Genomic DNA, 115,343 nt, shown 5'->3' with positions numbered 1-115,343 from the left:
CATTGTGCGCCGTCGACCCCGAGATCGCGATTCCGAGGAGGAATGCGCCCACAGCCGCCGACACCTGCATCGCCGAACTGATGCCGGCGACCAACAGTGCGGCACCGAGCAGCTTGAGCAGGAGCGTCTCACTGTCGGGACTGTCGAGGAGGGCGGAGACGTACCGTCCGTATCGGAGGGCCACGACAAGAACCACGGTGATGACCAACAACGAGATCCCGACCGCTTCGAGCCCGCCCATGAAGCTCACGCCCGCGAGCATCGCGGTCAGAATCGGCAGGTACAGCGCCATCGCCAGGTCTTCGAACACCAGAATCGACAGCACGACCGGTGTCTCGCGGTTACCGAGGCGCCCCAGGTCGCTGAGCACCTTGGCGATGATTCCCGAAGACGAGATGTAGGTGACGCCGGCCATGACCGTCGCCCCCACGACGCCCCAGCCGAGCATCAAGCCGACAACCGCGCCAGGTGTGGCGTTGAGGACGATGTCGACGATGCCGGCTACCCGCGAGCGTTTGAGACCGGTGACGAGCTCGGCCGCAGTGTATTCGAGCCCCAACAGCAGCAAGAGCAGGACGATCCCGATCTCACTTGCCAGATGGGAGAACTCGCCGATGTCGCCGAGCTGGATGAAACCGCCCTGTCCGAAGCACAGGCCGCCGATCAGGTAGAACGGGATCGGCGACATGCCGACGCGAGCAGCGAGCCGTCCGAGCAGTCCGAGCGCGAAGAAGACCGCGCCGAGTTCGATCAGTGCGAGGGTGGTTGTATCCACGCGCCAGTCAGCCGTTGGCCAAGATTTTTGCCGCTGCAGCCAAACCGTCCGGCGTTCCGACTGCCACGAGAAGGTCTCCCCCGGTGAACGTGAAGTCGGGGTTCGGAGACGGGCTCACCTGTCCTGCCCGCATGACGGCGACGATGGACACTCCGGTACGCGTGCGCATGCCGGTGTCCCCGAGGGTCTGTCCGTCGTAGCGAGAACCGTCCTTGATGTAGAGCTGTTTGGTTCGAATGCCCGGAAGATCACGGTGCTCTTCCTCGAGCTGAGCAACGAGCTGTGGGGCACCCAGGAGATTGCTGAGCGCTGCCGCTTCCTCGGTGGTCAGAGGCAGCGAAGCAGCACACGCGTCAGGGTCGTCTGCCTTGGAAACGATGAGGTCGGTATGACCGTCCCGATGGGTGACGACACCCACGCGACGACCGGAAGACAGAACAAAATCCTTGCGCGTCCCGATCCCCGGTAGTGGGGTGACTTCTACGTTCATATACCAACGGTAGCGCCGATCGGTGACCTGCATCGCGGGAGGGCCGTAATCCGCGGGGCACAGTTCACGACCGGCCAACCGGCGACCTACCGAACCGGCGAAAACACGCCGTTCTCGCCCGGAAAATACTCGACGACAGCGGTGACGGCTGCGACGGGAATCGGGGCGTACAGATGCGGGAATCGCATCGATTCCGGGTCCGAGGGGACACCCGGTTCGTACTTGACCTGACCGCCGAGCAAGGCCGGATCGATAGCCAGAAGGACTATGTCGTCACGGCCGGCAAAGATCCGATTGGCCGGGAGATGAACTTGCGCCGGAGTCGACATGTGGACAAATCCCTCCGCCTCGAATCCGTCGGGGATACGTTCACCGAGCTGTTGTGCCCGCGCCCACTCCTCGCGCGTGCACATGTGGAGCAACTCGACGCTCTCGTCGACAAGTGGTTCGCGTCCCGGGTTCATCCGCCCAGAATATCGGGCTGAGGTCGGCGATCCGAATCAGCTGTCAGCGAACAATCTTCACGCGAGAATGCCTGCCCAGCGCATTTCCAGTGAGACACAACACTAAGAAACGCCTTCGGGAACAACCCGTAAACCCCAAACGTCTGTAAGAGTGGATCTACCGCGCCATTCCGACGCGGCGGACCAGGCCCCAGGCACGCGGCCCGAATGCCGCAAAGCCAGTACGGAGGAGTCATGCCCGGAACACTGACCAGCCCACAGTTGACCGCTGCCGACCGGTGCGACCGGTGCGGTGCCGGAGCACGCGTACGCGCCGTGCTTCCCACCGGCGGCGAGCTTCTCTTCTGCGGACACCACGCAACCGAACACGCGGATCGACTTCGCGAGATGAATGCCGTCGTCTCCGAAAGCGAACCCGCAATCTGACCTGTCAGCCGGGGGTGGCCTCTTCACGAGGCGCGCCATGAATGCCAGAACGGGCGATCACAGTCACTGTGATCGCCCGTTCTGCCGTTCCGGGGCCGCAAGCACGCGAAGCGTGCGGGACCGGTATCGGCTGCTACCAGCTGCGGAGAATCGCGATGCGTTCGGTCAGCTGATCGACAGTAGCGATGGCCGTCGGCGGACCGCCGCACACCCGGCGCAGTTCCGCGTGAATGATGCCGTGCGGCTTACCAGTGCGGTGAACGTTCATCGCCACCAACCCGTTGAGCTCCTTGCGGAGCGCACCGAGCTGATCTGCCGTGGCCGCTCGATCGGATACCACTGCCGCCGTGGGTTGCGGGGCGGCGGCCTTGGCCGAGTTGGCCTCGACCTGCGTCTGCTGGCGTTGACGCAGCAATGCCCGCATCTGATCGGCGTCGAGTAGGCCTGGCAGACCGAGGTAGTCGGCTTCCTCGTCACTTCCGGCGAATGTCGCGGTACCGAAGGATGATCCGTCGTAGATCACCTGGTCGAGTTCGGCATCGGCGCCCAGGGACGTGAACGCCTTCTCCTCCTCGCCCAGCTCGTCCTTCTGCTTGTTCGCATCGGCGAGCAGGTCGTCTTCGAGGCCGTCCTTCTCACGATGCGGCTTGCCGAGTACGTGATCACGCTGGGCCTCGAGCTGTGCGGCAAGGTCGAGAAGCACCGGCACCGACGGCAGGAAGACGCTGGCAGTTTCGCCCTTACGACGCGAGCGCACGAAGCGCCCGATCGCCTGAGCGAAGTACAGCGGAGTCGACGCGCTGGTCGCGTACACACCGACCGCCAGACGGGGAACGTCGACACCCTCGGACACCATGCGGACCGCGACCATCCATTTCTGGTCGCTCGCACCGAATTCGGCGATTCGCTTGGACGCGGTGGGGTCGTCGGACAGCACGACAGCCGGCTGTTCGCCGGTGATCGCGGTCAGGGCCTTCGCGTACTCGCGGGCCACTGTCTGGTCCGTCGCGATGACAAGTCCGCCGGCATCGGGCATACCGGTACTGCGCAGCTGCGCCAAACGGGTGTCTGCTGCTTGCAGCACGGCAGGAATCCAGTCGCCGGCAGGGTCCAAGGCCGTACGCCATGCCCGAGTCGTCTGCTCGGCGCTCAGCGGCTCGCCGAGTCGAGCGGTGAATTCCTCGCCGGCGTTGTTTCGCCACCGTGCCTCGCCCGAGTAGGCGAGAAACACGACGGGGCGAACCACACCGTCCTTGAGGGCATCCGAATATCCGTAGGAGTGATCGGCTTTCGAGCGGAGCAGACCTTCCTTGTCCGGCTCGTACTCGACAAAAGGAATGGCACTGTCGTCACTGCGGAACGGGGTTCCGGTCAGTGCGAGACGCCTGGTCGCGTCGCCGAACGCTTCACGAATGGCGTCGCCCCAGCTCTTGGCGTCGCCGCCGTGGTGGATCTCGTCGAGGATGACCAGCGTCTTGCGGCCCTCGGTCCGCACACGATGCTTCGACGGGTGCGAGGCAACCTGGGCGTAGGTCAGCACGACGCCGTGATAGTCACTCGAGGTCTGGCCGGTCGAGTTGGAGAACCGCGAGTCCAATGCGAGGCCAGAGCGCTGAGCGGACTCCGCCCACTGGTGCTTGAGGTGCTCGGTCGGCGCCACGACGGTTATCTGGTCGACCGTCCGGTCACGGAGCAATTCCGAAGCTACCCGCAGAGCGAAGGTGGTCTTACCTGCTCCCGGCGTTGCGACCGCCAGAAAGTCACGCGGACTGCTGGAAAGGTATTTGGTCAGTGCACGGCGCTGCCATGCACGAAGGGAACCGGTAGGGGCGCCAGGTTGGGTTCCCGCGGATTGAGCTCCGGCGGGTTCGGGCGACTTGCCGAACTCGGCTGCCACGGTCTCAGACGTCATAGGCCGCGCCTCCACTGGAATCGCACTGTTGTCTCGCGCTCCTCGAATTTTCATCAATGTCCGGCGACGAGCCTAGCCGCCGCCACCGACGAAAGCCGCACTCGAAGCGCGTACTCATGGCCGTTCTCACTCCGGCCGGCGAGGTTTCGCTTCTCTCGCATCCTGCCGACCTGCACGCGAATTGTCTCAGAAATGTGCGACACGTCGGCGCCATGGTTGGGCAACCGGGTGTGTCGTCAGGGATGCTGGAGACATCATGAGTGAAGCGCGAGGCGAGAAGTCGAGCGGAAGTGATCTGCACCACCGCAGATGGCATCCGCTACGCCGCACCGGGCAGTTGATCGGTCGAACCCTGAGCAAGGCCTGGGACGATTCCATCTTCGGAAAGGCGGCTACGGCCGCGTTCTGGCAAACGCTGTCGCTTGCTCCCCTGCTGCTCGGCCTTCTGGGAATGATCGGCTACATCGGTGGGTGGTTCGGACCCAACACCGTCGAGATCATCGAATCCAAGATCGTCACGTTCAGCGGAACGATCTTCAGCGAAAGCGTCGTCGACCAGATCATCCGCCCGACGGTGACGGACGTCCTTCAGCGCGGACGCCCGGAGATCATCTCGGTGGGCTTCCTGCTCTCCCTGTGGGCGGGATCATCGGCGATCAGTACGTTCGTCGACTCGATCGTGGAAGCACACGGGCAGCAGGATGCCCGCAATCCCATCTGGCAGCGCATCTTCGCCCTGCTGCTCTACGTGATGTTCCTGGTGATGGCGGTGTTCATCCTGCCGCTGGTAGCTCTGGGGCCGACGCTCGTCGGGCGAGCACTGCCGGCCTCCTGGTACGTGGTCGGATCGAATCTGGTCGACACGTTCTACTACCCCGCTGTCGGTCTGCTGGTGATCATCGGCCTCACGACGCTCTACAAGGTCGCTCTGCCGAAGTCGCTGCCGTGGCATCGGCTGCTCGCGGGCGCCCTGGTCGCCGGTGTGTTCTTCATGGCCGCCAGCACCGGATTGCGCTGGTACCTGGGATTCGTCACCAGCACCGGCTACACGTACGGCGCGTTGGCAACGCCGATCGCGTTTCTGCTCTTCACGTTCTTCCTCGGTTTTGCCGTCGTCCTCGGCGCCGAGTTCAACGCGACGGTTCAGGAGTTCTGGCCCGCTCGTGCCACTCGGATGGAGCAGATGCGAGAGTGGCTTGCGGCTCAGAACACCGACGAAAAGACCGGTCCGGTCACCAACCTGACCTGGCACCTGGCCACCAGCCCCATCCGCATCTCGGGCGACAAAGCGGACCCGGCCACGGTCCCCTCGTACGGGCGGCCCCGCAGCAGACAAACCGAGAGCAGACAATCGGAGTCGCGCCAGAACTCGTGCGTCGACCAAGATCCCTGCGATGAACCGCACGCAGACGCGAAGAGCCCGGCGGCCGACTGCGTCGAGGCTGTCGATCCGCCGAGCTCCGGAAGTACTCCCGCTCGCGTGACCCGAGGTCAGTCGCCCTTACGGAGTCCTTCGTAAATCTTCTTGCAGTCCGGGCACACCGGTGATCCCGGCTTGGCGGACTTCGTCACGGGAAACACCTCACCGCACAGCGCGACGACATGGGTTCCCATGACGGCGCTCTCGGCGATCTTGTTCTTCTTCACGTAGTGGAAGAACTTCGGGGTGTCGTCGTCGGTCGTTTCGTCGGTGGAGACGTCGGGACGTTCCTTGGTTTGAGTGCTCACCCCTCCAATAATGCCGTCTCCGTCACAGCGGTGCGACCCACGGGTCGTGTGCAATTGTCGGCCGAGAGTGGAACAGTGGAGTCATGGCACGAAATGGCGCGTTCGGCAGGTCCGACGAGGCCGGGACTCCCGACAATCCCGTACTGATCACCGAAGCGCAGCAGTCCGTCGAAGAACAGCACAAAGCCCGAGTGCGCAAGTACATGATCATCATGTCCTTCCGGTTCCCGGCGTTGATCCTCGCGGCGATCGCGTACGGCATCTGGGCCAACGCCTGGATCTCGATGCTCATCATCGGTGCATCCATTCCGCTTCCCTGGATCGCCGTCCTGATCGCCAACGACCGACCACCGCGCACCAAGGACGAACCGAGTCGATACGACGGACGAAAGAAGACCGCAGGCGAGATCGAATCCGCGACGCACCACACCATCGAAGGCTGACAAGTTCCGCCTGCGAGAATGACAGGGTGAGAAGCGAAACGCTCCTGTCCATCACCCCTGCGCTGCGTGAGGCTCTGCTTCGCAATCGATTCGACACCGGAACCATGCTCGAGGCGTTGGGTCCCGAAGTTCACGCTGCTCTCGGTCGAAGTGAGCCGGTGCCCGTGCGCCGCGCCACCCGAGAACTCGGGGACCTGGGCGTTCTCATCAGACTGTTCCTTCTCGCCGATGACTGCCCGGCGGGCGACGTCGCCGCGGCGCTGGCTCCGCTGACAATCGCGCAGTGCGTCGACGCCGGTCTGCTCGAAGGTGAGAACTTCGACAGTGAGAATCCGCTCGTGCGGGCCGCGGTGGATCTTCGCCCCATCGACGTCGGCGACGGCGATCGTTGGGTGATCTCGGATCTCGACGGCGGAATCCGTCCCAAGAAGGCCACGGCCGATCATGTGCTGGGCGTCGGGCATGCGTCACTGTCCTTGCTGCAGGCCACGCCCACCGCGAGGGTCGGCAGCGTGCTCGACCTCGGTACGGGATGCGGCATCCAAGCCCTGCACGCGAACACGTACGCCGATTCGGTCACCGCAACCGACATCAATCAACGCGCTGTCGACCTCACGGCAGCAACCATGGCCCTCAACGGACTGGACGTCGAACTCCTTCAAGGGTCCTGGTTCGAACCCGTCGAGGGTCGAACCTTCGACCAGGTGGTCGCCAATCCGCCGTTTGTCGTCGGCGAGGCACGCGTCCATCACACGTACCGCGATTCCGGCCTCGATCTCGACGGTGCGAGCGAATTGATGATCTCGCAATCGATCGACTACCTGAACCCCGGCGGCACGGCAGCTCTGTTGGCGTCCTGGGTGCACGTCGAAGGGCAGGACTGGCGGTCGCGGATCGCGTCATGGCTGCCGGCCCACGGCGTCGATGCCTGGGTGGTCCAGCGCGATGTCGCGGATCCGGCTCTGTACGTCGGCACGTGGCTCAAGGACGGCGGGCAGGATCCTCGAGATCCGGAAACGGCATCGAGAGCAAACGCCTGGCTGGATCACCTCGAAGAAGCCGATGTCGAGGGCGTCGGCTTCGGTTTCGTGTTTCTTCGCCGCACCGACTCCCCCACCGACCTGATGGCCGAGGACCTCATGCACGGCTTCTCGGACCCGCTCGGGGCCGAGGCGCTCGCATACTTCGACCGTCTTGCCTGGTTGCGTGAACACGACGTCCTCGAGGAACGCTTCGTCCTCGATCCGGACACGGCTCTCGAACGCGTCTACCTCCCCGGTGACGAGGGATGGCAACAAGTGGTCACGCGCGTGCACCGCGGCAACGGACCGCACTGGCAGCACGAGATCGACGAGCTCGGTGCTGCGCTGTTGGCCGGACTCCGAGCGGATGGACTGGTGGTCGACGAATTGATCGAACTTCTTGCCGCGGCGAACGGCGAAGACCCGGACCAGCTACGTGAGGCCGTCGTCACAATGATGGTCTCGCTGGTTCGACACGGGTTGGTGCTTCCCGTCACGAACTGAGTTCCCGGTGAGTTGCAGATTTTTGTGTTCTCAGCAACTTCTCAGGACGACTGGGAAATAACTGCAGGTCACGGCGATTTAGCGGAAATCGGCACGGGAACTTTCCCGGAACTCTCACACGTTGAACTGTGTGAGAGACCGCCGATAGGGAGGCAAGTCATGACAAGCCCCAGCACCACTACTCGCATTCGTCCGAGCGCCGCAGATCTGGACGCCCAGAGCCCGGCCGCAGACCTGGTCCGCGTCTACCTGAACGGGATCGGTCGTACCGCACTGCTGACAGCAGCAGACGAGGTCGAACTGGCGAAGCGAATCGAAGCGGGGCTGTACGCCAGCCACGTCCTTGCCACGGGAAAGCGCCTGACAGTCGCCAAGAAGAGGGATCTCGCAACGATCGTTCGCGAGGGACAGTCGGCACGTAGCCACCTCCTGGAAGCGAACCTGCGACTCGTCGTGTCGCTGGCCAAGCGCTACACCGGCCGCGGCATGCCGCTCCTCGATCTGATTCAAGAAGGCAACCTCGGACTCATCCGTGCAATGGAGAAGTTCGACTACGCCAAGGGCTTCAAGTTCTCGACGTACGCCACCTGGTGGATCCGTCAGGCAATCACCCGCGGAATGGCTGATCAGAGCCGCACCATCCGGCTCCCAGTCCACCTCGTGGAGCAGGTCAACAAGCTCGCCCGCATCAAGCGCGAACTGCACCAGCAGCTCGGGCGAGAAGCCACGGACGACGAGTTGGCCGAAGAGTCGGGCATCCCGGCGCACAAGATTGCCGACCTGCTCGACCACAGCCGCGACCCGGTAAGCCTGGACATGCCTGTGGGCAACGACGAAGAAGCGCCCTTGGGCGATTTCATCGAAGATTCCGAGGCGACCTCGGCCGAGAACGCCGTCATCGCCGGTCTGCTGCACAGCGATGTGCGCAGCGTGCTCGGGACGCTCGACGAGCGGGAGCAGCAGGTCATCCGACTTCGCTACGGTCTCGACGACGGCCAGCCCCGCACCCTCGATCAGATCGGCAAGCTCTTCGGCCTCTCGCGTGAGCGGGTTCGTCAGATCGAGCGTGAGGTCATGGGCAAGCTCCGCGTCGGCGATCGCGCCGAGAAACTGCGGTCCTACGCGAGCTGATCAAACAACACAGCACGTGCGTCAGCGCGCCACACCACTCGCGCTGACGCACCGCACAAAGCACCGGCCACCGCTACTTCCCTCCCCCTCGGGAATGTGCGGTGGCCGGTGTTGTTCGCTGTGTCTACCGCAGCCGCCTGGGCCCCAGGTCGATTGCGCTCGGCTCAGGTCCGATTCGGACACGTGAATCGGTGATCTCCGCGCCGGTAGCCGAAGCGAGTACCGGCTCACAGGCCAGTTCGCGGACTTCGGGAATGTCGTCGGCCAGCGCCGAGATGCGCTGGACCAGATCAACCAACGCACCCTTGTTGACCGGAACGGCGTTGCGGTATCCGGAGAGAAGCGGCGCAGCTTTGGGCGCGTCGATCAATTCCGTAGCAGCGTCCTCGGTGAGTGGCAGTACGCGATAGGCACGGTCACCGAGGAGATCGGAGATCACACCGGCAAGCCCGAACGAGATCAGCGAACCAAACGACGGGTCGTCTTGGACACCAACCACACATCCGATGCCCTTGGTTGCCATTTTCTGCACGTGCAGCAGCGGTTCACCCGACGCGGCCGCAAGATCTCGGTAAGCGAGGCGCACCGATTCCGGTCCACTCAGATCCAGCCTGACACCGCCCAGATCCGGTCGGTGTCGCCACATTTCGCCGGTTGCCTTGACCGCGACCGGGTAGCCGACAGCATCCGCTGCCTCTACTGCTTCGTCTTCGCTCAGGACCGAACGGAATTCGACGACGGCGACCCCGTAACACTCGAGCAGCGCCGCCGCTTCCACATCTGAAAGCCAACGGCCAGGAGAGTTTTCAAGCCAATCTGCCACCATCTTCTGGGCTCGCTCGGAGTCGATACCCACGGGGCGAACCACCTTCGACGCAGGCTTGCTGCGCCACTCCGCATATCGCCAAGCCCTCGCCAACGCCAGGGCGGCACGCTCCGGCCCCGGGTAGGACGGCACCGAACCGCGGGTCGGGTTACCGACTTCGTCACGAACCGCCAGGACGTCCGGCACACCCTCAGCTGCGAGGAACGTGGTGAGAATCGGCTTGTCCGAGCCTGCGACGGCGTCCTTGAGTGCTTTCGCGAACGGCTCGACCGGAATGGCGACCGGAGGAACGAAGACGGCAATGACGGCATCGACGTCGAACGACGCCAAAGCGTCGCGCACGGCAGTGGCGAACAGTTCCGGACTCGCCTGGGCGCCGAGGTCGACCGGGTCGCTGACCTGCAGACCTTCACTGCGGGCCGCGTCCGCAGCAAGGACACCGAGCGCGGTCGAGTTGCCGATGACCGCAAGCCGGGGGCCGGCGGGCAACGGTTGGTATCCGAAGAGCAAGGCGCAGTCGAACAATTGTGAAATGGACCCGACCTGAATGACGCCCGCCTGTTCGAAGAGGGCGCGGACGATCGAATCGTCGATCTCGACTCCGGTGGCGGCGAGCACCGGCGGAACCGCGTGCCGACCGCTCTTCACTGCGACGATCGGCTTCTTCCGCGCAACTCGACGCGCGATGCGAGAGAACTTCCGTGGGTTGCCGAAGCTCTCCAGATAGAGAAGGACCACTTCGGTGGACTGGTCGGAATCCCAGTACTGCAGAAGGTCGTTACCCGAGACGTCCGCACGGTTACCGGCGGAAACGAAGGCGGACAATCCGATTCGGCTGCGCGCGGCTTCGTCGAGAATGGCGATACCGAGCGCGCCGGACTGACAGAAGAAGCCGACGTTGCCTGCCACCGGCAAGACCGGCGCGAGCGTCGCATTCAACGAAATCGCCGGGTCGTTGTTCGCGACACCCAGCGCATTCGGGCCGATGAGGCGCATACCGTGAGCGCGCGCTGCATGGACCAGTTTGCGTTCGGACGAGCGCCCGTCCGGACCACTCTCACTGAAGCCCGACGAGACGACCACCAGCGCTTTGACGCCCTTGTCGAGGCAGTCGTCGAGTACCGAATTGATCGATTCTGCAGGTACAGCCACGACGGCGAGATCGACGTCGTCGGGGATGTCACGAACCGTCGGATATGCCCGAACGCCGTGTACCGAACGATGCTCCGCGTTGACGGGATAGACCGGTCCGGTGAATCCGCCGCGCAGCAGGTTGGTCAACACCGCGTTACCCACTTTGGCCGGGTCCGCTGATGCGCCGATCACCGCCACCGATCGCGGGCTGAGCACGTTTCCCATGCTGCGGGCCTCAGCTGCCCTCTCACGCGAATTGCGTACTGAAACAAGCGCTTCCGTCGGGTCGATCGCGAATTCGAGTCTCAGCACGCCACCGTCGAAAGAGCGGCTCACCTGATACCCCGCCTCACGGAACACCGTCACCATGTTGCGGTTCTCGGAGAGGACCTCGGCGACGAACATCGTCAGACCGTTCTCGGCCGCTGCCGCTGCCAGGTACTCGAGCAGGATCGGGCCGAGGCCGCGCCCCTGGTGTGCGTCGGCGACGACGAAGGCGACCTCGGCAGACTTTCCGTCACCGACGTCGAGCAGTCGCTCGTATCGACCCACCGCGATGATCTCGTCGCCGAGCATCATCACGAACGCCACACGGTTGTGGTGGTCGACCGTCGTGAAGTTCTTGACGTCGCGCGCCGACATCGTGGGGTACGGGCCGAAGTAGCGCAGATACCGGGTGCGCTCGGAGAGTTTGCCGTGGAATTCGACGAGCTTGTCCGCGTCTTCAGGAACGATGGGTCGCAACGCCACCGCTCCGCCGTCGGAGGCGAGAACATCGACTACCCAGGAATGGGGATAGGTGTGAGCGGGGTCGGTCTTCGGCGCCTGGCCGCTCGCCTCGCCGCCGGCAGCTTCGGTATCGGACTGTTCAGTCACGGGGATCCTCCGGGTCGAGTCCGAGTAGCGGGAACGAAGCGCGACGTGTCGCGATGATCGCCGAGTCGATACGGGTGAGTGCACGGTCCACCGAGGCGACACCTGTCTCCGGTGTACCACCCGGGCCGTCCCACGGCGTGTAGGCGACATCACCGCCGTCCCCCATGGTCGGCGGGAGGTCGACGCTCGGCGCTCGCAGCTTCGTCGATTCCTTCCAGTCTTCGGGGACAGCGATGTCGACGTCGATCTCGCGATCGAGCGCTGCAGCGATCAAGTGAGTCCATGCCCTCGGCACGACGCGCACCAGTCCGTATCCCCCGCCTCCGACTGCCAGCCACCGCCCCTCGGAGTAGCGGTCGGCGAGGTCACGCATCGCCAAAAACGCGGCGCGCTGACCGTCGACGGTGAGGGCGAGATCCGCGAGCGGGTCCTCGCGGTGCGAGTCGACTCCGCACTGGCTGATGATGATCTGCGGGCGGAAGGCTGCAATGGCTCCCGGGACGACGGCGTGAAATGCACGCAGCCACAACGCGTCGACGGTTCCGGGCAGCACCGGGATGTTCACCGCCGTACCTTCGGCGGCCCCGTCGCCGACCTCGCTCGACCATCCGGTGTTCGGCCACAAGGTTGCCGGGTGCTGATGCAGCGAGACCGTGAGCACCCGCGGGTCCCCGAGGAACGCATGTTGCACTCCGTCGCCGTGGTGAGCGTCGACGTCGATGTAGGCGATGCGGTCGTAGCCGTTGTCGAGCAGCCACGAAATCGCAACCGCCGCATCGTTGTAGACGCAGAATCCAGAGGCCCAATCCGCCATCGCGTGGTGCATGCCGCCGCCGATGCTGACCGCGCGCCTCGTACGTCCCGAAGCGATTTCCTGCGCTGCGGCCAGCGAGCCGCCGGCGAGGATCGCACTGGCTTCGTGCATGTGCGGGAAGACCGGGTTGTCCTCGGTACCGAGCCCGTGGGGAACATCCTGGCCGCTCACACCGTTGTTCGCAGAGTTACCCGCGTCTTTGACCGCTGCAAGATATGCCGGTGTGTGGATTCTGAGGAGGTCGGCATCGGACGCGGCACTCGGTTCGAGAAATTCGATGCCCTCGAGAAGTCCGAGGCTTCGCGAGAGTGCCATCGTGAGATCGAGGCGAGTGGGATTCATCGGGTGATCGGCGCTCCACCGATAGCTCAGGTACTCCGGACTCCACACCACGACTCGATTCGCTCGAGACGCCGCGGGGTCCCCGTCAGATCTGATCGACGCGGTCATGGGATCACGCTACTTCCTTCTCGTTTCGTGCTGCACACCACACTCGTGGCCCGCTTCGGAGACCGAGATCGAGTGACACGAATCCAATTCGGACACGCGCTGGACTCGCCGCGGTGGAGGCGGCACCGGAACCACGAACTGAACGGTAGAATGATCAACTGACGAAGGGGTTGAGTGTGAAGGATCTAGTCGACACCACGGAGATGTATCTCCGGACGATCTACGACTTGGAAGAAGAGGGCGTAGTCCCACTCCGGGCGCGGATCGCCGAACGGCTCGAACAGAGCGGACCCACCGTCAGCCAGACTGTTGCGCGTATGGAGCGTGACGGCTTGCTGATGGTCGCCGGCGATCGACATCTGGAACTCACCGACAAGGGTCGCGATCTCGCGATCTCTGTCATGCGTAAGCACCGGTTGGCAGAGCGCCTGCTGGTGGACGTCATCGGTCTCAAATGGGAAGACGTACATGCCGAGGCATGCCGTTGGGAGCACGTGATGAGCGAGGAGGTCGAGCGTCGGCTCGTCGTCGTTCTGAACAACCCCACGACGTCGCCCTACGGCAACCCGATTCCGGGCTTGGACCAGTTGGGACTCGACGGCCCGGTTGCCACCACCGAAACATTGGTGCGCCTGACCGATATTCCGCACGGCGCACAGACAGCTGTGGTCGTTCGGCGACTGGCCGAGCACGTGCAGTCCGATCCCGAGGTGATCGCGCAGCTGCGTGACGCCGGCGTCGTTCCCGACGCCAGGGTGACGGTCGAAACCCGTCCGGGCTCGGTGACGATCATCGTGCCGGGTCACAGCGGGTTCGACCTGTCCGAGGAAATGGCTCACGCCGTTCAGGTCAAGCAGGTCTGAGGAAGTAGATGAAACTCCTGGTCACCGGCGGCGCCGGTTACGTCGGCAGTGTGTGCAGCACTGTGTTGCTCGAGCGTGGACACGAGGTTGTCGTCATCGACGACCTCTCCACCGGAAATGCCGACGCGGTGCCTGCCGGTGCCGAGTTCATCGAAGGGGACGTGGGAGCGCTTGCCGCCGACGTCCTCGGCAGTGCGGGTTCACCGATTTTCGACGGTGTGCTTCACTTCGCGGCGCAGTCGCTAGTCGGCGAATCGGTGCTGCACCCCGAAAAGTACTGGCGCGGAAACGTCGTCACGACCATCGAGTTGCTCGAGGCGATCCGTGTCTCCGGTACTCCGCGCCTCGTGTTCTCGTCCACCGCCGCAACGTACGGCGAACCGGAGCAGTCCCCGATCGTGGAGACCGCTCCGACCCGCCCCACCAATCCGTACGGCGCGACCAAGCTCGCGATCGATCATGCGATCACCTCGTACTCGATCGCTCACGGCCTCGGTGCGACGAGCTTGCGCTACTTCAACGTCGCAGGTGCGTACAAGTCCGCCGGCGAGAACCGGGTGATCGAAACCCACCTGATTCCACTCGTCCTGCAGGTCGCGCTCGAACAGCGGGACAAGATCTCGGTCTTCGGAACCGACTGGCCCACGCCGGACGGAACCGCGGTACGCGACTACATCCACGTGCTGGACCTCGCCGAAGCACATCTACTGGCGCTCGAATCCTCGGTTCCCGGCGAGCACCGCATCTACAACCTCGGAAGCGGTGCCGGCTTCAGCGTGCGCGAGGTGATCGCCGCCTGTGCGCGGGTCACCGGCCTGCCGATCAACGTCGAGGACGCGTCACGACGGCTGGGTGATCCGGCAGTACTGATCGCATCGAGCGACAAGGCGATTGCCGAGCTCGGTTGGACGCCCACGCGTACCGATCTCGACGTCATCGTCGCCGACGCATGGCAGTTCCTCCAGGATCTGGGCGACCGCTCACACGCTGCTCGCTAGCTTCCATTCGGCAATGCCGGCGGCAAGCCGGTGATTCCGAGCGATTCCCCGATGGACAATCCGACGGCCGCGAGGTCACGGATTCCGTCGGGGCGCATACCGGATTGCAGCGATAGATCCAGCAATCCCGCCAAGGTGTGTTCCGAATCGGCCGACAGCGCGGCCGACAGCGCAACACCTGCCAGAGGTCCGTCGCCACGCACGTATGCAAAGAAGCCGAGAAGTGTTGCCGGCCAAGTTCGTTCGGGCAACGGGACTTCATGGGTGAGCACGAGCCACAATTGCTCAGCATGTGCCGCAACGGACGTGATCGCCAATCCCAGCACCACGTCGCGCACGCGTACGTCCGTCAATGCGACCACCAGATCGGCGCATTCCTGCGGGTCAGGGCGGTGAGCGCCTGCCTCGACACGGCGGACGTGTTCCAACACCAGATCGATCCGGCACTGAACTGCGGTTTCACCGCTCGGTTCCCCACTGTGCGCGCTCGACTCTCGTCGGCTCGCGATCAGTCGGGCAATCGTGTCGTGATTGCGAGCGGCGCCGTGTACCCACCGGACCAGTTCCTCACGCGAACGGCGAATGACCCTCCCGCCCAACACCTGTGCTGCTGCAACCGACGAAGATGCCGGGTCTGGCAGGGTGCCGCGGTGAATCGAACGCATGACGCTCGTCCACGGCTGGCCAGATTCTATTGCGGCCGTGCACAATACGTCGGCCAGCTCGACGCAGGTTCCGCCGAGCATGTCTTCGAATACCTCGGCCAGCTCGATGGTTTCATCGATCAGAGTTTCAGCTGCCGAGCAATCGGTGATCACCACGAGAACGACCGCACGCGCGCCTTCCCCGTCACAGACGGCGGCGAACTGGCGCAGCGCCGCGCTCATCTGCCTCGCGGGCTTCCCCCTGACACTGGGAAAGTAGTCGTGCCGCATCACTGGTCCGAGCGTCGAGGCGGAGGCGCCCATCAGAGACAGCGCAACCACAGAGTTGGACGGATGGAAGCCCAGGAGTGCGGGTATTGCCGCGATCAATTCGCCTGGATCGGAGACGCGTTCGACGCATCCGAGAAGGGCGGCAAGGTCGTCGTCGGAGAATTCGAATTCTCCCGGAAGAGGTGATGTCGTCATGCACACACCGTCGCTGATCACCCTGACCCGGCCGTCTGCTCGACCAGGGAAAACAGCTGCGTCCAAGTCGTCTGTGGATTACCGCATTTGTTGGGGACCAAGTACCGCGCCGCACCGAGCAGTTCCGCTACTTGTCGGACCTGTGTGCTGCGAAATCACTTGCCTGCTTTGACCTTCTGTACGGCTGCGGTGAACGCTTGATCCAGCGGTGCCGTCGAGGGCGTCGCAGAACCGAACGTCATCAGTGTTGTCGCCACCCGTACGTCGCCGACCTGCGCGATCAAGGTCAGCATCGTCTGATCACCGGCTGTGGCCTTGGGGGACACGACAGTGCGGCGAAGTGACATCGTCTTGTCGGCATCGATCGGCGACGGCGGAAGAATTTCCGTCGTCACTGTCGTAGTGACGCCGTTCGCAGTGACAGTCATGGACGGGCACTGCCGAGTTTGCGCTTCCAACTCGTCCAGTGGTGCATCGACCTTCGTGAGTTCAACCGAAATCGTTGCCCTCGTCGCGTTGTCGGTCCCGACCGCCATCACGGTCCCGTTCGGACCGTAATCCTGTTCCGGTGGCTCACATTCGGACGGATCGACGGTAGCACCGCGCGGGACGCCGACTAGATCCGGCGCTGCCATCGGAACGGCTTGCGGGGGCAGCACAACAGCGCCGAAGGGCTCGGGGAATTCCTCGGGAGTCAGCAGCAGTTCGGACAGCGGTGCCGCCGTTTTCGGAGAGGTGGATTTCGGCGTCGAGGATTTGGGTGCAGCCGTCGTACTCGGCGCCGCCGTGCCGCTGTCGGTCGCACCGGCAGTCGCCGGCGCGGAGTCCGGAACGGGTGCTCCTTGGACAGACCCGGAGCAGCCCGCGAGTAATGCAACGGCGGCCACCGCAGCAAGTGAGCATGCGGCCACTCGCCTGGACGATCGTGGACACACCCGCATGTAAGCCTCCGCACTCGACCGATCCCGACAATCGACCAATCCATTTCGGACAAATCGGCCGTGCCGACCTTGTGTTCCACTCTGCCATGTCCGAAGCCGCGCACCCGACATCTAACGAACGCCCAGGCCAAGTGTCGAAAGATACCGCTCAGCTTCGCTCTCGGCGAACGCCCGTCTCGTCGGATCGGGAATGATCGGTCACCGACTCGGTGTTCTTACCGATGAACGTCTGATCCAGTGCTGTCGGGCACCTGACTCCGATGCTGTCGCGCGTGCGCCGATAGTGGACACTTGAGATCAAGACCGAAGAGCGAAGGGGACTGCGATGGACGAACAGTCGAGGATGTACGAGCTGGAATTTCCGGCGCCCCAGTTGGCGGCTGCCGACGGCCAGGGACCGATCCTGATTCACGGACTCGAGGGTTACTCCGACGCCGGTCACGCCGTGAAGTTGGCGACGACGCATCTGCGCGAAAGCCTCGAGACCGAGCTTGTCGCGTCGTTTGCTGTCGACGAGCTGATCGACTACCGCTCGCGTCGACCGACGATGACGTTCAAGGCCGATCATTTCTCCGATTACGACGCTCCGGCGCTCAATCTGTACGCACTGCGCGATACGGCCGGCACGCCGTTCCTGCTGCTCGCAGGGATGGAACCGGACCTCAAGTGGGAGCGGTTCACCACAGCTGTTCGACTGTTGTCCGAACAGTTGGGAGTGCGTCGAACCATCGGGCTCAACGCGATTCCGATGGCAATCCCGCACACCCGACCGCTCGGTGTGACAGCACATTCGACCAACAAGGACCTGATCCAGGACCATCAGCGTTGGTCAGGTGAACTGCAGGTTCCCGGCAGCGCATCATCACTGCTCGAGCTTCGTATGTCTCAGCACGGGCACGAGGCGATGGGCTTTTCGGTGCATGTCCCCCACTACCTCGCGCAAACGGACTACCCGGGCGCCGCAGAAACTTTGCTCGAAAACGTTTCCGAGGTTTCGGATCTGGAGTTGCCCTTGGTGGCACTGGGTGAGGCCGCGGCGCGCGTTCGGGAACAGGTTAACGAGCACATAGCCGGGAACGAAGAAGTTCAGACTGTAGTCCACGCTTTGGAGCGTCAATACGACACTTTTGTCGCCGCTCAGGAACAACAGTCGTCCCTTCTGGCCGGCGAGGCCGACCTTCCCAGCGGTGACGAGATCGGCGCAGAGTTCGAAAAGTTCCTGGCCGAACAGGCAGGAAATGACGACTTCGGCTCAGCTGGAGACCTCGATCGAGGCGACAACTGACGAAAATGTGACGGGCGGGGCGCATAATTCGACATTGTGCGCATTCCGCAACCCCTCCGTTACCTGGGCTGTTGTTCAGGACACATCCGTCGGATAGCCTCAAACTCTGTGTGATTTTCGTTGACGGCTCAACAACTGGAGCAGGCAGTCAACGTGGTCACACGCCGAGCCAGGAGGCGACATGAGCAGACCACGGAACCGTCAGCTCCGACCGGTCCCCGACGAGGAACCGCGGATGATGTTCCGGACGATTCACGGCTACCGACGCGCATTTCGGATAGCCGGCGAGGGTCCGGCGGTACTGCTCCTGCACGGAATCGGCGACAACTCGTCGACGTGGACCGAGATCATTCCCCACCTCGCCAAGAAGTACACGGTCATCGCACCTGACCTGTTGGGTCACGGCCGTTCCGACAAGCCACGCGCGGATTACTCGGTAGCCGCGTACGCCAACGGCATGCGGGATCTTCTGTCGACGCTCGGCATCGAGCACGTCACCGTCATCGGGCACTCGCTCGGCGGCGGCGTAGCGATGCAGTTCTCCTACCAATTCCCACACATGGTGGATCGCCTCGTGCTGGTCTCGGCCGGTGGCGTCACCAAGGACGTCCATCCGCTGCTGCGCCTCATGTCCGTTCCGGTGGTCAACGAGGTGGTAAAGCTGCTCCGGATACCTGGTGCGATGCCGCTCGTCCGGATGGCCGGGAACCTTGCCGGCGTAGTTCACGGTTCAAATCTGCGTCCCGGCACCATGTTGCACGACACACCGGACCTGATTCGCGTGCTCGCTGATCTCCCCGACCCCACTGCCTACGAGGCCTACCTTCGTACGCTGCGGGCCGTCGTGGACTGGCGCGGACAGGTGGTCACGATGCTCGACCGCTGTTATCTGACCGAGAATCTGCCGGTTCAACTGATCTGGGGCGACGACGACTCCGTCATTCCCGTCTCCCACGCTCATCTCGCGCACGCGGCGATGCCGAACTCACGCCTCGAAGTCTTCCGCGGCTCGGGCCACTTCCCGTTCCGCGACGATCCGATGCGTTTCCTGCAGATCGTCGAAGATTTTCTTTCCAGCACCGCACCACTCGTCTTCGACGAGGCTCGCTGGCGCCACATGCTGATCTCGGGGGTCGGCGAGAACACCATCACCGGAACGTCGTCCACCCGCATGGCGGTGCTCGACGCCATGGGCTCGGACGAGCGAAGCGCAACCTGATCCACGGTTGCGGCTAGCCTGTACGAGTGCTGCTGACGGAACTTCTCCCCGACAACGCGGATCCTGATTCCGTTTTCGACGCCTTCTCTTCGTGGACCATCGAACGAGGTTTGACGCTCTACCCGGCCCAAGAAGAGGCCGTCATGGAGTTGGTCTCGGGTGCAAACGTGATCCTTGCGACGCCGACCGGGTCAGGCAAATCGATGGTGGCGATCGGCGCGCATTTCTATGCGATGTCGCTCGGCAAGCGCACGTACTACACAGCGCCGATCAAGGCGCTCGTGAGCGAGAAGTTCTTTGCACTGTGTGAGGTCTTCGGTGCCGAGAACGTCGGCATGATGACCGGCGACGCCGCCGTGAACTCGTCGGCGCCGATCATTTGTGCGACGGCCGAAATCGTCGCGAATCTTGCACTGCGCGAGGGCCCGAACTCCGATATCGGCCAGGTCGTGATGGACGAGTTCCACTTCTACTCCGAACCCGATCGAGGTTGGGCGTGGCAGGTTCCGCTCATCGAGTTGCCGCACGCCCAGTTCCTGTTGATGTCGGCAACTCTCGGTGAAGTCGACTTCTTCTCCGAAGATCTGACGCGCCGTACCGGGAAACCCACCACCGTCGTCTCCGGCACAGAACGCCCCGTGCCGCTGATGTTCTCGTACGCGACCACGCCGGTCGGCGAAACCATCGAAGATCTGGTGACCACCAACCAGTCCCCCGTCTACATCGTGCATTTCACGCAGGCCGCCGCCCTCGAACGCGCCCAGGCACTGACGAGCGTCAACTTCTGTTCCAAAGAAGAGAAGGAAGCGATCGCCGAGGCGCTGGGTGGTTTCCGCTTCACCACCGGGTTCGGAAAAACACTCTCCCGCCTGGTCCGGCACGGCATCGGCGTTCACCATGCGGGCATGCTGCCCAAGTACCGACGGCTCATCGAAGTTCTCGCACAGGACGGGCTTCTCAAGGTGATTTGTGGTACCGACACCCTCGGCGTCGGCATCAACGTCCCGATCCGCACTGTGCTGCTCACGGGTCTGGCCAAGTACGACGGCGTCCGCACTCGGCATCTGAAAGCCCGCGAGTTCCATCAGATCGCCGGTCGCGCGGGTCGTGCAGGCTACGACACGATGGGCACCGTCGTCGTCCAGGCACCCGAACACGAAGTAGAGAATCTGCGGGCAGTCGCCAAAGCCGGCGACGATCCGAAGAAGATCAAGAAGATTCAACGCAAGAAGGCTCCCGAGGGGTTTGTGTCCTGGAGCGAAGCGACGTTCGATCGCTTGGTCGCGGCCTCGCCCGAACCGTTGGTGTCGCGATTCTCGGTCAGCAACTCGATGCTGCTCAATGTCATTGCCCGCCCGGGTAACTGCTTCGACGCGATGCGGCACCTGTTGGAGGACAACCACGAATCGCGTCCGGCGCAGCGCAAGCACATCCTCAAAGCGATCTCGCTGTATCGCGGATTGCTCAGCGCCGGCATCGTGGAACGCCTCGACGAACCCGACGAGTACGGCCGCATGGCTCGGTTGACGATGGACCTGCAACGCGACTTCGCCTTGAACCAGCCACTCTCACCGTTCGCCTTGGCGGCATTCGAACTTCTCGACGTCGAATCCGACAGTTACGCACTCGATGTCGTCTCGATCATCGAGTCGACGCTCGACGATCCGCGTCAGGTTCTGATGGCGCAGCAGCACTTCGCTCGTGGCGAAGCGGTTGCGCAGATGAAGGCCGACGGCATCGAGTACGAGGAGCGCATGGAACTCCTCGAAGAGGTTACGTGGCCGAAACCGTTGTCGGACTTGCTGTTCCCGGCTTTCGAAATGTACCGGGGTGGCCACCCGTGGATCACCGAGTTCGCCCTCTCCCCCAAGTCCGTGGTGCGCGACATGATCGAACGCGCCATGACGTTTGCCGAGTTGATCAGCCATTACGGACTCACCCGGTCCGAGGGCCTCGTCCTGCGCTACCTCGCCGACGCCTACCGCGCGCTGCGACAGACCGTCCCGGCGGAAGCGCGCACCGAGGAACTCGAAGACATCATCGAGTGGTTGGGTGAGCTGATCCGTCAGGTCGACTCGAGCCTGCTCGACGAATGGGAGTCACTCACCGACCCCGGAGCCGAGGCAGACACGGAAGAGGTTGCGTTCGGCGCCGACATTCCCCGTCCCATCTCGGCGAACCCGCGCGCATTCCGCGTCATGGTGCGCAATGCGATGTTCCGACGCATCGACCTCGCGTCGCGTCGGCAGTGGAATGAGCTGGAAAACCTCGAGGACGGTATCGACGCCGCCGAGTGGGAGGAGCAACTACTCCCGTACTTCGAGGAGTACGCAACAATCGGAACCGGGCCATCGGCGCGCGGGCCGGCGCTCTTCCAGGTCACCGAAGAGGGTGAGTTCTGGCGGGTGCGGCAGGTGCTCGAGGATCCGGAGGGCGATCACGGATGGGCACTGCTTGCAGTCGTCGACATCCCGGAATCGGATGCCGCGGGTGAAATCGTGTTCGACGAGCTGAGCGTCGTAGAAGGCTAGCGCCTGTGCGCCTTTCTGGTAGTCGGCGCTACCAAAAAGGCGCACAGGGGGCGTCAGCCCCTTCGAGCCTTCCGCGGCTGGTTGCGGCGAGCAGCGCGCTTTTCCTTGATGCGAACGTTCTCGGCCCGCACCTCGGCCTGAACAGCGCGTTCCTTTTCGAGCCATTCGGGCTTCTCTTCGAGGAGTGCGGCGATCTGATCCGTGGTGAGTGCTTCTTCGACGCCGCCGCGGGCCAGGCCGGCGATCGATACGCCCAGCTTGGCTGCGATGACCGGGCGAGGGTGCGGTCCGGTGCGTCGCAGCTCCAGCAGCCACTCCGGCGGATCGGTCTGCAGAGCGGTCAGCTCGTCACGAGTCACGTCGCCTTCCTGGAACTGCGCAGGTGTTGCTTCCAGGTACACACCCAGCTTCTTGGCAGCCGTCGTCGGCTTCATCGTCTGGGGAGTTTTGTTCGACGTCATGCAACAAGAGTAACCAGCCGATACGGGTGCTTTTACCAAGGCGGTAGCCTTGCCTGGTGACAGACGCGGATAGTCAGGCAATTTTTCGACTCGCGTACGCCCCGGGGGTGACGCCCACCAAGTGGGTCCGGGTGTGGCACGAGCGGCTCCCCGAGGTGCGTCTGGAACTTGTTCAGTTCCCGGTTCTCGAACTCGAAGCTGCACTTCGCGCCGGTGAAGCAGATGCAGGGTTGGTTCGACTGCCGATCGACCGGACCGGCATCAGCGCCATCTCGCTGTACGCGGAAACCCCGGTGGTGGTGGTACCGAAAGATCACGTATTCACTACTGTCGATCAGATTTCCGTCGACGATCTGGCCGACGAGATAGTGCTCGATCCTCTCGACGACAGACTCGACTGGCCGACCCGTCCCGGAAAGACCGCCGCCGAGCGACCCGCGACCATCGCCGACGCCATCGAGTTGGTGGCCGCCGGCGTCGGAGTTGTCGTGGTTCCCCATTCGCTGGCGCGGTTCCACCATCGCAAGGACCTGACCTTCCGTCCGGTGGACGGTGCGCCCGAGGCTCCTGTGGCTTTGGCATGGATGGAGTCCAAGACCACAGATCTGGTCGAGGAACTGATCGGCATCGTGCGGGGCCGAACGGCGCAGAGTTCCCGCGGCCGAAACGGTGAGCCGGCGGAGAAGATCAAGGGCTCCGTCAAGGCCAAGATCGCGGCCCGCGAGCGTCGCGCAGAAGCTGCCAAGAACGGGCAGAAAGCTAAGGGCGCCGGCACCGCAAAGAACATATCCGGACGCAACGCCGGTTCCGGTAAGGCCAAGGCGGGCGGCAAATCAGGCAGCGGCAAGTCCGGTGGGACCAAGAGTTCGGGTGGCCGGTTCTCCGGAAAGCAGAAGGGCCGCTAGGGCTTCAACTGGCAACTCGGAGGATCGCTGCCGGACAATGCTGAACTGATCAGGCGCGACAGACTCGGGCTGTGGTCTCGCGAATTGGCGCATCGTCGAACTCCGTCGAGCATGATGAGAGTATGACTCCCGCGAGTTCTTCAGCCCTCGACGAATTGGTAGCGGCACTCCCCGAGGGAGCCGTCCTGCTGGATCCGGATGTGACCGCGGGCTACCGCCAGGACTGGGCCGCCGACCCGACCGCCGGCCATCCCGCTGCCGTGGTTCGCGCTACGTGCACCGAAGACATCCAAACCGTGATGCGATGGGCAACCGCCCACCGCGTTCCGGTGGTTCCCAGAGGTGCCGGCTCGGGCCTTTCCGGTGGATCCAGCGCCGTCGACGGTTGCATCGTGGTCAGCACCGAGCGAATGCGACAGATCACGATCGACCCGGTCGCCCGGGTGGCGGTTACTCAGCCCGGCTTGATGAATGCGGAGGTCAAGAAAGCCGCCGCAGAGCACGGACTCTGGTACCCACCTGACCCGTCGTCCTTCGAGATCTGTTCCATCGGCGGCAATGCAGCCACCAACGCCGGCGGGCTCTGCTGCGTCAAGTACGGAGTTACCACCGACTACGTTCTCGGACTCCGGGTCGTGCTGGCGGACGGTACAGCTGTCAGCCTCGGAGGTCCCCTTCTCAAGGACGTCGCCGGACTCTCACTCACCAAACTGTTCGTGGGCAGCGAGGGCACTCTCGGCATCATCACGGAAATCACGTTGCGTTTGATTCCCGCGCAGCCGCCCGCATCAACCGTCGTCGCGTCGTTCGACTCGGTACAAGAAGCTGCCGACGCGGTCTTGGCGATCACCAGCAACATGCGTCCGGCGATGCTCGAGTTCATGGATCACGCCAGTATCAATGCTGTCGAGGATTCGGTACGCATGGGTCTGAACCGCAAGGCTCACGCACTACTGCTCGCGCAGTCCGACGCACCCGGCGCGGCAGGCGTGCTGGAAATCGAGACGATTGTTCAGGCGTGCGAAAACAACGGAGCCACCGAAGTATTCGCCACCGATGACCAGGCCGAAGGTGACGCTTTTGCGGCGGCACGGCGAGCGGTGTTCCCGGCCGTGCTCGCGATGGGAAGTCTGCTTCTCGAAGACGTGGGCGTTCCCATGCGCGCACTCCCCCAGCTGGTAACCGGGGTCGAAGCCATCGCAGACGACCTCGACGTCCTGATCTGCACGGTGGCGCACGCCGGAGACGGAAACACCCACCCGCTCATCGTCTTCGACCCCGCAGACCCGGACATGTCCGAACGCGCACAGATCGCATTCGGACGGGTGATGGATCTCGCCATCGCGCTCGGCGGCACGATCACCGGCGAACACGGGGTGGGTCGACTCAAGCGCGACTGGCTGCCGTCACAGTTGGGTGAAGACGTCATGGCCCTCAATCGCAAGGTCAAGGATGCGCTCGACCCGCTGGGAATTCTCAATCCCGGAGCGGTCATTGCCGTGAAAGAAGGCTCTCTCGACTAGCTTTCACGTCGACGTCGAACGAGTTACGTCATCGAGGAACCGTCGGGCTGACCGAACGGACCAGCTCGGCCAGCTGACGGAATCCTTCTGCTCGGCCACTCGACGAGCGGAACACGACGCCGATCGTGCGACCTGGAGCTGGCGAAGCGAAACGCGCCGTCGACAAGTCCCCGCGTCGAACCTCCACTGCAACAGCCGATTCCGGGACCAAAGTCACCCCGAGTCCCCCGGCCACACATTGCACGACTGTCGCGAGAGAGGTAGCCCGCGTGTCGCCGGCAAGCGGATGGGCGTCTACCGAACGGCACAGATCCAACGTCTGGTCACGCAGGCAGTGGCCGTCGTCGAGCAAGAGCAACGGCAGCGCGTCGAGCACGTCCGCCGTGAGATCGACACGTCCGGCCAAGGAATGATCGTTCGGCACGACCATCACAAAATCCTCTTCGTACACAGGAACTTCCACCAGGCCAGGTGTTCCGGCAGGAAGCGCCAACACCGCGACGTCGAGCGCTCCCGATCGCAGTGCATCGAGTAGGCGCGCCGTTTGATCCTCGACTATTTGCGGCGCCAACGACGGCAACTTCTCGCGCAGCTCCGGCAACAACCCCGGAAGAATGTAGGGCGCAACGGTCGGGATCAACCCGATGCGTAGCGGTCCGGTCAGAGAGTCGCCGGAGCCGGCCGCGCTCGCGACGAAACCGTCGGCAGCTTCGAGAATCTGCTTGGCCTGACCGAGCAAGCGCTGTCCGTCCGCGGTCACGAGCACACGCCGGGTACTGCGTTCGATCAGTCTGACTCCCAGCCCCGCCTCGAGAGCTGCCAGCGCCTGCGACAGTGTGGGTTGGCTCACACCGGAACGCGCTGCGGCAGTACCGAAATGCCGATACTCGGCGACCGACACGAAGGCACGCAGCTGTGACAAGGAAGGTTGATAAGTCTGATCAGACATGCCTATCAGTGTAGTGCCACCCATCACCTTTACCTTTTGAACGGTTTGATGCAGAATGGACTCATACCAAAAAGCGCCGGTCACAACCTCGACACTCCAGTCGAAACCGTCCGACCCGCTGACGGTGACAAACCCTCTCGATCCAGCACGTTCGGCCGTCACAGTCCGAACAGCCGGATCGTGTGCGCAAGAAATTCCTGTTCACGAGACACGTAGGAGAATGAGACACATGGCTCTGCTCACAATCGGCGACCAGTTCCCCGCTTACAACCTCACGGCTGTCATCGGCGGCGACCTGTCCAAGGTCGATGCCCAGCAGCCCGATGACTACTTCACCACCGTCACCAGTGACGACTACGCAGGCAAGTGGCGCATCGTCTTCTTCTGGCCCAAGGACTTCACCTTCGTGTGCCCCACCGAGATTGCTGCATTCGGCAAGCTCAACGAAGAGTTCGCAGACCGTGACGCTCAGGTTCTCGGCGCTTCCGTCGACAACGAGTTCGTGCACTTCCAGTGGCGTGCACAGCACGAAGAGCTCAAGACCCTCCCCTTCCCGATGCTCTCGGACCTCAAGCGCGAGCTTGCCGAGGCCACCGGCGTCCTCAACGCCGACGGCGTTGCAGACCGCGCGACGTTCATCGTCGACCCCAACAACGAGATCCAGTTCGTCTCCGTCACAGCCGGTTCCGTCGGCCGTAACGTCGACGAGGTTCTCCGCGTCCTCGACGCTCTCCAGAGCGACGAGCTGTGCGCATGCAACTGGAAGAAGGGCGACCCGACCATCAACGCCGGCGAGCTCCTGACTGCGAGCGTCTGAGTATGAGCGTCGAGAACCTCAAGAACTCGCTTCCCGAGTACGCGAAGGACCTCAAGCTCAACCTGAGTTCCATTGCGCGCACGACGGTCCTGAACGAGCAGCAGTTGTGGGGAACGCTCCTCGCAACGGCCGCAGCCACCAAGTCTGCGTCCACGCTCAAGGAGATTGCTTCCGAGGCTGCCGACAACCTGTCGGCAGAGGCATACAACGCCGCTCTCGGCGCAGCGTCGATCATGGGCATGAACAACGTCTTCTACCGCACCAAGGGCTACCTCGACGGTAAGTACGACGACCTTCGTGCCGGCCTGCGGATGAACATCATCGGCAACCCGGGCGTCGACAAGGCCGACTTCGAATTGTGGTCGCTTGCAGTGTCCGCGATCAACGGCTGCAACCACTGCCTCGAAGCTCACGAGAACACCCTCCGCCAGGAAGGTGTCGACCGCGAGGTCATCTTCGAAGCGATCCGCGCCGGTTCCATCGTCGCGGGCGTCGCACAGGCTGTCGAAGCCAACGAGATCCTCTCTGCCGCACAGGTCTGATCACTCGGACCTGAGTGCAGTTCGACGAGCCCTCCCCACCGTGAAGGTGGGGAGGGCTTTTCGCGCGCTAGGGTGGACCGATGGGTATCGAGGTGAGTGTGGTCCGGGTCTTCACGGACGAGAGCGGCAAGCACGGGAATCCGCTGGGAATCGTCGACGCGTCCACGGTTGCAGAATCGGATCGACAAGCCGTCGCGAAGGAACTCGACTACAGCGAGACCATCTTCATCGACGTTCCGGATGACGGCGCCTCGCGTGCGCGGGTCCAGATCTTCACTCCGGCAGCAGAACTCCCCTTCGCCGGACACCCGACCGTCGGTGCCACGTGGTGGCTGGGCGAACAGGGCCGTCGCGTGAGCGCCCTCGACGTTCCTGCCGGCAGTGTTGACGTCCGCCAATCCGGCGCTTTGACGTGGGTACGCGCGCGTGCCGAATGGGCACCGGAATTCGCGATCTATCCGATGGACACGGTGGACGACGTCATCGACGCAGATCCGTCCGACTACGAGGCGGATCATTCGTATCTGTGGGCATGGCAGGACAAGCTCGAAGCTGCCATCCGCGCACGCATGTTCGCACCGGTGATGGGAATCGCCGAGGACGAGGCGACCGGATCTGCAGCGCTGCGCATCACGGACCGATTGAGGAAATCATTGCTCATCACCCAGGGACGCGGATCGGTCCTTCACACGACCTTCTCTCCGGAAGGTTGGCTCGAAGTCGGCGGCCGCGTCGTCGCCGAGCCGTCACGAACCTTGTGAGTACCCGGCGGGATTGCGTCCGGCCTCGAGGTCACGTGCACTCAGTGATACCGAGATCTCGTCACCGAGCGCAACTCCCGGCGCGAGGGGCAACTGATCTCCACTCCAGAACTTGCCCGGGTCGAACCAGTTGACACGACGATTACCGACGAGCAGACCCATCGCTTCATAGGTCTTGGCAACCACTTCGGCGCAGTAGGCGCTCTCGACGGCTACTGCCGATACGTCGGACTTCTTGCGCAGCTTCGGGATTCGGCCGCCGAACCAGCGCGAAGCAAGCTTGGCCGTCGACGGGAAAGGCGTACCGTCCAGCCGCGCGATCGTCTCGAGCAGAGCGTCTTCCTGCTCCCGGGTGACTTCGTGGTCGAGCTGGCGCAACCATCCACGCTGCCCGTACTTGGCGCCCCAGACCTGAACGGCCGATCGCAGATCGTGCAGTTGGACACCACGCTGGAAGCGTCCGGTCCACATGTCCTGCAGCGAGTGACCGAGTTCCGCATGCCACATCAGCGGCGGGAGGTCGTCGATCACGACCGACATTCCGACGTGGTTGACGGGGCTGTTGGTCAGTGTCTGAATGGCCCGGTCCGCCGTCGACTCTCCGCGGAAGATCCAGATGTCGCCCGTGCGGGTCGCCGCAGCGGCCTCGTCGAGACTCACCTGCGAAAGCAATCGTCGGTCCATGCCTCTAGCGTAGAGGGATGAAACTCCGTACTCCTCTGCGCGCCTCGCACGTCTGGAAACTGGTCGGCCTCGCCGGTGCAATGGGCGTTGCCGCCACCGGGGTTCTCGTTGCGCGCGACGAACGCCAGCGTCGGGCCTACTCTCCGGACGAAATTCGCTCGGTACTGCACGAGCGGTACACCCAGGCCTACGCCAAGCAGTCGGAACAAGAGGTTCTGGAACTCGAACCTGCACCCAACGCTGTGCGGCGCCGAATCGAGAAACTCTTTCGGCGCCGCAGCTGACTTCAGCCGAGGGCTGCGAGGATCCCTGCTGCCATCTCCGCGACCTGATCATCGGTCATGACGAACGTCGGCGAAATCTGCATCGCACCCTGACCCGCGGCGCGACCCGAAATACCGTGCTCACGAAGCGTCTTCACAAACGGCAACGCCTCCGCCGGATCAACCAACTGCACCGCAGCAACCGCACCGAGCCCACTACGAACCTCCGCCACCCGCGGATGCTCCGCCAACGGCTGCAGATGCGTATGCAACGACGCCTCCAAACGCTTCGACTCCGCGAGCAGATTCTCACGCTCGAGAATGTCCAGGTTCGCCATCGCCGCCGCAGCAGCACCGGCATGCCCGCCGTAGGTGTACCCATGGCGCCACCACGAACCCGCATAGAACGGCTCCGCCACCCGCGGCGCGATGAACACCGCACCCATCGGAACATAACCCGACGTCAAACCCTTTGCCGTGGTCATCATGTCGGGCTGCAAATCGAAACGGGTGGACGCGAACCACTCACCACCGATCCGGCCGAAACCGGTCACGACCTCGTCGACGACAAACAGAATGTCGTGCTCACGGCAGATGTCACGCACCTCCGCCAGATACCCCTCCGGCGGCAGATACACCCCACCCGCACCGATGATCGGCTCCGCGAAGAACGCAGCGATCTTGTTCGCACCGATCTTCTCGATCAACTCGAGCAGACTCTTCGCATCATCCCAGCCGACGGTCGCCGCATCCGCCATCAGCTCGCCGTACCCCTCACGGTTCACCGGAATACCCGCCAGAGCCGTTCCGGCAACGTGCATTCCGTGATACGCCTTCTGGCGTCCGACGATGATCGTCTTCTCCGGCTGCCCCACCTCGTGCCAGTACCGGCGAGCCAGCTTCGCCGCAGTGTCCACCGAATCCGAACCACCCGAGGTGAAGAAGATCTTGCTCCCGGCAACCGGCGCGATGGCCGCCAACCGCTCGGCCAACACCTGCGTGGTTTCGGGAACGAAATCACCGAAGTTGGAGAAATGAGCGATCTTCGACAACTGAGCCGCTACCGCATCCGCGATCTCCGTGCGCCCGTGCCCGACATTGGTGAACCACAGGCCCGCCGTCGCATCCAGATACCGAGTGCCCTCGCGGTCCCAGATGTACGCGCCCTCACCGCGTGAGACGACAAACGCGCCGTTCTTCTCCACAGCGCCCATGTCCGCGAACCCGTGCCACAATGCCGAAGCCATCATTGTCCCCTTCGAATACAAACGATGCTGGTGTGCAAACGATGTGCTGCGACTATATCGACACCAGGAATCCGCGCATGACGGCGCTCGCCCGGCACCGGCATTTCCGGGCGCACCCGTAATCTGTCGACCATGACTTTTGCCGACAATCTCGCCGCACTGCCCACCATCGATCATCTGGCCGCCATCGAGGTACTCGACGCCGACGGAACCGTCGTCGACACCGTGGAGAACAAGCCCGGAAAGTCCGGCTCGGTCAAGGTGTACAACCATCTCGCTCAGGTCTACGGCGCGCTGACACCCGAAGCCGCCTCGGCAGGATTGACGATCTTCGCCGAGCACACCGAGGACGCGCGGGCGAACCCGGGCAAGCACCCGAACGTGGACCGACTCGATCAGGTGCTCGCCTCCGGCAATCCCCTAGGACTTCGCAGCGTTCCGTCCGCGTAGCCCGGCGCCCAACCATCCGACGGCATTGACTGCCAACGCCATCAGGGCCATCGCGATGCCCAGTACGACGAATCCGATGAACAGGGCCAGATAGCCCTGGTGGCGCGGATCCATGAACGGGTAGGGATACCAGTCGACGATCGAACCTCGGATCAACGTGTACACGCCGTACACGACCGGGAACAGCAACCACTGCAGTGAACGTGCTTCGGAGATCCTGTGCCTCGAGGCGAAGAACACCCAGTCGAGCAGCATGACCAACGGAAGAATCCGATGCAGTGCCGAGTTGATCCAGGCATCGTTCAAATTGACGTCGATATCTGCCAGGAGGACGGCATAGATGATGCCGGTGATCACCATGTACAGCGTCACCGCCCCGCGGATCGACTGCCACGCCTGCGATTGTGGATCTCGAATTGCACCGATCAGCAACACGATCACCGCAAGAATGTTGCTCTCGATGGTGAAGTAGCTCAGATAGTTCGACAGAGACAGCTCAGCCGCGTCACGGATCGGGATCCACAGCAAAGCGGCAAGTCCGAACACAGCAAACAACAGTCTCAGGGCTCGCACGGCGATCGGCGTCGACAAGACAGGCACCGATGACTCATTTGCGGTATTTGTCGTCACTGGTCGATATTTGCACATCAGCACGATCTGCGAGCGGTAGTTGTGAACGCGTTCGATAGGCTGTCATCAGCATGTCTACAACACCACCGGCCCCGCTCTCCCCCAAGCGGAGTGACCTGAAGAGCGCGCTGGCGCAGGTCTCACTCCGCGACGAGAGTCGACTCCGTCGCAAACTCGACCGTGCCCGCACACCAGACGCTTTGGTGGCGCTGGCCGAGGAAATCGAAACGGCGCGCACGCGGTTGGCCGCACGCTCCGCCAATGTTCCCGCAGTCTCGTATCCGGAAGCTCTGCCCGTCAGTCAGCGCAAGGACGACATCGCGACCGCGATCTCGGAGAATCAGGTTGTCATCGTCGCCGGCGAGACCGGCTCGGGTAAGACAACCCAGATCCCGAAGATCTGTCTCGAACTCGGACGTGGCGTCCGCGGTTTGATCGGACACACACAGCCGCGCCGGTTGGCAGCACGCACCGTTGCCGAACGTATCGCCGAAGAACTCGACACCGAACTCGGCGACGCCGTCGGATACACCGTGCGGTTCACCGACCAGGTCTCGGACCGCACCTACGTCAAGCTCATGACCGACGGCATTCTCCTCGCCGAAATTCAGCGCGACCGTATGCTCCGACGCTACGACACGCTGATCATCGACGAAGCGCACGAACGCAGTCTCAACATCGACTTCATCCTCGGTTACCTGGCTCAGCTGCTCCCCCGCCGACCCGATCTCAAGGTCATCATCACGTCGGCGACCATCGATCCCGAGCGCTTCGCCAAGCACTTCGCTGTCGACGGTAAGCCCGCGCCGATCGTCGAGGTATCCGGGCGAACATTCCCTGTCGAAATGCGTTACCGGCCACTGACCGTCGAATCCGGCGACATCACCTTCGACCGCGATCCCGTCGACGCGGTCTGCGAGGCGGTCGACGAGCTGAGCGCGGAGGGCGAAGGCGACATCTTGGTCTTCCTCTCCGGCGAACGCGAAATTCGCGACACCGCAGATGCTTTACGCGATCGGCGTCTTCGCAACACCGAAATCGTCCCGCTGTACGCGCGGCTGTCTGCCGCCGAGCAACACAAAGTGTTCTCGCCGCACACCGGCCGACGCGTCGTCCTTGCCACCAACGTGGCCGAGACCTCGCTGACCGTTCCCGGCATTCGGTACGTCGTCGATCCGGGCACAGCGCGCATTTCGCGATATTCGGTGCGCACCAAGGTTCAGCGGTTGCCGATCGAGCCCATTTCGCAGGCGTCAGCTCGTCAGCGTTCCGGGCGTTGCGGCCGCGTCGCCGAAGGAATCTGCATCCGCCTGTATTCCGAGGAGGACTTCGAGTCACGGCCGGCATTCACCGAACCGGAGATCCTGCGAACCAACCTCGCATCCGTGATCTTGCAGATGACGGCCCTCGGCCTGGGCGACATCGCGGCATTCCCCTTCGTCGAACCGCCGGACCAGCGCGCCGTGAAGGACGGAATCGGACTCCTCGAAGAACTCGGCGCCATCGCGCGAGGTTCCGAGGCCAGCCACCCCGAACTGACGCCGGTCGGCCGCGAGCTGGCCCAGATTCCGGTGGATCCGCGGATGGCACGGATGCTGGTGGAAGCCAAGAACAACGGTTGCCTTCACGAAACCCTTGTCATCGTCGCGGCGTTGTCCATCCAGGACGTTCGCGAGCGGCCCGCCGAGTTCCAGCAAGCCGCCGACGAAAAGCACGCCCGCTTCAACGTCGAGAACTCCGACTTCCTGGCCTACCTGAAACTGTGGGACTACTTACGCGAACAACGTAACGATCTGTCCTCCAACCAGTTTCGCAAGATGTGCCGGAACGAGTTCCTGCACTGGCTCCGCATCCGCGAATGGCAGGACTTGCACGGGCAACTCCGGCAGATCACCCGCGGTCTTGGCTGGACAGTGGGAGAGACACCGGCAAGCGAGAACGCGATCCATCAGTCGCTCCTTGCCGGGTTGCTCTCGCATATCGGGCTACGCGAGGGCGAGAAGCGGGACTACCTCGGCGCCAGGGGCAGCCACTTCGCGATCTTCCCCGGATCGGGACTGTTCAAGAAGCCACCACGCTGGGTCATGGCCGCCGAACTCGTGGAAACGTCGAGGCTGTGGGCGCGCATGTCCGCGCGTATCGAACCCGAGTGGGCTGAAAAGCTCGCCCCGCACCTGGTGAAACGGACCTATTCCGAACCGCACTGGTCCTCCAAGCGCGGCTCGGCGATGGCATACGAGCGGGTCACTCTCTACGGAGTTCCTCTGGTAACCGGCCGCGCAGTGACGTACTCACGAATCGATCCCGAGGCCTCTCGCGATCTCTTCATCCGCCATGCGCTCGTGCAGGGCGAATGGCAGACGAACCACAAGTTCTTCCACGAAAACCGTGCACTCCTCGACAACGTCGAAGAACTCGAGAACCGCGCGCGCCGACGCGACATCCTCGTCGACGACGAAACTCTCTACGAGTTCTACGACGAACGTATCGGCCAGGAAGCCGTATCCGCCAAGCATTTCGACCAGTGGTGGAAGACCGAGCGGCGCAAGAATCCGAGTCTGCTGACTTTCACACCGGAAACGGTGGTCAACTCCGACGCAGCTGCAGTACTGGGCGGCGAGTACCCGGACGCCTGGCGCCAAGGCGACATGCAGTTTCCACTCACTTACCAATTCGAGCCGGGAAAAGACGACGACGGCGTCAGCGCGCACATCCCGGTCGGCCTGCTCGCGCAACTTCAGCCGGTCGGCTTCGACTGGTTGGTCCCCGGTATGCGCGTCGATCTCGTTACCGCTCTGATCAAGACGTTGCCCAAGAACATTCGACGCGCTGTCGTTCCGGCTCCGGATTATGCCGCCGCAGCGTTGGCAGCAGTCAAACCTCGATCCGAGCCGTTGATGACCGCAATGGCCCGCGAACTCTCGCACTTGGGCGGGATCCAGATCGACGCCAAGGACTTCGATCCCGCCGCGCTGCCCGACCATCTTCGGATGACGTTTGTCGTCGAGGACGAATCGGGCAAGGTTCTCGCGAAGGGCAAGGATCTGGCGCAGCTACGACGCACACTCGCCCCGCGCGTGCAGAAGGAAGTGGCCAAGGCGGCAACCGGAACCGAACGGGCAGCGGCAACCGTCTGGACATCCGAAACCCTGGGCGCATTGGAACAGACCATCACTCGCTCCATCGGCGGACAGCAGGTGACCGGCTACCCAGCTCTGGTGCCGGAGAACGGCGGAGTTGCCGTTCGTGTCCTGAGTACGCCGGCCGCGCAGGCGCAGGCGATGAGGGAAGGTACGCGGGCGCTTCTCCTCGCGGCCGTTCCCACCCAACTCAAGGCAGTGACCGCCGGCTTGTCGAACACTCAGCGTCTGGCTCTCGGCCAGAATCCGGACGGCGGCTTGGAGGCCCTCGTCGAAGATTGCCGGGTGGCAGCTGCCAACGAAGTGATTGCGGCCCACGGTGGACCGGTACGCACGCCTGAAGCGTTCGATGCCCTGGTGAAGATCGCACGCTCCGAACTGGCCGGACGCGTTTCCGCGATCCTGCGCATGATTGTTCCGATCCTCGAACAAGCACACCAACTGAGCGTCGTGCTGGACCGCTCGCGCGGCGAGGCAGCCGACGACGTCCGAGAACAGCTGACCTCACTGCTGTTTCCTGGATTTGTCGCCGAACTGGGATCGGCCCGCCTACGCGATTTACCGCGGTATCTTGCCGCAGCAAAATTCCGTCTCGAAGCTCTGCCCGCAAGTGCACAACGAGATCAGCAGGCTATGGATGTCCTCGACCGGGTGTACGCAGCGTACGACCGGTTGTTGAGTTCACTTCCCGAAGAGCGTCGCACTGCTCGAGATGTCGACGCGATCAGTTGGATGATCGAGGAACTGCGCGTGAGCCTGTTTGCGCAGTCCCTCGGTACACCCACACCGATTTCCGAAAAGCGAGTCCTGAAAGCTATCGAAGCGATCAAGCGTTGATGTTCGGCGAGAATTGCGCGATCAGTAGATTGTCTGAATGTTGACGTTGGTGAGGAAACCGCCAAAGGTGGCAACAGTGTTGGCGAACCCGAGGGTTACCAGGCTGTTCACGACTCCGAGAACTGCAACTAAGTTCATAACGCCTCCGTGAAGATCCGAGATGCGGACGAACGTACCTGGTAGACACTAAGCGAATAACGTGCCCGATTTGTTCGATTGTTCGCTTTGTGTTCTCAGCGTTACCTAAGACCGCTCTGTGCTCTCAGCGTTATCTGAGGCGAAGGCCTCAGTCGACGGAAACGGTCTCGGCGCCGGGAGCCTTCTCGGCGGCACGGGTCTCTGCATGCTCGCGCATGTCGGTGATCTCACGTTCGAAATCCGCAGCCGAGCTGAAGGACTTGTACACCGATGCGAATCGCAGGTAGGCGACTTCGTCGAGATTTCGAAGCGGATCGAGGATCGCGAGCCCTACCTCGTTACTGGGAATTTCGGCAGAACCCGAAGCTCGAACGGCATCTTCGACCTGCTGGGCGAGCAAATTCAGCGAATCGTTGTCCACTTGGCGGCCCTGGCATGCGCGACGCACACCTTTGACAACCTTTTCTCGGCTGAAAGGCTCCGTGACGCCGCTGCGCTTCACGACCGAGAGAACTGCCGTCTCGACCGTGGTGAATCGGCGGCCACACTCGGGGCACGAACGGCGCCGCCTGATCGCCTGGCCCTCGTCGGCCTCGCGCGAATCGACCACTCGGGAATCAGGGTGCCGGCAGAACGGGCAATGCATCGGGGTTCCTTCGTTGTCGCCGAAATGGCCGCAACTCAGATTCGCTACCGACTGCAAATCCTCCGACGATTTACAGAGCAGATCCACGTACTCAACGCGACCACCCGAGGTGGTGGGACTGTCAAGTGGACAGCTTACTCGCTGTGAACGGACTGCTCTCACGCTCGGTACGCCCCCGCCTGGTACGGGGTAGGTCAGCGCCCCGAGGCCGGCACGATCAGCGTTTGTCCCACTGACAGTCCGGAACTCGACATCGCATTGAGATCCATGATCTGCTCGATCACCGAACCGACAGCCTGGCCAGGTGCAACCTTGGCAGCAATATCACTGAGGGATTCACCCGCGGCAACGCGAACCACTTCGGTCGCGCCGTTTGTCGCAGCTACGTCACCACTCGACAAAGCGCCGATCCCCACCAACGCCAACACTGCGAATGCGGTGAATACGGCGCCCAGGAAAACCGTCTTCCAACCGACATCCTCGGCGGCCACTTCATGTTCGACCCGTGACACACCGACCCTGTTTCGGTGCGCGAAACTTCCTCCGTACGGGCGTGACGAATCGTGCTCGCTGTCCCACCGGCGAGGAGATTCGCGCAATGAACGCGAACCTGAAACCGCGCCCACCGCCGGAACCCGGCGAACGACGGCCGCCTGCGGTTCGTTGTCGACATCCCTGGCCACGCCATGCATTTCGGCCGCTCCGCGCCGTTCGAAGGACACAGCGTCTGCATCGGGCCCATAGAACGAGGGGTGGTACTTCAGTGCCGACGTACCGTCGAAACCAAACGCGTCGAAACCAATCGCGTCGTCGAAAACCCTGTTGCTTTTCAGTGCTGCGTTACCCATCGTGACCTCCGCTGGTCGACACCGATCGATGTGTTCGATCATGCGTTCGATGGAACGCATGTTCGAATTTCTACCACGCCTGGCCGACAATGTCTCTACTTGGAGCGACACGAATCGAACAGATGTTTGAAACCGCGAGCAAATCCGGCTAGATTCGTGTCAGACCACACAGCGGGAATTGCGAAAGCCTCCGTGTTTGTCGACAGCTCGAATGTTGGCAGGAGGCACCGACAGGTTTCTGCGCGACTTGCACCAGGCACTTTGCAGGCACTTTTGCAGGCAGTTTTCAGACACGACTTCTTCAGACACGGAGGCAACAGGCCATGAAGGACGATCGCTCCAGCACAGCCGCGGAGGCAGGAGCATCTGCAGTTCCGTCTCCGTCGAGCGAGACGCTCACCGAGCGTCAGCGGCGCGTTCTCGAAGTGATCCGCGATTCGGTGACGGAACGCGGGTATCCGCCGAGCATTCGCGAAATCGGGGATGCGGTGGGGCTTACCTCCACGTCGTCGGTCGCGCATCAACTGCGAACGTTGGAGCGCAAGGGCTTCCTTCGACGCGATCCCAATCGCCCTCGTGCAGTCGATGTTCGGGGTCTCGACGAGGTTGCGGCCGATACCGCCATCGCGTCGGTGTCGAAGCATTCCGGCGAGTACAACAGTGCCGACCCGCTGCCAGAGCCGGCGTTCGTCCCCATCCTGGGCCGCATCGCTGCCGGCGGACCGATCCTCGCCGAGGAAGCTGTGGAGGATGTGTTTCCACTCCCCCGCGAGCTCGTCGGCCAAGGTTCGCTCTTCATGCTCAAGGTTGTCGGTGAGTCGATGATCGATGCAGCGATCTGCGATGGCGACTGGGTTGTCGTCCGTCAGCAGAACGTCGCCGAGAACGGTGACATCGTGGCCGCAATGATCGACGGCGAAGCCACCGTGAAGACGTTCAAGCGTACGAAGAAGGAGGTGTGGCTGATGCCGCACAACGACCTCTTCGAGCCGATTCCCGGCAACAACGCCGTCATCTTGGGCAAGGTTGTCACGGTCATGCGGAAGATCTGAGTTCGCTCGCACCCTCGATCACAAAACTCTGGGCCCCGGCATCAGCCGGGGCCCAGAGTCTTTTCGTGACGATCAGCGGTCCATCACCCGAATCAGAGATTCAGCGAACGTCCGATGATCTCCTTCATGATCTCGGTTGTGCCACCGTAGATGGTCTGCACACGAGAGTCCATATACGCCTTGGCAACCGGGTATTCCTTCATGTAGCCGTAGCCTCCGTGCAGCTGGAGGCAGCGGTCGATGAGCTTGACCTGAGCTTCGGTGGTCCACCACTTCGCCATCGCAGCTTCCTGCACGGTCAGCTTCTCGGCATTGAGCTGCTCGATGAACTTGTCCACCAGGATGCGCACTGCCGTGGTCTCCGTTGCCAATTCGGCCAGTACGAATCGGGTGTTCTGGAAGCTGCCGATCGACTTGCCGAATGCCTTGCGGTCACGGCAGTACTGGATCGTGCTCTCGAGAACCGATTCCATTGCGGCGGCAGCAACGACGGCGATCGAGAGTCGTTCCTGGGGAAGGTTCTTCATCAAGTAGAAGAAGCCCATTCCCTCTTCGCCCAGCAGGTTGGCAGCGGGAACGCGTACGTCGGTGAAGCTGAGTTCGGCGGTGTCCTGAGCCTTCATGCCGATCTTGTCGAGATTGCGTCCTCGCTCGAAGCCGGGCATGTCCCGCTCGACCACGAGGAGGCTGAAGCCCTGAGCACCCTTGTCCGGGTCGGTGCACGCGACAACGATGATGATGTCGGCGTTGATTCCGTTGGTGATGAAGGTCTTCGAACCGTTGAGTACCCAGTGGTCCCCGTCGCGAACTGCTTTCGTCTTGATGCCCTGCAGGTCGCTACCGGTACCCGGTTCGGTCATCGCGATCGCCGAGATCAGCTCACCCGACGCGAATCCGGGTAGCCAACGCTGCTTCTGCTCCTCGTTGGTCAACTCCAGGAGGTACGGCGCCACCACGTCGTTGTGCAGCGTGAAGCCGATACCACTGAAGCCACCCTTGGTGGTTTCCTCGGTGATGATCGCGTTGTAGCGGAAATCCTTGACACCGCCGCCGCCGAATTCCTCAGGTACCGCGGTTCCCAGGAATCCCTGCTTTCCGGCCTCGACCCAGACGTCACGATCGACGATGTTCTGCTCTTCCCACTTCTCGTGGTTCGGTGCCACGTGCTGTGCCAAGAACTTCTGGTACGACTCCCGGAAGAGTTCATGTTCCGGTTCGAACAGGGTGCGCTCCACGCCGACTCCTTGCAATTCGATATACGGCACTTCAGTGATGTACCCGGTGGGGACGATGTACCCGGTCGGGATGTTTTCGCTGAGACTGGGCACGCCGAAGTTCGCGGGCCCACGTCACTGCCTCCGACGGTAGAACCTGTTGCGATACCCGTCGATGACCCGAACGATCACGATTCGTGACTGTAGCGGTTATCTGTTACTCGAAGTACGGAATTTGGCGAGGTATCGCATGATCGGGTAGGCGACCAGGATGCCGATCGACCCCCAAGCGATGCCGCCCAGCTCGACCGAACCAATGGTCAGCGTCAGGTTCCCGATGCCGGCAACCAGTGCGGCAGCGGCGACGGTCAGGTTGACCGGATCGGTGAAGTCCACCTTCGCTTCCATCCAGATGCGCACACCGAGAATGCCGATGAGTCCGTAGAGAACCATCGTCGCACCGCCGATGACGCCGTTCGGAACCGTGAAGACCAGTGCACCGAATTTGGGCGAAAATGCCAGGATCACGGCGGTGGCGGCCGCTACCCAGTACGCCGCGGTCGAGTACACACGCGTCGCTGCCATGACCCCGATGTTCTCGGCATACGTGGTGGTTCCGGATCCGCCGCCGGCGCCCGCCAAGGTCGTGGCGAGACCGTCTGCAAACAGCGCATTGCCGGCCAGGTCATCGAGGGACTTTCCCGTCATGGCGGACACCGCCTTGACGTGTCCGACGTTTTCGGCGACCAGAACGATCACCACGGGCAGCGCGAGCACGATCACCGACCAGTCGAACGACGGTCCGTGCAGACTCGGCAGCCCGAACCAGTCGGCTTCGCGCAGAGCGGACACTCGTTCACTGTCGAGACCACCGATGACCGCGGCGAAGACCCAGCCGATCACTACGCCGACCAGAATGCCCAACCGGCCGAGCAGCCCGGGACCGACGACCGTGACCAGCAGGATCGAAACGAGCGTGACCGTGGCGATCAGCGGCTGCGATTCGAAGGAACCGACCGCCGTCGGAGCGAGGTTGAGACCGATCAGCGCGACGACGGCGCCTGTCACTACCGGCGGCATGACGGCGTCGATGACCCGGCTGCCGATCAGACGTACGGCGACGCCGATCAACATCAACACGATGCCGACGGCCATGACGGCACCGAGCTGCGCGGCCGGGCCCGATCCTGCCGACGCTGTCAGCGGGGCGATGAACGCGAAGGACGAACCGAGATAGCTCGGGATCCGGCCCCGGGTGATGAGCAGGAACAGCGCGGTGCCGATACCCGAGAACAACAGCGTCGTCGTGACGGGGAAGCCGGTGATGGTCGGAACGAGCAGTGTCGCTCCGAACATCGCGATGACGTGTTGCATCCCGATTCCGATGGTGCGCGGCCAACTCAGTCGTTCGTCCGGCGCCACGACGGCTCCGTCGGCGATCCGCTTGCCGTCTCCGTGGACAGTCCAGCCGATTCCGCCGGCCCCGGTCATTGTTTCTCGTTCGATCACAGGTCGAAATACTAGAGGTCAGGCGCTCGGTCTCCGACCGAGACCAACGAAACCAGTTCAGCTGATTGCGTCGGCCGCCGCTTTGCGCGCTGCCACCGGATCACCGGTTGCCAGCACCGCCGCCGCAGCCGCCTCACATTGCGCCATGGTGACTGACCCGACCTTCGCTCCCACACCCGCGACCGACGCCGCAGCGCACGACAGCGAGGAAACTCCGAGTCCGGCCAGAACACACGCCAACAGTGGATCGGCGGCCGCCTCACCGCAGACGCCGACGCGCTTGCCTGCCGCCTGACCGGCCTGGGCCGTACGTGCGACAAGGGCGAGCACCGCGGGCTGCCACGGATCGGTCAGGTCGGCGAGTTCGGAGGACATCCGATCAGCGGCCATCGTGTACTGAGCGAGGTCGTTGGTACCGATCGAGAGGAATTCGACGTGTTCGAGAATCTGGTCGGCCAACAGCGCCGCCGCCGGGATCTCCACCATCACACCGGGAACGAGATCGCGTGCCCGCACCGCATCGGCAAAACGTTTCGCCTCGGCCGGGGTGGCGATCATCGGTGCCATCACCCACGGCGACGAGTTCGTCGACGCCGCAGCTGCGGCGATCGCGTCCAGCTGGCGGTCGAGAATCCCCATGTCCTGCCAGGCGATTCGCACCCCGCGAACGCCGAGGGCCGGATTAGCTTCCTCTTGATGGTTGGCGAATTTGAGCGGCTTGTCCGAACCCGCGTCCAACGTGCGAATAATGACCTTCTTGCCTGAGAAGGCCTCGAGAACTTCGGCGTAGATCGCCGCCTGCTCGTCAACGGTCGGTTCGGTCTCACGGCCGAGGAAGCAGAGTTCGGTCCGGAAGAGCCCGATGCCTCCCGCTGCGGTCAACGCCGCGGCGCGAGCGCCCGCGCCGTCTTGAACATTGGCGAGAACGTCTACCGGCCGACCGTCCGACGTCCGGCCTGGTCCGGTCCACGTGCTGACGCGTTCGCGATCGATCCGGGATTGTTCGACCAGTTCGCGCGCCTGTTCGGGATCCGGCTCCGCGATCACGTCGCCGGTGGTTCCGTCGATCAGAATCGGTGTTCCGGCCGCGATGGATTCCAATTCCTTCGCAGCCACGATGCACGGGATGCCCAACTGCCTCGCGATGATTGCCGTGTGGCTGGTCGGGCCGCCGAAGATGGTCACGAGTCCGATGATCTTGGTTGCATCGAGGCCCGCGGTGTCCGCAGGAGCCAGATCGTCCGCGCACAGCACCGACGGCGTCTCGGGCATCGGAACTCCGGGTTCGGGCAATCCGGAGAGTTCGGCGATCACGCGGTCGCGGATGTCCTCGAGATCGGTGACGCGCTCGGCCATCACACCGCCGACCTTGGTGAACAGCACCACGAACTGCTCCGTCGCCGCGATCGCAGCCTGCACCGGGGGCACTCCGCCGGCGATCGACTTCTTTGCCGCCCCGATCCAGCCGCGATCGGCTGCCATCGCCGCGTTGGCCTGCAAGACCTCGGCGGCCGCGCCTGTGGCTTCGGCAGCCCGTCCGAGAAGGCGGTTCTCGACAGCCTTCGCTGCTGCGACGAAGGCGTCTGCAGCGGCCTCTCGATCGGCCTCGTCGAGTGCGGGCGCATCGGTGACGAGTTCTGGTCGGCTGGACGGCCAGATAGCCGGGCCGTAGGCAATTCCGGGCACGACGGGGGTGCCGTGCACGGTGATTCGGTTGAGCTGTTCGGTCATCTGTCCTCCTTGAGCGATGGGCCCGGTGCCACACCGGATCACCTCGAGCGCGTAAAGCCCTCACCTTCGTTGTGACGAAGATTACTCCCAAGTCTTGACATGTCAACACACTCGGGCGTAAAACAACATAAAGCAACATTCACTGTGATCCACAACGCACCGTCGGATCACATTTCGGAATCGGAGAGCACGTGTACGCGGAAGAACGCCAACAAGCGATCGGCACCATGGTGTCGCAGCGCGGACGCATGTCCGTGGCGGCGCTGTCGGAGACCTTCGGTGTGACCACCGAGACCGTGCGTCGCGATCTGGCCTTCCTCGAGCGGATCGGACAGATCAGGCGTGTACACGGCGGCGCCGTTCCGACCGGATCCCTCCACGTGACCGAACCGGGCATGGCGGAACGCGATCAGACCCGCGCGCAACAGAAGGACCGGATCGCCCGCTGCGCGGTCACCTATCTCCCTCCTACCGGCGGCAGCGTCATCTTCGACGCGGGCACGACTACGGGCCGCATGATCCCCGAACTACCGACCGAGAACGACTTCACGGCCGTGACCAATTCCGTGCCGATCGGCGCACGACTGGCATCGATGAACTCGATTTCCCTGATCCTGCTCGGCGGACGAGTACGCGGGGTGACGCAAGCCGCGGTCGGCGAGGACGCTCTGCGCCTGCTGAGCACGTTGCGGGTCGACGTCGCCTTCGTCGGAACCAACGCGATCAGCGTCGGGCACGGCCTCTCCACCCCGGACAGCGAAGAGGCCGCCGTCAAACGAGCGATGGTCAAGGCCGCCAATCACGTTGTCGTGGTGGCCGATTCCAGCAAAGTCGGCCGCGAGCACTTGATCAGCTTCGCACCACTCGACAGCATCGACGTCCTCATCACCGACGAAGAGATCAGTCCCACAGACACATCCGAGTTCCACGACCACGGAATCGAGGTGGTGATCGCATGATCGTCACACTGACAGCCAACCCGAGTATCGATCGGACCGTACAACTCGAGCAACGGCTCGAACGAGGCTCCGTCCTACGCGCCCACTCCACTCGCAGCGACCCCGGCGGCAAGGGGGTCAACGTGGCGCGTGTTCTCGCCGCAGCCGACCTCGACGTGCTCGCGGTGCTGCCGGGAAACGGTGGTGACCCTCTGCTCTCGGCGCTCGCAACCGGTGGGATTCCCCACATCGGCGTCGCCACAACGGGTCCGGCTCGCACCAACATCACCATCGCGGAACCGGACGGGACCACGACGAAGATCAACGAACCGGGCGCAACGCTGTCCGGTTCGACACTCGACGCCCTGGCACAGGAGTTGATCGCCCGCGCCGATACCGCACTGTGGTTCGCGCTGTCCGGCTCACTGCCTCCCGGCGTTCCGCTGGGGTGGTACGGCGAACTGGTCGCCGCGCTGCGCGATCACCCGTGCAAGGTGGCGGTCGACACCTCGGACGCCCCGCTGACGGCACTCGCCGAAGGCTTCCCCGGCTCGGCACCTGATCTGCTCAAACCCAACGGCGAGGAACTCGCGCAACTGACCGGCGTCGACGGCCACGTCCTCGAACGTGCTGCCGAGAACGGTGATCCCGGGCCTGCAATCACGGCGGCGCAGCGATTGGTCGATCGCGGCGTCGGCAGCGTGCTCGCCACGCTCGGCGCAGCCGGTGCCGTCCTCGTCACGGCCGACGGCGCGTGGATCGCCACCGCTCCCCCGATTGTCGCAGTCAGTACCGTCGGCGCAGGCGATTCGTCGCTGGCCGGCTACATCCTCGCCGAAGCGGGCGGCGGCTCGGAATCCGAGCGGCTACGTCACGCGGTCGCCTACGGAAGCGCCGCTGCCTCCCTTCCCGGCACAACCCTTCCCACACCCGAACAGATCGATCTGGCAGCGGTTTCGGTATCTGCAGCAGATGCCGCCTCTCCCATCCCCGTCCCCACCGAACTCGCCTGACGCCCTAAGGAACCTGACATGTCCGATACCACCGCAGCCGGCAGTTCCGGCCCGGAGATCATCAGTCCCGAACTGATCTCACTCGACACCGACCTGGGTTCGACCAAGGAAGATGTCATTCGTTCTCTCGCAGCGCGATTGACTGCAGCGGGACGGGCGAGCGACGCCGCGGGATTGGTCGATGCCGCACTCGCTCGCGAAGCGCAGTCCGCGACCGGACTGCCCGGCGGAATCGCAATTCCCCACTGCCGCGCCGAGGCTGTCTCGTCCGCGTCCCTGGGGTTTGCTCGACTCGATCCGAAGGTCGACTTCGGTGCACCCGACGGCCCCGCCGATCTGGTCTTCCTGATCGCGGCACCCGAAGGCGCCGGGGCCGAGCACATGAAGCTGCTCTCCTCCTTGGCCCGAGCACTCGTCAGGCCCGCGTTCGTCACGTCACTTCGTGAAGCGTCGACGCCGGACGAGATCGTGAGACTGGTCGACGAGGTACTAAATCCCGCGCCGAAGGATCCTGCAGCAAAGGCCGCGGCAGCGACACCCCCGGCACCTGTTTCCACCGGGAAACACGCTACCGAGGAGACCCCGGCACCAGCGCCCGCGGAGCGTCACATCGTCGCGGTCACCGCCTGCCCGACCGGAATCGCTCACACCTACATGGCGGCGGACTCACTCGTCGCCGCGGGTGAACGCGCCGGCGTCAAGGTGCACGTCGAAACCCAAGGTTCGAGCGGAAGCACCCCCCTTGACCCTTCGGTGATCGCCGGAGCCGCCGCGGTCATCTTCGCCACCGACGTCGGAGTGAAGGGCCGCGAACGATTCGCCGGTAAGCCCGTCGTCGCTTCCGGTGTGAAGCGGGCAATCAACGAGCCGGACAAGATGCTCGCAGAAGCGTTGCGCGCCTCCGAGAATCCCGCCGCCGCCACCGTTGACGGCACCGCGGCAGCGGCCGCGGATTCCGATGCCGGTTCCGTAGGGTTCGGCACCCACCTCCGTCAGGTCCTCTTGACCGGTGTCAGCTACATGATCCCGTTCGTCGCGGCCGGCGGTCTGCTGATCGCACTCGGCTTCCTGCTCGGCGGATACGAGATCTCCGGTCCGGCCAAGGACATCGTTCTCAACAACTCGATCACCAACCTTCCCGACGGTGGTCTGGCCACCTATCTCGGCGCAGTGCTGTTCCAGATCGGTTCCTTGGCATTCAGCTTCCTGGTGCCCGCCTTGGCCGGCTACATCGCCTTCGCCATCGCCGACCGGCCTGGCATCGCTCCCGGCTTCACAGCCGGCGCGGTCGCCGTGTTCGTCGGTGCCGGTTTCATCGGCGGCTTGGTCGGTGGTCTCATCGCCGGTGTCGTCGCGCTCTACATCGGCCGGATCGCCGTCCCGCAGTGGCTGCGAGGCCTGATGCCGGTGGTGATCATTCCGCTGTTCGCGACGCTGGTCGTCGGAGCACTGATGTTCATCGTCCTCGGGCGTCCGCTCGCCGCGATCACCTCCGGTCTCACCGACTGGCTCAACGGACTGTCCGGCAGCTCGGCCATCTTCCTCGGCATCATTCTCGGCCTGATGATGTGCTTCGACCTCGGTGGACCGGTCAACAAGGCGGCTTACGCCTTCGCCGTCGCCGGACTCAACGTCAACGACCCGGCCACTTTGCGCATCATGGCGGCTGTGATGGCTGCCGGTATGGTTCCGCCGCTTGCCATGGCACTTGCCTCGACGGTGCTGCGTCCCAAGCTCTTCAGCGAAGCCGAACGGGAGAACGGAAAGGCTGCCTGGTTGCTGGGTTCGGCATTCATCTCCGAGGGCGCGATTCCGTTCGCCGCTGCCGACCCGCTTCGCGTGATCCCCTCGATGATGGCGGGCGGCGCGGTCACCGGCGCGCTGATCATGGCTTTCGACGTCACTCTCAGCGCCCCGCACGGCGGGATCTTCGTCTTCTTCGCAGTCGGCGGAATCGGCTGGTTCCTGGTCTCGCTCGCCGCGGGAACCGTGGTAGCTGCGCTCGCCGTCGTCGGAGCCAAGGAGTTCTTCCGCAAGGGGCCGTCCGATGCCGAACTCGACCCCGAAATCGTGCCCGCTGCGGCATGATCGACAGCAGGCAACACTGCAGTCACCACCTGAGTCACCAGATCTGCCCGAACACCCCATAACGTCCGCAACGACAGTTCTACAACGAGGAGATCCCATGCCCAGCAAGACAGTTGCCGTCGGTTCCGCAGTCGGCCTCCACGCCCGCCCCGCCGCTCTCATCGCCGAAGCAGTCGGAGCCTCCGGCGCCACGGTCACCCTCGCAGTCGCCGACGGCGAACCCGTGGATGCAGGTTCGGCACTGATGATCATGACGCTCGGAGCCGCCAAGGACACCGAAGTAACCATCGAGTCCGACGACGCCGACGCACTCGCCAAGGTCGCCGAGCTGGTAGCCGCTGATCTCGACGCCTGACCCGATGTCAGTCGGTGCTGTGTAGCGGGCCGGACACTCTCACGGAGTCAGTGCGAGTGTCCGGCCCAGCCAGTCCATTTCGAGTTCCAGAGCAGTGCCCCACACATCACCCGAGTGCCCGCCGGGAAGGGTGTAGTAGTCCACGTTCATGTCGGCGGCGCGTGCAGCCTCGAACATGATCTCCTGCTGAGGGCGGTAGATGTCGTCGTCCTCACCCGCGACAAATACACCAGACAACTGCGGATACCGATTCTGCGCCATCAGGTCTCGGGCGTTGACCGCGTCGAAAGCGTCTTCGTCGCCGTCGAACATGGCAGCCACAGTGTCCTCGTGGTCACCGGTCGACGGTTCGTCCTGGCCGGAGAAGTCCAGGAACGACGGGTATCGGTCCGGGAAGTTCACGGCCATCTCGATCGCGCATGTCCCGCCGTAGGAGAACCCACCGATAGCCCATTGCGCAGCGTCCGGATTCACTTGAAGGTTCGATTCGATCCAGTTCGGGACGTCCTGGTCCAGATACGTCGCGACGTTGCCGAGCGCAGAATCCATGCAGCCGGGGTTGGCGTCGTAGTCCCCCAACGCGTCGGGCACCACCACGACGGGAGCAAGCCCGGAATGCCTCGACGCATAGGCGTCGACGGTGGTCGCGAGCCGGCCACTGTCCAGCCAGTCGCTGGGGCTGCCGGGCTCACCCGCCACCAACACCAGTACGGGCAACTCGGCACGCGGATCGGCAAGATAGGCCGGCGGGAGATACAGCGTCGCAGGCCTCGCGTCGAATCCCGAAACGTTTCCTGGAATCGCCGCTTCCGTCACGACACCGTTGCTCGGCATCCGCACCGGAACCTGCCAATGAGTTTCGGTGGGCAGTCCCCGTTGTACCCAAGGTTCGGCCCCGGGGAGCGAATCGAAGGCAATGTTCTCGACCGACCCGACCGGCCAGTGCCCGACCAGTGAGCCGAGCGTGGGATAGGTGCCGGTCTGCGCGTTGACCTGACCCACTGCGACGATCGCGGCCAGCCCGGCGAATGCCGTCACCGAAAGGCCACGCGCAAGCCCTGGGCGCCGAAGGAGAACGAGTGCGGCGCCGATGACTCCGAACATCGCCAGCGCTATCCAGACAAAATTCGACGCCGGTAGCTGCGCGGGCAGCGGCCGAAAGCTGAGCCACACGAACGTCGCACCGGTGGCTGATCCGAGCACTGACAGACCTAGCGCGACCAACGCGGCCCGACGCGGCAACCACCGAAGCAGAAGCAAGGTGCCGACGCCGACGATGACGGAACCCACGAGCAGCGCTGCGGTGATGTGTCCGTGCTCGAGTGACATACGCGAGAGCCGCGTCAGGAGTTGATGCCCGTGCATTCGTTCCAGTATCCACATCTACCGTCGGTCTGCGAATTCGTGGAATTATCGGGAATCAGCGGCGTCGTCGAAATCTCACGAATGCCGCGCCCCCGATCGCACATCCTGCCGCGACCAACCCGGCCCACACGAATGTCCACGGATCGACCCCGACACCGACCGAACCGGCAGACGAGTCAGCCGTCGCTTCTGTCGCGTCCACGAGCGCTCGCATCACGTACACCGGAGGCAACGCTCCGCCGGCAGATTCCGAACCGATCAGAACATCGCCCGCCTCGTTGAATGCCACCGCCTCACCCTGAGGCTCCTTCGGGAGCGGGATCCGCAGCGGTTCGGTACCGGTGAGCGTCGCGCCGATTCCGCCGTCCACGACTTCGTACAGGTACAGGTCGGAGTAACTCCGGAGTGCGATCGCCGAACCGTCCGACGACACCGCTCCCCCGGTGAACATCACCGACACGGGCTTCTCCGGTCCGAGGGACACGGCTCCGACGCGCTCGAGCGGCGTCGGGCCGGGCTGCGCCAAGTCACTCAGTTTCTGATCCCCGACCGGTGTGTAGACACTGCTTTCGCCGAACAATTCCTTGGTCACGACAAAAACGTGGCCGTCGGGGTCGAGCAGTATCGACTCGGTGTCGTGCGCACCGTCCGGGTACGTGAGGCGGTGCAACGTACCGTCACCGGAATCGAGGTCCATCGTGATGAACGCCACTGTTTCGCGGGTCCGGAGGTTGTCACCGGTGTCCGAGAGAACGAGCGTTCGCCCACTCACCGCAAGATCTTCGACGTCGTAAGGGTCTATCGGGACCGGAATCTGTTTCTGGACAACACAGTTCAGGTCCATTTCGAATACGAAGTCGTCACTGCCGCCGTCGCCCATCGCGTAGATCCGATCGTCGACGACGACCATCCCCGACAACTCCTGGAGCGCAGGATCGGTAGGCGTACAGAGTGGGGCGAACTCGCTCGGTTCGAACGACGACGCCTGTGCGAGCGCTCCGGGAAGCAGTGCGGTTGCCGTAGTCGCAGCAATCACCGCGACCACGGCCCCGAAACTACGCACTAGGTGCGTAGTCGACCAATGCCGAGGCCAACATCTGTGGCACGCGTGCGTGCACCCGCGTGCCGGCCTCTTCGTGAGTCGATTCCAAAATCGTTCCGTCCGAGTGGATTCGAGCCATCAAGTCACCGCGCGTGTACGGCACCAGCACGTCGACCTCGACCTCCGGCCGAACCAGCACCTCGCTGAGATGTGCTCTTAGTTCGGCGATTCCCTCACCCGTACGCGCCGAGACGAACACGGCACCAGGCAACAGACCACGTAGTTGCGTCAACGTAACCGGATCTGCCGCGTCGATCTTGTTGACCACGATCAACTCCGGCGGAGCCTTCGAATCCGTCTCGCGCAGAACATCGGTGACGACTTCCCGCACAGCCTTGATCTGTTCTGTCGGCAACGGATCCGAACCGTCGACCACGTGCAGAAGCAGATCCGCGTCGGTCACTTCCTCGAGAGTCGAGCGGAATGCCTCGACCAACTGAGTCGGAAGGTGTCGCACGAAGCCGACCGTGTCGGTGAGTACGTACTCGCGGCCGTCGTCGAGTGCTGCGCGGCGAGTGGTCGGGTCCAAGGTGGCGAACAACGCGTTCTCCACGAGCACACCCGATCCGGTGAGCGAATTGAGCAGACTCGATTTGCCCGCGTTGGTGTATCCGACGATGGCGATCGACGGGATGTCGCTCTGCAATCGACGTGTGCGCTTGGTGTCGCGAGCGGCCTTCATGCCCTTGATCTCGCGGCGTAGTTTTGCCATGCGCTCACGAATACGACGGCGGTCCGTCTCGATTTTCGTTTCACCGGGACCACGCAGACCCACACCGCCGTTACTGCCGGCACGGCCACCGGCCTGGCGCGACATCGACTCGCCCCAACCACGCAGACGCGGGAGCATGTACTCCATCTGAGCAAAAGCGACCTGCGCCTTACCCTCACGCGAAGTGGCGTGCTGAGCAAAGATGTCGAGAATCAGAGCTGTCCGGTCGATGACCTTGACCTTGACGATCTTCTCCAGCGCCGTGAGCTGCGCCGGCGTCAGCTCACCGTCGCAGACGACGGTGTCGGCACCGGTCGCCAGCACAACTTCGCGCAGTTCCTGCGCCTTGCCGGAACCGATGTAGGTGGCAGCGTCAGGTTTGTCGCGACGCTGAACCAGTCCTTCGAGGACCTCGGAGCCTGCCGTCTCGGCAAGTGCGGCCAACTCGGTCATGCTCGCCTCGGCCTGCTCGGCAGTTCCCTGCGTCCAGACGCCGACCAGGACAACTCTTTCGAGTCGAAGCTGGCGGTACTCGACTTCGGTGACGTCCTCGAGCTCGGTCGACAGACCGGCCACGCGGCGCAGGGCGCCGCGATCTGCGAGTTGCATCTCACCGGTCGACGGGTTGCCCGATGCGGACGCTGCCGTGTATTCGGCTTGCGCGTACTCGGACTGCTCGTGAGCGGTGGACTCTTCGTTTTCATGTGTGTTCGTCATACAAGATCCATGGTCCCACGAAACCTGGCCACGGTGCATCCGTATTTCCTGCAGGCGTATTTCCCGCGGGCGATATCACACGAGCGATTGCCACCAGGCATCGCTGATCGTCCCGTTCGCCACCAGAACTGAGGGCCCCCGCAACGACCCTTTGCCGCCTTCGACGGTGACCTGTACCTCGCCGCCGAGCACGCGCACCAGTACCGAGCCTTCATCGCGGCCGTCGTACCTCAGCGCCGCGGCCGCAGCTGCGACCGTTCCGGTTCCGCAGGAACGAGTCTCGCCCACACCGCGCTCGTGTACGCGCATGTGGACCCCACCGTCGTGGATCGGAGTCACGATCTCGATATTGACGCCGTGCGGGAAGAACCCGGGATCGAAGCCCGGCGAAACACTCAAATCGAGCGAACTCAACACTTCTGGCGTCACGTGCTCGTCGACACACGCCAAATGCGGATTACCGACGTCGATCCCGACACCGGCGAAGACGCGGCCGTCGATTGTTGCCGAACTGGTGCCGAGGTCCTTGATCGGGCCCATCGCCACGGTCACGTCACCATGCGTGGCGTCGTAGCCGTGCACCACGACCGGACGCGCTCCGGCGCGGCTGCCGACCACGAACTCGTCCTTGCTCTCCAAGCCCGAGGCCTTAAGATAGTGGGCGAATACGCGAACGCCGTTTCCGCACATCTCGGCGATGGAGCCGTCGCTGTTGCGGTAGTCCATGAACCAGTCTTCGGCAGCGACGCCGTCGGGCAGCGCACCGAGCACGCCCGCGTCCGCAAGTGCGCCTGCCCGGGCGACACGAAGGATGCCGTCGGCGCCGAGGCCACGCTGACGATCACACAACGCTGAAACTCGCGCCGACTCGAGATCGATCCGAACGTCGAGGTCAGGGAGAACAACGAAGTCGTTCTGCGTGCCGTGGCCCTTACTGAAATCCATGGTCGCCATCCTATCCGGACCTACCGAGCGATTTACGCAGGTGACGCGGTGACCACCACGTTCTGTTCGTAAGTGAAGCCGGACGGCAACGAGGGATCCGGCACCGTCGCGCCCCCGCAGGTCACCAGGACAAGCCTGGGCGCACCGGATTCGGAGAAGAACTCCGCAGGCAAAGCCACCTTTTCGTACAACTTCAGACTCGCTGCGTGATAGGTGAACATCGTTCCGGTGTCGTCACTGACATAGATCGGTGTTCCAGGCTTCATCTGGTGCAGCGCCCACAAGGCGCCGTGCGTGCGGTCACCGTCGTCGACGTGGCCGGCAACAAGATTGGTACCCTCCGAAGATCCGAACTGAACGCCGTTGGTGAAATGCGAAACCTTGTCAGGATGCGGAAGGATCATTCCGCGGTTGGCGCCGAACCCACTGGTCACGATATCGGCTCGCACATCCAGATCGGGAATCGCGAGCGTGTTCGGCGGCAGATCCGTCGGCGCAGGCGCCCAACTCGCCCCTGGATCGGTTGGGGCTCCCACGTCGAAGGGCGCTTCGGGAACAGGTGCGCTGATGGGCTTCCCGGCCGCACTCACCGCAAAGTAGATCAGTACCCCGCCGACCGTGAGAAATGTGACGAGCAGAAGAACCAGCGGTAGCCGACCCGCGCGTCGACGTTTCGGATGCGCGTGCGCCGCGGTCTGCGCCATGTTCGTTGTCCTCCAGTCCGTCGATCGCGAAACCGATCGATCGCAAAATAGCTAACTGTAAGATAGCTGATCCGCTCGATCGTGTTACAGACCGCGATCTGCGAGCGCCGCGAAAGCGGAGTTGGGCAGCTCCGGATCGGCACCGTCGAGCCAGTGCACGCGTGCGTCACGACGGAACCATGATCGTTGGCGGCGAACGTAGCGCCGCGTCCCGATGAACGTCCGTTCGAGTGCTTCGGCCAGATCGTATTCACCGTCGAAATGTGCGAGCACTTGTGCGTAGCCGATGGCTCGCGGCGCGGTGACGCCATCACGCAATCCTTGCTCGACGAGCACGGCAACTTCGTCGACAAGTCCGTCTGAAAACATCAGCTCTGTTCGCAACCGAATCCGGGCGTCGAGTTCTTCCGTATCCCGATCCACGCCGAGAATGCGAGTTCCCCATCGAGGGTCACCGATCTGCGGCGCCGAGGCCGCGAACGGCAGACCTGTCAGCTCGACGACCTCGAGCGCCCGAACCATCCGCCGGCCGTCCGTCGGCAGTATCGACGCCGCCGCTACCGGATCAGCAGCAACAAGCGCCGTATGCACCGCACCGACCCCTCCTTCGGCGAGCACCGCCTCCCACTTCGCACGAACCTCGGGATCGGTTGCCGGAAAGGACCATTCGTCGAGCAAAGACTGGACGTACATCATGGATCCGCCGACGATCACCGGAACCTTGCCCGCCGCGATCAGATCCTCGGCGATCGCGATCGCGTCGCTTTGATAACGCGCGACTGTGGCGGTCTCCTTCACATCGAGAACGTCGAGCAGGTGATGCGGAATCCCACGGCGCTCGGCCGGTGTCAGTTTGGCGGTCCCGATATCCATGCCACGATAGAGCTGCATCGCGTCGATGTTGATGATTTCACCGCCGAATTCCTCGGCCAGTGCCAACGCGAGATCGGACTTTCCCGACGCTGTCGGACCGACAACTGCGATCGGGCGAAGTTCTTCAGGGACGTTCACGGCCGCCACGTCCCGACGTGGTAACCGACGCCGAACGGCGCATCGCTGTAGTCGACCGTCGCGCGAGGATGGGCTGACCGAGACGAGCCCGTAAAGGCACCGGCCAGGACCTGCCACGCCGCGCGCCCCTGGGCTCCGACACTGCGGCAGAGCCGCGGGTCGAGAGCAAGAAGCGCCTCCGGGTCACCGGCCGTCAGGGCGTCGTCGATGGCCGACTGCACACCCGCGGCGCGCTCGTCGAAGCTTCCTGGCGCCTTTGCCGTCAGCGTGGACGCACCGTCAGCAACGATCAGAAGCCCTTGCGGTCGGTTGTCGCTGTCGAGTTGCTTGCGCAGCTGCTGCCCGAATTCACGACATTCATTCGCCGACGCCTTTGCACTGACGACGTGCATGTCGACGGTTATCTCCACGTCTGTTCGGCCACGCAACCAGCCGGCAACAAGGGCGCACAGTTCGAGAGATGGCACCGGTTCGCCTGCCGCATCCGCGTCCAGTGACGTCCGGACATCGGCGCCGAATCCAGCGAACGTACCGATCTGCCCACGTCCGACGCCCGATCGCCAGAGTTCGCCTGCTGCTTTCTCGGGTTCTGCATTCTCGGGGCCGACACCGACGCCCACCCAGTGCACCGCCTCGTGAGCGAGCCGGCTCACGGCGGTTGTCGCTGCAGCACGCACCTGAGCGGACTCGGCCGAATCACCGGACAATTCCGGCACGAGTAACGGCGCCGAGGGGACGAGAACAGCGGAAGTCAACACAGTTGCCACGCTAGTCGACCCCGAGGTGGCGACCTCACACCCTCTTACCTGATTCAATAGTCGGAGAACGTGAGTACCGGGTTCAATGGAACCAGGAATGCGATCAGGCAGCCGTGACGCGCGGCAGAGACGAGGACCGATGACCGAGAACAGTGAACCCACCACCGGCGCCGACAGCAGTTCGGCCAGCCCGAGCCCGGCAGCACCCAAACCCGGCGCTCCCAAACCTGGTGGACCACGCCCCGGTGCGCCCCGCCCCGGAGCACCTCGCCCCGGACCAGCAGCCTCGCATGCCGTCACCGCCGCACCGGCCAGCGACCCGAGCAAGTTCGGACGCGTCGAGGAAGACGGAACCGCCTGGGTGAAGACCGCTGACGGTGAACGTCAGATCGGTTCGTGGCAGGCCGGCGACGCCACCGAGGGCCTCGCCCATTTCGGTCGTCGCTACGACGACCTCGCGACCGAGGTCTCGCTACTCGAGGCGCGACTGACGTCGGGCGCCGGAGACGCCAAGAAGACCAAGGCTGCCGCCATCGCTCTGTCCGAATCCCTCTCGACCGCTGCAGTGATCGGTGACCTCGACGCTTTGGCTCGCCGACTCGACGTGATCGTTGCCGGTTCCGACGAGGCCGCAGCGCACGCGAAGGAAGAGAAGGAACAGTCGCGCGCGGCAAGCACCGCCCGCAAGGAGGCCCTCGCAGTCGAGGCCGAGCAGATCGGCTCGGAGTCGACCCAGTGGAAGACCGCGGGTGATCGACTGCGCGAGATTCTCGACGAGTGGAAGACGATTCGCGGAATCGACCGCAAGGTCGACGACGCGCTGTGGAAGCGGTACTCCAAGGCTCGCGAGTCCTTCAACCGACGACGTGGAGCGCACTTCGCCGAACTCGACCGGGATCGTGCGAGCGCCCGTTCGACGAAGGAAGAACTGGTCGAGCGCGCCGAGAAGCTGTCGACCTCCACTGAATGGGGACAGACCGCCGGGGAATTCCGCGATCTGCTCAGCGAGTGGAAGGCTGCCGGCCGCGCACCGCGCGAGGCCGACGACAACCTGTGGAAGCGCTTCAAGGGCGCTCAGGACGTGTTCTTCGCCGCGCGCAACGCTGCTGCATCCGAGCGCGACGCCGAATTCGAGCAGAACGCAGTCGCGAAGGAAGAGCTGCTCGCTGCGAACGCGAACATCGACCCGGCGCACGGACTCGAGAATGCTCGTGCAGCGCTTCGCGACCTGCAGGAGAAGTGGGACGCGATCGGCAAGGTGCCGCGCGACCGAATGCAGGAACTCGAAGCGAAGCTCCGGGCCATCGAAACCAAGGTGCGCGACGCGGTCGACGCCGAGTGGCGTCGCACCGATCCGGAAGCACTTGCCCGGGTCGCGCAGTTCAAGGAGCGGGTGAGCCAGTTCGAGGAGCAGGCCGCCAAGGCTCAGGCTGCCGGCAAGACGAAGGACGCCGAGAAGGCTCTCGCTCAGGCCAAGCAGTGGCGTGAGTGGGCCGAAGCTGCCGAAAGCGCCGTCAACGAGTAATCGACGACGAGCTGTAAAGACAACAAAAACGCCGGCTGACTCCGAAAGGAGTCAGCCGGCGTTGTCTTGTGCTTTGGACGGACGGCCTGCTGTGTCAGCCGACGTTCCATTCCTGATGCTTCTCGGCTTCGGCCGCAGCGATCCGGCGTTGCTCCTCGGCAGCGAGCTGAATGTTGGTTCGTGTCCAGACCACCTTGAGCCAATGGAACGTCAAGAACACGACGGCAAACCATCCGATGATCAGCCCGATCGACGGTCCTGCCACATTGAAACCGGCGGGAATGGTCTGACGCGACCAGACGGCCATCATGCCGAGAGCGCTCGCCACGGCACTGCCGGCGAGTGCGACCCAGGCCAGACTCCAACGCCGCGTGACCAGCGCGAGCATCGAGAATCCGATGCCGAAGATGACGACGAACCACACGAACAAGCGTGAGAACAGTGCAATCCGTTCGGTTTCCGCGTCCTGGTTGTACGCGAGCACATCCCAGCCGTTCGCAACTCCCGCATGGGGCAGGGCAAGGGTGCCGACCAGCACGAGCACCGCAACCGCGACAACCATGGCACGCACACCCGGATCGATTTCTCCCGCGACCTTGCGTTCCGCGTCGTCGAGATCCTTGCGGTAGCCCTCGAAGGCGTCGTCGCCCGGCTGTGGTGTCGTGTTCTCGTGTTGCGAGGTCATGCGTTGCATCCCATCTGAACGGGTTGTGGGGCCGGGGCACCGATCTTCGGTAGTCCGAGACCTACGCCGATGGGCGGGGTCTTGGGTGTGATGCCCTTTTCGAACGAATCACCGGCGCGGGTCCGACGGTGCGTGAGCACTCCGTCATCTGCCACGAGGTGATGAGGGGCTCCGTGGGTGACGACGACCGTCACCACGTCACCGGGTCGGATTGTGCCGTCGAGGTTTCCCTCGGGGCGGAAATGCACCAGGCGACCGTCTCGCGCGCGACCACTGAGACGTTGAGTCGCCGCGTTCTTCCGACCCTCCCCCGCTGCCACCAAGAGTTCGACCTCGGTGCCGACGAGCTTGCGATTCTCCTCGATGTTCACTTCTTCCTGAACGGCGAGCAATCGCATGTAGCGTTCCTGGACAACCTCTTTGGGAAGCTGATCGGCCATCTCCGCCGCCGGCGTGCCCGGGCGCTTGGAGTACTGGAAGGTGTAGGCGTTGGAGAATCGCGCCTTACGCACGACGTCCAGCGTCTCCTCGAAATCCTCCTCCGTCTCCCCCGGGAACCCGACGATGATGTCCGTGGTGATGGCGGCGTGCGGCATTGCGGCGCGCACCTTCTCGATGATCCCGAGGTACTTCGACTTGCGGTACGAGCGCTTCATCGCTTTGAGAACCTTGTCCGAACCGGACTGCAATGGCATGTGCAGCTGCGGGCAGACGTTGGGAGTGGTTGCCATCGCTTCGATGACGTCGTCGGTGAATTCTGCCGGGTGCGGCGATGTGAACCTCACCCGTTCGAGGCCGTCGATGTGTCCACATGCCTTCAAGAGGGAGGCGAAGGCTCCGCGATCGCGCGGTTGTTCCGGATCGGCGAACGACACGCCGTAGGCATTGACGTTCTGTCCGAGCAGGGTTACTTCCGAGACACCCTCGTCGACGAGTGCCTGCACCTCGGCCAGAATGTCGCCGGGACGTCGATCCACTTCCTTGCCACGCAGGGCCGGAACGATGCAGAACGTACACGTGTTGTTGCAGCCCACCGATATGGAAACCCAACCTGCATAAGCAGATTCGCGTTTGGCTGGCAGTGTCGAGGGAAACGCCTCGAGCGCGTCGAGGATTTCGACCTCGGCGCGCTGATTGTGACGCGCACGATCGAGCAGCGCGGGAAGCGAGCCGATGTTGTGAGTGCCGAAGACGACGTCGACGAACGGCGCCTTCTTGACGACGGTGTCACGATCCTTCTGCGCCAGGCACCCGCCGACCGCGATCTGCATGTCGGGGTTCGCCTCCTTGTTCGGGGCGAGCTGGCTGAGGTTGCCGTACAACTTGTTGTCCGCGTTCTCGCGGACCGCACACGTGTTGAAGACGACAAGATCAGGATCGGTTCCGGTCTCCGCCTTCGAATACCCGGCGTCCTCGAGCAGACCGGACAGTCGCTCGGAATCGTGGACGTTCATCTGACAGCCGTACGTCCGCACCTCGTAGGTGCGAACAGGCGTAGCAGTTGCCTCCGGAACTGCAGTCGGCTCCGGAAGTGCAGGGGACATTTCGTCGATCAGTGACACGCTTCAGCCTAGCTCACGTCCACTACGACGTGTAATAACGCCCTGATAAACAACCGAAACGCGACATAAACGTCGTCACAGTAAAATTTCCATTACATATGGCAAGAACCATGGCGAAATCACGGGCGTCGACGCAAACTACGCCTAAGGTTCTCGTTTATGACCCAAGCCGACGATGCGACGACGCCGACCACCTCCGGCGATTCCACATCCATGATTTCGATGACCTCGGTGAACAAACACTTCGGGGAACTTCACGTCCTGCAAGAGGTCAATCTCGAGGTACCCAAGGGCCAAGTGGTGATCGTCCTTGGTCCGTCGGGCTCCGGTAAGTCGACTCTGTGCCGCACCATCAATCGCCTGGAACCCATCGACTCGGGCACTATCGCCGTCGACGGCAAGACGCTCCCCGAGGAGGGCAAAGCACTTGCCGCACTTCGTGCCGACGTCGGGATGGTCTTTCAGTCCTTCAACCTGTTCGCACACAAGACGATCCTCGAGAACGTCATGCTCGCACCGATGAAGGTCCGCAAGGCGAAGAAGGACGAAGCCAAGAAGACGGCGCAGGCATTGCTCGAGCGCGTCGGTATCGCCAATCAGGCCGACAAGTACCCGGCGCAGCTTTCCGGCGGTCAGCAACAGCGTGTCGCCATCGCTCGCGCTCTTGCGATGCAGCCGAAGGTGATGTTGTTCGACGAGCCCACCTCCGCTCTCGATCCCGAGATGGTCAACGAGGTCCTCGACGTCATGACTTCCCTCGCCAAGGAAGGCATGACCATGCTCGTGGTCACGCACGAGATGGGATTCGCCCGCAAGGCCGGCGACCGTGTGCTCTTCATGGCTGACGGTCAGGTCGTAGAAGACACCACGCCCGAAGAGTTCTTCACCCATCCGAAGTCGGATCGGGCCAAGGACTTCCTCGGCAAGATCCTCACTCACTGATCACAGTCCCCTCCGACAGTCCTGTCCTCGTCCACAAGACAACTTGCTCGACTGCGCCGTTCACCTCGGCTGCACCGTTCATCTCGACTGCACCGTTTGTATGTCGACAACTGAGAGGATCTTCATGAAGATCAATCGCTCCGTCCGTTTCGGAATCGGAATCATGGCTATCGCGTTCGCTGCCACGGCTTGTGGTGGCGGCGAGGAGAGCAAGTCGATCAGTGAGAACGCTGCTGACGGCAAGCTCACCGTCGGCATCAAGTTCGACCAGCCAGGACTCGGCTTGCGCAATTCGGACGGCACGTACACAGGTTTCGACGTCGAGGTCGCGAAGTACGTCGCAAACGAGCTGGGCGTGAAACCGGAGAACATCACGTTCAAGGAATCACCGTCCGCCCAGCGCGAGACGTTGATCCAGAACGGTGAGGTCGATTACATCGTCGCCACGTACTCCATCACGGACGCTCGCAAGGAGAAGGTCGGATTCGCCGGACCGTATTTCGTCGCCGGCCAGTCGCTGCTCGTCAACGCGGACAATACCGACATCACCGGCCCCGAATCTCTGAACGGCGGCAAGATTCTCTGCTCGGTGGCTGGTTCCACTCCCGCACAGAAGGTCAAGGACACCTACGCCAAGGACGTCCAGCTCCAGGAGTTCGACACCTACTCGGCGTGCGTCGAGGCGCTACGCAATGGCAAGGTTGACGCAGTCACCACCGACGACATCATTCTTGCCGGCTACGCGGCTCAGTCCCCCGGCGCATTCCGTATCGCCGGTGAGCCGTTCACCACGGAGAATTACGGCATCGGCTTGGCGAAGGACGATTCCGAAGGTCGCGGCAAGGTCAACGATGCCATCGAGAAGATGATCTCTTCCGGTGCGTGGGCCGAAGCATTCAACGAGACGGTCGGACCGTCCGGTTACACGATGCCCGCTCCGCCCACCGTCGACCGATACTGATCCAACTGAGCAGTAGCCATTCCAGGTGGGATTTCCATATTCGGAAATCCCACCTGGGCAAGCACTTTCAACAACGACCCATGAACTGGGGAGACCGTAAGTGAAAATAATCGACGATTACGGAAGCCAGATACTCGAAGCGTTCTGGACCACTATCCAGCTCACGATCTTCTCGGCGATCGGCGCATTGATCCTCGGAGTGATTATTGCCGCCATGCGGGTGTCACCCGTACCCGTGGCCCGATTCCTCGGCGCCGCCTACGTCACCGTCTTCCGCAATACGCCGCTCACCCTGATTCTGCTCTTCTGTGTGTTCGGTCTGTACCAAACTCTCGACATCAGTCTGGCATCAACCAGTTCGTCAACCTTCGTGATCGACAACAACTTCCGTTTGGCGATCCTTGGACTTAGCGTCTACACCGCGTCGTTCGTGTGCGAGTCGATCCGCGCCGGAATCAACACCGTCCATGCGGGACAGGCAGAAGCAGGACGATCCCTAGGGCTGACCTTCCTCCAGAACCTCCGACTCATCGTTCTTCCTCAGGCATTTCGCGCCGTGATCGCACCGCTCGGTAGCGTCCTCATCGCTCTGACCAAGAACTCCACCGTCGCCGCCGTCATCGGCGTGTCCGAGGCATCGAAATTGATGAAGGAGATTCTCGAAAACGAAGCCGCACTCTTCTTGACCGCAGGAATCTTCGCCGTCGGCTTTGTCATCTTGACGCTGCCGACGGGATTGCTCTTCGGCAAACTCGCCAAGAAATTCGAGGTCGCACGATGACCAAACAAGCAACCGTTCTTTACGACGCGCCAGGCCCGAAGGCCCGGGCACTGTACCGATTCGCGTCGGTTGTCGTAGCCGTCCTCGCCCTCGCCATTGCGTTTGTCGTGTATCGCGCGCTCGACGACAAAGGGCAGTTGACATCGGCCAAATGGGATCCCTTCCTACAGGCGGACGTCTGGACGACCTATCTGCTTCCCGGCATCAAAGGCACCTTGATCGCGGCGGCACTATCCATCGTGCTTGCACTGATCCTGGGCGCAATTCTCGGCATCGGCAGATTGTCCGATCACCGCGCAGTACGCGTTGTCAGTGGTGTCATCGTGGAATTGTTCCGCGCAATTCCCGTACTGCTGCTGATCATCTTCATGTATGCGGTTTTTGCCGAGTACAAAATTGTCAAGCTCGACTACTTGGCACTCTCCGCCGTCGTGGTGAGTTTGACGCTCTACAACGGATCGGTGATCGCGGAAATTGTTCGCTCGGGAATCAACTCACTCCCCCGTGGACAAAGCGAAGCCGCCAAAGCTCTCGGCATGCGCAAATCTCAAATCATGGTGACGATCTTGCTACCCCAGGCGGTCACAACCATGCTCCCCGCACTGATATCGCAAATGGTTGTTGCACTCAAGGATTCAGCGCTGGGCTACATCATCGGCTACACCGAACTTGTTCGGCAGTCCACGCAATTGGGCGCTGCATTTCAGAACTACCTTCCGGCACTCATGGTGGCTGCGGTCATCATGATTATCCTGAACTCCTCGCTCACGTACCTGGCAACCAAGGTGGAGAAGCGCCTGCGGTCCGGGAAGCGAAAGGGCAAGGGCCCCGTCGCGGCTCCGGTTGGCGACGCTGCCGTTTCGGTACCGGGTATGGACCTGACCAAGCCGTGAATCAGATGGAGCCGTGAGTCGAATCCAGCCGCGTTAGCGCGAATACACAACAGGGCGGGGGTACCACCGAATTTCGGTGGTACCCCCGCCCTGTTGTTCTGAATGCTGCACTTCGCTACGAGTCGGTGACCGCCGCCATCTCGGCTTTGACCACCTCGTACGACATCCCCGCTGAATATCCCTTGCGTGCCAGCATCGAGACCAGTCGACGCGTGACCTTGTCGCGATCATCGACGGGCTTGTTCTTCAGCTTCCGCCGAACCAGCTCCGCTGCTCGCTCGCGTTCATCTTCCGGATCGATCTGTGACAACGCTTCGGAAGCGGTGTCCTGGTCGATTCCTTTGAGCCGCAACTCGACTGCAAGCGCACGCTTTCCCTTGCCCGAGTACGTGTGCCGCGAATGAACCCACTGGTTCGCGAAGTCTGCGTCGTCGATCAACCCGATTTCTTGGAGTCGATCGAGGACTTTGGCAATGATCTCGGGTTCGAAGCCGCGCCCGCTCAGCTTTGTTTCCAGCTCGGAACGACTGCGCGCCCGGTCGGTCAGGAGGCGTAGGCAAGCATCTTTGGCCTGCGCCTCCGTCCCACCTTCTGCGCGTTGCGACGGCTTCTCGGATCGTTGACGGGATCGACGCCGAGGAGCGCCGTACTCTTCACGAGCATTCTCGCCGTTGTCACCGTCGTCGAAGCTCATGACTGAACTCAGAAGTCGGCGGGAGCTTCGTCGGTTGCAGTGACGTCAGCACCGATACCGAGCTTTTCCTTGATCTTCTTCTCGATCTCGTCGCGGATATCGGTGTTCTCCAGCAAGAACTTACGAGCATTTTCCTTGCCCTGACCCAACTGGTCACCTTCGTAGGTGTACCAGGAGCCGGACTTGCGGATGAACCCGTGCTCGACACCCATGTCGATGAGCGAGCCTTCCTTGCTGATGCCCTGGCCGTAGAGAATGTCGAACTCGGCCTGCTTGAACGGCGGCGCGACCTTGTTCTTGACGACCTTGACGCGAGTGCGGTTACCCACTGCGTCGGTACCGTCCTTGAGAGTTTCGATACGACGGATGTCGAGGCGGACCGAAGCGTAGAACTTCAGTGCCTTACCACCGGTGGTGGTTTCGGGAGAACCGAACATCACGCCGATCTTCTCGCGAAGCTGGTTGATGAAGATGACGGTGGTGCCCGAGTTGTTCATGGCACCGGTGATCTTGCGCAGTGCCTGACTCATCAGTCGAGCCTGCAAACCGACGTGGCTGTCACCCATCTCGCCTTCGATCTCGGCGCGAGGAACAAGAGCGGCCACGGAGTCGATCACGACGATGTCGAGGGCGCCTGAACGGATCAGCATGTCGGTGATTTCGAGGGCCTGCTCACCCGTATCGGGCTGCGAGACCAGGAGTGCATCGGTATCGACGCCCAGCTTGGCTGCATAGTCGGGATCGAGTGCGTGCTCCGCGTCGATGAACGCCGCGATGCCGCCGTTGGCCTGAGCATTGGCAACTGCGTGCAGTGCCACGGTGGTCTTACCCGAGGACTCCGGGCCGTAGATCTCGATGACGCGGCCACGCGGCAGTCCGCCGATACCCAGCGCGACGTCGAGCGCGATGGAACCGGTGGGAATGACGGCGATGGGCTGGCGGACACCCTCACCCAGGCGCATCACCGAACCCTTGCCGAAGTTCTTGTCGATCTGCGCCAACGCGAGGTCGAGTGCCTTGTCCCGATCAGGTGCCTGTGGTGCCATCGTGATCCCCATCCTTGTTTCAGTCTTCAGTGCCTGCCTGAGCAGACTCCGTCTCTTCAGCGCCTGCCTGAGCCGACCCTGTTGGTGTGTTGCGATCAGAGTAGATCCGGCCACCGACAGACTTTTCGATCTTGCTTTAGCGCTTGTCGATCACCGCGTTTGTAGGTCACCGCGTTTGTAGAACATCGAAAGTTCGCAGTTACCAAAGAAGCGTCACCACCGAACAGGTTCAGCATAGACGAACACGTGTTCGAACAGAAGATGGGAGACGTTCGACACGCCGAAGAATCAGCGGCGGGCGGGTGGTACGTCGAACTCCACACAGAGCGCACGCCACACTTCGCGAGGCTCCCAGCCTGCTTCGACGGCCTCCGCGGCAGTCATTCCGTCGAGACTCTGGAGTACATGGTCGATCAGCATCGAGTCGCCTCGTACCTGCCCGAACTCTTCGCGCACCATTTCATGAAATTCGGTCAACCGCACAGCCGCCACCGTAGTCCACAGAGCGGTGCACCTGCATTCAGGCGCAACGTGCTCACGCCGTCACACCTCCGTTGACCACCTGTCGGCACACCGCCACCGGATCGGTGACCTGCGACGCAGTCGCGGCAGCCGCTCTCGCAGCTTCCGCGAATCGTTTGTCGGAGAGCACCTGCAGTACGGCATCGCGAATCGACTGAGCATCTGCGGGCCGCACGATCACCGACGTCCCTGCCCGCGCAGCGCGATTGGCCAACTCCCACTGGTCCCCGCCCCCGGGAACGACGACCGTCGGCACGCCGGCCAGCAGGGCCTTCGCCAACATGCCGTGCCCGCCGCCACATACCAACACCGACGCGTCACGCAGCATCGCGTCCTGGCGTCCGAGACCTGCACGAACCCAATCAGGATGCTCACCTTCAGCCCCGTCGAGCATCGACGCAATCAGCCGCACACCGGCTCCGCCGAGTCCTTCGACCGTGCCCTCGAACATTCCCACTGCGCCGGTGTGCGCCGTGGAGGGCGCCACCATAACCAGCGGTTCGTCACCTGGCGGTGGATCCAGAATCACCTCGGTCGGCTCCCACAGAAGCGGTCCGACGACGTGAGCGCGCTCCGGCCAGTCGGGGCGAGGCACTTCGAGTGCCGGAAGTGTTGCGATCAGCCGCGCTTGCGGACCGGGATCCAGAGCGGGCAGTCCGACACCGACACGGGCCTGGGATCGCTGGGCCAACCCTTGCTTGATCGAACGTCCCGTCGCTGCGCGCATCAGGGTATCGCGGAGTCGACCACGAATTCCGACGCCGGGAGCGAGCCCACTGCCGATCGGCGGCAACCCCCGTGAAGGTGAGTACAGCGGGTGAGGCGAGAGTTCCACCCAGGGGATGCCAAGTCTTTCGGCGGCCAATCCGCCTCCGGCAGTGAGGATGTCGGAAACGACGAGATCCGGGGAGACGGACTTCAGGTCGGGAAGCAGTTCGGTGGAAATATAGGCGGCGCGCGAATGAATCCGAGCGCCTGCATCAAGATCGTCGTCTCCCGGCCGCGGGGCCAAGCCCTTGAGCGGCTCGGCTTCCACGCCGGCTGCTCGCGCTGCCTCGACCCACCGGGTCCCCGTGTACAGGATCGGTTCGTCGCCGGCCTGGATCAACGCCAGCGACAACGCTATTGCGGGAAAAGCATGACCCGGGTCCGGCCCGGCAACAACGGCTACACGCACCGGATCAGAGTGTCACACCGAGTGAAAGGCCTGTTCCGCCGCACCCAGTGCGCGTTCGCGATCCGAAGCCACCAATCCGATTCTCGTCCTGCGATCGAGGACGTCGTCGACGTCGAGGGCGCCTTCATGCGACACCGCGAAATCGAACTCGGCACCGCAGATCTCCAAGTCCGCAACCGACCGGAGACGATCGCCGCTCGCCGCGGCAACGACCTCGGCCTCGGTGCCGTATCGCGCCACCAATGACGCGGGTGCCTTGATCTTCTTCAATTCCGCCGGTGATGCAGCGCCTACCAGCGGCAACGCGCGTGTCCGACATGCCCCGGCGCTCAGCGACCCGACCTCGACCGCAGCGTCGACGGCGTCTTCGGCCATCTTGCGGTACGTCGTGAGTTTTCCGCCTACCACCGTGACCAAGCCCGAGTCCGAACGGACTACAGCGTGATTGCGCGAGAGGTCGGCCGTCGAGCCTTCACCGGTGTCCAGCAGCGGACGCAGACCCGCGAAGGTCCCCAAGACGTCCCCACGGGTCAGCGGAACTTCCAACGCCGTGTTCACGGTGTCGAGCAGGAAGTCGATCTCGTCCTCTGACGCCGACGGCACGTCTGGCACCGGTCCCGGCGCTGCTTCGTCGGTCAACCCGAGGTAGATCCGGCCGAGCTGGGCGGGCAGGGCGAAGACGAAACGGTTGGTCTCGCCGGGAATCGGCACGGTCAGCGCTGCCGTGGGGTTCCCCAATCGCGCTGCATCGAGCACCAGGTGCGTCCCGCGGCTGGGGCGCAGGGTGATGCTGGAGTCGACCTGATCAGCCCAGACACCGGTCGCATTGACCACGACGCGGGCACGCATCAAGAACTCGGATCCGGTCAACTCGTCGCGCAAGGTGGCCGACGTTCCGGATACGTCGTATGCACCGACGCGGGTCAGGATTCGCGCGCCGTGCGACGCTGCGGTTCTGGCGATACCGACGACGAGGCGGGCGTCGTCGATGAGCTGCCCGTCGAACGCGGTCAAGGCGCCTCGTAGGTTCTCCTGCTTGACCGCGGGAGCCAATTCGCGCGCCCGCGCAGCGCTGACCGTCCGTGATCTGGGCAGCACCGAAGCCGGGGTTCGCGCCGACATGCGCAGAGCGTCACCGGCCAGGAAACCGGTACGCACCAGGGCCTTCCCGAAGAACGACGTTTCGGGCAACAGCGGTACGAGTTGAGGCATGGCGCGAACGAGGTGCGGCGCGGTGCGCGTCATGAGGATGCCGCGCTCGACCGCACTTTCACGCGCTATACCGACATTGCCGGAAGCCAGGTACCGAAGGCCGCCGTGTGCGAGTTTCGAACTCCAGCGGCTGGTGCCGAACGCGAGGTCGTGCTTTTCGACCAGCGCAACACTGAGCCCACGAGTCACGGCGTCGAGAGCGACACCGACACCGGTGATTCCGCCGCCGATCACCAGGACGTCGACCGAATCGCCGTTCGCCAACTGCTCGAGTTCACGAGTACGCCGTTGTGCGTTGAGCGCTGAATCGCTGCCTGCTGAATCTAGGGGGCTCACAGCTATTCTCCCGAATTCTTGACGGGTGCCAGATAAGCAGCGACCGCATATCGAAGTTGCTCGACCGACGCATCGGAGGAAAGCTCCGGCTCGAGAGTCGGCGCAGAAATGACGACGGACTGAGCCATCAGTAGAACCATCGCCGCGATCTCGTTGACGCTTCCCTCGCGAATCGAACCATCCTGTTGGCCGGCCGCGACAACGGATGTGATCAGCTCGAGAATCGACTTCTGGCTCGCGCCGAGCCGGTCCACGATGTAGGTCGTCAGCAATTCTTGATCGGCTTGCCGAATTTTCACGAAGAGCGGATGGTCGCGAATCTGGCCGACGACGTCACCGATCGCCTCCACGAGCAACGTGCCGGCAGACCCGTTGAAGGTCACCTCGGGCAGCACCGATCGGATCTCCCGGGTGAGCAGGTCCGCGACGACAGCTCGCGTGTCCGGCCATCGCCGGTAGACCGTCGGTCGGCTCACGCCGGCCCGACGCGAGATCTCGGCAAGTGTGGTTCGCTGCATTCCGAAATCGAGGACACACGACCTTGCTGCGTCGAGAATCACGTCGTCGATCTCGCGGCTGGGGATGCGCTGACCATCTGCCTTGCGAGGGGCAATTGAGTCATCTGCGTTACGGATTACCATCGTGTGTAACACAATACCGGACAAGTCACCGGTAATCCCGTCGGGACTTGCGATTTCTCTCGCTCAGAGATCATCAGAAATAGTACAACTCGAAACCAACTGCTCGCTCGGCGTCGAAACCAGGCTTCGGTCCGCTGACCATGTCGATCTGTGCGCGCGCCTGTTCCCGGATCGGCGTGGAACTCAGCGCCGCCAGATATCGCGCATGTTCCGCGAGCGAATCCACGGCGCGATCGACCGTCGACGTCACGTCGACGCAGTGTGTGGGAGTCATCGTATTGACCGCAACCCACCGAACACCGGACCACGGCGCCAGTCCCTGCGCTGTCAATGAGGGAAAGATCCATTCGTTCGCTGCGTCGGCAGTTGCGTCGAGAACGCTGATCCCGAGTGCACGGTGATCTGCGCTGTTCAGATAGCCGGGGCCCCAGGTGTGGGAGAAGTTCATCGTCACCACCAATTCCGGACGGTGGCGGCGAATTGCTGCGGCGAGAGTCGAGCGCAACTCCAAGCCTTCCACGAGACGACCGTCGGGCAGGCCGAGGAACTCCACCTCACCGACACCGACGATCGCGGCCGAGCGACGCTCTTCTTCCTCGCGGATCGGGCCGGACTCCTCGGGCGACAGACCGGCGATTCCGGCCTCGCCGCGCGTGGCCAGGATATATCGCACGTCTTTGCCGCGATCGGTCCACTGCGCCACTGCTGCGGCTGCGCCGTATTCGATGTCATCGGGATGCGCCACGATGACAATCGCGCGCTGCCAGTCCTCGGGGAAGTTTTCCATAGGGCAGATCTTGCCCGTCAGAACCGCGAAGCGGGCGAATTGTCGTCACTTCCCGACATCGCCTTCACCAGGAAGTAGATTCCGAAGCCGACAGCGCCGACCACCAGAACCCAGAAAAGCCCCTTGATCAGCGCACCGACCACCGCGAGTGCGACCCACACCAGTACGACGGCCAAGACGATCTTCCAAAACATGCTTACCTCCAACGTGCCGTTGAATAATCAGTCGAATCGGACAGGTGCTGCGTCGTCCGTAGAACCAGCCTGACAGGTCTGGCGTGACAAAGCAGCAGCTCAGCGGCAAGTTCAGGTAAAGATCAGGGTTCACCCCGAGACCGGCCCTCACGCAGGTCAGGTGTCCAACCCATGGGTGCCTGCTCCTGGCGTAAACTCGCGAAGTTCGATCCCGTATGCCGAAGGAGCACGTCCGCAGTGTCTACGACCCGTTTCCCCGCTCGCGATCTCGCGCATGTAGCCGTCTTCGCCGCACTCATCATCGCGCTGGGCCTACCCGGGTCGATCAACATCGGAATTTCCGGCGTGCCGATCACCCTTCAGTCCATGGGCGTCATGATGGCCGGCGCTCTACTCGGACCGCGCAAGGGTGTTCTCGCCGTCCTGACGGTCATTGCTCTGGGATTGGTCGGTCTACCGGTCCTTGCCGGCGGTCGCACCGCACTCGTGTCTCTATCGAGCCCGACAGCCGGATTCCTCATCGGTTGGATCCCGACGGCGTTTGTCATCGGATGGCTGACCGCCAAGATGCTGCCCAAGTACCGGATCATCGCGGGCATCGGCATCAACCTCCTCGGCGGCGTCGTCGTTCTCTACGCGTTCGGCATCGTAGGAATGATGGTCCGCGGACACATGAGCTTCGTTGCCGCATGGTCGGCCAACGCCGCCTTCATCCCGCTCGACGCCGCAAAAGCAGTCGTCACCGCGTTGGTCGCGTCCCAGGTTCACCGGGCATACCCGGCACTACTGCGCGACTCGGTGATCTCGTCGAACAAGACCGTGGTGGCGAATTAATCTCCGATGAGTGAGATCGTCTTCGAGAACGTCGGACACAGCTTCGGTGAACGAACGGTCCTGCAGCAGATAGATCTGCGACTGAGCGAGCAGCGAATCGGAATCGTGGGTGCGAACGGAAGCGGCAAGTCGACGCTCGCTCGCATGATCAACGGACTGGTCGTTCCGACGGAAGGACACGTCCACGTCAACGGCTTGGACACGGCGAAGAAGGGCCGCGACGTACGCAAGCAGGTCGGATTCGTCTTCACCGATCCCAACCACCAGATCGTGATGCCGACGGTTGCCGAGGACATCGAATTCTCGCTCCGCCGTAGCGGATTGGGCAAAGCCGAGCGCGCCGCAAAGGTGGCCTCGGTGCTCGAACGCTACGGCCTCGCCGGGCACGCCGACCATCCCACCCACCAGCTTTCGGGCGGGCAGAAACAGCTCCTCGCGCTCGCGGCCATCATGGTGACGGAACCGAACGTACTCGTCGCCGACGAACCCACCACGCTCCTCGACCTTCGCAACTCTCGGCTGATCAGCTCGGTATTCGAGTCACTCGATCAGCAACTGATCGTCGTGACCCACCAACTCGATCTCCTCGAGTCCTTCGAACGGGTGTTGGTCGTCGACCAAGGCCGCGTCGTCGCTGACGGTTCCCCCGCCGACTCCATCGATCACTACCGGTCGTTGGTCTCGTGACCACTCTCGGCGTCTACCGTCCGGGCCGCTCACTCCTGCACCGGATGCCGACGGGAATCAAGCTCTTCGCCTTGGTCGTGGCCATCCTCGCCGTCTCGATCTTCGTTCGTGAGCCGTGGCAACTGGCAGCTCCCACGATCGTCGTTGTGGCCCTGTACGCGGTTGCGCGCATTCCTCCGATGACTGCGATCCGGCAGCTGCGTCCGGCGCTGTGGATGTTGCTCTTCATCGGGGCGTTCCAGCTGGTAGTCGCGGGATGGCAGCGAGCGGCCGTCGTGTGCGGGGTTCTGATCATCTCGATCGCCTTCGCGGCGATCATGGGTCTGACCACACGGATCTCCGAGATGCTCGACGCGATCACCCGGTTCCTGACACCCTTGCGACGCTTCGGCGTCAATCCCGAACGGATCGCTTTGCTCCTCGCAATGACGATCCGGTGCATCCCGCTGATGTTCGAGGTCATCACACAGGCGTCCGAGGCACGCAAGGCGCGAGGGCTCGGATTCTCGCTGCGATCCTTCGCAGTTCCGGTCATCGTCGGCACCCTGATGACCGCGGACGCAATGGGTGAAGCGTTGGCGGCCCGCGGCGCCGACGACTGAGATTTCGAACAGGGTGCATCGATCAGGCGCGAGAGCCGATCAGTTGTACTTGCGGGTGATGTCGTCCACCTCGCCGATGGCGTCGGCAAGCGCCGAGAGCCGCTCGGCGGCCGCGTGCAGCGCCGAAAGCTCTCGGTTGAATCCCACGAGCGCCGACGGGCTGTGAGGCGCTGTCAGAGCAGCTGCCGAAGTCACCAGATCCTCGTACTGATCCAACCCCGACTGCAACTCACGAACTGCGCCGTCGATGGTGGGATCAAGAGGTTCGGTCACCTTGGGTGTAGCGGCCACGGCGCGTTCCATTGCGACGACATCCGAAGACACCGCGAACATCGCTCTCAATGCCGAATCGGCGGTAACAGTGATTTCGTCCAACTCACCGGGGTCGATGGTGTCGGCGCGTCTGAGCACACTCAAGATCTCGAACAACGAAGTCTCGGCGCCGATGAGGCGAGACATCGGGATGAACGCGCGAGACGACGACGGTGGCAAGCGCCGGCGAATCGGCGCCGACGGCGGTGGGCCGGAACTCATCGAACGGTAACGGCCGACCGCGATGACGGCGGGAACCGCGAACAGTGCCGCTCCCCCGCCTGCCACGACCACCGACCACTCGGGGGCCGACGCAACCGCAAGGCCGGCCGTGCCGACCACTGATCCGCCGGACATGAAACCCCAACGCTGAGCGCGTCGACGTGCACGGGCACGTTTGCGCTCGAATTTGGCGCGCGGGTCCTGCCACCGCCGAGCGGCATCCGCCGCAGACAGTCCGACCTCGCGCAATGTGTCCGCGGTGCGTCCCAACGCTCCGAAGGCGCCGGATACGGAAACGGGAACGGCCGACCGGGGCTCGCGCCCAGATCGGCCGTCTCGTGAAGAAAACATCAGAGCATCACTGCCGACATCGAGGATTCGGCTACTGCCCGGTCTGACCGGCAGCCGGGGGCTGCTTCTCGACGGACGGAGTCGCAGGAGTGGCTGCTGCGCCGCCGGAAGGCAGTGCCTCGCCCTTCATGGAAGCACGAATCTGCTCGAGGCGACTGTGCCCTGCCATCTGGACCGAGGCCTGCTGGACCTCCATCATGCGGCCTTGAACGGAGTTCTGGGCGAGCTCGGCAGAGCCGAGTGCGTCGGCGTAACGCCGCTCGATCTTGTCGCGCACAGCATCGAGGCTGGGTGTGTTGCCGGGAGCCGACAGCGTGCTGTCCATGGACCGAAGGGACTCGCTCACGCGCTCCTGCATCTTGGCCTGCTCCAGCTGGCTGAGCAGCTTGGTGCGCTCGGCAACCTTTGCCTGCAGAGTCATCGCGTTCTGCTCGACAGCCTTCTTGGCCTGAGCGGCGGCCTGCAAGGACTGGTCGTGCAGTGCCTTCAGATCTTCGACGCCCTGCTCGGCCGTCACCAACTGGGCCGCAAAAGCTTCGGCAGCGTTGGTGTACTGGATCGCCTTGTCGTTGTCGCCGGCAGCAGCGGCCTGATCGGCGAGGTTGACGGCCTGGCGCGCGTTGGCGTTGAGCTTTTCGACCTCGTCGAGTTGACGGCTGAGCTTCATCTCGAGTTGACGCTGATTACCGATCACCGACGCAGCCTGCTGGGACAACGCCTGATGCTGGCGCTGTGCGTCCTCGATCGCCTGCTGAATCTGAACCTTTGGATCTGCCTTCTCATCGATCTTCGAATTGAAGAGCGCCATCAGGTACTTCCAGCCCTTGACGAAAGGATTAGCCATTGGTTTGATCCTGCCTCCATCTGATGCGCCGCGCCGAACGCGACCCGGAGCGCGACCGTCGCGCACCGAAACAAGGGCTGCGCCCTATCTGCTCTGACCCCACCTGCTGGAAACCGGCGGTTACGTACAAAATCTATCGGTTACGGCCGGTAGTGGCTACGCCGCCGCCAACCTTCGAGCGTTCGGCGCCGGAATCACGACGCGGGTGTCGCGTGCGATTGTCGGCGAACCGGAAGCCGACACGGCGGGTTCGGCGACCTGTCGACCAGCGACCGGAGTGCTCTTCTTCGTGGCCAGGGTCTCGCTCACGTCGACCAGCACGTCGGACAGTGGGACTGCGAGCGCATCACAGATCGCCGCCAACAGTTCGCTCGATGCTTCCTTACGTCCACGTTCCACTTCGGACAGATAGCCCAAGCTCACACGCGCGCTGTTCGACACCTCACGTAGCGTGCGGCTCTGCGAAACGCGCGTACGCCGGAGACTGTCACCGATTGCCTCACGCAATAGCAGCGCCATCTCGCTCCTCCTTCATCCGTGACCTCATCGTGCATGGTCGTACGTCTTCACAATCGTCAACGTCCGAACACATCCGATTGGTTCCCGAGCCTATCGTGCCGCACGCTCTGCGACACGATCACGTAACCGCGACACGGCAGTTGCGACTGCGGTTGTCCGAATCTCCCACCGTTCGCCGCCGAGCGCGAGGGGTACGCATTCGGTTCCGTCCGGGCCGGCGATACCGAGAAACACCGTTCCGACCGGGTGTCCGTCCTGCTCACTCGGACCGGCGACTCCGGTCAGTCCGATACCCCAGTCGGCGCCGCACCTCGTCCGGGCGCCGAGCGCCAACGCCACGGCGGTGCTCTCGGACACGGGGCCGTCCGTTGCCAGACGCTCGGGATCCACACCGGCCAGTGTTGCTTTCAGGTCGGTCGCATACACGACCAGGCCCCCACGCAGCACCGCGCTCGACCCTGGCACGGACGCGACCGCAGCCGTGAACAAGCCAGCCGTCAGAGATTCGGCGGCGGCGACAGTCTGCCTCGCGGCGCCAAGGGCGTCGACGAGTTCGACCACTCCGAGTGCGAGCAGCGGGTCCGTCATGACTCGACTGCGCGAACTCCGGCGCGAAGCCTGATCGCCTGCACGATATATTCGATTCCCGTCGCCACCGTCAGCACGACGGCAGCAGCCATCAGCAATCCGCTGACGATGTCCCAACTGCTCGGCAGCGGGCAGAGGTAGAACCCGATCGCGACGGCCTGCACGAGGGTCTTGAGCTTGCCGCCCTTGCCCGCCGGGATGACCGCGTGCCGCAGTACCGCGAACCGCAACAGCGTGATTCCGAGTTCTCTGGCGATGATCACTCCGGTCACCCACCACGACAGGTCACCGAGAACCGAAAGACCGATCAGCGCGGCGCCGATCAGTGCCTTGTCCGCGATCGGGTCCATGAGTTTGCCGAAATCGGTGACCAGACCGTACTTCCGAGCCAATTGGCCGTCGATCCGATCCGTGATCGCGGCGACGATGAACACGCCCATTGCCCCGAGACGCCACCACGTCGAGTGTCCGCCGTCGACGAACAGAACAACGAGAAAAACCGGAACGAGAACCATTCGGACCATCGTGAGAATGTTCGCGATGTTCAGCAACGGAACCGGGTTGTCCGCGACAGGTGTGCCGTCGGACGGGCCGACGGCGGCGCGATGGGCGTCGGTCTGATCGCGCGGGGTACTCATCGGATCACCGCACAGGCGGTGAGCCGAACCCGGGACAAAGCCGAGCGGCGCGGGAATTGCGTGGGGCGGACAGGCACGCGACTTAGAATATCGGTAGGGCCATTGACTAATGTGCACCACATGACTTCGACCGCGCCGACCTATACCGAGAGCCAGTTGATCGTGCGTCGCGCGCGAACGTCGGACATCCCCGAAATCAAGCGTCTGATCGACATCTACGCCGGCAAGATCCTCCTCGAGAAGAATCTCGTGACGCTGTACGAGGCAGTCCAGGAGTTCTGGGTCGCCGAGCGAGGCGGCCAGGTAATCGCTTGCGGCGCACTGCATGTGCTGTGGGCGGACCTGGGTGAGATCCGCACCGTCGCAGTCGATCCGACTGCCAAAGGCCAGGGCGCAGGTTTCCACGTCGTCGACAAACTCATCGAGGTCGCCAAGGAATTGGAGTTGGAACGGTTGTTCGTTTTGACGTTCGAGACCGAGTTCTTCCACCGTCACGGATTCGCGGAGATCGACGGCACCCCCGTCACCGCCGAGGTCTATGCGGAAATGTGTCGGTCCTACGACGCCGGCGTCGCCGAGTTCCTCGATCTGAGCTATGTGAAACCCAACACACTCGGCAATACTCGCATGCTCCTGACTCTCTGAACCGTTCAGACTCTTCACACACCACCCTCTCGATCACCAGCCCCGAAAGCGGTTCACGATGTCGTTGTTCCTCGTCGAATACACCTACGCGCCCGAGAAGAACGCTCAGCGCGACGAAGTCCGTAGCGATCACCGCGCGTGGCTCGCGGATCTGGTTTCCCGCTCGATCGTCTTGTCATCCGGCCCGTTTGCAGATGGAAACGGCGCGCTGATCATCGTCGACGCCGCAGACGCCGACACCGTTTCCCTCCTCTTCACCCACGATCCGTTCGCGATCGCCGATTTGATCGAGAAGGTCCGGATCACCGAGTGGGTTCCGGTGTTGGGTCAGTTCAGCGCCTGAGAGCCCCGGCCCCGGCTTACTCCCCCGCCCGGTCGCGAGTCTTCAACAGGCTCGCGACCGTCGTCACCGCCAATACTCCGACGATCACTCCGAGTGAGAGTGCCGTGGAGATTTCCGGGACGGAGACGTGTTCACCTCCGTTGACGAACGAGAGGGTGTTCTCGTGCAACGCGTGAAGTACCAATTTCACACCGATGAACGCCAGGATTATCGAGAGCCCGTACGAGAGATAGACCAGCCGTTCGAGCAACCCACCGATCAGGAAGTACAGCTGCCGTAGACCCATCAGCGCGAAGGCGTTGGCGGTGAACACCAGATACGGTTCCTGGGTCAGACCGTAGATCGCCGGAATCGAATCGAGCGCGAAGAGCACGTCGGCAAACCCGATTGCGATGAGCGCCAACAACAACGGTGTCACGACGCGCTTGCCGTCGATCCGGGTGATCAGTTTGTCCCCGTCGTATTCCTCGGTTGTCGGCAGCACCCGCTTCACGAGTGAGATGATGCGACTGTCGCGCTTCTCCTCGGCTTCCTTCTCATGCCCGTGATCGCGGATCAGGGTGTACGCGGTGTAGATCAGGAACGCACCGAAGAGGTAGAACACCCAGCTGTACGCATTGATGGCGGCCGCACCGACTCCGATGAAGATTCCGCGCATCACCAATGCGAGGACGATGCCGATCAGCAGGACTTTCTGCTGGAACTCTCGCGGGACGGCGAACGTCGACATGATGATCACGAAGACGAACAGATTGTCGACCGAGAGCGCCTTCTCCGTGACGTAGCCGGCGAAGTACTCACCGCCGTACGTGGTGCCCCAGATCCACATCACGACGAGGCCGAAGACGATGGCGATCGAAATGTAGACCGTCGACCAGAATGCGGACTCCCGGAAGGTCGGCGCATGCGGAGTGCGGACGTGGGCGAAGAAGTCGAAGACGAACAGGCCGAGGATCACCACGATCGTGATTCCCCAAGCCAACGGCGTCACATGCACGGGTTCCTCCGGTCGTCTGTCGACGGCTTGTCCGCCGAGGTGTCCCTACTCGTCTGCAGGTGCCTCGTCCGGGTCGCCGCCGCGTATCGACCACAGCAGACCGTCGAGTTCCTCAGGCTTCATCAAAACCTCGCGTGCCTTGGAGCCCTCGCTGGGTCCGACGACGCCGCGGTTTTCCATGAGGTCCATCAGTCTGCCGGCCTTGGCGAACCCGACTCGTAGCTTGCGCTGCAACATCGACGTCGAACCGAATTGACTCGTGATGACCAATTCCACGGCCTGCAGGAGGACATCCATGTCGTCGCCGATGTCGGGGTCGACGTCCTTCTTCTCCCCTGCCTTCTGTGCGGTGACACCTTCGGTGTACTCGGGCTCGGCCTGGTTTTTCGCGAAGTCGACAACTGCCGAGATTTCCTCGTCGGTGATGAACGCGCCCTGCATACGGGTCGGCTTACCCGCGCCCATGGGCAGGAAGAGGCCGTCACCCATACCGATGAGCTTCTCGGCGCCGGGCTGATCGAGGATGACTCGCGAGTCCGTCAGTGAAGACGTCGCGAACGCCAGACGCGAGGGCACGTTGGTCTTGATCAGGCCGGTGACGACGTCGACGGACGGGCGCTGCGTTGCCAGCACCAGGTGGATACCGGCAGCACGGGCTTTCTGCGTGATGCGGACGATTGCTTCTTCGACGTCGCGCGGCGCGGTCATCATGAGGTCGGCCAACTCGTCCACGATCGCCAGGATGTACGGGTACGGGCGGTAGACGCGCTCGCTGCCCAGCGGGGCGGTGATTTCGCCGGACTTGACCTTGGAGTTGAAGTCGTCGATATGACGCACCCGGTTGGCCTGCATGTCCTGGTAGCGCTGTTCCATCTCCTCGACCAACCAGGCCAGCGCTGCCGCTGCCTTCTTCGGCTGAGTGATGATCGGCGTGATCAGGTGCGGGATACCTTCGTACGGCGTGAGCTCGACCATCTTGGGGTCGATGAGGATCATCCGTACTTCTTCGGGCGTTGCTCGGGTGAGCAACGAGACGAGCATCGAGTTCACGAAGCTCGACTTACCCGAGCCGGTCGAACCTGCCACCAGAAGGTGGGGCATCTTCGCGAGGTTCGCACTGACGAAGTCACCTTCGATGTCCTTACCCAGACCGATCACCAGCGGATGGTGATCGCGTCGGGTGCTCGGCGCGTTCAAAACGTCGGCGAGGCGGACCATTTCGCGGTCGGAGTTCGGTACCTCGATACCCACCGCGGACTTACCCGGAATGGGGGCCAGGAGGCGGACGTTGTCGGTTGCCACGGCGTACGCGATGTTGCGGGCGAGCGCGGTGATCTTCTCGACCTTCACGCCTGGGCCGAGTTCGACCTCGTAGCGCGTCACCGTCGGTCCGCGGGTGAAACCGGTAACAGCGGCATCGATCTTGAACTGTTCGAGGACTTCGCTGATCGCCTCGATCATCGCGTCGTTCGCAGAACTGCGGAGCTTGGGCGGGTCTCCCTCGATCAGCAACGTCGTCGGCGGGAGGTTGTAGTCACCGTCGGTGACCCGATCGGTGACGAAGTGTTCCTTCTCCTCCGGCTCCGGTTCGGGTTTCGGCACGGGCTTGGCGATGGGGACCGAACGCGCAGGCACCTTGGGGCGCGGTGCCGGCGTCTCCACGACGGGCGCTGCCGCAGCCGCGACGGGCTCGTCGGGTACTGCGGTGTCGTCGGCGTTCCACAGACCGAGGACTTCGGTCTTCTTGTCTCCGGATTCGAACTCGTCCGTCGGGTAGTTGTCGATCGGTGCGCGTCGGCTGGTCCGCTTGGCGGGCTTGAGCGGTGGCTCGGCGTAGGTGTCGACCGGGTAGCCGTCGGCGTCGAACAGTGAAGGATCGTAAGCAGATTCGCCGTAGTGGTGCTCGCCGTCCTCGTCGAATTCGGATCCGTAGTCGCCGTATTCGTCCGAGCGATACGAGGCACCGAAGAAGGACTGGAACTTGCTCGGCACCTCACGCAGAGTCGTTCCGGTCAGAAGGAGGATTCCGAATCCGGCGGCGATGACCAGCAGCGGCGCAGACAGCCAGACGGTGAGCCCGTTGGTGAGCGGGCCGCCCACGACGTATCCGACAAACCCTGCGCCGTTGGAGCGACCGGTGGCGTCTGTCGGTGAACCCGAGATGATGTGCCAGAGGCCGAGCGCCGGCAGACCGACCAGCAAGGATCCCATGATCAGTCGGGGCCGGATCTCAGGTTTCGGTTCGGTGCGCATCAACAGGATCGCGAGACCGACGCCGACGATGGGGAGCACGGCCGAGGCCGCGCCGAAGATCGCCCGCACGAGGGTGTCGATGCCGCCGCCGATCGGACCACCGGCCTTGAACCAGACGCCACCGGCGATGACGACGCTGAATGCGATCAGGCCGAGCGCTATTCCGTCGCGGCGGTGGCCGGCTTCGATCTCACCGACCTTACTGACGGTGCGTGTGGTGGCGCCGACGCCGCGGGCAGCCAGGGACCACCCGGCTCCGATTCCCTTGCCCACAGCGGCCAACGGGCTGGCCCGCTGAGAGGTTTTCGATACCGGGCGGCGCGCGGCCGACGACGTACCGGACGCCTTCTTGGGCGCCGGCTTGGAGCCTTTGCCCGACGCGGGGCGCCCACCAGCCCTGGCCGAAGTCGTGACATTTCGAGGAGTCGATACAGTTCGCGTGGTGCGCGAGGCACGAGGTTTTGCGGTTGCGCGCGCGCTCGGAGTAGAGGCTGACGACCTGGTCGATGCCCTGGACGTAGACGTGCTTGTACTGGATCCCCGGGCGCTCGACTTACCTGCCATGGAGTTCAGGCTAGTCTGTGCGACCCCATCTGGACCATCCGCAACACCAGCAACACTGGTGGCGAGTGCGAAACGTGATCTTCACAACCCGTCTGTCGAGCTCGGCTCCGGCAGAAGGGGGCCATCAGAAACTGCGATCGAGCGCCATCACGGATTGAACGTCGGCCAGTTCACCTTTGGCTTCGATCTTCACCTCGTTGCGACCGAAAGCGTGCAGCAGCAACTCGGCGGGTTCACCCTGCAGGACAACACTGCGAGAGCCGGATTTGTGGACGACCGCACTCTCGCCGGACGGAAGTTCGAAAATGACCTCGACAGCGGCTTTGCGGTAACCCATCTTGCCGATCTGCCGGGCGTACTTCCACAGCTGAGCCTGCCGACCCTCCGACAACGGACGCGGCGCCCAGTTCAGATGTGCGCGTCGTACATCTTCGTGGTGGACGAACATTTCCGTGGTATTCACCTGCGCGTCGAGCCAGTACATCGGCGACCACCGAGGCGGCCCACTCCGAACGTCGTCGAGGATCTCCTCCCACGGACGCGCCGCTGCGGCCTTACGCACGCTCTCGGTGTGACCGGCAAGAGGGCTCAACATGATTCCGGGAGCGGCGTCGAGACGCCGCTCCCGGACTATCAGATGTGCTGCCAGGTCACGATTGGTCCACTCCCCACACAGTGTCGGAGCATCGGGGCCGAATTCGACCATGCTGTCCACCAGGGCGAGTCGTTCGTCATGAGCGAAGGTCACCTTCGCCAAAGTACTCGAACCGGACCGGGTTCGAGCGGAAGCGACCTGCTGTGCCGAATCTACGGAACCGCGATGACCGTCGGAATGATCATCGGACGGCGGCGGTACTTGTCCGCGACCCAGCGTCCGACGACGCGGCGCACCGACTGCGCGATGCGATGAGCGTCGATGACGCCTTCGCTCGCCAACCGGGCCAGGTCCGATTCCACGAGATCCGCGGCAGCCTTGAGCGCTGTCGGATCGTCGGAGAAGCCGCGACCGGACACCTCGGGGGTGCTGACCGCACGGCCCGTCGACTCGTTGATGACGATGGTGATCGCGATGAAGCCGCCCTCACCGAGCACGAGGCGATCGGACAGCGTCGGCTCACCGACGTCGCCGACGGACAGACCGTCGACGTAGACGTGTCCGACCGGTACGCGTCCGACGATCTCGGCGAGGCCGTCCACCATGTCGACCACGACGCCGTCCTCGGCCAATACGATGCGCTCTTCCGGCACGCCGGTTGCCTTTGCCAGCGCGGCGTTGGCACGCAGGTGCCGCCATTCACCGTGGACGGGCATGGCATTGGTGGGCCGAACCGCGTTGTACAGGTAGAGCAACTCACCGGCGGACGCGTGGCCCGAGACGTGAACCTTGGCACTCTGCTGGGTCACGACGGTGGCACCGCGCTTGGCCAAACCGTTGACCACGGCAAAAACGGAGTTCTCGTTGCCCGGGATCAGCGAAGACGCGAGAACGACAAGGTCGTTGGCGCGGATGTTGATCTGACGGTGTTCGCCGCGCGCCATCCGCGAGAGCGCTGCCAACGGCTCACCCTGCGAACCCGTCGAAATGAGCACCAGGCGATCGTCGGGAAGGGTGGCGGCGGTGTCGATGTCTACGACGAGGCCGTCGGGCACCGTCAGGTAGCCCAGATCCTGGGCGATCTGCATGTTGCGGACCATCGAGCGGCCGACGAAGACGATGCGGCGGTTGTACCGAGCGGCTACGTCGACGACCTGCTGGATGCGATGCACATGGCTGGCGAACGATGCCACGATGACGCGCTGCTTCGCCTTGCCGATGACATTGTCGAGCACTCCCCCGATTTCGCGCTCGGGTGTGACGAATCCCGGAACCTCGGCGTTCGTCGAGTCGACGAGGAACAGGTCGACGCCCTCGTCGCCCAGGCGGGAGAATCCGGCGAGGTCGGTCAGGCGGCCGTCGAGAGGCAGCTGATCGAGCTTGATGTCACCGGTGTGCAGTACGACGCCGGCGTCGGTGCGAATCGCGATCGCGAGAGCGTCGGGAATCGAGTGGTTGACCGCGAAGTACTCGCAGTCGAACGGGCCATGGGTGGTGGTGTTTCCCTCGACGACCTCGACCAGGTTCGGACGCAGGCGATGCTCGCGGCACTTGGCGGCAACGAGAGCGAGAGTGAACTTCGCGCCGATGACCGGAATGTCCGCGCGCAGACGCAGCAAGAACGGCAGAGCACCGATGTGGTCCTCGTGTCCGTGAGTCAAGATGACGGCTTCGACGTCGTCCATACGGTCTTCGATGTAGCGGAAGTCCGGGAGGATCAGGTCGACGCCAGGCTGCTGGTCCTCGGGGAACAGCACACCGCAGTCGACGATCAGCAACTTGCCACGGTGCTCGAACACCGTCATGTTGCGACCGATTTCGCCGATGCCGCCCAGCGCGACGATGCGCAGACCCGATGCCGGCGCCTTCGGGGGTGTTCCGAGGCGACCCGTGGGATCGACGGCCGGACGGTTCTCGGGGCGCTTGTTTCCGCGCCCGTTGCCCGACTTCGATGCTGCCGGTCGGTTACCGCCGGAAGATTTGCGCGGCGACCTGTCTTCGGTCGACTTCTTGGGTGCAGCAGATTTGGTGGCAGCGGACTTGGTTGCTGCAGATTTGGTTGCTGCGGCCTTCTTGGGCGGGGCGGCTGCGGCGGGGGCCGCTTCTGCCGCCGGCGCAGCTGGTGCCTCTACCGGTGCGGCCTTTGCGGCCGTTTCGGGAGCCGGAGGCGAAGGCGGACCGGCTTGACGACTGGCACTACGACGTCGGGGGGGACGGGTCATTTACAAAACTCCTGCCGCATGCAGATCGGCGGCAAGACCGTCGATCTGCTCTTTAGTGGGTGCAACCTGCGGAAGGCGTGGTTCTCCGACATCGATTCCGATGAGTCGCAGACCCGCCTTCGAAGCGCTGACACCGCCGAGGCGGGCAACGGAACGAATCACAGGGATCAAACTGAGGTTTATCTCGCGCGCGCGGGCGATATCGCCGGACACGAACGCGGTGTGAAGGTCGCGGAGACGACCCGGAACAAGATGGCCGATGACGCTGACGAAGCCGGTGGCGCCCACAGCGAGCCACGGCAGATTCAGCGGGTCGTCGCCGGAGAAGAACTGGAGCTCGGTGGTGCCGATCAACTCTGCGCCGGCGTTGAGGTCGCCCTTGGCGTCCTTGACGGCCTTGATTCGCGGGTGCTCGGCGAGTCGGCGGATCGTCTCGGTCTCGATGGGAACGACGGAGCGGGGCGGAATGTCGTACAACATGACGGGCAGGTCGGTCGCGTTGGCGACGGCGGTGAAGTGTGCAAACAGTCCGGCCTGGGGCGGACGTGAGTAATACGGGGTGACGACGAGCAGACCGTGCGCTCCGGCGCGAGCCGCGTCACGTGCGAGTTCGACGCTGTGAGCGGTGTCGTTGCTGCCGGCGCCTGCAACGATCTTCGCGCGGTTACCGACGGCGTCGATCACTGCGCGGAGCAGGTCGAGCTTCTCGGACTCGGTGGTGGTGGGAGATTCACCGGTGGTACCGGCAAGAACGAGGCCGTCACAGCCGTTGTCGACGAGATGGGCTGCGAGGCGCACTCCCGCGTCGACGTCCAACTTCCCGTCGGCAGTGAACGGGGTCACCATCGCAACGGAAATGGTGCCGAACGGACGCTCGACAAGAGAAGCGGAATCACCGTAGGTCATGGTCAGAAGGTTACCCGGTTCAGCTCTTACTTCTGCACACGAGTCACGACTCGGCCGCAAATGCGCTGACGGCAATTTCCGATCCGTCGCTTCCGCGAAGAATCTCGTAGTCCCCGAACACATTTGGCGCGACATCACGAAGCTGACGCAGGCACTCGACCGCGACTCGCCGGATCTCGACATCCGCATGTTCGGTGGCACGCATCTCGACGAAGTGCCGCCAGGCCCGATAGTTCCCGGTCACGACCAAGCGCGTCTCGGTGGCGTTGGGCAGCACCGAGCGCGCAGCCTGCCTGGCTTGCTTGCCCCGCATCGGGGCACCGGGCACCGATTGCAGTTTCCCTTCGAGGGCAGTCAGCAGTTCCCCGTAAGCGCGACGGCTTTCGTCGGTGGCATTCAGAAACAGTGCTTCGAGCTCGGGATCACCTTCGACAGCAGGAGGCACGACGACGTTTGCATCGTTCTCACGGACGAATCGCTGCGAGAGTTGCGAGTACGAGAAGTGCCGGTGACGAATCAATTCGTGAGTGCACGAGCGCGAGATACCGGTGATGTAGAAGCTCACTGTCGCATGCTCGAGCACCGAAACGTGTCCGACCTCGAGCAGATGCCTCAGATAGCCGGCGTTGGTTGCGGTTCGCGGATTCGGCTTGGACCAACTCTGGTAGCAGGCTCGACCGGAGAACTCGACCAGCGCTTCGCCACCATCCGCGTCCGTCTCCCACGGAATGTCCTCGGGCGGGAAGAACTCGGACTTCGCCACCAACTGCACTTTCAGTGACACCGTGTTCGGCACAACCCACTCCTCGACAAGCACGAAACGACCAGCACGAAACCCGGGCGCCGTTCGCCTCAGGTGCTGGGCAACTCTATAGCGGTCGACCGCCCTCGATACCGAGTGACGTCATCACATCCTTGACTGACGTCACTTTTGACGCCACTGTGGTGTCATGGACATTTCGGAGTACACCGCAAAGCTGCAGAACGACCTCGCCACTGCAGCCGAACTCGGCGACGATCACACGCGCCGGATTGCGGCGTCGTTGTCCGCCGCCATCGAACCCTCGGTCCGCCTGGTCTTGTTGGCCGCGGCGACGGAACTGGCCAAGGAGATCGGGGCGAAGCTGGGCGACCGAGAGGTCAAGGTGAATCTCGACGGAAGCGAATTACTGGTCGACGTCGTTCGCCCGCCGAACTCGACCGGCGGCGAGGGTGCAAACGAGAAGGCAGACGACGAGAAGAAGGACTCAACCTACTCGTTCGACGACGTCAGCGGAGATATCAGCCGGGTGACGTTGAGGATGATGGAGCAGATCAAAGCCCGCGCCGAGGAGGCCGCCAATCAGAACGGAGTCTCCCTCAACTCGTGGGTTTCACAAGCCGTCCAGGGCGCATTGCGGGACCAGATGCGCAAGAACGGCATGGACTAGCTCGACGCCAACCCGATCACCGAATGATCTAATTGCGCAACTGCAGTAATCACGAACCGTTGCCGCAAGGCGAGAAGGAGCACGTTCATGGCCGTTTCGGGCGTCAAGGAATTCGAGATCAAGGCTGATCCGGAAACGGTGATGAAGGCCGTAGCAGCCGTCGATCGGCTGCCGGAGTGGTCGTCTGCACACAAGAAGATCACCATCGAGAGCACCCACGACGACGGTCGCCCCCATCGCGTTCGCATGGCCGTGTCCATTCTGGGAATCAACGACGAGCAGGTAGTCGACTACACCTTCGAGGGCGACGAGAAGGTGACCTGGACCCTCGTGGAGAGCGGTCAGCAGAACCAGCAGGACGGCTCGTACGTCTTGACTCCCACCGACGGTGGAACCAAAGTCACCTTCGAACTGACCATCGATCCCAAGATCCCGCTGCCGGGCTTCCTGGTGAAGAAGGCACAGAAGACGGCCCTGGAAACAGCGAGCAAGGGCCTGACGAAGTTCGTCGAAAACTTCTGAGCGCACACGCAATTCAGGCGACCCTTACTTCGGCGTTCATCGCCGGGTAAGGGCCGTTTGCCGTGAAGCCGAGCTGTGTTTTCGCGGAAGTCCCTGCCGATGTTGAAGATTCGCCGGTAGCCGGGGACCGCCCGGAGTAACGTCGGCCGCGTGTCCGCCGAGACCGCAGAGCCCAACTCCATGGCACCCGTGCGCATCCTCGTCTACAGCGACGACGCACACACGCGCGAGCAAGTTCGGCTCGCTCTCGGAGAGCGCCCACATCCGTCGATGCCCACCATCGACTACATCGAGGTCGCGACGGCGCCGGTCGTCGTAGCCAAGCTCGATGCCGGCGGAATCGACCTCGCCATTCTCGACGGCGAGGCGAGTCCGGCGGGCGGCATGGGCGTCGCGAAACAACTCAAGGACGAGATCGCCGACTGTCCACCGATCCTCGTACTGACCGGTCGACCCGACGATGCGTGGCTGGCGTCGTGGTCGAGAGCGGAAGCCTCAGTGCCGCAGCCGATAGATCCGATCGAACTTGCTTCCACCGTCATCGCGCTTCTGCGTCGACAACTGAGCCAGTGAGCACCCGTTGCAGCGGTGATTCGTTGCGGCGCCGACTACTTCGGACTTTCGAGAGCGAAACTCGGCACCCCGAAAACGAACCCAATGTCGGAGGCCTCCCCTAGTGTGGGTGTCGCAGGTCACATAAGTATCGAATTGCTGGCAGTATCGAAATCGAACGGCACCTTCGGGCTGGGCGGACATCCGCACAGCGGAGAGGAGTTCGGGTGACATGAACGCTTACATCCCCATTCTCGTCCTCGGGGTCATCGCGATGGCCTTCGCTGTGGTGTCGGTTGTTCTCGCGTCCGTGGTCGGCCCGAAGCGGTACAACAGGGCGAAACTCGAAGCCTACGAATGCGGAATCGAACCGGCACCCCGTACCGCCGGTGGCGGGCGGTTTCCCGTCAAGTTCTATCTGACGGCAATGCTGTTCATCATCTTCGACATCGAGATCGTTTTCCTCTACCCGTGGGCGGTGCATTTCGATTCGCTCGGCTTGTTCGGCCTCGCGGCGATGGGCCTTTTCATAGTCAACGTCTCGGTGGCATACGCATACGAATGGCGACGAGGCGGTCTCGGTTGGGACTAGGCCAGCGGACACAGGTACAGCACACATACGTCAGACAAAACCGGTCACACCGCAGCTGTTACGACTGAAAAGAGTCGGATATGGGTCTCGAAGAAAAGCTCCCCAGCGGATTTCTACTGACCACTGTCGAGGGCCTGGCAGGGTATGCCCGCAAAGGATCACTGTGGCCTGCCACCTTCGGGCTCGCGTGCTGCGCGATCGAGATGATGGCAACCACGTCAGGTCGCTTCGACCTGGCGCGGTTCGGCATGGAGGCATTCCGCGCGTCGCCGCGACAGGCAGACCTTCTGATCGTGGCCGGGCGGGTCAGTCAAAAGATGGGGCCGGTACTTCGTCAGGTCTACGACCAGATGGCCGAGCCGAAATGGGTTCTGGCCATGGGTGTGTGTGCGTCGTCCGGCGGAATGTTCAACAACTACGCAGTGGTACAGGGCGTCGACCACATCGTGCCGGTCGACATCTACTTGCCCGGCTGTCCGCCGCGGCCGGAGATGCTCCTGAACGCGATCATCGAACTGCACCGAAAGATCCAGGAGATGCCCCTCGGCGTGAACCGCGAAGAGGCACGCGCGGCAGCCGAGCGCGCCGCACTGGCATCCACCCCCACCATCGACATGAAGGGGCTTCTGCGATGACCGCGGGCAACAACGGATCGAGGGGGATGTTCGGGGTCCGCGGCAGTGGTGACACCTCGGGCTACAGCCGGCTCGCCCCGCCGATCTCAGTAGAGGACAAGGCCTCTCGACCGTTCGGTGGATACTTCGACGAAGTTGCGGACTCCTTGGATGCCGCATTGCGCAGCGCGGGCAGCACTTTCACCGATGCAATCGAGCGGGTAGTGATCTTTCGAGACGAGATGACGCTGCATGTCGAACGGTCTCACCTCCCGCAGGTCGCGCGCAGACTGCGCGACGAATCGGAACTGCGCTTCGAACTTTGCCTGGGTGTCGATGGAGTCCACTATCCGCAGGACACCGGTCGCGAGCTCCACGCCGTATATCCATTTGCTTCGATCACGCACAACCGCCGGATCAGACTGGAAGTGTCCGTGCCGGACTCCGATCCACATATTCCGTCCATCGTCGGGATATACCCCACCAACGATTGGCACGAGCGTGAGACCTACGACTTCTTCGGGATCGTCTTCGACGGTCACCCGGCCCTGACCCGTATCGAGATGCCCGACGACTGGAAGGGCCACCCACAGCGCAAGGACTATCCGCTCGGCGGTATCCCGGTCGAGTACAAGGGCGCCCAGACTCCTCCACCCGACGAGCGTAGGTCGTACAACTGATGAACGAGACGACAGGAAGCAACTCCGGTGCCACGACGGAAACCGTCGTCACAGCATCGGGTCAGGACTGGGACGACATCGTCACCGCGGCCGCTCGCCAGCGAACCGGCGAGGCCGAACGGATCGTGGTCAACATGGGCCCGCAGCATCCGTCCACTCACGGCGTCTTGCGCCTCATTCTCGAAATCGAGGGTGAGACAGTCGTGGAAGCTCGGTGTGGAATCGGCTACCTGCACACCGGAATCGAAAAGAATCTCGAATACCGGAACTGGACGCAGGGCGTCACTTTCGTTACTCGAATGGACTACCTGTCACCGTTCTTCAACGAAACCGCGTACTGCCTCGGAGTCGAAAAACTTCTCGGCATCACCGACGACATTCCCGAGCGAGCCACCGTCATTCGCGTGATGATGATGGAGCTCAATCGAATCTCGTCGCACCTTGTCGCCCTGGCAACCGGTGGAATGGAACTGGGCGCCGTGACGGCGATGCTGTTCGGATTCCGCGAACGCGAATTGATTCTGGACGTGTTCGAGACGATCACCGGACTGCGGATGAATCACGCCTACATCAGGCCTGGTGGTCTCGCTCAGGATCTACCCGACGGGTCGGTCGCGAAGGTACGAGAACTGTTGAAGGTCCTACCGAAACGGTTGCGTGACGTCGAACTGATGCTCAGTGACAACTCCATCTGGAAAGCCCGCACCCAGGGAATCGGATATCTCGATCTCACCGGCTGCATGGCGCTCGGCGTGACGGGGCCGGTCCTACGCGCCACGGGTCTCCCCCACGATCAGCGTCGAGCGCAGCCCTACTGCGGCTACGAGAACTACGAATTCGACGTCGTGACGCACGACGGATCCGATTGCTACGGAAGGTACGTCATCCGTGTCGAGGAGATGAAGGAGTCCCTCAAGATCGTCGAGCAGTGCCTCGACAAACTGCAACCGGGGCCGGTCATGGTGGACGACAAGAAGATCGCCTGGCCTGCCGATCTCGCTGTCGGACCGGATGGCCTCGGCAATTCGCAGAAGCACATCGCCAAGATCATGGAGTCGTCCATGGAGGGTCTGATTCACCATTTCAAACTGGTCACCGAAGGAATCCGCGTGCCGCCCGGCCAGGTGTACGTCGCCGTCGAGTCCCCGCGTGGCGAGTTGGGTGTGCACATGGTCAGCGACGGGGGAACCCGGCCGTACCGCGTCCATTTCCGGGATCCGTCATTCACCAACCTTCAAGCGGTAGCGGCGATGTGCGAGGGAGGCATGGTGTCCGACGTGATCGCCTCGGTTGCCAGTATCGATCCCGTCATGGGCGGAGTGGACCGATGACCGGCCCGAACGGCTCGTCACGGGTGTTCATCGAACTCGGGCCGCGCCCGAACGAGCCCACGCAACTGGTACGCCCTGGCGCACGATCGAGTTATCCGCCTGACGTACTCGCTCGACTCGACGCCGATGCCGAAACCGTCATCGCTCGTTACCGTGAGCCTGACGCCGCGGCGACCACCAGTCGATCAGCCCTCCTGCCGCTCCTTCATCTCGTGCAGTCCGAGGACGGGTACATCACCCCGGCCGGGATCGATTTCTGCAGTGCCAAGCTGGGTTTGACCGGCGCCGAGGTTGCCGCCGTTTCCACCTTCTACTCGATGTATCGCCGTGGTCCGACGGGTGAGTATCTGGTCGGAGTCTGCACCAACACGCTCTGCGCGATCATGGGCGGAGACGACATCCTCGCAGCACTCGAAGAGCATCTCGGGTCAGCCGGCTCCAGAGACGAAGGCGGACACTCCATCTCGACGTCCGACGGCAAGATCACCCTCGAACACATCGAGTGCAATGCGGCGTGCGACTACGCCCCCGTCATGATGATCAACTGGGAGTTCTTCGACAACCAGACTCCGGAATCGGCGCGCTCACTCGTCGATGCGCTCCGCGCCGGAGAGCGCGTGACACCCAGTCGCGGTGCCACACTGTGTTCGTTCCGACAGACCGCACGCACCTTGGCCGGGTTCCCCGATACGCGAATCGAAGCAGCCGAAGCACAAACAATCGGCGGGGCAACTCTTGCCGGACTGCGTATCAGCCGATCTCACGACGACAACCCACCCGGTTCGGCCTCAGCAGCCGACGCTCCCGGCGAAGGGAAGTGACATGACACTCGCCCCCGTCCTGAGTCGCTACTGGGATCAACCGAACTCGTGGACCCTCGACAGCTACCTTCGTCACGACGGCTACCAAGCCCTACGCAAAGCGCTAGCCATGTCCCCCGACGCCGTGATCGAAACGGTCAAGGACGCTGGCCTTCGTGGGCGCGGTGGCGCCGGTTTCCCGACGGGCCTCAAGTGGAGTTTCATCCCACAGAGCACCGAAGACAAGCCAGGAGACGGCAAGCCTCACTATCTCGTCGTCAATGCCGACGAGTCCGAACCGGGCACATGCAAGGACATGCCGTTGATGATGGCGACCCCACACACGTTGGTCGAGGGAGTCATCATCGCGGCGTATGCAATTCGAGCGGCCAAGGCGTTCATCTACGTCCGGGGCGAGGTGGTCCCGGTCCTGCGACGTCTGCAGACCGCCGTGGCCGAGGCCTACGCGGCCGGATACCTGGGCCGCAACATCCTCGGTTCGGGATTCGACTTGGATCTCGTCGTGCACGCCGGAGCAGGCGCGTACATCTGTGGTGAGGAGACAGCCCTCCTCGATTCGTTGGAGGGACGACGCGGTCAGCCTCGACTGCGGCCGCCATTCCCCGCCGTCGCCGGCCTCTACGCCTGCCCGACCGTCGTCAACAACGTCGAGTCCATCGCGAGTGTGCCGTCGATCGTCCTGGGCGGCCCGGAGTGGTTCCGGTCGATGGGAAGCGAGAAGTCGCCGGGGTTCACGTTGTACTCGCTCTCTGGTCATGTCACCACTCCCGGCCAGTACGAGGCGCCGCTCGGCATCACGTTGCGAGAACTTCTCGACTACGCGGGCGGCGTTCGCACCGGGCACACCCTCAAGTTCTGGACTCCCGGCGGATCCTCGACTCCGATCTTCACCGACGAACATCTCGATGTCCCACTCGACTACGAGGGCGTCGGCGCGGCGGGATCGATGCTCGGCACCAAAGCACTGCAGATATTCGACGACACAACCTGCATCGTGCGTGCGGTGCTGCGGTGGACCGAGTTCTATGCCCACGAATCTTGCGGTAAATGCACGCCGTGCCGCGAAGGCACGTACTGGCTGGTGCAGATCCTGCGTCGGCTCGAAGGCGGAACAGGTACTGAAGCTGATCTCACCAAACTTCTCGACATCTCGGACACCATCCTCGGAAAATCCTTCTGCGCGTTGGGCGACGGAGCGACCAGCCCGATCATGTCCTCCCTGAAGTACTTCCGCGAGGAATACGTAGCGCATTTCGACAGCAACGGATGCCCGTTCGATCCTCGCCGATCCGTTCTCGCGACAGGAGCGTTCGTCTCATGACCGCAGCCGACGCCACCACTGGAACCGATGCGGCACCGCCCACTGATCTGGTCGCCCTCACCATCGACGGCCGGGAACTCCAGGTACCCAAGGGCACGTTGATCATTCGCGCTGCAGAGATGATCGGCACACAGATTCCGCGGTTCTGCGATCATCCTCTTCTGGACCCGGTCGGGGCGTGCCGACAGTGCATCGTGGAGGTCGAAGGTCAACGCAAGCCGGTGGCGTCCTGCACGACACCGGTTGCGGACGGAATGGTCGTCACCACACAGCTCACGTCACCGGTGGCGGAGAAGGCGCAGCGCGGGGTGATGGAACTCCTGCTCATCAACCACCCTCTGGACTGCCCCGTGTGTGACAAGGGCGGCGAGTGTCCGCTTCAAAACCAGGCGATGTCGACCGGTCGCACCGAATCCCGGTTCGGTGAGGAGAAACGGACCTACCCCAAACCCATCCCACTCTCGTCCGAGATCCTCCTCGACCGCGAGCGTTGTGTCCTTTGTGCCAGGTGCACACGGTTTTCGGGCCAGATTGCCGGCGACCCGTTCATCGATCTCCTCGAGCGCGGTGCACTTCAACAGGTCGGGATCTACGCCAACGAGCCTTTCGAGTCCTATTTCTCGGGCAACACCATTCAGGTTTGCCCGGTCGGTGCACTCACCAGCACGGCATACCGATTCCGGGCGCGACCGTTCGATCTGGTCTCCAGCCCCAGCGTGTGCGAGCACTGCGCGGACGGATGTGCCCAGCGCACGGACCACCGTCGCGGCAAGGTTCTTCGTCGTCTCGCCGGGGACGACCCCGACGTCAACGAGGAGTGGAATTGCGACAAGGGACGTTTCGCATTCACGTACACGACCCAAGGTGATCGGATCACCACTCCCCTGATCCGCAACGCTGACGGCGAATTGATTCCGGCGTCGTGGCCCATGGCACTCGACCTCGTTGCGCGATCCTTCGCGCAGGCCCGCGGTGACGCAGGCGTACTCGTCGGCGGACGCTCTACCTTGGAGGACGCCTACGCCTACGGCAAGTTCGCGCGAGTTGCTCTCGCTACCAACAACATCGACTTCCGAATCCGTGCTCATTCTGCCGAAGAGGCAGGTTTCCTCTCAGCACACGTCGCCGGCCGCACACTCGAAGAGTCGGTGACGTACCAGGACCTCGAGTCGGCCCCGGCCGCATTGCTGGTAGCTCTCGAGCCCGAGGAGGAGTCACCGATCATCTTCCTGCGGCTGCGCAAGGCCGCACGTTTCGGCAAGACGACGGTGCTCTCCAGCGCGCCATTCGCTACGCGCGGCCTGCAGAAGATGGGCGGCTCTTTGCTTCGGACCGTACCCGGAAGTGAAGCAGCTCTGATGGATTCGTTGTCACACCCCAGCAGTGAGGAGGGCCAGCTCCTCCGGCAGCCCGGTGCAGTGATCCTGTTGGGCGAACGACTCAGTGAGGTGGCGGGCGGCTTCGCCGCGGCGGTACGTCTCGCCGAAGCGACAGGAGCTTGTTTGGCTTGGGTCCCACGCCGCGCTGGTGATCGCGGCGCCGTCGAGGCCGGCGCACTACCGGGATTGCTTCCCGGCGGACGCCCCGTTGCGGACCCGGCAGCACGTCAGGAGGTGGAATCAGTGTGGGGGGTCTCCATCCCGGCATCCGACGGGCGCGACGCCGCGAGTCTGCTGGATCCGGGGCAGACGACTGCTGCCCTTCTTGTCGGCGGCGTCGAATTGAGTGATCTCCCGAACCCGGCGAAGGCAAGGGCCGCGATCGAAGCAGCAGGGTTCGTGGTGAGTTTGGAGATCCGTCACAGCGGAGTCACCGAACTCGCCGACGTCGTCTTCCCCGTGGCGCCGGTCGCCGAGAAGCCCGGAACCTTCCTCGATTGGGAAGGCCGCGAGCGCGTGTTCGACACCGCATTGAGAACGACAGGAGTGATGCCGGATCAGCGCGTCCTTCACGCGATCGCAGCCGAGATGGGCATCGATCTGGGCCTACCCGACGCAGATTCCGCACGCTCGGAGATACACCGCCTCGGCGCTTGGTCCGGATCGCGCCCCACCTCGCCTCAGGTCCCGTCAGGCACCATGCCCACACCGGGACTGGGCGAGGCAGTGTTGTCGAGTTGGCGAATGCTGCTCGACAACGGCCGACTGCAAGACGGCGAGCCCAACCTGGCGGGTACGGCACGGCTCCCACTCGTACGTTTGTCTGCCGAGACCGCTGCCGAGATCGGCGCCGACAACGGCGATCACGTTGAGGTGTCGACTGAATCCGGTTCCATCACATTACCGTTGGAGATCACCGAACTCCCGCCTCGAACAGTCTGGCTCCCACTCAATTCACCGGGTAGCACGATCTACGAAACGCTCTGCGTTACCGCGGGTTCCGTGGTGAAGATTGCGAAGGCTGGAGCGCAATGACCACCCACGAATACGGGACCGTGGCAGCTCCGGTCGACCTGTCGGCGTTCGGGCACGACCCGTGGTGGTTGGTGATCGGCAAGGCTCTCGCCATTTTCGTGTTCCTCGTACTCACACCGCTGATGGCAATTTACGCGGAACGAAAGGTCATGGCACGCATGCAGATGCGTGTCGGACCGAACCGCGTCGGCCCCCGTGGAATGCTCCAGAGTCTCGCTGACGGAATCAAGCTCGCCCTCAAGGAGGGCATCACACCGACCGGCGCCGACAAACCGATTTATCTCCTCGCGCCCGTCATCGCAGTCGTGCCCGCGTTCATGGCCTTTGCCGTCATCCCGTTCGGTCCGCAGGTGTCGATCTTCGGAACCCTTTCACCCCTGCAACTGACCGATCTGCCGGTCGGAGTTCTCTACATCCTCGCCGTAACTTCAATCGGTGTGTACGGGATCGTGCTTGCCGGCTGGTCGTCCGGATCGACGTATCCACTACTGGGCGCACTTCGATCGACCGCGCAGGTCATCTCCTACGAAGTAGCAATGGGGCTGTCCTTCGCCGCAGTCTTCCTCTACGCCGGCACGATGTCCACGTCCGGCATCGTCAGCGCCCAACAAGGTGCCTGGTACGTCTTTCTCCTCCTGCCGTCCTTCCTGATCTACGTGACAGCCATGGTCGGCGAAACCAACAGGGCTCCCTTCGACCTTCCCGAGGCCGAGGGTGAACTGGTGGGTGGGTTCCACACCGAGTACTCCTCACTCAAGTTCGCGATGTTCATGCTGGCCGAGTACGTGAACATGGTGACGGTGTCCGCTCTGGCCACGACACTGTTCCTGGGCGGGTGGCACGCACCGTTCCCGTTCAACCTGTGGGACGGCGCCAATTCCGGTTGGTGGCCGGTGCTGTGGTTTGTCGCCAAGGTGTGGGGCTTCCTCTTCGTCTTCATCTGGTTGCGCAGCACGCTTCCTCGATTACGCTACGACCAGTTCATGAATCTCGGCTGGAAGGTTCTGATCCCCGCAGCTTTGGTATGGGTGATGGTGATCGCGACCGTTCGTGCGTTCCGCAACGAGGGCTACAACACCTGGGTCGTACTTCTCTGCGTCGCACTGGTTCTCGGAGCTGCGCTCCTGATCGTGTTGGCCGGGACTTACCGCAGCCGACGCCGAACCGCCGCGTTGGTGCCCGATTCGGGGACCCGGCCTTTCGATGCGATGTCGGGCGGCTTCCCGGTTCCACCCCTACCTGGTCAAACGCTGCCGACCCGAAAACTACCGGGTCAGAAGGTGCCACCGCCGCGGCGGACAGATGTTTCCGACACATCGGAGGACTCCCATGCCTGATTTCCTCGGACCTATCGCGGGTTTCGGAGTGACGCTCTCGACAATGTTCAAGAAGCCCGAGACCGAGTTCTATCCGGAGGAGAAGCGCCCCACCGCGCCCGGATACCACGGTCGCCATCAACTCAACCGGTATGCGGACGGACTCGAGAAGTGCATCGGTTGCGAACTGTGTGCCTGGGCCTGCCCCGCCGACGCGATCTATGTCGAGGGTGCTGACAACACCGAAGAAGAACGGTTCTCCCCCGGCGAGCGTTACGGGCGGGTGTATCAGATCAACTACCTGCGGTGCATCGGCTGTGGCCTCTGCGTCGAGGCTTGCCCCACTCGGGCTCTCACCATGACCAACGAGTACGAGATGACCGACGACAACCGAGCCGGGTTGATCTACGAGAAGGACCGCCTTCTCGCGCCCCTGAAACCCGACATGGCAGCGCCACCACACGCGCTGCGTCCCGGCACAACTCAGGACGTCTACTACCGCGGAGACATCACAGCAGCTCCCGAACAGCCAGCACCCGAGCAAGAGCCGAACCCGGAGACCGAGAAATGATCGCGTCGGTCACGACCACGATCCTGGCGGAGGGAACGATGACATCGACCTCCACCGGCGAGGCGGTGCAGTTCTGGATCCTCGGAACCCTTGCGGTGATCAGCGCTTTGGGCGTGGTCGCCGCCCCCAAGGCCGTCTACTCTGCGCTCTTCCTTGCAATGACGATGATCATCCTGGCCGTCTTCTACATCGTGCAGGGCGCACTGTTCCTGGGTGTCGTCCAGGTCGTCGTCTATACCGGCGCAGTGATGATGTTGTTCCTGTTCGTCCTGATGCTGGTCGGCGTGGATTCTTCGGACTCCTTGGTCGAAACGCTACGGGGACAACGCGTCAGCGCGATCGTGATCGGCGTCGGATTCGGGCTACTCCTTATCGGCGGCCTCGGAAATGCGTCGATCTCGGGGTTCACCGGATTCACCGGACTCGACCAGGGCAACATCGACGCTCTCGCCGATCTCATCTTCATCCGCTACGTCTGGGCCTTCGAACTGACCGGCGCACTGCTGATCACGGCGACACTTGGCGCAATGATGCTCGCGCATCGGGAGAAGATCGGATCCACGCTCAGCCAACGCGAACTCTCGCAGCAACGATTCGCGTACCTGGGCAGCGATGAGAGCAATCCCGACAAGGGCTCGGCCACTCCCCTCCCCAGTCCCGGCGTGTACGCACGTCACAACGCAGTAGACATGCCGGCGTTGTTGCCCGACGGAACGTTCTCGACCCTCTCCGTCAGCAGCGCCCTCACTCCGCGATCCCCGGATCCCGATACCGGCGAGGAAACGCAGCGATGAATCCAGAGAACTATCTGTATCTGTCGGTCCTGTTGTTCACCATCGGGGCTGCGGGAGTCCTCCTGCGACGCAACGCCATCGTGGTGTTCATGTGTATCGAATTGATGCTCAACGCCGCGAACCTGGCATTCGTGACCTTCGCGCGCATGCACGGCAATCTGGACGGCCAGATCTTCGCCTTCTTCACGATGGTGGTAGCTGCGGCCGAAGTAGTCGTCGGCTTGGCAATCATCATGATCATCTTCCGATCTCGGCGTTCTGTATCCGTCGACGACGCAGACCTGCTGAAGTACTGACATGTCAGGAGGAATCACGTCCGCCATCTGGTTGCTCCCCGCCCTGCCCCTGTGCGGCGCCGCTGTCCTGTTGCTGGCGGGTCGTCGCACGAACGCGTGGGGCCACCTGTTCGCCTGCGTCATGGCACTCGCGTCGTTTGTCGTCGCAGTGGTGTTTTTCATCGCCATGCTCGGCCGCGACACCGCCGACCGCACCGTCACCGAGCACCTGTTCAGTTGGGTCCCGGTCGACAGTCTTCAGGTCGAGTTCGGACTGCAGCTTGATCAACTGTCGATGTGTTTCGTCCTGCTCATCACCGGTGTAGGTTCGCTGATCCACATCTACTCGGTCGGCTACATGGCGCACGACCCCGAGCGTCGTAAGTTCTTCGCCTACCTCAATCTCTTCCTCGCTGCGATGCTGCTCCTCGTGCTCGCCGACAACTTCCTCGGGCTCTACGTCGGCTGGGAAGGCGTCGGTTTGGCGTCGTACCTGCTGATCGGTTTCTGGCAGCACAAGCCGTCGGCGGCGACCGCTGCCAAGAAGGCTTTTGTCGTCAATCGGGTGGGCGACATCGGATTGATGATCGCGATGATGTTGATGTTCAGCACGTTCGGCTCGCTCTCGTTCAGCAGCGTCTTCGCCGACGCGTCTGGTGCAAGCGAAGGTGTCCTGACGGCGCTCGGCCTGATGCTCCTCCTCGCTGCATGCGCGAAGTCGGCGCAGGTGCCACTGCAGTCGTGGCTCGGCGACGCGATGGAGGGCCCCACCCCCGTCTCGGCGCTGATTCACGCGGCCACGATGGTCACGGCCGGCGTCTACCTGATCGTGCGCTCCAATCCGATCTTCGATCTCGCACCCGACGCTCAACTCGTGGTTGTCATCGTCGGTGCCGTGACGCTGCTGTTCGGTGCGATCATCGGCTGCGCGAAGGACGACATCAAGAAAGCGCTCGCCGCATCGACCATGAGTCAGATCGGATACATGGTCCTGGCGGCGGGCCTCGGACCAGCTGGATACGCCTTCGCAATCCTTCATCTGATCACCCACGGATTCTTCAAGGCAGGCCTGTTCCTCGGCGCGGGTTCGGTGATGCACGCGATGAACGACGAAACCGACATGCGGCGCTACGGCGGGCTCCGAGCGTTCATGCCACTGACTTTTGTCACGTTCGGGCTCGGATACCTTGCCATCATCGGTGTTCCGCCGTTTGCCGGGTTCTTCTCCAAGGACAAGATCATCGAGGTTGCGATCGGCGAGGGTGGCGTCAAGGGTGTTGTGCTGGGCATCGTCACCCTGTTGGGTGCGGCCCTCACTGCCTTCTACATGAGCCGCGTGATGCTGATGACCTTCTTCGGGAAGGCCCGCTGGGAGAACCAGAAACCTCACGAATCTCCGGCAGTGATGACGTCTCCGATGATCATCCTGGCGGTGGGGTCCGTCGGCGCCGGGATGCTCCTGACCATCGGGTCCAGCTTGCAGAACTGGCTCGAACCGGTTGTCGGCTCACATCACGTCGAACCGCCGATACCCGCATGGTCGATCACCGCGCTGGCGCTGCTCGCAGTTGCCGCCGGCGTCGCGATTGCGTATCGCGAGTACGCCACCCGGGAGATTCCACTTGTGGCACCGACTCCGGTTTCACCGTTGACCGGTGCGGCTCGCCGCGATCTGTACGGTGACGCCTTCAACGAGACGGTGTTCATGAAGCCCGGACAACAACTCACCAAGTCGTTGGAAGTGTTCGACACCAAGGGAATAGGCGGCGTCGTGGGCAGCTTTGCGGTGGTCGTCACCGGGCTGTCCGCGCTCACGCGGAAGCTACAGACCGGGTTTGTTCGCTCGTACGCGCTGGTGATGTTTGTCGGAGCAACACTCGTGGTCGCGACAATGATGGCGGTGACACTGTGGTGATCGAAGCGGCGGTGAGCGACTCTGTGACCAATACCGGCTTCCCTGCGCTGACGGTGCTCTGGTTGCTTCCGCTCATCGGAGCGGGTGTAGTCCTCGCTCTGCCGGCACGGTCGTACCAATTTGCGAAGTCTCTCGCATTGGCTGTGTCCGTGGCAGTCCTGGTGGTCGCCGCCGTTCTCGGAGTTGCGTTCGACCGCGGCGGCGAACAATTTCAATTTGTCGAAAGCCACAGCTGGATACCGGCTTTCGGTACCAGCTACACACTCGGACTCGACGGGATCGCACTCGTTCTGGTTCTTCTCACCGCCGTGCTGGTGCCGTTACTCCTGATCGCGGGCTGGAATGACGTCCCGGCAGACCCGGCATCACCCAAGAGAATGCCGCACACCTATTTCGCGCTGATCCTTGTTGTCGAGTCCATGGTGATGATTTCGTTCAGCGCCTTGGACATTCTCTTGTTCTACATTTTCTTCGAGGCCATGCTGATACCGATGTATTTCCTCATCGGCGGGTTCGGCGGAGTGGGCAGATCTCGCGCAGCCGTGAAGTTTCTGCTCTACAACCTCCTCGGCGGCCTGGTCATGCTCGCTGCAGTCATCGGCCTGTATGTGGTCACCACGCGCGACGAGAGTCCCTTCGCCAGCGGCACTTTCGACTTCCGGGCGATCGCCTCAGCGGCAAACAGCGGTGAACTCGGTGTGGGACCCGGGGTGCTCAACGCCTTGTTCCTCGGATTCATGTTCGCGTTCGCGGTGAAAGCACCGCTCTGGCCGCTGCACAGTTGGTTGCCGGACTCCGCGGTGGAATCGACTCCGTCGACAGCAGTGCTGATGATGGCGGTCGTGGACAAGGTGGGCACGTTCGCGATGATTCGCTACTGCCTGCAACTGTTCCCGGAGTCGTCGTCGACTTTTGCACCGTGGATCATCACGCTCGCCGTTATCGGGATCGTCTACGGCGCAATACTGGCGATCGCACAAACAGACGTCATGAGACTGATCGCCTACACGTCGATTTCGCACTTCGGCTTCATCATTCTCGGAATCTTCGCGATGACCAGCCAGAGCCAGGCGGGTTCCGCGCTGTACATGGTCAATCACGGAGTCTCCACTGCGGCTCTGTTTCTGATTGCGGGATTCCTCGTCTCGCAGCGAGGTACTCGATCGATCGCGGCGTACGGCGGCGTCCAGAAAGTTGCACCCGTACTTGCCGGCACATTCCTCGTTGCGGGGTTGGCAACGCTGTCGCTGCCGGGTCTCGCGCCGTTCATCAGTGAGTTCCTGGTGCTGATCGGGACGTACTCGCGATACCACGTGGCCGCTATCGCGGCGACTGCCGCGCTTGTCCTGTCCGCGATCTACATACTCTGGCTCTACCAGCGCATGATGGGCGGACCTGTGAAGGAAGAGCAGGGAACGATCCGCGACCTCGCTCGACGCGAACTCGTGGTGGTCGCCCCTCTGATCGCACTCTTGTTGCTTCTCGGCATCTACCCCAAGCCTGCCTTGGACGTCATCACTCCTGCAGTGAGCCATACGGTCGTCGACGAGGCTCCGACCCCGCTCGTCGCCGACCACGAAGGAGGTGCCCACAAATGAGTTCCTTCAACGACGTGACCATCCTCGGCTCAGCCGGCACGGCGTCACCCAGTGTCGAATACAGCTTGCTCTCGCCAATGTTGATCGTGTTCGGTGTTGCGGTTGTGGGCGTACTCATCGAGGCATTCGCACCCCGGCGTTTTCGATACCCCGTGCAACTCGTCCTCGGTGTCGCAGGCTTGGCGGCCGCATTCGTGGCAGTGCTTCTGCTCGCCGGCACGCGGTCGACGGCGATGATGGGTTCTGTAGCGGTCGACGGTCCGACCCTTTTCCTGCAGGCCACGATCCTTCTCGTGTCGATCCCCGCAGTACTGCTGATCGCCGAGCGAGGCTCGGGCAACACCGCCGAGGTGATCGCGCAACACGACGCGCTCGGCGGTTTCACCCCTCAAGCGTCGAGCGTCCCCGGAAGTGTTGCGGAACAAGAAGCGGTCAAGGTCGGTATCGCCCAGACCGAGGTCTTTCCGCTCACCCTCTTCGCTGTCGGCGGCATGCTCCTCTTTCCCGCGTCCAACGATCTGCTGACGATGTTCGTTGCGCTCGAAGTGTTCTCACTGCCTCTGTATCTCCTGTGTGGTCTGGCACGCCGACGTCGCCTGCTCTCCCAGGAAGCTGCGCTCAAGTACTTTCTGCTCGGGGCATTTTCGTCGGCGTTCTTCGTTTTCGGAATCGCATTGCTGTACGGCTATGCCGGGACGGTCACGCTCTCCGGTATCGCCGACGCAGCACGCAGCGGGTCGGGTACCGATGCCTTCCTGTGGCTCGGGACAGCACTCGTGGCCGTGGGATTACTGTTCAAAGTCGGTGCCGTGCCGTTCCATTCGTGGATTCCCGATGTCTATCAAGGGGCGCCGACGCCGATCACCAGTTTCATGGCTACCGCGACCAAGATCGCCGCATTCGGTGCCATCCTTCGTGTCTTCTATGTGGCTCTGCCCAACGAGTACGTGAACTGGCGTCCACTGATGTGGGCAGTCGCGATTCTCACGATGGTTGTCGGATCGATCGTCGCTGTTACGCAAACCGATATGAAGCGGATGCTCGCGTATTCGGCCATCGCGCACACCGGATTCATTCTGACCGCTGTGGTTGCGGATTCGGATGCCGGCCTGGCCTCGGCGATGTTCTACCTTCTAGCCTACGGATTCAGCACCGTGGGCGCGTTCGCCGTCGTGAGTCTGGTTCGGGACGCAGACGGTGAGGTCGCGACGCTCTCGCGCTGGGCCGGATTGGGCCGGCGCTCACCGCTGGTCGGAGTTGTGTTTGCACTGTTCCTGTTGGCTTTCGCCGGGATCCCGTTGACCAGTGGGTTCATCGGAAAGTTCGCGGTGTTCAGCGCGGCAGCCGAGGGCGGGGCCGCACCTCTCGTGATCGTCGGCGTCCTGTGCAGCGCGATCGCCGCGTACTTCTACGTGCGAGTGATCGTGTTGATGTTCTTCACCGAATCGGCCGCAGACGCTCCGACCGTCGTGGTACCGAGTGCACTGACCAGCAGCGTGATCGGCCTCGGCGCCGGTGTCACGCTCATCCTCGGCATACTCCCCCAGCCGGCGCTCGACCTCGCCGAGCGTGCAGCGGACTTCCTACACTGAGCCGATGCGTGAATCTGACCTCGACCCCGGGCTGCCGAGCATCATCCGGGCCCCATGGTTCGTCGGGTTTTCAGCGGTAGCGATTGTCCATCTGATCCTCAATGCCGCTGATGCTGCGCCCTGGGACGGGATCACCAAGGTCATGCTCGCTCCGATTCTGGCTGCCTGGGTTGTCGCCCGACGCGGACCTCGAATTGTTGCTGCTGCGCTGATTGCCTGTGCTTTCGGAGATTTGTTCCTGATCTGGGAGACCACGTTTGTCATCGGGATGGCAGCCTTCGCGATCGGTCACCTCTGCTTCATCCGATTCTTTCTCTCACACGGCGCGCTTCGGGAGATACGAAGGCGGCCATGGTTTCTGTGCGCTTACACCGTCGCTGGGATCGCTCTTGTGTCGTACACCTGGACCGGTCTCGAACCTGAACTTCGAATTGCCGTCCCCGTGTACGCCGCAATACTGGTGGGAACCGCATCAACCGCACTGACGTACAACACGATCACCGGTATCGGCGGCGCTCTCTTCCTCGTCTCCGACGCCTTGATCCTGCTCGGTCAGGCGAACAAGTGGCAGCCCGCCGCTGCGGGCATCTGGATCATGACGCTGTACATCCTCGCTCTGTTGCTTCTGACAGTGGGAGTTCTCGGCCGGAGTAAGACGCCAAACCGTCCATTAGCTCAGCGGCTGTAAGGATCAGCAACCAGCCGGACATCTCTTCATATGACCCCGAAATCCGAGGAACAACCGCCGCCGAGCGGCGAAGAGCGGTTCACCGCCCTGTGGGACGCCTACGCCGGTCGGGTGTTCGCGTATACCTGTCGCCACGTTGATCATCACAGCGCGCAGGAGGTTGTCTCCGAGACGTTCCTCGTTGCCTGGCGACGCTTGGACGAAGTGCCCGAGCAGGCACTTCCATGGCTGTTGGTGGTGGCTCGAAACACCGTGAACAATAACCGTCGCAGCGTTCGGCGCTTTGACGCGCTCACCGAGAAGATGGGACGCATCGAGCAGATTGCGGCATCGACGCCGGGCGCCGACGTCACTGTCACCGAACGCACGGAACTGCTCGAAGCACTGGCAACACTCACCGTCACCGAACGTGAAGCCCTGCTCCTGACTGCCTGGGACGGGTTGACCGCCACCGAAGCCGCGCGGGTCGCTGGGTGTTCGGTTCCGGCCATGCATGTTCGTCTCTTTCGCGCTCGGCGTCGATTGCGCGCCGGGTTGACTTCAGAATCCGTCACCGTAATCCCGATGAACACCGCCCGACCTTGCGCTGCCGCCGAACACGGGAGTACCCCATGACCAAAGATCTGCTGACCACGCTCGAGAAGCTGCGGCCGAGCGATACGGTTTCCGCCGAACTCTGGCCCGAGAACGTCCAAGATGCCGCACGCACCCGAATCATGGCTACCAAAAACAACATTGGGGCAACCAAAGCTCCACGCCGTCGCGTCGGTGCCATCGTTCTCGTCGCGGCGATCTGCGCAGCAGTGGTGGTGGGCTGCGCCGCTGCCACGGGGATGATGCCGAAAGCGTTCACCGACATGTACTCGGGTTGGCAGACGATGCCGGGAACCAACGGCGGAATAGATCCGTCCACCGCCGAGCGGGTCGGGTCCATTCCCGGACCTGACGGAACCTTGTTCAGCGTCTTTGTCGCCCACGGCGCCAATGGCTGGAGGTGCGTCGCCCCGATCTTCGAGTCCGCCGAAGATCTCGATCAGCGAGCACCCTCCGATTTCAGCCACCTTGGAGACAGTTGCTTTCCTGCTGCGGATCCCGATATGTACCCGGAGGAAGCGTCACCATTCGCACTAGGAGGCGGAGCCGGCATCATGGTTGCCGGTCCACACGAGGCGACCTACGACGCAGGGGCGGGAGGTGCTGTCCGAGCCGAACTTCACACCGCAGACGGCCAGATCTATCCGACAATTCTTGCCGAAGACCGCTTCTACGGATGGATTCCCCTGTCGCTCACGTCCCCTCGTCCAACCCTCGTCGGATATGCCGCAGACGGGACGGTCGTCGGCACCCGGTGAGCTGTCGGTACCCTCGAAAGATGACTGCACACGCCCCGAACGAGCGCATCCCCAGCCAGTGGGAAGAGATCACTGCAGCCGACTCGACGCATTCCACACGATATGTCGAGCGTTTCCGTTCCATGAGAGCGGACGGCAAGGACATTGTCGGGGAAGCACGTTTGATCGACGCGATGCTCGGACGCGGTGGCCGGGTTCTCGATGCAGGGTGCGGGCCTGGCCGACTCGGCGGTTATCTGCACGACGTCGGGCATGTGGTTGTCGGAGTCGATGTCGACCCGGTTCTCATCGCTGCCGCAGAAGAAGACCACCCCGGACCGGCGTGGCTTGTCGGCGATCTCGCCGAACTCGATCTGCCGGCCCGCGGTGTCGAGGCAGATTTCGACGTCATCGTGTCGGCAGGCAACGTGGTGGCGTTTCTCGCGCCGTCCACCAGGCAAGCAGTATTGTCAGGATTTGCTCGTCATCTCGCTCCGAGCGGCCGAGTGGTCATCGGATTCGGTGCCGGCCGTGGCTACGAGTTCCCCGAGTTTCTCGCCGACGCGACCGCGAGTGGCCTCGGGGCTGATCTGCTGCTCTCCACGTGGGATCTTCGCCCGTTCAAGGAGGATTCCGAATTCCTGGTCGCGGTGTTCTCCCGCGCCTGACCCGGCACTTCCCCCGCAGTCCCTGCGATCCGTCACACGGCGATCAACTCACCCTGATCACAATGGTGGCGACTGTTGTTCACTACGAACATAATTGGATGAATGCGGGTGTGGCCGAGCGGCAAGGCAGCGGTCTGCAAAACCGTCCACGCAGGTTCGACTCCTGCCATCCGCTCCCATTGAGATTCCGCCTTACGTTACGGAGCAACCACGGTATCGCCGCCGGGCTTTCGTGACATAGCTTCCGCTCGAGCCGAACCATTGCCCTGGAAACATCGCACCACCAAGATGTTTGGCATGCCCCCGGAGCACCACGGTTCCGTACGTGTCGCCGAACGTCCCGGCCGATGCGGGAACTGCGCGCACCCCGCCCCTTCGCTGGAGCGTGGGTGGATCGAGCGCTGCCTCAGGTTCGCTCCGCAGCCCGCTCGGTGTGCAGAAATCCTGGTGATGGACCACTACACCGGAGCGATGGAATTCTGCCGGTGCCGACATCCGTTCCACGGGTCCTGATCGCGCCGGATCCTCGAGATCCGCTGTCGAGCCGAGTCCCTCGGCGCCCCGGCTCGACAGCGAAATCACACCTGAATCAGCTCAGCGAGCTCAGCAGCGGCTCGAGAAGCTTGTAGAGCTCGAAGATTCCGATGATCGTTGAAATAGAACCCATGATGATCCTCCGTGATTCGTGAACTTTCCGTGACGTCGCGTCACAGGCAGAAAGCTAACAAACCCGGCATTCAAACGGGGACCTTGGATGTGTCCGGCAGATGAACTCCCTGCTCGGAGAAGCATTTTGGTGACCAGCGTCATGCTCATCGAGAAATGAGCCCCATCGTCACATCACCTGACACCGACCGACGGTAGCAGCAAAAGTCTGCCCGTTGCGATCTGGCGATACATGACACCATTTCCACCCCATCCGACTCTTGCTTTGTGCGCTGAATCCGATTACATTTCTCCACAATACCGGTACGCGTAACGAAATAAAGAGACGGTCTACTTCACAGCCCGATATATCCAGTGCCACAACCCTTCCGGACTCTTGGAGGGGCGGCGTTTCGTCGCGTCCATAAGCTCCTCACTCCCCGATCGAAAGAGAGCACGATGACCACAGAGAGCGTCTCCGGCAATCAGCCGCGACCGGTAGCAACTATCGCAAGCCTGACCCTGCTGATCGCTGCCGTGGCCGCGCTCGAAAGCATCATCGTCCCCGCACTCCCCCTGATACAGAGAGACTTCGGAGTGACGGCCGACGTCGGAGCGCTCGCATCCGTCGCTCTGACGTTGAGCACTGTCCTCGTCACGCCGATGGCCGGGCGAATAGCCGACGTGTACGGCGCCCGCCCCACCTTGCTCGCGATCACGACAATCGTTGTCCTGGGCGGCAGCGTGTCCGCTCTCGCAACGATCTTCCCGCTGTTCGTCCTCGGCCAATTTCTCCAGGGATTCGGGCTCGGGTTGCTTCCCGTGAGCTTCGTGGTCCTACGACGCACTTTGTCCTCGGACCGACTGAAGACGGCCACGGGTTTGCTCGGGGCTGTCGTAGTGGCCGGCGGCGCTCTGGGAGTCGTGCTGGCGGGACCCGTCGCGGAAAACGTCTCACGCAGCGCGATGTATGCAGTTCCGACCGCGTTCGTTTTGCTCGGCGCAATTGCTTTTGCCGTGAGCACACCACGAGATCACATGTCGAACGTCGGCGGCCGACTCGATTGGCCGGGAGCGGGCGGATTGGCTCTGGGGTTGTTGACGCTGACGGCGTGGCTTGCGAGCGCGTCGAGCAACGGGTGGGGCGCACCGACGTCGATGCTGCTGGTTCTCGCTTCCGCTGCCGTGTTCACGATCTGGGCCAGGTATCAGAGCCGGACAACCGAGCCGATGGTCGACCTGACGATGATGCGACATCGTTCGATGTGGAGCGCCGTGGTCGTCGGCGTGGTTTTCGGGTTCACCTACGGCGCTGTTGTCTATCTACTTCCGCAACAACTCGCCGTGCCGGCAGAGAGCGGATTCGGCCGCGGTGCATCGACAAGTGCCATCGGAATCCTGCTGTGCATCGGTTACGGCGCAGCGGTGATCGCGTCGGTGATCTCCGGAAAGCTCGCACAACGGGTCGGCACGAAAGCCATTGCGGTAGCGGGAGTTGCCTTCCTCGGCCTGAGCGGCGCCGTCGGGGTCTTTGCAACAACGATGTGGCAGATCGTTGTGGTGCTGATCCTTGCGGGTACCGGCGTTGCCGCCGCGTCGACGGCAGTGTTCGTCATCTCCGCCGACAGCGCACCGGCAGACCGCGTAGGTGTCACGACGGCAATAGTCACGATCGCCAGATCGCTGGGTTCTGCTGTGGGAACCCAAATTGCCGCCGGGATCATCGCGAGCGCGACTTCATCCGGCGGTCTTCCCCAGCACTCGGCATTCGCCACAGCTTTCGGAGTGGCGGCAATCGTTGCGATTGTCGGACTCGTTGTCGCGGTGACGATGCCGAAACCGGCATCAACCGATGTTCAGTGGTCGTCGTCGTCCTCGTCGAAGTCTGCGACTCCGCGCTTCCAGTAGCCCGTGATCAGGTGGTCGCCCGAACTCAGGCCGAGTTCGTCGCGCACGAATCTGCGAATCGGCTTGAGACTGGTGGCCTCACCGGAGATCCAGGCGTAGACACGCTCGCCCTCGGGCACGGTGACCGTCCGTACTGCCTGCTCGAGCAGATCCGAGTGACCGGCTGGGACGTCACCGCGGTGCAGCCATCGCACCTCGACGCCTTCCGGAACAGTGAGTTCGATTTCCTGTGAGGGGTCGGTGATCTCGACGAACACCCACCCGGCGGCAGCAGCGGGCATCATCTCGAGCCAACGAGCAATGGCAGGAAGGGCGGTGATGTCACCGGCCAGCAGATAGCGGTCGTACGTCCACGGAACCACGACGCCACCGGGCGGACCTGCCACGTGCACCCGAGTGCCGACGGTCGCCGCCTGAGCCCAATCAGAGGCGTACCCACCTTCGTGGAGCGCGAAGTCGAGGTCCAGCTCCCCCGCCTTGGCGTCGTATCGACGGACGGTGTACTCACGCGAGATCGGCAATGGACGAGGCCACTTCAGGCTGAATCCGTCGCGTTCGGGTAGACGTAAAGTTCCGTCGGCATCCGGGTAGACCAGGCGAACATGCTCGTCGGGAGCGTGCGATTCGAAGCCCGCCAACTCCGGTCCACCCAAGGTCAGACGCAACAGTCCGGTCCCGACCATTTCGCTGCGAACAACTTCGAGTTCGCGAATGCCGATGGGGTACGGCACTTTTGCGCCGGTGGTCCCCGCCAGAACTTCGGCGATGGTCGCGAGGTGGTCTCCTCGGTTCATGAACTACCTTCCTTTTCCGGCGGAGCATTCCCCACCGGCACAGTGTTTTCGGAGAGATCGACTTCGTTGATCTCCGAAGTTACCCGGCGCACCGAACCCAATGCTGCCAGGAGAACCAGGCCCAGTGTCACACCGGCGAGCCCCAAGACCAGTAGCGCGGCGCCAGGCTCGAGCCACTGCCCGAGGAACCCGGCTGCCATCGAACCGATCGCCGTACCCGTGACGGCTTGCACCATCCACAGACTGGACACGCGTCCGCGCAATTCGTCCGGCGTGTTCTGTTGAAGGACTGCAAATCTCAGAATGTCGTTGAGTGCGCGGCCGAGGCCGAATCCGGCCAGGCCCAGGAACGCGACAATCGCTGCTCCCGACGCACCCAGTACCACCAGGCCGAGAGGCATCAGCGCAACAGAGATCAACATCGCGGCGCCGTTGCGGTGGACTCGTCCGGTCCAACCGCTGGTGAGGGAACCGACCACAGCGCCGACAGCGGGGGCGCCGTAGAGCAGACCGAGCATGGTGGGTCCGCCGCCGAGAACCTGGTCGACGAAGGCAGGCAGCAACACCATCGGCCCGCTGACGAACATGACCAACAGACCGCTGATCAGGATGCCGCGAATGACTGTGTGCGTGCCGGCGAATTTCACGCCGGTCACCAGCGCGCGCATCGGGCTTTCGTGATTCGTGCCCGGTGCCGGGGAAGGGCCGATGGCTTGGAACAACGTGACAGTTGCTGCGGTGGCCACCGCAGCAACAAAGTATGTCGCGGGAATGCCGCCGGAGGCGATGATCACGCCGGCGATTGCCGGCGAGATCATCGTCCCGATGTCGGTGGTCAGCGCTACCAAAGCGCCGGCCGCAGCCATCTTGTTGCGCGGCAACAACGTCGGCATCAAAGCCATCAAGGCCGAGCTGCTGACACCGCCGGCCAAGCCGTCGACAGCTGCCGCGACGTAGATGACCCACATCGACGGGTGTGGCAAGAGCGCATTGCACCCGAGAATGACAAAGCCGAGACCCGCAGCACTGCGGGCCAACTGGATGGTGCGTCGCCGATCGTAACGGTCAGCGAGCACGCCGCCGAACAGGCTGCCGAAGAACATGGCGATGGCCATCGCCGTGGACACTCCGGCAACCTGCAAGGTCGAGCCGGTGAGCTGGTACGTCTGCGCGGGGACGGCTACGACGAGCAGTCCGATCCCGAGTAGCGAGATCAATCGCGCGGAAAAGGCGTACCTGAAGGGACGGCTGGTCCGCAAGGGTGAAACATCGATCACCAGCCCACCGAATCGAGTCATGCGAAGGTCTGGCCGATCAGGTCGAGGGTAGCCATTGCGCCGTCGTAGTCAGGACGGTAGCTGCTGGCGGGGAGCTCGAACGTCGTGCCTGCCTTGAAGGACGGCAACTGCGAGTAAAGCGGATCGGTGGCAAGTTCGGCCATCGGGCGACCGGACACCGGAATCACAAAGGCGACAGGAGCATCGGCGACCTGCGAGAGCAGTTCCGGGCTGACCTCGAACGAGTCACCCGAGCCGAAGAGCTGCGGGTTGCCGGCCTTGGCCATGACGTCGTCGGCCTTGAAACCGAGCTCGGCGAGCATCGCGGGCAGCGCGGCCGTCGGCGGAACGAGGTACGGCTTGTTGCTCGAGACCGAGAGGAAGTAGACGACGTTTCCCTCGGGAACCTTGATCTTGCCCTTGACCTCTTTGACCTTGTCCTCGTATGCGCTCATCAGTGCCGGAACCTGGTCGGAACGGCCCGCCGCGTCGGCGACGATTTCGAGCTGCTTGTCCCACGCGGCGACCGTCTTGGGGACCAAGACGGTGGGTGCGATAGCAGTGAGCTGATCGTAGAGTTCCTCGGACTGAACCGAGGTGATTCCCTGGCCACCGCCGATGATCAGGTCGGGCTCAGCCGCCGCGACGGCTTCGATGTTGAGCTGCTCGCCGGCCGGCAATTCCTTGGTGCCCTGCGCCTTTGCGGCGTCCGCCCAAGCCGGCGGGAATCCACCGTCGAGGTTCGTGACACCGAGGACGCGGGTATCGGTGGCAACCACCGGTGCGTCCAGGGCGTACAGGTATCCGGCGAGACCGCCGCTCAGAACCACGATGCGCTCCGCCGACGCGGGCACGGTGACCGAGCCCTTCTCGGTCTCGATCACACGGGTCGTGGGCTCTGCAGCCTTGGTCGGTTCGTCGTTCGAATCGCTACTGCAACCGATCATCGCCACGAGTGCGACGATCAGCAACCCTGCGATGGCGACGAATCGTCGCCAACTCCGTATCGCGAGGGGCGGTGTGGACTTCATCATTGAGCTCCCATTGTGTTTCAACTGTGTGGTTTTCGAACTATGTGGCCGTGCGTTTCGACAAATGGCTGTCGAGCAGCGGGGCGATCGCCGCCCACCCGGCTGGGGTCACCAATCCGGCGTGGTCGTACGGCAGATGGTGTACTGCCATGTCCCGGTCCCCGCGGACTCTGCGCCAGCGATCGGCCAGCAGCTGTCCGGACGCCTCGGCGTCGGCGGTGATCAGAGTAACCGGTCCGTCGTAGGTTGTGTCGGTCGAACTGGCCACGAGCAAACGAGTGGCATCAAAACCCGCCCGAACAGCGTCGACCAGTCCCGTTGCCTGAGTGAGGATCTCGGGTGGCAGGGCGGCGGCCAGATCTCGGTCGTCGGCATCGTCGCGACCGTGATCGTCACGATCTCCCAGTGGATGAGTATCGATCAGACCGGCGAACTCCACCGTCTCGCCGATATCGACCAGCTGAGCCGCCATCGCGGCAACGACGTTGCCACCGAACGAGTAGCCGAGCAGGTGGTACGGCCCGCTCGGTTGCACGCCGCGAATCGTGTCGACGTACATCGCTGCCAGTTGGTCCACGTTCGTCGGTTCGAGTGGCTCACCGGCAATTGTGGGCAGTTGCAGGCCGAACAGTGGACGGTCGGCATCGAGAACACCGGTCAAAGGCGCAAAGGGCCAAGCGAATCCACCGGCCGGATGCACGCAGAACAGTGGTTCTCCGCTGCCTTCGGCTCGCAGTGTCAGGAGGCGATCGCGACTCAGATCGATTTCGGACGCCGACTCGTCAAGGTGTACTGCAAGTTCTGCAACTGTCGGACGGGCCATCAGCGTTCCCACACCGACGCTCACCGACAGGTCGTGCTCCATCTCCCCCACCAGTCGCATAGCTCGAAGCGAGTCGCCGCCGAGATCGAAGAAACTCTCTTCGGGATCGACTGCCTCGACGCCGAGTACCCGCGCAAAGACCTGGCACAGTTGCCTTTCCATCTCGGTTCGCGGTGCTCGGGCCGCTGCTCGGGCGGGGGGTGCCGGCAACGCACCGCGGTCCAGTTTTCCGTTGGGCGTCAACGGGATCGAATCCACGACGACGATGTCCGACGGAACCAGGTGTGCCGGTACGCGTTCCCGCAACGCAGCTCGCAGATCGACTGGATCAGCGCCGGGTTCTTCGATGACGTAGCCGACCAGTCGCGGCGGCGCACCGCCTTCGCTACGGACTGACGCTGCCGCTCGCAACACTCCCGGCAACGACGCCAGCGCGGATTCGACTTCACCCAATTCGATCCGAATGCCTCGGATCTTGACCTGATGGTCTGCGCGACCCAGATATTCGAGTTCACCGTCGCGGCGACGCAGTACAACGTCACCCGTGCGGTACATGCGCTTGCCGACGGAGTAGGGATCAGCAACGAACACAGCGGAGGTCAACGCGGTCCGGTGAAGGTAACCCATCGCCGTTCCGTCTCCGGACATGTACAGCTCGCCCGCCGCTCCGATCGGTACCTCCCGCAGACCCGAATCGAGTACCCGCGCAGACGCGTTCAGAATCGGACGACCCAAGCAGGGTGTCTCGCTCCCCTGAACCGGGGATCCCATCGCATTGATCGTGAACTCCGTCGGCCCGTAAAGGTCGTACCCGTCGACACCGTCCTGATCGCGCAATCGCGACCACAACTCGGCAGGTACAGCTTCTCCGCCGAGCATCACCAACACCGGCGTCCGCTCACCGTCGAGGAGACCGGCGGCCATCAGTTCCCGTGCATACGAGGGGGTTACATTCACGACGTCGATACCGACTTCGCGGTAATGCTTCACCAGAGACGCGGGGTCCAGTCGCGCCTGCTCGTCGATCACGTGAACTTCGTGCCCCGCGAGCAACCAGAACAGTTCCTCCCACGACATGTCGAACGAGAACGAGACTGTATGCGCGATGCGCAGACGTCGGCCACCCACACTGTTTTCGGTCGGAGTGAATATCTCGGCCTTGTGATTGTGATACATCGTCGTCAACCCGCGGTGACCCACCACGACGCCCTTGGGTTTTCCGGTACTGCCCGAGGTGTAGATGACGTAGGCAGGCTGGTCCGGTGAGGTCGGCCCGCAGACCGCAGCCTCGTCGACAACTGGTGCCGAAGACTGCCCGTCGAGTACTCCGGCCACGTCCGGGTCGTCGAGGACCAGACATGGCTGTCCATCGGGAACAACGAGGTCACGCGTCTGAGTCGTGGTGACTACCAGCGCCGCATCGCTGTCGAGGATGAGTTCGCGCAGGCGTGCCGGCGGGTGAGCCAGATCCAAGGGAAGGTAGGCCGCTCCGGTTCTCATGACGGCGAAGATTGCGACGACGTGATCGGCAGTACGCGGAAGCGCGAGCGCGACAACACGGGTCGGTCCCCCGCCTGGTACCGACTGCCCCAGCGCCGAAGCGAGTATCCGTGCCAGTCTGTCCACCCGAGAGTTCATCTCGGCTGCGCTCAGTGTGACGTCTCCGAAGACCAGCGCCGTCTCGTCCGGAGTTGCCGCTGCCCTTTCGCGCAGTAGTGCGTCCACGCTACCGCCGGCCTGGTCCGGCCGTGGCATCACGACGTGCTCCGAAGCGAATTCCGCGGGGGTGCGCGAAAGCGGAACCGCCGTGTCCGCCACCGTGGCGGTATCGGAATTCGCCATCACTTCGAGAATCGTGATGGTGCGGGACAGGATGTCCTGAGCCACGTCGTGCGGAATCAGGTCAGGACGGTTTTCGAGTGTGAGCGCCATCGCCGCGTCCCCGACACCCGGATCCACGTCGAGCGTGAGCGCATAGTGGGTGCCGTCCACTGCGTCGAACCCGACGATTCCACTGCGCCCGAACGTGTCTCGACGTGCCTGTTCGTCACGAGGCGTGTTGCGGAAGACGTAGAGCGTGTCGAACAGTGTTGCGAACCCAGCGCTTCGCTGCACGTCGCCGAGCCCGAGCTGGTGATGCCCCAGCAGCGAACCTTGTTCACGGAACAGGCGTCCGAGCAACGCCGAGATCTCCTCGCCTGGCCGGACCCGGACACGCACGGGAATGGTGTTGAGCGCCAATCCCACCATGCGGTCGGCGCCCTCGACCTCGGGTGAACGTCCCGAAACCGTCGATCCGAAGACCACGTCGTCACGGCCCGTCACGGCGCGCAATGCCAGACCCCACGCCGCAGAGACGACGGTGGACAGCGTCACTCCGCTACGTCTGGCCAACTCGCGTACGTGCTCGGTGATGCTCTGTTCGAGCTGAACCCGGGTGAACACCGGCAACGGAGCGCGCCCGCCTGATCCCGTACCACCCACGAGTATGGGTTGCTCGAGATCCGCGAGGTAGTCCTTCCAGGACGAGATGGCGTCCGTGCGATCCGCTTCGGCGATCCATCGCAGGTGATCACGGAAGTCCGCAGGCTTGTCGAGCGCGCCGTCGAGTCCAACCGGGTCCGTGCCGTGTGTGCGAGCAAACTCGTAGAGCGCAAACAACTCCGCGTACATCAAGGTCTGCGACCAACCGTCGGTCAGCAGGTGGTGCTGAGTGAAGACGAGGTGCGCTCCCCCACCTGGCAACCAGACCAACACCATTCGAATGAGTGGCGGCGCACTCAAGTCGAACAGCCTGCCGAATTCGGCCTCGTCGACGCCGCGGACCTCGATATCCAAGTTCTCGGGTGCGACTGCGCTCAGATCGACCTCACGGAAAGGCATTTCGGCTTCCCTGGGCACGAACTGCACCGGAGCGTCGAACCCGGCGTGTGTGAAACCGGCCCGCAAGTTCGGATAGCGTCGCAAGAGCGCATCCCCCGCTGCGCGGAGTGAGCGAACGTCGACGGCGGCATCGGCGGAGAACTCGAATCGCGGCTGCATGTGATAGACATCCGTGCCGCCGGCGCCGTCGAGAACCGACTGGAAGTACATGCCTTCCTGCAAGGGACCGAGTGGTAGCACGTCCTGCCAGCCCGGGCTCAGCGACTCGAGCCGTGCCCGACGATCCGCATCGACGGCCACGAGCGGACTCTGCACGCGATCCGGCGCGGTGTCGGGCAATGCCTTCCGGTCCACCTTCCCGTTGAGGGTGAGTGGTAGTGCCTCGAGCACCGTGATGGTCTGCGGCACCATGTGTTCGGGTAGGAGCTGCGCAATCTCCTTGCGCACCAGTACCGAATCGAGCGTGGTTGCACCTTCGGGAACCACATACCCGTGCAAACTTCCGGTACCCGCCGCATCGACGCGAACGGTGGCTGCCGCGCGGAACACACCTGCCACCGATCCGAGCGCGCCTTCGACTTCGCCGAGCTCGATGCGGAAACCGCGAACCTTCACCTGATCGTCCGCACGACGAAGGAAGTGCAAAACCCCTCGCCGGCGTCGGACCAGATCGCCGGTGCGGTAGAGGCGTGCCCCCGGCAGAGAAGGATCGGCGACGAACCGAGCGACGGTCAGATCGGGGCGGTTCAGGTATCCGCGGACCACCTGCGCACCGCCCAGATACAGCTCGCCCGCAACGCCTTCCGGAACCTCACGCAGGTCGTCGTCGAGGATTCGCACGTGCACATCGGTCCAGGGCTGACCGATCGTGACTCGGTCGCCGGTCGTGATGACCGAAGATGTCGCCCACACCGTGGCCTCGGTGGGTCCATAGACATTCCGGACCGAAGCAGCGTTGGCCACCAGATCGTCGGCCAGATCCTGCGGGAGGGCTTCCCCTCCCACCAGGGCTCGCACCATGGCGAGTCCGACTGCGTTCTCGTGTTCGGTGACCACTCGCCACAGCGCCGGCGTTGCCTGCATCACTGTCGCATCGCTTGCGATGATCAACGCCGACAACGCATCCGGATCGCGAACCGTCCTGCGGTCTGCGATCACGACAGTCGCGCCCGCCGCGAGCGGGCACAGCAACTCCAGTGCCGCGATGTCGAACGACACCGTTGTCACCGCGACGATGCGATCGCCCGGCCTGATCCAGCAATCCTCGAGTACCGTGTCCGCGAAGGCTGCGAGGTTGCCCGTCGAGACCATCACGCCCTTGGGGCGACCCGTCGAACCGGAGGTGTGGATCATGTAGGCGAGGTGATCACCCGCCGCGGGCGGCGGAGGAAGCACGACACCCGAGTTGGTGAACTCACCGTCCACGAAGACACACGTGGCGACCGTCAACGGAAGTTGCCCGGCGCTGTCGATACTGGTCAGGACACACACCGGAGCCGCGTCCTCGATCATGAACTCGAGCCGCTCAGTCGGGTAATCGACGTCGAGTGGCAGGTACGCAGCGCCGATGCGCAGTACCGCGAGCAGTCCGGCCACCAGATCCGCATTTCGATCCAGCGCGACGGCGACTACCTTCTCGGGTCCGGCGCCGACCGCGAGAAGTTCGCGGGCCAGCTCGTCGACGCGCGCCGACAGTTCCCCGTAGGTAATTCCGACCTCGCCGGAGATCACCGCGATGTCGTCGGGGTGGCGGCTGACGTGTCGAGCGAACAACTGCGAGATCCCCGACGGCGGCGTCGCGCGTCGGCCCGGGTCGCGATCCGGCTTGTTTTCCGCCAGTCGCAGATCCGCGACGACAGTGCTGATTTCGTGACCGAGGACCGCGATCACACCGTCGAGCAATGCGTCCGCAGTCGCGGCGTCGAACAGCCCGGCATCAACCGTCAATCGAAGTTCTGTTGCGGTTCGGACGAATTCGAGGTCGACGCTCTTTCCGGGCGAGTGACCGACACGGGCAGCGAACAGGCTGCTCGTCGGACGCCCGAGTAGATCGGCGATTCGGTCGAGGCTGACATCGGAATGCGCAAGTGCCTCGGAGACAGCGTTTTCGACTCGCCGAACGACATCGGCAATTCTCGGCCGACCGGACAGGTCGACCCGAATCAGGGTGTCAGTCCCTTCCGAGACCAGTCCGACCGCAAGGTCCCGACCACCGCCGAAGCTGTTCAGCGTCGCCGCCACGGCGGCCAACAGCACCGCGTCGAATCCTGGTTCGTCACCGAACCGGGCATCGCGTAGCTGACGGAGGTAGGTGTGCGGGCGGTACTCTTCGCCGCGCGGGCGGTCATACGGAAGGTCCGTTTCGAGGGGCAGGTCCGCGAGCGTGCGAACCCAGTACCGCTCGTGATCAGGATTTCCCGCCACCGCCGGGGCGCGGAACGTCGCCACGGTCACGACGGGTCGATCGACGCCAACGACCGAATCCGGCGAGAACTTCGTCCGATCGACGCGTGCGGCCACGGCAAGACCGAGGGGGGTCGGGGTGTCGAAGACATCCGAGACGACGACGCGAATTCCCAGCTTGCGCAGGCTTCCCACCAACCGCATCGCAGTGAGCGAGTGACCGCCGAGAGTGAAGAAATTGTCGCCCGGATCGACGTCGGGAATCTCCAACACCGTTGCGACACAGGCGCACACTGCATCAACGACCGCGGGATCGACATCGATCGCAGGTTCGGACGCGGCCACCTTTTTCGTGACAGCGACATTTTTCGCGGCAGACACCGCATCGGCAACGGACGCTGCCTGTCGGACTACCGTGAGCACCGCGGATGCGGGAGCTGTCGGCTCGGTCAGCAAC

The 115,343-nt window shown here is 63.1% G+C and carries 106 protein-coding genes and 1 tRNA gene (2 of these 107 running past the window's edge); 56 read left to right on the top strand and 51 right to left on the bottom strand.

The genetic code is table 11. From position 1 onward, the window contains the following. From BH682_RS13280 to BH682_RS13270, 3 genes are all read right to left on the bottom strand, one after another. Positions 1-775, bottom strand: the 5' portion of a protein-coding gene (locus BH682_RS13280; protein ID WP_003942634.1) for a cation:proton antiporter. 398 nt of this gene lie to the left of the window's left edge; 775 of the gene's 1,173 nt are visible here — the first part of the coding sequence; it begins with the start codon at positions 773-775; its stop codon lies off the left edge, out of view. Positions 776-782: 7 nt separating this feature from the next. After that, positions 783-1,265, bottom strand: coding sequence for a cation:proton antiporter regulatory subunit (locus tag BH682_RS13275; RefSeq protein ID WP_021344116.1), 483 nt, complete (start codon positions 1,263-1,265; stop codon positions 783-785). 86 nt (positions 1,266-1,351) lie between these two features. Beyond that, positions 1,352-1,729, bottom strand: a complete 378-nt coding sequence (locus BH682_RS13270) for a DUF952 domain-containing protein (protein WP_007732832.1) — start codon at positions 1,727-1,729, stop codon at positions 1,352-1,354. Positions 1,730-1,963: 234 nt separating this feature from the next. On the opposite strand from BH682_RS13270, the gene BH682_RS13265 reads away from it, so the two are divergent. Continuing rightward, the gene (locus tag BH682_RS13265; RefSeq protein WP_003942643.1) at positions 1,964-2,155 is read left to right on the top strand and encodes a DUF7455 domain-containing protein; all 192 of its coding nucleotides are present in this window, start codon (positions 1,964-1,966) and stop codon (positions 2,153-2,155) included. A 133-nt stretch (positions 2,156-2,288) separates the two neighbouring features. Here BH682_RS13265 and BH682_RS13260 read toward each other — a convergent pair whose 3' ends face one another. Next, a complete protein-coding gene (locus BH682_RS13260) occupies positions 2,289-4,067 on the bottom strand; it encodes a DEAD/DEAH box helicase (protein WP_003942642.1) in 1,779 nt (592 codons plus the stop codon). 256 nt (positions 4,068-4,323) lie between these two features. Between BH682_RS13260 and BH682_RS13255 the strand changes: the two genes are divergently transcribed. Continuing rightward, positions 4,324-5,586 carry a YihY/virulence factor BrkB family protein gene (locus BH682_RS13255; RefSeq protein ID WP_075833060.1) on the top strand — a complete coding sequence of 421 codons (1,263 nt, stop codon included), beginning with the start codon at positions 4,324-4,326 and terminating at the stop codon, positions 5,584-5,586. Here BH682_RS13255 and BH682_RS13250 read toward each other — a convergent pair. Then, positions 5,559-5,795: a DUF3039 domain-containing protein gene (locus BH682_RS13250; RefSeq protein WP_003942602.1), complete on the bottom strand. Its 237-nt coding sequence runs from the start codon at positions 5,793-5,795 to the stop codon at positions 5,559-5,561. The genes BH682_RS13255 and BH682_RS13250 overlap by 28 nt on opposite strands. 83 nt (positions 5,796-5,878) lie before the next feature. Between BH682_RS13250 and BH682_RS13245 the strand changes: the two genes are divergently transcribed. The 3 genes from BH682_RS13245 (at position 5,879) to BH682_RS13235 (ending at position 8,895) form a co-directional block, all read left to right on the top strand. Continuing rightward, positions 5,879-6,238: a DUF3099 domain-containing protein gene (locus tag BH682_RS13245; protein ID WP_003942638.1), complete on the top strand. Its 360-nt coding sequence runs from the start codon at positions 5,879-5,881 to the stop codon at positions 6,236-6,238. A gap of 26 nt (positions 6,239-6,264) precedes the next feature. Continuing rightward, positions 6,265-7,764: a DUF7782 domain-containing protein gene (locus BH682_RS13240; RefSeq protein WP_075833058.1), complete on the top strand. Its 1,500-nt coding sequence runs from the start codon at positions 6,265-6,267 to the stop codon at positions 7,762-7,764. 159 nt (positions 7,765-7,923) lie between these two features. Further along, positions 7,924-8,895 (top strand): sigma-70 family RNA polymerase sigma factor, encoded by a 972-nt coding sequence (locus BH682_RS13235; RefSeq protein ID WP_003942639.1) that lies wholly within the window; start codon positions 7,924-7,926, stop codon positions 8,893-8,895. A gap of 124 nt (positions 8,896-9,019) precedes the next feature. Here the strand turns inward: BH682_RS13235 and BH682_RS13230 are convergent, their stop codons facing one another. Beyond that, complete coding sequence (locus tag BH682_RS13230) at positions 9,020-11,731, bottom strand: bifunctional acetate--CoA ligase family protein/GNAT family N-acetyltransferase (RefSeq protein ID WP_030536893.1); 2,712 nt, start codon at positions 11,729-11,731, stop codon at positions 9,020-9,022. Continuing rightward, the gene (locus BH682_RS13225; protein WP_042919945.1) at positions 11,724-12,995 is read right to left on the bottom strand and encodes an acetoin utilization protein AcuC; all 1,272 of its coding nucleotides are present in this window, start codon (positions 12,993-12,995) and stop codon (positions 11,724-11,726) included. The genes BH682_RS13230 and BH682_RS13225 overlap by 8 nt, the downstream gene beginning before the upstream one ends. 176 nt (positions 12,996-13,171) lie before the next feature. Between BH682_RS13225 and BH682_RS13220 the strand changes: the two genes are divergently transcribed. Both BH682_RS13220 and galE read left to right on the top strand, forming a co-directional pair. Further along, positions 13,172-13,858 (top strand): metal-dependent transcriptional regulator, encoded by a 687-nt coding sequence (locus BH682_RS13220; protein WP_003942150.1) that lies wholly within the window; start codon positions 13,172-13,174, stop codon positions 13,856-13,858. Positions 13,859-13,866: 8 nt separating this feature from the next. Beyond that, a complete protein-coding gene (galE, locus tag BH682_RS13215; RefSeq protein ID WP_073513394.1) occupies positions 13,867-14,856 on the top strand; it encodes a UDP-glucose 4-epimerase GalE in 990 nt (329 codons plus the stop codon). On the opposite strand, the gene BH682_RS13210 is transcribed toward galE, so the two are convergent. Further along, positions 14,853-15,986 (bottom strand): DUF4192 domain-containing protein, encoded by a 1,134-nt coding sequence (locus BH682_RS13210; protein ID WP_190287632.1) that lies wholly within the window; start codon positions 15,984-15,986, stop codon positions 14,853-14,855. The genes galE and BH682_RS13210 overlap by 4 nt on opposite strands. Before the next feature lie 155 nt (positions 15,987-16,141). Further along, positions 16,142-16,897 (bottom strand): sensor domain-containing protein, encoded by a 756-nt coding sequence (locus tag BH682_RS13205; RefSeq protein WP_042919947.1) that lies wholly within the window; start codon positions 16,895-16,897, stop codon positions 16,142-16,144. A 355-nt stretch (positions 16,898-17,252) separates the two neighbouring features. Between BH682_RS13205 and BH682_RS13200 the strand changes: the two genes are divergently transcribed. The 3 genes from BH682_RS13200 (at position 17,253) to BH682_RS13190 (ending at position 21,962) form a co-directional block, all read left to right on the top strand. Continuing rightward, positions 17,253-18,212 carry a proteasome assembly chaperone family protein gene (locus tag BH682_RS13200; RefSeq protein ID WP_003942198.1) on the top strand — a complete coding sequence of 320 codons (960 nt, stop codon included), beginning with the start codon at positions 17,253-17,255 and terminating at the stop codon, positions 18,210-18,212. A gap of 181 nt (positions 18,213-18,393) precedes the next feature. Beyond that, positions 18,394-19,431: an alpha/beta fold hydrolase gene (locus BH682_RS13195; protein WP_007732813.1), complete on the top strand. Its 1,038-nt coding sequence runs from the start codon at positions 18,394-18,396 to the stop codon at positions 19,429-19,431. A 26-nt stretch (positions 19,432-19,457) separates the two neighbouring features. Further along, the gene (locus BH682_RS13190; RefSeq protein WP_065455676.1) at positions 19,458-21,962 is read left to right on the top strand and encodes a DEAD/DEAH box helicase; all 2,505 of its coding nucleotides are present in this window, start codon (positions 19,458-19,460) and stop codon (positions 21,960-21,962) included. 53 nt (positions 21,963-22,015) lie between these two features. On the opposite strand, the gene BH682_RS13185 is transcribed toward BH682_RS13190, so the two are convergent. Beyond that, positions 22,016-22,423 (bottom strand): DUF5997 family protein, encoded by a 408-nt coding sequence (locus BH682_RS13185; protein WP_007732807.1) that lies wholly within the window; start codon positions 22,421-22,423, stop codon positions 22,016-22,018. Between the two features lie 56 nt (positions 22,424-22,479). Between BH682_RS13185 and BH682_RS13180 the strand changes: the two genes are divergently transcribed. Continuing rightward, complete coding sequence (locus BH682_RS13180; protein WP_003942255.1) at positions 22,480-23,328, top strand: LysR substrate-binding domain-containing protein; 849 nt, start codon at positions 22,480-22,482, stop codon at positions 23,326-23,328. A 122-nt stretch (positions 23,329-23,450) separates the two neighbouring features. Next, positions 23,451-24,851: an FAD-binding oxidoreductase gene (locus tag BH682_RS13175; RefSeq protein WP_075833054.1), complete on the top strand. Its 1,401-nt coding sequence runs from the start codon at positions 23,451-23,453 to the stop codon at positions 24,849-24,851. 28 nt (positions 24,852-24,879) lie between these two features. Here the strand turns inward: BH682_RS13175 and BH682_RS13170 are convergent, their stop codons facing one another. Next, complete coding sequence (locus BH682_RS13170; RefSeq protein WP_030536897.1) at positions 24,880-25,800, bottom strand: hydrogen peroxide-inducible genes activator; 921 nt, start codon at positions 25,798-25,800, stop codon at positions 24,880-24,882. 229 nt (positions 25,801-26,029) lie between these two features. Here BH682_RS13170 and BH682_RS13165 point away from each other — a divergent pair, with 229 nt between their 5' ends. The 3 genes from BH682_RS13165 (at position 26,030) to BH682_RS13155 (ending at position 27,920) form a co-directional block, all read left to right on the top strand. Beyond that, positions 26,030-26,617 (top strand): peroxiredoxin, encoded by a 588-nt coding sequence (locus BH682_RS13165; RefSeq protein WP_003942119.1) that lies wholly within the window; start codon positions 26,030-26,032, stop codon positions 26,615-26,617. A gap of 2 nt (positions 26,618-26,619) precedes the next feature. Continuing rightward, positions 26,620-27,159 carry a carboxymuconolactone decarboxylase family protein gene (locus BH682_RS13160; protein ID WP_003942122.1) on the top strand — a complete coding sequence of 180 codons (540 nt, stop codon included), beginning with the start codon at positions 26,620-26,622 and terminating at the stop codon, positions 27,157-27,159. 80 nt (positions 27,160-27,239) lie between these two features. Next, positions 27,240-27,920 (top strand): PhzF family phenazine biosynthesis protein, encoded by a 681-nt coding sequence (locus BH682_RS13155; RefSeq protein ID WP_054782297.1) that lies wholly within the window; start codon positions 27,240-27,242, stop codon positions 27,918-27,920. On the opposite strand, the gene BH682_RS13150 is transcribed toward BH682_RS13155, so the two are convergent. Next, positions 27,906-28,604 (bottom strand): hypothetical protein, encoded by a 699-nt coding sequence (locus BH682_RS13150; protein WP_003942163.1) that lies wholly within the window; start codon positions 28,602-28,604, stop codon positions 27,906-27,908. The genes BH682_RS13155 and BH682_RS13150 overlap by 15 nt on opposite strands. 17 nt (positions 28,605-28,621) lie before the next feature. On the opposite strand from BH682_RS13150, the gene BH682_RS13145 reads away from it, so the two are divergent. Beyond that, positions 28,622-28,888, top strand: a complete 267-nt coding sequence (locus BH682_RS13145; protein ID WP_063316512.1) for a hypothetical protein — start codon at positions 28,622-28,624, stop codon at positions 28,886-28,888. 2 nt (positions 28,889-28,890) lie between these two features. On the opposite strand, the gene BH682_RS13140 is transcribed toward BH682_RS13145, so the two are convergent. Continuing rightward, complete coding sequence (locus BH682_RS13140; protein ID WP_197487741.1) at positions 28,891-30,114, bottom strand: aminotransferase family protein; 1,224 nt, start codon at positions 30,112-30,114, stop codon at positions 28,891-28,893. 132 nt (positions 30,115-30,246) lie between these two features. Between BH682_RS13140 and BH682_RS13135 the strand changes: the two genes are divergently transcribed. Then, entirely contained in the window at positions 30,247-30,564 is a 318-nt protein-coding gene (locus tag BH682_RS13135) for a DUF2322 family protein (RefSeq protein WP_054188522.1), read from the top strand. On the opposite strand, the gene BH682_RS13130 is transcribed toward BH682_RS13135, so the two are convergent. Beyond that, positions 30,535-31,164, bottom strand: coding sequence for a Pr6Pr family membrane protein (locus BH682_RS13130; RefSeq protein ID WP_075833052.1), 630 nt, complete (start codon positions 31,162-31,164; stop codon positions 30,535-30,537). The two genes, BH682_RS13135 and BH682_RS13130, sit on opposite strands and share 30 nt — an antisense overlap. A gap of 101 nt (positions 31,165-31,265) precedes the next feature. Between BH682_RS13130 and hrpA the strand changes: the two genes are divergently transcribed. Next, positions 31,266-35,171, top strand: coding sequence for an ATP-dependent RNA helicase HrpA (gene hrpA, locus BH682_RS13125; RefSeq protein ID WP_050655801.1), 3,906 nt, complete (start codon positions 31,266-31,268; stop codon positions 35,169-35,171). A gap of 286 nt (positions 35,172-35,457) precedes the next feature. On the opposite strand, the gene nrdR is transcribed toward hrpA, so the two are convergent. Next, positions 35,458-35,955, bottom strand: coding sequence for a transcriptional regulator NrdR (gene nrdR / locus BH682_RS13120; protein ID WP_030535543.1), 498 nt, complete (start codon positions 35,953-35,955; stop codon positions 35,458-35,460). Between the two features lie 194 nt (positions 35,956-36,149). Then, positions 36,150-36,863, bottom strand: coding sequence for a LysM peptidoglycan-binding domain-containing protein (locus BH682_RS13115; protein WP_003942242.1), 714 nt, complete (start codon positions 36,861-36,863; stop codon positions 36,150-36,152). A 263-nt stretch (positions 36,864-37,126) separates the two neighbouring features. On the opposite strand from BH682_RS13115, the gene lexA reads away from it, so the two are divergent. Continuing rightward, positions 37,127-37,855, top strand: coding sequence for a transcriptional repressor LexA (lexA, locus tag BH682_RS13110; RefSeq protein WP_007735195.1), 729 nt, complete (start codon positions 37,127-37,129; stop codon positions 37,853-37,855). 92 nt (positions 37,856-37,947) lie between these two features. Here lexA and BH682_RS13105 read toward each other — a convergent pair whose 3' ends face one another. The 3 genes from BH682_RS13105 to BH682_RS13095 all read right to left on the bottom strand — a co-directional run bounded on the left by BH682_RS13105 (position 37,948) and on the right by BH682_RS13095 (position 42,309). Further along, positions 37,948-39,090, bottom strand: coding sequence for an acyl-CoA dehydrogenase family protein (locus BH682_RS13105; RefSeq protein WP_007735194.1), 1,143 nt, complete (start codon positions 39,088-39,090; stop codon positions 37,948-37,950). 189 nt (positions 39,091-39,279) lie between these two features. Next, positions 39,280-40,560, bottom strand: coding sequence for a uracil-xanthine permease family protein (locus tag BH682_RS13100; RefSeq protein ID WP_020907537.1), 1,281 nt, complete (start codon positions 40,558-40,560; stop codon positions 39,280-39,282). Positions 40,561-40,635: 75 nt separating this feature from the next. Then, entirely contained in the window at positions 40,636-42,309 is a 1,674-nt protein-coding gene (locus BH682_RS13095) for a putative PEP-binding protein (RefSeq protein WP_064688803.1), read from the bottom strand. A gap of 191 nt (positions 42,310-42,500) precedes the next feature. Here BH682_RS13095 and BH682_RS13090 point away from each other — a divergent pair, with 191 nt between their 5' ends. The 4 genes from BH682_RS13090 to BH682_RS13075 all read left to right on the top strand — a co-directional run bounded on the left by BH682_RS13090 (position 42,501) and on the right by BH682_RS13075 (position 46,703). After that, the gene (locus tag BH682_RS13090; RefSeq protein WP_003942134.1) at positions 42,501-43,268 is read left to right on the top strand and encodes a DeoR/GlpR family DNA-binding transcription regulator; all 768 of its coding nucleotides are present in this window, start codon (positions 42,501-42,503) and stop codon (positions 43,266-43,268) included. Beyond that, the gene (locus tag BH682_RS13085; protein ID WP_042450660.1) at positions 43,265-44,260 is read left to right on the top strand and encodes a 1-phosphofructokinase family hexose kinase; all 996 of its coding nucleotides are present in this window, start codon (positions 43,265-43,267) and stop codon (positions 44,258-44,260) included. The genes BH682_RS13090 and BH682_RS13085 overlap by 4 nt, the downstream gene beginning before the upstream one ends. Before the next feature lie 18 nt (positions 44,261-44,278). Further along, positions 44,279-46,348: a PTS fructose transporter subunit IIABC gene (locus tag BH682_RS13080; protein ID WP_050655799.1), complete on the top strand. Its 2,070-nt coding sequence runs from the start codon at positions 44,279-44,281 to the stop codon at positions 46,346-46,348. A 97-nt stretch (positions 46,349-46,445) separates the two neighbouring features. Continuing rightward, complete coding sequence (locus BH682_RS13075) at positions 46,446-46,703, top strand: HPr family phosphocarrier protein (protein WP_003942144.1); 258 nt, start codon at positions 46,446-46,448, stop codon at positions 46,701-46,703. 39 nt (positions 46,704-46,742) lie between these two features. On the opposite strand, the gene BH682_RS13070 is transcribed toward BH682_RS13075, so the two are convergent. The 7 genes from BH682_RS13070 to BH682_RS13040 all read right to left on the bottom strand — a co-directional run bounded on the left by BH682_RS13070 (position 46,743) and on the right by BH682_RS13040 (position 54,017). Continuing rightward, complete coding sequence (locus tag BH682_RS13070) at positions 46,743-48,068, bottom strand: alpha/beta hydrolase (protein WP_223304447.1); 1,326 nt, start codon at positions 48,066-48,068, stop codon at positions 46,743-46,745. A gap of 55 nt (positions 48,069-48,123) precedes the next feature. Continuing rightward, positions 48,124-49,113: a hypothetical protein gene (locus BH682_RS13065; RefSeq protein ID WP_223304446.1), complete on the bottom strand. Its 990-nt coding sequence runs from the start codon at positions 49,111-49,113 to the stop codon at positions 48,124-48,126. 10 nt (positions 49,114-49,123) lie between these two features. Next, positions 49,124-50,599, bottom strand: a complete 1,476-nt coding sequence (hflX, locus tag BH682_RS13060) for a GTPase HflX (protein WP_065455669.1) — start codon at positions 50,597-50,599, stop codon at positions 49,124-49,126. Between the two features lie 75 nt (positions 50,600-50,674). After that, positions 50,675-51,544, bottom strand: coding sequence for a diaminopimelate epimerase (gene dapF, locus BH682_RS13055; RefSeq protein WP_058226373.1), 870 nt, complete (start codon positions 51,542-51,544; stop codon positions 50,675-50,677). A 32-nt stretch (positions 51,545-51,576) separates the two neighbouring features. Next, positions 51,577-52,248 (bottom strand): class F sortase, encoded by a 672-nt coding sequence (locus BH682_RS13050; protein WP_042450667.1) that lies wholly within the window; start codon positions 52,246-52,248, stop codon positions 51,577-51,579. Positions 52,249-52,332: 84 nt separating this feature from the next. Beyond that, on the bottom strand, positions 52,333-53,268 hold the full coding sequence (miaA, locus tag BH682_RS13045) for a tRNA (adenosine(37)-N6)-dimethylallyltransferase MiaA (protein WP_007735177.1): 936 nt from the start codon (positions 53,266-53,268) through the stop codon (positions 52,333-52,335). Beyond that, the gene (locus tag BH682_RS13040; RefSeq protein ID WP_075833047.1) at positions 53,256-54,017 is read right to left on the bottom strand and encodes a class III extradiol dioxygenase subunit B-like domain-containing protein; all 762 of its coding nucleotides are present in this window, start codon (positions 54,015-54,017) and stop codon (positions 53,256-53,258) included. Before BH682_RS13040 ends, miaA begins: the two co-directional genes overlap by 13 nt. A 139-nt stretch (positions 54,018-54,156) precedes the next feature. Between BH682_RS13040 and BH682_RS13035 the strand changes: the two genes are divergently transcribed. Continuing rightward, the gene (locus BH682_RS13035) at positions 54,157-55,542 is read left to right on the top strand and encodes a DUF349 domain-containing protein (RefSeq protein ID WP_003942193.1); all 1,386 of its coding nucleotides are present in this window, start codon (positions 54,157-54,159) and stop codon (positions 55,540-55,542) included. Between the two features lie 94 nt (positions 55,543-55,636). Here BH682_RS13035 and BH682_RS13030 read toward each other — a convergent pair whose 3' ends face one another. Together BH682_RS13030 and miaB are read right to left on the bottom strand one after the other, a co-directional pair. Next, on the bottom strand, positions 55,637-56,227 hold the full coding sequence (locus BH682_RS13030; protein ID WP_003942155.1) for an Rv2732c family membrane protein: 591 nt from the start codon (positions 56,225-56,227) through the stop codon (positions 55,637-55,639). Next, entirely contained in the window at positions 56,224-57,771 is a 1,548-nt protein-coding gene (gene miaB / locus BH682_RS13025) for a tRNA (N6-isopentenyl adenosine(37)-C2)-methylthiotransferase MiaB (RefSeq protein ID WP_054781904.1), read from the bottom strand. The genes BH682_RS13030 and miaB overlap by 4 nt, the downstream gene beginning before the upstream one ends. Positions 57,772-58,002: 231 nt before the next feature. On the opposite strand from miaB, the gene gluA reads away from it, so the two are divergent. The 4 genes from gluA (at position 58,003) to BH682_RS13005 (ending at position 61,366) form a co-directional block, all read left to right on the top strand. Then, entirely contained in the window at positions 58,003-58,731 is a 729-nt protein-coding gene (gluA, locus tag BH682_RS13020; protein ID WP_007735175.1) for a glutamate ABC transporter ATP-binding protein GluA, read from the top strand. 124 nt (positions 58,732-58,855) lie between these two features. Continuing rightward, the gene (locus tag BH682_RS13015) at positions 58,856-59,692 is read left to right on the top strand and encodes a glutamate ABC transporter substrate-binding protein (protein WP_030535553.1); all 837 of its coding nucleotides are present in this window, start codon (positions 58,856-58,858) and stop codon (positions 59,690-59,692) included. 100 nt (positions 59,693-59,792) lie between these two features. After that, entirely contained in the window at positions 59,793-60,473 is a 681-nt protein-coding gene (locus BH682_RS13010) for an amino acid ABC transporter permease (RefSeq protein ID WP_030535554.1), read from the top strand. Next, a complete protein-coding gene (locus BH682_RS13005) occupies positions 60,470-61,366 on the top strand; it encodes an amino acid ABC transporter permease (RefSeq protein ID WP_042450676.1) in 897 nt (298 codons plus the stop codon). The genes BH682_RS13010 and BH682_RS13005 overlap by 4 nt, the downstream gene beginning before the upstream one ends. Before the next feature lie 115 nt (positions 61,367-61,481). Here the strand turns inward: BH682_RS13005 and recX are convergent, their stop codons facing one another. The 8 genes from recX to BH682_RS36370 all read right to left on the bottom strand — a co-directional run bounded on the left by recX (position 61,482) and on the right by BH682_RS36370 (position 67,987). Beyond that, on the bottom strand, positions 61,482-62,060 hold the full coding sequence (recX, locus tag BH682_RS13000; protein ID WP_054825713.1) for a recombination regulator RecX: 579 nt from the start codon (positions 62,058-62,060) through the stop codon (positions 61,482-61,484). An 8-nt stretch (positions 62,061-62,068) separates the two neighbouring features. Beyond that, entirely contained in the window at positions 62,069-63,106 is a 1,038-nt protein-coding gene (gene recA / locus BH682_RS12995) for a recombinase RecA (protein WP_007735170.1), read from the bottom strand. A 288-nt stretch (positions 63,107-63,394) separates the two neighbouring features. Beyond that, positions 63,395-63,589, bottom strand: a complete 195-nt coding sequence (locus tag BH682_RS12990) for a DUF3046 domain-containing protein (RefSeq protein ID WP_003942185.1) — start codon at positions 63,587-63,589, stop codon at positions 63,395-63,397. A 52-nt stretch (positions 63,590-63,641) separates the two neighbouring features. Next, positions 63,642-64,805 carry a glycosyltransferase gene (locus tag BH682_RS12985; protein ID WP_042450679.1) on the bottom strand — a complete coding sequence of 388 codons (1,164 nt, stop codon included), beginning with the start codon at positions 64,803-64,805 and terminating at the stop codon, positions 63,642-63,644. Between the two features lie 12 nt (positions 64,806-64,817). Beyond that, entirely contained in the window at positions 64,818-66,353 is a 1,536-nt protein-coding gene (locus tag BH682_RS12980) for a glycerol-3-phosphate dehydrogenase/oxidase (RefSeq protein WP_064444528.1), read from the bottom strand. Positions 66,354-66,355: 2 nt separating this feature from the next. Beyond that, entirely contained in the window at positions 66,356-66,994 is a 639-nt protein-coding gene (locus BH682_RS12975; protein WP_003942216.1) for a TetR/AcrR family transcriptional regulator, read from the bottom strand. A 73-nt stretch (positions 66,995-67,067) separates the two neighbouring features. Next, entirely contained in the window at positions 67,068-67,781 is a 714-nt protein-coding gene (locus tag BH682_RS12970; protein ID WP_063316521.1) for a PIG-L deacetylase family protein, read from the bottom strand. A gap of 17 nt (positions 67,782-67,798) precedes the next feature. Continuing rightward, entirely contained in the window at positions 67,799-67,987 is a 189-nt protein-coding gene (locus tag BH682_RS36370) for a hypothetical protein (protein ID WP_020907519.1), read from the bottom strand. A 225-nt stretch (positions 67,988-68,212) separates the two neighbouring features. Here BH682_RS36370 and BH682_RS12965 point away from each other — a divergent pair, with 225 nt between their 5' ends. From BH682_RS12965 to BH682_RS12955, 3 genes are read left to right on the top strand one after another with little or no spacing between them, the layout of a single operon-like run. Beyond that, positions 68,213-68,809: a biotin transporter BioY gene (locus tag BH682_RS12965; protein ID WP_007735162.1), complete on the top strand. Its 597-nt coding sequence runs from the start codon at positions 68,213-68,215 to the stop codon at positions 68,807-68,809. 6 nt (positions 68,810-68,815) lie between these two features. After that, the gene (locus BH682_RS12960) at positions 68,816-69,496 is read left to right on the top strand and encodes an energy-coupling factor ABC transporter ATP-binding protein (RefSeq protein WP_007735161.1); all 681 of its coding nucleotides are present in this window, start codon (positions 68,816-68,818) and stop codon (positions 69,494-69,496) included. Beyond that, positions 69,493-70,098: an energy-coupling factor transporter transmembrane component T family protein gene (locus tag BH682_RS12955; protein WP_075833045.1), complete on the top strand. Its 606-nt coding sequence runs from the start codon at positions 69,493-69,495 to the stop codon at positions 70,096-70,098. Before BH682_RS12960 ends, BH682_RS12955 begins: the two co-directional genes overlap by 4 nt. 39 nt (positions 70,099-70,137) lie before the next feature. Here BH682_RS12955 and pspM read toward each other — a convergent pair whose 3' ends face one another. The 5 genes from pspM to pgsA form a co-directional block, all read right to left on the bottom strand. Beyond that, complete coding sequence (pspM, locus tag BH682_RS12950) at positions 70,138-70,983, bottom strand: phage shock envelope stress response protein PspM (RefSeq protein ID WP_020907518.1); 846 nt, start codon at positions 70,981-70,983, stop codon at positions 70,138-70,140. 31 nt (positions 70,984-71,014) lie between these two features. Continuing rightward, the gene (pspA, locus tag BH682_RS12945; protein WP_003942098.1) at positions 71,015-71,827 is read right to left on the bottom strand and encodes a phage shock protein PspA; all 813 of its coding nucleotides are present in this window, start codon (positions 71,825-71,827) and stop codon (positions 71,015-71,017) included. Between the two features lie 156 nt (positions 71,828-71,983). After that, positions 71,984-72,346 (bottom strand): helix-turn-helix domain-containing protein, encoded by a 363-nt coding sequence (locus BH682_RS12940; RefSeq protein ID WP_075833043.1) that lies wholly within the window; start codon positions 72,344-72,346, stop codon positions 71,984-71,986. Between the two features lie 90 nt (positions 72,347-72,436). Beyond that, positions 72,437-72,934 (bottom strand): CinA family protein, encoded by a 498-nt coding sequence (locus BH682_RS12935; RefSeq protein ID WP_003942100.1) that lies wholly within the window; start codon positions 72,932-72,934, stop codon positions 72,437-72,439. After that, positions 72,931-73,572 (bottom strand): CDP-diacylglycerol--glycerol-3-phosphate 3-phosphatidyltransferase, encoded by a 642-nt coding sequence (gene pgsA, locus BH682_RS12930; protein WP_003942125.1) that lies wholly within the window; start codon positions 73,570-73,572, stop codon positions 72,931-72,933. The genes BH682_RS12935 and pgsA overlap by 4 nt, the downstream gene beginning before the upstream one ends. Positions 73,573-73,692: 120 nt before the next feature. Here pgsA and BH682_RS12925 point away from each other — a divergent pair, with 120 nt between their 5' ends. Together BH682_RS12925 and BH682_RS12920 are read left to right on the top strand one after the other, a co-directional pair. Further along, the gene (locus BH682_RS12925) at positions 73,693-74,217 is read left to right on the top strand and encodes an amino-acid N-acetyltransferase (RefSeq protein ID WP_007735157.1); all 525 of its coding nucleotides are present in this window, start codon (positions 73,693-73,695) and stop codon (positions 74,215-74,217) included. A 58-nt stretch (positions 74,218-74,275) separates the two neighbouring features. Next, complete coding sequence (locus tag BH682_RS12920; RefSeq protein ID WP_003942124.1) at positions 74,276-74,560, top strand: YciI family protein; 285 nt, start codon at positions 74,276-74,278, stop codon at positions 74,558-74,560. A gap of 16 nt (positions 74,561-74,576) precedes the next feature. Here BH682_RS12920 and BH682_RS12915 read toward each other — a convergent pair whose 3' ends face one another. The 6 genes from BH682_RS12915 to thyX all read right to left on the bottom strand — a co-directional run bounded on the left by BH682_RS12915 (position 74,577) and on the right by thyX (position 82,893). Continuing rightward, positions 74,577-75,557: a TerC family protein gene (locus tag BH682_RS12915; RefSeq protein WP_075833041.1), complete on the bottom strand. Its 981-nt coding sequence runs from the start codon at positions 75,555-75,557 to the stop codon at positions 74,577-74,579. A gap of 45 nt (positions 75,558-75,602) precedes the next feature. Next, positions 75,603-78,374: a DNA translocase FtsK gene (locus BH682_RS12910; protein ID WP_030535561.1), complete on the bottom strand. Its 2,772-nt coding sequence runs from the start codon at positions 78,372-78,374 to the stop codon at positions 75,603-75,605. A 124-nt stretch (positions 78,375-78,498) separates the two neighbouring features. Further along, complete coding sequence (locus BH682_RS12905; RefSeq protein ID WP_003942175.1) at positions 78,499-79,122, bottom strand: TIGR03085 family metal-binding protein; 624 nt, start codon at positions 79,120-79,122, stop codon at positions 78,499-78,501. 59 nt (positions 79,123-79,181) lie between these two features. After that, positions 79,182-81,191: a ribonuclease J gene (locus BH682_RS12900; RefSeq protein WP_003942231.1), complete on the bottom strand. Its 2,010-nt coding sequence runs from the start codon at positions 81,189-81,191 to the stop codon at positions 79,182-79,184. Continuing rightward, complete coding sequence (gene dapA / locus BH682_RS12895) at positions 81,192-82,097, bottom strand: 4-hydroxy-tetrahydrodipicolinate synthase (protein ID WP_003942142.1); 906 nt, start codon at positions 82,095-82,097, stop codon at positions 81,192-81,194. Between the two features lie 43 nt (positions 82,098-82,140). After that, positions 82,141-82,893, bottom strand: a complete 753-nt coding sequence (gene thyX / locus BH682_RS12890; RefSeq protein WP_003942250.1) for an FAD-dependent thymidylate synthase — start codon at positions 82,891-82,893, stop codon at positions 82,141-82,143. A 154-nt stretch (positions 82,894-83,047) separates the two neighbouring features. On the opposite strand from thyX, the gene BH682_RS12885 reads away from it, so the two are divergent. The 23 genes from BH682_RS12885 to BH682_RS12770 all read left to right on the top strand — a co-directional run bounded on the left by BH682_RS12885 (position 83,048) and on the right by BH682_RS12770 (position 105,675). Next, positions 83,048-83,527 (top strand): toxin-antitoxin system HicB family antitoxin, encoded by a 480-nt coding sequence (locus tag BH682_RS12885; RefSeq protein WP_003942206.1) that lies wholly within the window; start codon positions 83,048-83,050, stop codon positions 83,525-83,527. Between the two features lie 87 nt (positions 83,528-83,614). Then, positions 83,615-84,049 (top strand): SRPBCC family protein, encoded by a 435-nt coding sequence (locus BH682_RS12880; protein ID WP_003942203.1) that lies wholly within the window; start codon positions 83,615-83,617, stop codon positions 84,047-84,049. 180 nt (positions 84,050-84,229) lie between these two features. After that, positions 84,230-84,622 carry an Rv3143 family two-component system response regulator gene (locus BH682_RS12875; RefSeq protein WP_075835268.1) on the top strand — a complete coding sequence of 131 codons (393 nt, stop codon included), beginning with the start codon at positions 84,230-84,232 and terminating at the stop codon, positions 84,620-84,622. A gap of 211 nt (positions 84,623-84,833) precedes the next feature. Continuing rightward, complete coding sequence (locus BH682_RS12870) at positions 84,834-85,193, top strand: NADH-quinone oxidoreductase subunit A (protein ID WP_003942165.1); 360 nt, start codon at positions 84,834-84,836, stop codon at positions 85,191-85,193. 80 nt (positions 85,194-85,273) lie between these two features. After that, on the top strand, positions 85,274-85,828 hold the full coding sequence (locus BH682_RS12865; RefSeq protein ID WP_003942234.1) for a NuoB/complex I 20 kDa subunit family protein: 555 nt from the start codon (positions 85,274-85,276) through the stop codon (positions 85,826-85,828). Further along, positions 85,825-86,487, top strand: coding sequence for an NADH-quinone oxidoreductase subunit C (locus BH682_RS12860; protein ID WP_003942167.1), 663 nt, complete (start codon positions 85,825-85,827; stop codon positions 86,485-86,487). Before BH682_RS12865 ends, BH682_RS12860 begins: the two co-directional genes overlap by 4 nt. After that, entirely contained in the window at positions 86,487-87,818 is a 1,332-nt protein-coding gene (nuoD, locus tag BH682_RS12855) for an NADH dehydrogenase (quinone) subunit D (RefSeq protein WP_007735150.1), read from the top strand. The genes BH682_RS12860 and nuoD overlap by 1 nt, the downstream gene beginning before the upstream one ends. Further along, entirely contained in the window at positions 87,815-88,639 is an 825-nt protein-coding gene (gene nuoE, locus BH682_RS12850) for an NADH-quinone oxidoreductase subunit NuoE (RefSeq protein ID WP_075833039.1), read from the top strand. Before nuoD ends, nuoE begins: the two co-directional genes overlap by 4 nt. A 1-nt stretch (position 88,640) precedes the next feature. Then, a complete protein-coding gene (gene nuoF, locus BH682_RS12845; protein WP_050655787.1) occupies positions 88,641-89,960 on the top strand; it encodes an NADH-quinone oxidoreductase subunit NuoF in 1,320 nt (439 codons plus the stop codon). Further along, a complete protein-coding gene (locus tag BH682_RS12840; protein ID WP_075833037.1) occupies positions 89,957-92,374 on the top strand; it encodes an NADH-quinone oxidoreductase subunit G in 2,418 nt (805 codons plus the stop codon). The genes nuoF and BH682_RS12840 overlap by 4 nt, the downstream gene beginning before the upstream one ends. Then, positions 92,371-93,711 (top strand): NADH-quinone oxidoreductase subunit NuoH, encoded by a 1,341-nt coding sequence (nuoH, locus tag BH682_RS12835; RefSeq protein WP_075833035.1) that lies wholly within the window; start codon positions 92,371-92,373, stop codon positions 93,709-93,711. The genes BH682_RS12840 and nuoH overlap by 4 nt, the downstream gene beginning before the upstream one ends. After that, complete coding sequence (gene nuoI, locus BH682_RS12830) at positions 93,704-94,261, top strand: NADH-quinone oxidoreductase subunit NuoI (protein WP_075833033.1); 558 nt, start codon at positions 93,704-93,706, stop codon at positions 94,259-94,261. Before nuoH ends, nuoI begins: the two co-directional genes overlap by 8 nt. Beyond that, on the top strand, positions 94,258-95,055 hold the full coding sequence (locus tag BH682_RS12825) for an NADH-quinone oxidoreductase subunit J (protein WP_058226275.1): 798 nt from the start codon (positions 94,258-94,260) through the stop codon (positions 95,053-95,055). Before nuoI ends, BH682_RS12825 begins: the two co-directional genes overlap by 4 nt. Continuing rightward, complete coding sequence (gene nuoK, locus BH682_RS12820) at positions 95,052-95,351, top strand: NADH-quinone oxidoreductase subunit NuoK (protein ID WP_003942238.1); 300 nt, start codon at positions 95,052-95,054, stop codon at positions 95,349-95,351. Before BH682_RS12825 ends, nuoK begins: the two co-directional genes overlap by 4 nt. Before the next feature lies 1 nt (position 95,352). Beyond that, entirely contained in the window at positions 95,353-97,245 is a 1,893-nt protein-coding gene (gene nuoL, locus BH682_RS12815; RefSeq protein WP_030535567.1) for an NADH-quinone oxidoreductase subunit L, read from the top strand. Then, positions 97,239-98,843 (top strand): NADH-quinone oxidoreductase subunit M, encoded by a 1,605-nt coding sequence (locus tag BH682_RS12810; protein ID WP_064444520.1) that lies wholly within the window; start codon positions 97,239-97,241, stop codon positions 98,841-98,843. Before nuoL ends, BH682_RS12810 begins: the two co-directional genes overlap by 7 nt. After that, complete coding sequence (nuoN, locus tag BH682_RS12805) at positions 98,840-100,435, top strand: NADH-quinone oxidoreductase subunit NuoN (RefSeq protein ID WP_003942161.1); 1,596 nt, start codon at positions 98,840-98,842, stop codon at positions 100,433-100,435. The genes BH682_RS12810 and nuoN overlap by 4 nt, the downstream gene beginning before the upstream one ends. Positions 100,436-100,439: 4 nt before the next feature. Then, positions 100,440-101,123 carry a lysoplasmalogenase gene (locus tag BH682_RS12800; protein ID WP_075835264.1) on the top strand — a complete coding sequence of 228 codons (684 nt, stop codon included), beginning with the start codon at positions 100,440-100,442 and terminating at the stop codon, positions 101,121-101,123. Between the two features lie 30 nt (positions 101,124-101,153). Next, the gene (locus tag BH682_RS12795; protein WP_075833031.1) at positions 101,154-101,738 is read left to right on the top strand and encodes an RNA polymerase sigma factor; all 585 of its coding nucleotides are present in this window, start codon (positions 101,154-101,156) and stop codon (positions 101,736-101,738) included. Beyond that, positions 101,735-102,475 (top strand): hypothetical protein, encoded by a 741-nt coding sequence (locus tag BH682_RS12790; protein ID WP_075833029.1) that lies wholly within the window; start codon positions 101,735-101,737, stop codon positions 102,473-102,475. Before BH682_RS12795 ends, BH682_RS12790 begins: the two co-directional genes overlap by 4 nt. Before the next feature lie 20 nt (positions 102,476-102,495). After that, positions 102,496-103,122, top strand: a complete 627-nt coding sequence (locus BH682_RS12785) for a class I SAM-dependent methyltransferase (protein ID WP_075833028.1) — start codon at positions 102,496-102,498, stop codon at positions 103,120-103,122. Between the two features lie 104 nt (positions 103,123-103,226). Next, a tRNA-Cys gene (locus BH682_RS12780) sits at positions 103,227-103,297 on the top strand. A gap of 929 nt (positions 103,298-104,226) precedes the next feature. Next, positions 104,227-105,675 (top strand): MFS transporter, encoded by a 1,449-nt coding sequence (locus tag BH682_RS12770; RefSeq protein ID WP_064444516.1) that lies wholly within the window; start codon positions 104,227-104,229, stop codon positions 105,673-105,675. Here BH682_RS12770 and BH682_RS12765 read toward each other — a convergent pair. The 4 genes in view from BH682_RS12765 to BH682_RS12750 are tightly spaced (at most 40 nt apart) and all read right to left on the bottom strand, a layout consistent with a single transcriptional unit that may run on beyond the window. Further along, complete coding sequence (locus BH682_RS12765) at positions 105,624-106,469, bottom strand: siderophore-interacting protein (RefSeq protein WP_075833025.1); 846 nt, start codon at positions 106,467-106,469, stop codon at positions 105,624-105,626. The two genes, BH682_RS12770 and BH682_RS12765, sit on opposite strands and share 52 nt — an antisense overlap. Continuing rightward, positions 106,466-107,767 carry an enterobactin transporter EntS gene (gene entS, locus BH682_RS12760; RefSeq protein WP_007735127.1) on the bottom strand — a complete coding sequence of 434 codons (1,302 nt, stop codon included), beginning with the start codon at positions 107,765-107,767 and terminating at the stop codon, positions 106,466-106,468. Before entS ends, BH682_RS12765 begins: the two co-directional genes overlap by 4 nt. Further along, a complete protein-coding gene (locus tag BH682_RS12755; protein WP_003942170.1) occupies positions 107,764-108,777 on the bottom strand; it encodes a Fe2+-enterobactin ABC transporter substrate-binding protein in 1,014 nt (337 codons plus the stop codon). Before BH682_RS12755 ends, entS begins: the two co-directional genes overlap by 4 nt. A 40-nt stretch (positions 108,778-108,817) precedes the next feature. Further along, a protein-coding gene (locus BH682_RS12750; RefSeq protein WP_223304445.1) for a non-ribosomal peptide synthetase crosses the window boundary here: on the bottom strand, positions 108,818-115,343 show its 3' portion. Its footprint extends 5,936 nt past the window's final position; 6,526 of the gene's 12,462 nt are visible here — the last part of the coding sequence; its start codon lies off the right edge, out of view — the gene reads right to left on this strand; it ends in the stop codon at positions 108,818-108,820.

This window comes from Rhodococcus sp. YL-1 (assembly GCF_001942025.1).
GTDB lineage: Bacteria > Actinomycetota > Actinomycetes > Mycobacteriales > Mycobacteriaceae > Rhodococcus_F > Rhodococcus_F qingshengii.
The sequence above is the reverse complement of the archived record's forward strand: the minus strand, read 5'-3'. Positions and strand labels throughout refer to the sequence as shown.

Coding starts and splice junctions, on each gene's coding strand:
- BH682_RS12800 (WP_075835264.1), top strand. CDS start 100,440: ATGCGTGAATCTGACCTCGACCCCGGGCTGCCGAGCATCATCCGGGCC.
- BH682_RS13145 (WP_063316512.1), top strand. CDS start 28,622: ATGAAACTCCGTACTCCTCTGCGCGCCTCGCACGTCTGGAAACTGGTC.
- hflX (WP_065455669.1), bottom strand. CDS start 50,599: ATGACGAACACACATGAAAACGAAGAGTCCACCGCTCACGAGCAGTCC.
- BH682_RS12870 (WP_003942165.1), top strand. CDS start 84,834: ATGAACGCTTACATCCCCATTCTCGTCCTCGGGGTCATCGCGATGGCC.
- BH682_RS12860 (WP_003942167.1), top strand. CDS start 85,825: ATGACCGCGGGCAACAACGGATCGAGGGGGATGTTCGGGGTCCGCGGC.
- BH682_RS13165 (WP_003942119.1), top strand. CDS start 26,030: ATGGCTCTGCTCACAATCGGCGACCAGTTCCCCGCTTACAACCTCACG.
- BH682_RS13095 (WP_064688803.1), bottom strand. CDS start 42,309: ATGACCGAACAGCTCAACCGAATCACCGTGCACGGCACCCCCGTCGTG.
- BH682_RS13155 (WP_054782297.1), top strand. CDS start 27,240: ATGGGTATCGAGGTGAGTGTGGTCCGGGTCTTCACGGACGAGAGCGGC.
- BH682_RS13050 (WP_042450667.1), bottom strand. CDS start 52,248: ATGGCGCAGACCGCGGCGCACGCGCATCCGAAACGTCGACGCGCGGGT.
- BH682_RS13030 (WP_003942155.1), bottom strand. CDS start 56,227: ATGACCTCGCAACACGAGAACACGACACCACAGCCGGGCGACGACGCC.
- galE (WP_073513394.1), top strand. CDS start 13,867: ATGAAACTCCTGGTCACCGGCGGCGCCGGTTACGTCGGCAGTGTGTGC.
- BH682_RS13115 (WP_003942242.1), bottom strand. CDS start 36,863: ATGCGTTCCATCGAACGCATGATCGAACACATCGATCGGTGTCGACCA.
- miaB (WP_054781904.1), bottom strand. CDS start 57,771: ATGTCCCCTGCACTTCCGGAGCCGACTGCAGTTCCGGAGGCAACTGCT.
- BH682_RS13275 (WP_021344116.1), bottom strand. CDS start 1,265: ATGAACGTAGAAGTCACCCCACTACCGGGGATCGGGACGCGCAAGGAT.
- hrpA (WP_050655801.1), top strand. CDS start 31,266: ATGTCTACAACACCACCGGCCCCGCTCTCCCCCAAGCGGAGTGACCTG.
- BH682_RS12910 (WP_030535561.1), bottom strand. CDS start 78,374: ATGGCAGGTAAGTCGAGCGCCCGGGGATCCAGTACAAGCACGTCTACG.
- BH682_RS12960 (WP_007735161.1), top strand. CDS start 68,816: ATGAGTGAGATCGTCTTCGAGAACGTCGGACACAGCTTCGGTGAACGA.
- nuoN (WP_003942161.1), top strand. CDS start 98,840: ATGAGTTCCTTCAACGACGTGACCATCCTCGGCTCAGCCGGCACGGCG.
- BH682_RS12825 (WP_058226275.1), top strand. CDS start 94,258: ATGATCGCGTCGGTCACGACCACGATCCTGGCGGAGGGAACGATGACA.
- BH682_RS13005 (WP_042450676.1), top strand. CDS start 60,470: ATGACCAAACAAGCAACCGTTCTTTACGACGCGCCAGGCCCGAAGGCC.
- pspM (WP_020907518.1), bottom strand. CDS start 70,983: ATGTTTTCTTCACGAGACGGCCGATCTGGGCGCGAGCCCCGGTCGGCC.
- BH682_RS12770 (WP_064444516.1), top strand. CDS start 104,227: ATGACCACAGAGAGCGTCTCCGGCAATCAGCCGCGACCGGTAGCAACT.
- lexA (WP_007735195.1), top strand. CDS start 37,127: ATGAAGGACGATCGCTCCAGCACAGCCGCGGAGGCAGGAGCATCTGCA.
- BH682_RS13160 (WP_003942122.1), top strand. CDS start 26,620: ATGAGCGTCGAGAACCTCAAGAACTCGCTTCCCGAGTACGCGAAGGAC.
- BH682_RS13100 (WP_020907537.1), bottom strand. CDS start 40,560: ATGACCGGGGCCGGCGGAATCGGCTGGACTGTCCACGGAGACGGCAAG.
- BH682_RS13015 (WP_030535553.1), top strand. CDS start 58,856: ATGAAGATCAATCGCTCCGTCCGTTTCGGAATCGGAATCATGGCTATC.
- BH682_RS13235 (WP_003942639.1), top strand. CDS start 7,924: ATGACAAGCCCCAGCACCACTACTCGCATTCGTCCGAGCGCCGCAGAT.
- BH682_RS13175 (WP_075833054.1), top strand. CDS start 23,451: ATGACTCCCGCGAGTTCTTCAGCCCTCGACGAATTGGTAGCGGCACTC.
- recA (WP_007735170.1), bottom strand. CDS start 63,106: ATGGCACCACAGGCACCTGATCGGGACAAGGCACTCGACCTCGCGTTG.
- nrdR (WP_030535543.1), bottom strand. CDS start 35,955: ATGCATTGCCCGTTCTGCCGGCACCCTGATTCCCGAGTGGTCGATTCG.
- BH682_RS13135 (WP_054188522.1), top strand. CDS start 30,247: ATGACTTTTGCCGACAATCTCGCCGCACTGCCCACCATCGATCATCTG.
- entS (WP_007735127.1), bottom strand. CDS start 107,767: ATGACTCGATTCGGTGGGCTGGTGATCGATGTTTCACCCTTGCGGACC.
- BH682_RS12785 (WP_075833028.1), top strand. CDS start 102,496: ATGACTGCACACGCCCCGAACGAGCGCATCCCCAGCCAGTGGGAAGAG.
- BH682_RS13195 (WP_007732813.1), top strand. CDS start 18,394: ATGAGCAGACCACGGAACCGTCAGCTCCGACCGGTCCCCGACGAGGAA.
- BH682_RS13200 (WP_003942198.1), top strand. CDS start 17,253: ATGGACGAACAGTCGAGGATGTACGAGCTGGAATTTCCGGCGCCCCAG.
- recX (WP_054825713.1), bottom strand. CDS start 62,060: ATGAGCTTCGACGACGGTGACAACGGCGAGAATGCTCGTGAAGAGTAC.
- BH682_RS13260 (WP_003942642.1), bottom strand. CDS start 4,067: ATGACGTCTGAGACCGTGGCAGCCGAGTTCGGCAAGTCGCCCGAACCC.
- BH682_RS13210 (WP_190287632.1), bottom strand. CDS start 15,986: ATGACGACATCACCTCTTCCGGGAGAATTCGAATTCTCCGACGACGAC.
- nuoF (WP_050655787.1), top strand. CDS start 88,641: ATGACACTCGCCCCCGTCCTGAGTCGCTACTGGGATCAACCGAACTCG.
- BH682_RS12790 (WP_075833029.1), top strand. CDS start 101,735: ATGACCAAAGATCTGCTGACCACGCTCGAGAAGCTGCGGCCGAGCGAT.
- nuoD (WP_007735150.1), top strand. CDS start 86,487: ATGAACGAGACGACAGGAAGCAACTCCGGTGCCACGACGGAAACCGTC.
- BH682_RS12755 (WP_003942170.1), bottom strand. CDS start 108,777: ATGAAGTCCACACCGCCCCTCGCGATACGGAGTTGGCGACGATTCGTC.
- BH682_RS13075 (WP_003942144.1), top strand. CDS start 46,446: ATGCCCAGCAAGACAGTTGCCGTCGGTTCCGCAGTCGGCCTCCACGCC.
- BH682_RS13185 (WP_007732807.1), bottom strand. CDS start 22,423: ATGACGTCGAACAAAACTCCCCAGACGATGAAGCCGACGACGGCTGCC.
- BH682_RS12920 (WP_003942124.1), top strand. CDS start 74,276: ATGTCGTTGTTCCTCGTCGAATACACCTACGCGCCCGAGAAGAACGCT.
- BH682_RS12840 (WP_075833037.1), top strand. CDS start 89,957: ATGACCGCAGCCGACGCCACCACTGGAACCGATGCGGCACCGCCCACT.
- BH682_RS13085 (WP_042450660.1), top strand. CDS start 43,265: ATGATCGTCACACTGACAGCCAACCCGAGTATCGATCGGACCGTACAA.
- nuoE (WP_075833039.1), top strand. CDS start 87,815: ATGACCGGCCCGAACGGCTCGTCACGGGTGTTCATCGAACTCGGGCCG.
- BH682_RS13245 (WP_003942638.1), top strand. CDS start 5,879: ATGGCACGAAATGGCGCGTTCGGCAGGTCCGACGAGGCCGGGACTCCC.
- nuoL (WP_030535567.1), top strand. CDS start 95,353: ATGTCAGGAGGAATCACGTCCGCCATCTGGTTGCTCCCCGCCCTGCCC.
- BH682_RS12875 (WP_075835268.1), top strand. CDS start 84,230: ATGGCACCCGTGCGCATCCTCGTCTACAGCGACGACGCACACACGCGC.
- BH682_RS13150 (WP_003942163.1), bottom strand. CDS start 28,604: ATGGACCGACGATTGCTTTCGCAGGTGAGTCTCGACGAGGCCGCTGCG.
- BH682_RS12865 (WP_003942234.1), top strand. CDS start 85,274: ATGGGTCTCGAAGAAAAGCTCCCCAGCGGATTTCTACTGACCACTGTC.
- dapF (WP_058226373.1), bottom strand. CDS start 51,544: ATGGATTTCAGTAAGGGCCACGGCACGCAGAACGACTTCGTTGTTCTC.
- BH682_RS13270 (WP_007732832.1), bottom strand. CDS start 1,729: ATGAACCCGGGACGCGAACCACTTGTCGACGAGAGCGTCGAGTTGCTC.
- BH682_RS13070 (WP_223304447.1), bottom strand. CDS start 48,068: ATGCACGGGCATCAACTCCTGACGCGGCTCTCGCGTATGTCACTCGAG.
- BH682_RS12940 (WP_075833043.1), bottom strand. CDS start 72,346: ATGGCGCTGCTATTGCGTGAGGCAATCGGTGACAGTCTCCGGCGTACG.
- nuoK (WP_003942238.1), top strand. CDS start 95,052: ATGAATCCAGAGAACTATCTGTATCTGTCGGTCCTGTTGTTCACCATC.
- pspA (WP_003942098.1), bottom strand. CDS start 71,827: ATGGCTAATCCTTTCGTCAAGGGCTGGAAGTACCTGATGGCGCTCTTC.
- dapA (WP_003942142.1), bottom strand. CDS start 82,097: ATGACCTACGGTGATTCCGCTTCTCTTGTCGAGCGTCCGTTCGGCACC.
- BH682_RS13080 (WP_050655799.1), top strand. CDS start 44,279: ATGTCCGATACCACCGCAGCCGGCAGTTCCGGCCCGGAGATCATCAGT.
- BH682_RS12885 (WP_003942206.1), top strand. CDS start 83,048: ATGGACATTTCGGAGTACACCGCAAAGCTGCAGAACGACCTCGCCACT.
- BH682_RS13265 (WP_003942643.1), top strand. CDS start 1,964: ATGCCCGGAACACTGACCAGCCCACAGTTGACCGCTGCCGACCGGTGC.
- pgsA (WP_003942125.1), bottom strand. CDS start 73,572: ATGAGTACCCCGCGCGATCAGACCGACGCCCATCGCGCCGCCGTCGGC.
- BH682_RS13255 (WP_075833060.1), top strand. CDS start 4,324: ATGAGTGAAGCGCGAGGCGAGAAGTCGAGCGGAAGTGATCTGCACCAC.
- nuoH (WP_075833035.1), top strand. CDS start 92,371: ATGACCACCCACGAATACGGGACCGTGGCAGCTCCGGTCGACCTGTCG.
- BH682_RS13170 (WP_030536897.1), bottom strand. CDS start 25,800: ATGTCTGATCAGACTTATCAACCTTCCTTGTCACAGCTGCGTGCCTTC.
- BH682_RS12970 (WP_063316521.1), bottom strand. CDS start 67,781: ATGGAAAACTTCCCCGAGGACTGGCAGCGCGCGATTGTCATCGTGGCG.
- nuoI (WP_075833033.1), top strand. CDS start 93,704: ATGCCTGATTTCCTCGGACCTATCGCGGGTTTCGGAGTGACGCTCTCG.
- BH682_RS13035 (WP_003942193.1), top strand. CDS start 54,157: ATGACCGAGAACAGTGAACCCACCACCGGCGCCGACAGCAGTTCGGCC.
- BH682_RS12935 (WP_003942100.1), bottom strand. CDS start 72,934: ATGACGGACCCGCTGCTCGCACTCGGAGTGGTCGAACTCGTCGACGCC.
- BH682_RS13140 (WP_197487741.1), bottom strand. CDS start 30,114: ATGGCTTCGGCATTGTGGCACGGGTTCGCGGACATGGGCGCTGTGGAG.
- BH682_RS12880 (WP_003942203.1), top strand. CDS start 83,615: ATGGCCGTTTCGGGCGTCAAGGAATTCGAGATCAAGGCTGATCCGGAA.
- gluA (WP_007735175.1), top strand. CDS start 58,003: ATGATTTCGATGACCTCGGTGAACAAACACTTCGGGGAACTTCACGTC.
- BH682_RS12925 (WP_007735157.1), top strand. CDS start 73,693: ATGACTTCGACCGCGCCGACCTATACCGAGAGCCAGTTGATCGTGCGT.
- BH682_RS12900 (WP_003942231.1), bottom strand. CDS start 81,191: ATGACCCGTCCCCCCCGACGTCGTAGTGCCAGTCGTCAAGCCGGTCCG.
- BH682_RS12975 (WP_003942216.1), bottom strand. CDS start 66,994: ATGGTAATCCGTAACGCAGATGACTCAATTGCCCCTCGCAAGGCAGAT.
- BH682_RS13225 (WP_042919945.1), bottom strand. CDS start 12,995: ATGACCGCGTCGATCAGATCTGACGGGGACCCCGCGGCGTCTCGAGCG.
- BH682_RS12765 (WP_075833025.1), bottom strand. CDS start 106,469: ATGAACCGAGGAGACCACCTCGCGACCATCGCCGAAGTTCTGGCGGGG.
- BH682_RS12795 (WP_075833031.1), top strand. CDS start 101,154: ATGACCCCGAAATCCGAGGAACAACCGCCGCCGAGCGGCGAAGAGCGG.